Below are 82,230 nucleotides of genomic sequence, written 5' to 3'. Positions count from 1 at the left end.
GAAGTGGACGGAGGAAGTGCAGTATCCAATCAATACGTAGTGCACGGTGGAAAGGCGAGTGCGCCAACCCCAGCACCAACAAAAGCAGGCTACACATTTGAAGGTTGGTATACAGACGTAACTCATACAGATATCTATGATTTCAACAAAGAAATTACAGCCAATATGACAATTTATGCGAAGTGGAAACCACTGAAATATACGGTTAGTTTTGAAGTGGATGGAGGAAGTACAGTATCCAATCAATCCGTAGCCCATGGTGAAAAGGCAAGTGAACCAACCCCAGCACCAACAAAAGCAGGCTATACATTTGAAGGCTGGTATAAAGATGTTGGTCGCACACAACTCTATGATTTTACTAATGTCATTACAGAAAACACAACAATTTACGCCAAGTGGAACGCACAGACATATACCGTGAGTTTTAATACGGATGGGGGAAGTGCAGTATCCGACCAATCCTTACCCTATGGTGAAAAAGCGAGTGCGCCAACCCCAGCACCGACAAAAGCGGGTTACACATTTGAAGGCTGGTATACAGACGTAACGCATACAGATATCTATGATTTCAACAAAGAAATTACAGCCAATACGACAATTTATGCGAAATGGGAACCACTGAAATATACGGTTAGTTTTGAAGTGGATGGAGGAAGTACAGTATCCAATCAATCCGTAGCCCATGGTGAAAAGGCAAGTGAACCAACCCCAGCGCCAACAAAAGCAGGCTATACATTTGAAGGCTGGTATAAAGATGTTGGTCGCACACAAGTCTATGATTTTACTAATGTCATTACAGAAAACACAACAATTTACGCCAAGTGGAACGCACAGACATATACCGTGAGTTTTAATACGGATGGGGGAAGTGCAGTATCCGACCAATCCTTAGCCTATGGTGAAAAAGCGAGTGCGCCAACCCCAGCACCGACAAAAGCGGGTTACACATTTGAAGGCTGGTATACAGACGTAACGCATACAGATATCTATGATTTCAACAAAGAAATTACAGCTAATACAACAATTTATGCGAAGTGGGAACCACTGAAATATACGGTTAGTTTTGAAGTGGATGGAGGAAGTGCTATATCCCATCAATCCGTAGCCCACGGTGGAAAGGCAACGATGCCGCAGGTAGAGCCAACGAAAGCAGGCTACACATTTGGAGGCTGGTATACAGATGCTGGTCATACACAAGCCTATGATTTTACTAATGTTATTACAGAAAACACGACAATTTACGCCAAGTGGAAAGCACAGACGTATACCGTGAGTTTTAACACGGATGGAGGAAGTACAGTATCCGATCAATCCGTAGCACACGGTGGAAATGCAACGATGCCAGAGATAGAGCCAACGAAAGCAGGCTATACATTTGGAGGCTGGTATACAGACGCTGGTCGCACACAAGCCTATGATTTTAATAGTGTTATCACTGAGGCTACGACAATTTATGCCAAGTGGAAAGCACAGACGTATACCGTGAGTTTTAACACGGATGGAGGAAGTACGGTATCCAATCAATCCGTAGCGCACGGTGGAAAAGCAACGATGCCGCAGGTAGAGCCAACGAAAGCAGGCTATACATTTGAAGGCTGGTATACAGAGGCTGGTCATACACAAGCCTATGATTTTACTAATGTTATTACAGAAAACACGACAATTTACGCCAAGTGGAAAGCGCAGACGTATACCGTGAGTTTTGAAGTGGACGGAGGAAGTGCAGTATCCAATCAATCCGTAGCCCACGGAGAAAAAGCAAGCGAACCAAATCCAGCACCGACGAAAGCAGGCTACACATTTGGAGGTTGGTACTCAAGCAATACACTGGAAAAACTATTTAACTTCGAAAGTAGTTTTATTACAAGAAACATGACTATTTACGCCAAGTGGATCAGTAATGTATCACCACCTACCAGCAATAATAGTAGTAGTACAAGTGGTAGCTCTACTCCTACAACAAACACAGAACGTATTGTTGTAGAGGTTGAAGGAGAAGGTGGTATAAATTTATCTAAAACACCGATTACTCGTACAACGATGCCAGATGGAGTTATAAAGGATCATGTTTCCATGTCAGAGGATATTGCTAAGGAAACAATAGAAAAAGCGAAACAATTGCGTAATGATATTGCTCGGATTATTATTCCTGATACAAATGATAAAGTTAGTGAAATTGTCATTGAGATTCCCAAATCTTCAATAGCGCAATTAAGTTCTGGAAATATAAAGTTAGAAATGGCTACTGCGAATGTAATGATTTCTATTCCAAATTTATCGAACTTTTATGATGATTTATATTTTCGCTTAGTTCCTATTAAGTCATCGGAACTGCAACATCGAGTGGAAGAAAGAATAGTAGAAGAAGATATAATTAGGAATTCCATACAAAGTAAAAAAGTGCATTTAATTGGTCGTCCAATGACAATTGAAACGAATATGCAAAATCGCCCAGTAACATTAACCTTACCTTTACCTAAAGATTTATCCGAAGAACAGCTTAATAACCTAGCTATCTATATCGAGCATAGCGATGGCACAAAAGAGGTAGTGCGTGGGAAAGTCGTAGATTATCAAAAAGATATGCAAGGTTTGCAATTTGAAGTTCAGAAATTCTCTACCTTCTCTATGCTCTATTTGCCTGAAGATGTGGAGGAACCAACAACACATATAGCCTATATTCGTGGCAATGCAGATGGGACATTCAGACCGAATGCTTTTGTAACTCGCGCTCAAATGGCAACTATGTTTGCTAGACAATTAACGGTTAATGCAATTCCTACGACGAAGGCAACATTTACAGATACTGTTCAGCATGATGCCAAAGATGCAATCGAATTTGTGAAGCATACAGGTTTATTTAACGGTGTTACGGAGGCGAGCTTTCAACCAAATGGTTTCATTTCACGTGCCCAAATGGCTGTAGTAGCGGCTCGTTGGATAGAAAAGCATTGCGTAAACAAGCCAAACGCAGATTTTTGTAAACCAACTTCACAAAGTAACGTTTTCACAGATGTTAGTAATCATCATTGGGCTGTTCAAGCCATTCATACTGTTAATGCGAGGGGGATTATGACTGGTACAACAGCAGACACATTTGACCCCGAGGGTTATTTAACACGGGCGCAAGCAGTGAAAATACTTAATCACTTATTTGAGCGTCAAGTAACGACAGAACATCAAATTCCAATATTTAAGGATGTTCCAAGTAATCATTGGGCATTTAAGGAGATTCAGGAAGCGGCAGTCAAGCATAGTCATAGTAAATAACGAAAATTAGAAATGTGTGTACTTTAGCCAATGAAAACCCGAACAATTTTACAAAACTCTCAGGCTGAGTTTTGTAATAGTTTGGGTTTTCTTTTTGTTACTGCATAAAAATCCGACCTGATAATCGATAGAAAAGAATGCAAAATTGTCTTTGAGATATCAAATAAAGGTTAAGAAAAATTAACTTTTGTCATTATAATATTCTATAGTTAGGATTTTAGTACTGATATATAATAAAAAATGAGTTAAAAGTCATGATAAAGGAGAGGCTTTGTAAACTTTTGTATTTACATAATTTCAAAAATAGGAGGGGTCACTTTGTATCGAAAAAGACAATGTCTTGTGATAGCCATTTTACTAATTTTAATCTGTAGTTTTTGTTTTCAAGAAAAAGTAGCCTATGCAGCACCTGTTAATCGACCACCGATCGTTGTAGCTTCTGAAATAATTCCAAAGCAATCCATGACACTTGGTCAAGAGAAAATTGTCATTGATTTAAGTAATTTATTTTATGATGCCGATAATGATCCTTTAATCCTTAAAGCTATTACAGAAACTGTGGGCATTGTTACAACCGAGGTAAATTCAAATGTATTAACACTTGAGGCGCTATCCCCTGGAAAGACAAAAATAAAGATTAGTGCTGATGATAGAAAGCTAGGGAGAGCAAGCAGTAGTTTTGAAATAGAAGTTTTACCTAAGTCAAATAATATACCGATAGTTACGCAATTAATAAATGATCAAACTGGGCATCTTGGTGATCCGCCAATTCTGATTGACGCGAGTAATGTATTTACGGATGAAGATAATGATCCTTTAACATTGTCAGTAAGCTCCCATGATGAATCTGTTGCTACAGCGCAATTGAATTCTCAAATGATAAGTATCGAACTGGTAGGCATAGGTCAGAGTGTCATTTCAGTACAAGCGGATGATGGTAACGGAGGGAGCGAAACGACAACATTTGCGGTTACCGTAACGAATCCACCAAACCAACCTCCTGTAGTTGCGCAACCTATAAGTAACCAACTAGGTATTGTGGATGATGTAATCACAATAGATGGAAGTGATATATTTTCAGATGCAGACAATGATGTTCTCACAGTAAACGTTTCTTCCAGTGATGAATCCATTGCTACTGTTCAAATAAATGCCCAAACCATTACTGTTCTGCCGATTGCTGCCGGCGTAAGTACAATTACAGTCCAAGCGGATGATGGAAAAGGGGGGCAAGTATCTACAAGCTTTTTAGTTACTGTAACAACTCCTACTGTAAATCATTCCCCAAAAGTTGCTAAAACCATTAGTAATCAGAGAGCAACAATGGGAGGTGATAGTTGGAATGTCTTAGTGGATGATATATTTTCAGATGATGATAACGACCCATTAACCTTGACTGTAAGCTCAAGTAATAGTGGAGTGGTAACTGCTAGTCTGAATGGCACGTCACTTAAAATTACTCAACATTCATTGGGGACAAGCATTATAACTATTACAGCAGATGACGGAAAGGGAGGACAAGTATCTACAAGCTTTATAGCCAGTGTAGATGCCCCAGGACTTTTTATATCAGACTTTGTGCAAAACGGAGAATATAACGATGTCCTAGAAATATATAATGCAACAATTGTTCCACTATCAAATTATAAAGTAGAAATACAGCAGTATAACTTAATTTTTAAACAACATACGGTCCAAACGCTAAATATACCTTTAATACATCCAAATACTAATTTTGTAGTTATCCATTCTTATTTTTATGATTTTTTTGATATGACCATTTCGTCATATTTCAATGAGGAATTTGTTTTTAGAGATGCAACTAAAATAACAGTGTCCATTACGTTAAAAGACAGTAATGGCAATGTTATAGATATGTTAGGAGCAAGGGATTCGAGCGACTCTATATTGCAAAGTAGCGGTGGTTATATAAGAGATAAAAGGCTACAATCAGGTACTTCGAATTTTAATCATTCAGAGTGGCTATTATTGCCTAAAGATGACTATTCTACAATCGGGCGCTATTAAAACTTGATTCTAAAGAAGAGAGGGTGATTGTTATTCGAAACTCTAAAAGAAAAGTAATGAATGTAATACTGCTAACTATTTTAGTAATTTATATGATACCTATATCTCCTGTAGCAGCAAAAAGTGATGATTATTCATTTAATGCAGCAACTAATAGCGAAGAAATGAAATTGGCCATGACTACGGATTGGCAAGCATTACATTACTCTGCTAAAGGAAATGAATTATTTCAAAATTTTAAATTAGCCGATCAAAATTATTTGGCAAATAAATTACTAGTCGAACGTCCACAGACAGGGTATCAATCTACAAATATATTGCGACAAGTTTATTTAAATGCAGTTAATGATCGATCCTACCTTATAAATGTTAATAATGCGACAGATGAACTTACACTTTGGACCATTTTTATGGATGATGATCATTTAAATTATAGTCAGTTTAATCTCCTTACGATTGAAGATCAAGATAGTGTCTGCCAGCAAATTATGATGGCACGTCCTAATCAAGGTTATGCTGCAATAGAAACTTTACAATCTGTGTTAGATAGTAAAGTTAATAGTATTTTAAAACAAAAAGTACAACTTGATAAAGATGCACTTACTATTGTTTATTCTCAAGATGATTCTTCAGAAAATGTAACTAAAAATCTTGTTCTACCGATTATTGGAGAAAACGGTGCGACAATTACGTGGGTATCTGACAAGCCCGAAGTAGTGAAAGATAATGGTACCGTTATACGTCCATCTGCAAACAAAGGAAATCAAATGGTTACATTGACTGCTAAAATTACTATAGGTGAATATGTGGAAACTAAAGTTTTCTCTATTCATGTTAAAGCATTTTCTCCTAATCAAAATGCATTTTTAAAGGAGTTAACAATTTCTTCGGGTACGTTAAATACACCATTTAACAAAAATACAATGTCTTATACAACCCATGTTCCAAGTACAGTAGATCGTATATATGTAAAACCAATAGCTGAGGATGAAAAAGCTATAGTAACAATAAATGGTAAGGCAACTACCGAAGCAATAAAGCTTGTAACAGGTGTGAATACAATAAAGATTTTTGTAACTGCTGAAGATGGTAGTCAAAGGGAATATACAATTTTAGTTACGAGAGAAAATGTCCCAAGTAATAGTAAGGATACAACCTCCTCTGAATATACAGAAACCCCTTCTCCAGAAATTCTTACTATAAATATAGAATCTAGTAGTGGAGAAACCGTTTCTAAAACAACTATTAAACGATTAAAAGATACAGATGGATCAATGAGAGATGAAGTAATTTTAACCGAAGAGAATATGTCGGAAGCTATTACTAAACTAAAAAAGGAAGGTTCAGATCAAGCACGTATCGTAATTCCAGATTCACAGGATAGAGTAAAACAAATTGATATATCCATGCCTACTAATATTGTTACTCTGTTAAAAAACAATCAATTGAATGTAAATATCTCGGCCTACAATGTGAAAATCGATGTATCTAAAGATTCATTGGCGACATTTGATGACAATTTATATTTCCGACTAATCCCGTTAAGTGAGGAAAACGACCGATTAACAATCGAAGAGCGGGTGAAACGTGAATTCATAGATCGAGAGATAACGGGTAGTTCAGTTAGTAAGATAATTGGGCAGCCGATGAAAATCGAGACGAATATGCAAAATCGCCCAGTAACATTAACCTTACCTTTACCTAAAGATTTATCCGAAGAACAGCTTAATAACCTAGCTATCTATATCGACCATAGCGATGGTACCAAAGAATTTTTACGTGGGAAAGTTATAGATTATCAAAAAGATATGCTAGGCTTACAATTTGAGGTTCAAAAATTCTCTACCTTTTCCATTCTTTATTTGCCAAAAGATGTAGATGTGGAGGAGCCTGCGACTGACATTACACATACAGCGTATATTCAAGGCTATGTAGATGGTACCTTCCGTCCCAATGCCCCTGTTACACGAGCACAAATGGCCATAATGTTTGCTCGTCAATTAACAGGTAATGCAATTCCGCAAGCGAAGGCAACCTATACAGATACAATACACCATGATGCCAAAGATGCAATTGAATTTGTGAAACATACAGGTTTATTTAACGGTGTTACGGAGGCAAGCTTTCAACCAAATGGTTTCATTTCACGTGCCCAAATGGCTGTAGTAGCGGCTCGTTGGATAGAAAAGCATTGCGTGAACAATCCAATCGCAGATTTTTGTAAACCAACTTCACAGAGTAACGTTTTCAAGGATGTTAGTAATCATCATTGGGCTGTTCAAGCTATTTATACTGTTAATGCGAGGGGGATTATGACTGGTACAACGGTAGACACATTTGACCCCGAGGGTTATTTAACACGGGCGCAAGCAGTGAAGATACTTAACCACTTATATGAGCGTCCAGTAACAACGGAACATCAAAAGCCAATATTTAAGGATGTCCCAAGTGATCATTGGGCATTTTATGACATTCAAGAAGCGGCAAAAAAATAAAACGAGGCACGACGATTGCATTAACTAATCGTCGTGCCTTTTTGTCTTTATGTAAAGAGGAATTGATAACCAGAACCTCGTACCGTTACAATGTTAGCTTGATGGCCAGGGATGGACTCCAGCTTTTTTCGTAAGTTGCTTATGTGAACTTTTAATGCCTGTGTTTGTCCTAAACTATCTTCTGCCCAAATGAGTTTATACAGGTCAGATGGATGGAAAATTTGCCCTGGTCGCTGTGCTAGAAAGTATAGAATATGAAACTCTTTAGTGGATAAGGTTAAAGCCACTCCATCGATGTACATCTTTCCTGAGTGTAGGTGGAAGTGGAAATTTCCGATGACTTGAACATCTTCATTTCGTATACTTCCATCTGATAGTTGCTGAACTTTCCCCCTTCGTATGGAAATCCTTTCTATTGTTTTCATTAAACGGGCTTTTTCAATAGGCTTTAAAATATAGTCAATAGCCTGAACAGAAAACGCCTCAATCGCATAATGCTCGTAGGCTGTCACAAACACGATGTCCAGAACATGCGTTAATTCTTCTATCTTACTAGCCAAATCAATACCACTCATCTCAGCCATTTCAATATCTAGAAAAAGAATATCAGGTTTGAGCGTAGGAATGTTGGCGATAGCTTCTAAAGGATTGAGAAATTTTCCAATTACATCAATTGCTCCATTGTCCTTTAACATAGCTTCTAATAAATTGATTGCTAAAATTTCATCGTCCACAATGATTGCTTTTAACATTCTTTCACCTCTTTTCATCCAAAAATAGTGGGAATCTTAATTTTACAGTCGTTCCTTTACTGACAATACTTTCGATATGGAAAGTGGTATTTTCATATTTTCTTAAACGTTTGGTAATATTGCGGATTCCGACGCTCTGGTGAACGGAGGGCTCCTCCGATAAAATTTTTTCAACTAAATCTTGTGTCATTCCGTTACCGTTATCCTCAATTTGAATATCAATCATTTGTTGATCTTTCTTAATAGTCATTATTACTTTTCCGTTTGCTCGCTTATTTTTTAAACCGTGAAAAAGGGCGTTTTCTACTAACGGTTGAAGTAGCAGAGGGGGAATCAGTATAGGTAATGGCTCCTCCATCTGGATTTCCCATTCAAGTTGATCAGGATATCTCGTCTGGTGAATATTGACGTAAGCTTGAATTAGCAGAAGCTCCTGTTCGAGAGGAATAAGGCTATTTGTATTCTCAAAAGCAAGGCTACTTCTTAAGAACGTAGCAAAATCAGTTATCATAATACGGGCCTTATCCAAGTCTAAATAGCTTAGCGATAAAATTGAATTTAAAACGTTATAAATAAAAAAATATAAGTGATATTTTTTCCTTTTGTTCCATCGTTAGTGTTGAGCTCTCAGGGGGCTCTAGCATGGACTGAGAAATGGCAATGACACCGTGTAATGGCGTACGAAACTCATGTGATGTTTTTGCGAGAAATTCATCCTTTAATTTATCCACGCGGAGTAAAGCATTTGTTAATCGTCCTTTTTCCAAGTAAGAATCTGTAAAACGATGCGAAATATAAAGAGAGAGCATCGTTAAGCAAATAAAGGGAAGCAAAGGAGGTAAAGAGTAGATTTCTAAATTAATATTGAGATTTAAAGTAGCTACAACCATATAGATAAGAATTGCCATAGTACTAATCCATAAATAAATAGCGCCTACTAAACGTTTAAAGATTGCGATCGTTTGAATATAAAGCAAGTAAAAGATATTGATTAAAATATAAATAGAATAGACGGCTTGTAAGTATGAGCTAATGGATATCGGGAGCATCACCGTAGCTGATAAGACAATGCCAATCATACAAAGTACTTTCACGAACTTTTTATAAGCAATTTGCTGGAGGGCATGGTAAAAGTACAGCAGCATGAAGATACCTGAGCCGATACTTGAAATGATTTGGACTCGTATCAGGGATTCATAGGTGATAGGGAGTAATTCCATTAATACTTTTTCTCCATGAGATATACTGTATAAACCAACCATAAAGCAGAATAAAGAAAAATAAAGCTGCTCAATTTCAAGCTTGGCATATAAGTAGGAACCAGCAAAATAAATAAACATAGTAAAAAAGGCAGCAATGGTAATTAAATCGTAGAAAAGCGAGCTTTCTCTTAACTTACCAATACTCTCTTGATCTCCGATAAAAACGGAACCAATAATTCCTCCGCCGGATGCATAATCAAAGTTAGCGACATGAATGATGATTTCCAGTTCATCCTTGTCAGGCGAAAAATAAGCAACATACGGTACGTTTTTTTGTACATATGTCGAATCCTCGGCAGGTTCACCACTTTGTCCAATACGTTTTTCATTTATGTAGATGGCATTCGACATTCGAATATTACCTGTTTTTATGCCTAATATAGCATCCGTATGATTAGTAAGAACTTTTAAACGATAGGTACCGCTACCAAGTGAAGTGAAAGTTTGATCATCCAGCTTATACCTAGACCATAGTGAAGGGACATTGACTAAATAAGAATGATAGGTGTCGAATTCTGAATAATTCAATAATTTATCGGGAATGAAATCCCATTCTCCATCCAAACTTACAGTGTTTTCGTGCAAGTCATACTGCCTAAGATCGATTACTCCTGCAACAGCTTTAGGCGCATTTGGGCTTTCATTATTAAGTAATTGAGTTGTTAACCCGATCACTACAATACTAATAACAATAAAAATAAGTAATAGCTTTCTCATCTTTGTTCTCTCATTCTTGTCAAATTGGAAGGTACAGATAGTTGAAATTTTTGAATGTACATAATTATGAAATTATACCCATATTATATCATGTGAAAGCTGACTACGAATAGATTAAATGCGCATGATTTCCTATAAAGGGGGGAGGGGTATAGTTGAATTTTGTGCATTTTATGTAATTAAAGTGCATATACTTACAATCAATTTGTTTTTTGCTTATAATAGGGAAGTCAGAATTTTTTTCTGAAAAAAAGTAGCCGCAAAGTGAGCGATTGCGATTGAAAAAATTATTATATGGTGTTTTTTTCGTTGTTTTTATAGTCATTTTTTTGTACGTAAACAATCACTGGCTAGTCGTTAGTAAGCATGTATTCGAATCAGAAAAGGTACCGGCCAGCTTTGATGGGCTACGCATTGTACAAGTATCGGATTTACATGATGCCCTCTTTGGTAACAATCAGCAAAAACTGATTGCTAAAGTTAAGGAAACAAATCCTGACTATATTTTTATCACAGGTGATGTGATTGATAGCAATCGCTATGATTTAAAACAAAGTCTACAGGCAGTGAAGGGACTAGTTGAAATAACGGATGTTTATTATGTACTAGGGAACCATGAAGTGGCGACCAATAAGGTAAGTGAAATTTATGAGGCGCTATCATCGTTAGGAGTACATATAATGGCCAATGAATCGACCGTGTTAGAGCGCGACGGGGAGCGCTTGGCGATTGTTGGAATTGAAGATCCGTTAATGGGTAGATCAACAGAAGAAATGTTGGAGTTGGCTACAGCTTATTTACCAGATGATATGTTTAAGATGTTACTGGCACATCGACCTGAAGTGTTTAATACGTATGTAAATGATGGCATAGACTTAGTATTTTCTGGGCATGCACATGGTGGGCAAGTTCGTATTCCTGGTCTTGGAGGACTTGTTGCACCTGGACAGGGGCTATTTCCAAAATATACGGCTGGTGTCTATGATGAAGGAACGACTAAGATGGTGGTTAGTCGTGGTCTGGGCAATAGCTCGGTACCATACCGCATTTTTAATCTACCAGAAATTATTGTCATGGATTTAAAGAAAAAATAAGCACTGCGTAAAATCTACGCAGTGCTTTCAATTTGTTTTCGTTCTATGCGTTTGACAAGATAGATACTTATTTCATACAAAATAATCATAGGTATTAATACGAGGAGTTGACTAATAAAATCGGGCGGTGTTATGACTGCGGAGCCTACACCCATTCCGATATATGACCAGCCTCGTATTTTTTTCATGGATTCAGCAGTCAGTACCCCAATAGCTGATAAAAACAGGGCAACGATGGGTAATTCGAATAATAGTCCAAGTGGTACTGTAGTCATAATTAAAAAATGCATATATTCACTAGCGGATACCATGACATCAAAATTGGTAGCACCTATGCCGACTAAAAATGAGTAGCTTAGAGGGTTTACAACAAAATAGCCAAAAGCGATTCCCAATAAGAACAGTGCCAGCATAACGGGTGCATAGAGTCCTAAAAATCGACTTTCCGCTTCTTTTAGACCTGGTTTTACAAAACTCCACAGAAAATGAACAAGAAATGGCATAGCAAGACCAAATGATAAGGTAGTTGAAATGGTCATATAAAATTTAACGACCTCAAGCGGTCCTAAAATAATGAGAGAATGACCACGAGTTACAAAGGGGAACCATATATTAATAGTAGAAAAAACAACAATAAAAAATAAGATAAAAACCGTTAGCCCTTTTATTATTTGTTTACGAAGTTCTGAAAGATGTTCCAATAACGAGTTAATTGGTATAAGAGGTTCATCTGCTATATGCTGCTCTTCCATTTTTTTCGCTTGTATTTCAACTAAAGCCTCCATAGGTAACGGAGGCTCAGCTTGTGGTTTATCAAGAGGGCTTAAAAACTTTCTTTTTCCATCCTCATAAGGATCCATAGGAAACCCTCCTACGAAGCATCAGATTTTTTTTCGACCTTTTTCACCGAATCATCATCATCGTCTATAAGTCCCTTAGTGGACTTTTTAAATTCTGCAAACGTTTTTCCAACTGCTCCACCGATTTCTGGTAACTTTTTTGGGCCAAATACAATTAATACAATAACTAAAATAATAATTAACCCAGGTACACCAATTGCTCCTAGACCTCCCATAAGTCTTGCCTCCTTTAGAATGATTTTTTTATACTAAAGAACCACCTGATTGACTATACTTTATGACACCTTCTGCACAACGGTAGGCTAGTGCTCCCAACGTTCCAGTTGGATTGTAGCCGCTATTATGTGCAAAGTTTCCAGCGCTTACAGCAAAGAGATTATTAACATCCCAGTGCTGCAAGTAATTATTCACGACACCTTGCTCTGGCGTTAAACTCATAACAGTCCCACCTGTGTTATGCGTTGTTTGGTAAGGCACGATATTATAATCGGTAATTTCAGCATTTGGGACAATTGTTTTTGCGCCCATTTGCTTCATAAGATCTGCTGCACGCGCTGAGATAAATTTATGAAGCGCACGATCCTGATCCGTGAAGTTGTACGTTAGTTGCATTAATGGAAGCCCATATGCATCCTTGTAGGTTGGATCTAATGTTAAATAATTTTGCTTATGTGGCATGGATGCACCTTGCGCTCCAATCCCGAATGAACGTGTATAGTAATGAATAGATTGCTTTTTAAATTCTGGTCCCCATGTAGGTGTATCAGGAGGAGTTGGATTTGACCCAATTGGTCGGGTCCCTGTTTGTGTAAGAGCGATGTTTCCACCATGAATAAAATCTAATTCACTATGGTCAAAATTGTCGCCATTATAGTCGTCTACACACATTCCTAAAGAGCCTGCCCCCATAAATGTGTTATATTGTTCGTCAAAGAAACCAGCAGCCCCAGGTAAGATTTGATAGCAATAATTTCGCCCAAGTGTCCCTTTACCAGTAGTAGGATCATATCTTTCGCCTATGTCAGAGACCATTAATAACTTGGCATTGTTAAAGACGTAACTCGTTAAAACGACAGCGTTGGCAGGCTGAATAAATTCTTCACCTGATACGGTATCGATATATCTTACACCCGTCACCTTATTGCCTTGTTTTAAAATTTCAACAACATTGGAATTGTAGCGTAAATCAAAATTACCTGTTTTTAATGCAGTAGGGACAACTGTAATTTCTGCAGAGGATTTTGCGCCATATTCACAACCAAAACGTTCGCAGAAGCCACAATATTGGCAAGCATTAATGGTTTCACCATCTGGGTTTTTATAAACCTCAGAGACGTTTGCTGATGGCACCATATAAGGTGTTAGCTTTAAGTCCTGTGCCGCCTTTTCAAATTGCATAAGCATCGGCGTTTTTTTCATAGGTCCGGTTGGATAAGGGTTTGAACGTTTTCCGCTAAATGTATTTTTATCATCTCCAGAAATACCCGCTGTTTTTTCAAACTTGTCCATATAAGGCTCAAGTTGATCGTATGTTAATCCCCAATCCTGAATGAGATAATCTGGCCCAAGTTTATTTGGCCCATAACGTTTATCGGTTAGCGTTTTTATTTGGAAATCATAGGGTAAAAACCGATACGTCATGCCGTTCCAATGTGTTCCTGATCCTCCTAGCCCTTCCCCGAGTAAGAAGGAACCTAACTGGCGCATCGGTAATGCCTTCATATTACGATCATTGCGAAAAGTAACCGTTTCTTTGGATAGATTTTGCATTAAATCATAACGAATGGCATAACGGTATTCATCATGAACGTTTAAATAATCTTCAGTACCACGCTTTTGCCCTCGCTCTAAACCAACTACCTTTAAACCGGCTTTTGCACATTCAGCAGCAACGATACCGCCTGTCCACCCTACACCAACTGTTACAACATCTACACTTGGTAATGTTTTGGCCATGTTTTAACCCCCTTAGTGGTTGCCCAAAGATTTAGGCTCAATTTTTTGGAATTTCTTATCTTCAATTTGTGATATATAAGCCATTTGGTGGCCAGGGAAGTTCTTCATGCGCCAGCCATCCATATTACGATTTCCTCCATACATTGGGTCAGAATAAGCGCCCTCTAATGTAGCGGCTCGTAACAGTGTAAAGAAAAATGCTGATTGTACACCAACCATTTCAACTTCACCCTTTTGAAAGGCTGTTAAAATTTCATCGATTTGTTTACCATCCAAATCGTTAAAGCTCTTCTTAAAACGTTTTTGTGCCTCATCGTCCATTTTTTGAATGCCCTGTCTGAAAATTTCAGCTCGCGTTAGGCGGCTCTGATAGCCTTGAGTAGGGGAACCTACATCAAAAGGGCCTTGCATATATTCCTTAGAATTACTTCCGTAATTTCCTGCTAATTGATGATCGATAAAATAAGGGACATCCAAACCTATAGCACCTGGCCCTAAATCATCTTCAGGAAAAATGCGTTCGGTAGCCTTGGATAAAATACTGAAATCTCTTTCATTTCTAAAAAACATTTTTGCTTTTGGCGAACCAAGAGCCTCATTTGTAGTACCGTGTCCATCATGCTCCAGAGTAGATGTACCTTTACCATTGATGTTGTAGCCTACTAGTCCTCCAATTAATCCACCGCCGACTAATGTACCAGCAGCAATACCAGTTGTCTTTAAAAAGTCACGACGTGAAACATTGTTCTTATCTGAACTCATCGTAATCCTCCCCTCAAAATGTTTTGAATCTATCCTATTTCTAATAATCAGCAAAAAATGTGAATTATAATCAATTTCTGTTGGAAAAAGTTTTAATTTCATCCATTAAAGCCAATGAATTTTGTCTACCTATAGCAAAACATACCGATAAGTTAAAAAAATGTAGAAAATTGTTAGCACTATAGCGATAGGGAAAATGGTATTATTATACATTAATTAATCTTATTGGAAAAGTTTTGTTGACTTCTCCTTTAGCTGACTTTACTCTGAAAGTAATGCATAAATAACTGAATTTTATAGCTAAAAATGGAAGAAGTGAGTAAAAGGGAATGTGGATAAAAGGAATTGGCGGTAAATTAGTCGTTGCCATTATAGCTCTTGTTTTTGTGACGTGTGGGACACTGGGACTGTCTACTTGGATAAATAGTACGAAGGCAATGAATGAGCAAGTGGAATCAAACTTGGTATCTAGAGCTGAGGATGTTTCACAATACATAGAAGAACACTTTCAATTAACGTTAGTAGAGGTTGAGGCAATAGCGGAGCAAGAGGCAGTACGTAGTATGGATTTTGACAAGCAAAAACAATATTTATCAAAACGTCTTGCGGATAATAAAAATTATCTTGGGTTTGGCATTATTAAAGCTGACGGAGTTGCTCATTATTTGGATGATACTACTGCTGACTTAGGTGATCGTGATTATGTAAAGGAGGGCTTTACGGGTAAATCCGTTATGTCTGAAATTACGATTAGCCGGGTAACCGGGGAGCCTGTTATTTTAATTGTCTCTCCAATCGACACGGTATCAGGTGAGAAAGCTTTACTACTCGCTCGTATGGATGGCTATTATTTGTCCAATATTGTAGAGGATATAAAAGTTGGAAACAGTGGGTATGCATTTATGTTAGACGCTAAAGGAACTATCATTGGCCATAATAATCATGCCTATGTGAAAGAGCAAAATAACCCCATCAAGGAAGCAGAAGATACAGGTGTAATGTCAGGGAGAGCATTGGCTGCAAAAGAGATGATTGCACATAAAAGCGGTTATTTTTCATTTGACACAGAGGATGCAGGTACAAACTTAATGGGCTACCATACACTTGATAATGGTTGGAAAATGGGCGTTATTGCTTTAGAAAATGAGATGTTTTCAGGGCTTTCTAAGCTCAAGACAAACTTTATAGTCACAACTATTATTGTTTCGTTACTAGGGCTATTTATCTCATTTGCTATTTCACGATCTGTTAGTAGACCACTTCGTCATGTTCTCCGTATTAGCGAAGGCTTATCAGAGGGTGACTTTACACAAGAAATTCCTGAGAAATATTTGAAACGTATTGATGAGATGGGGACAATGTCGCGTGCATTGGATCGCATGACTATAAATATGCGAGAAATGATTGCAAAAGTGAGCCATGAAGCGACAACTGTGAATGAAGCTTCCTGTGATTTAATGGGAGATGTAATGGCTGTAACAAAACATTCTAAACAAATAGCAGGCGCTATCAATGAAATAGATAGAGGAGCACAAAGTCAAACTGTCATGGCAGAGGAAAGTGCGTCTGCTATGGAGCAAATGGCATTAGGTATACAAAATGTAGCTGAAGTAGCTTCAACTATTGCCTCAAATACAGATTTTATTTCCCAGAAAATTAGTGAAAGTAATGATGCTGTCCAGCAATCAATCCGTCGCATGAATGAGATTCAGGAAGGGACTACCGCCGAGCTAATGATTATTCATAAATTAGAAAAAGAGTCAGAGGAAATTAACTTAATTTCTAATATGATTGCAGCTATTTCTGATCAAACAAATTTATTAGCACTCAACGCATCCATTGAAGCTGCACGAGCCGGAGATGCTGGTAAAGGCTTTGCCGTTGTGGCAGAAGAGGTTCGCAAGTTATCAGAGCAAACAGCCGAGTCTGCTACAAAAATTAATGTGTTAATTGAGCGAGTTCAATCGTACACATTAGAGGTGGTGAAGGCAGCAGAATTAGGTGAAGATAATGTGGAACGAGGATTGGCATCCATTGAGGCAGTGGGTGAACGCTTCGAGGAAATAGTTCAAGCTGTTGGAGAAATAGCTGGTCAAGTCGAAGAAATGAATGCCTCTGCTGAACAAATGTCTGCCAATACAGAGGAAGTTTCAGCGTCTATGGAAGAAATGGCTGCCACAGCACATGCTGCCAGTGATTATGTGCATGAGGTAACGGATGCTACAACAGAACAGTTAAATACAGTTACAACGATGAATGATCAAACTGAAAAACTATCAGCAATGGCGAAACGTTTATATGGAGCCATTCAAAAATTTAAATATTAAAGAAAGAGGAGCTGTCATAATTGGACAGCTCCCCTTTTGTTAGCGATATTAAACGTTTTGCATAGCTTCTAGTAGTTCTTCTTTAGAAATAATACATTCGCCGCCACCTTGCACCATTTGATCACTTCCGCCACCCTTACCATTAATGAGCGGTAATGCCTTTTCGGCAATAGCCTTCATGCTTTTAGATACATGTTTCCCTCTAGCAGCAACGAACTGTAGCTTGCCATCACTTTCAGAAACAAGCAAAGTGACCATATCTTCTTGTTCAGAAACAATTGTACGAGCTAATTTTTGTAGCTCTTGCATAGTTCGTTGTTGAAAAGCAGCAGTAACAAGACCTGAGCTATTTAAAACGAGCGCTTTTGCTTCGTATGTTAGGAGCTCCTCTTTGGCTGCAACAAGTGCTTTTTCAGTATGTTTCTGAGCGTTTAGTATTTTAGCGAGGGCTGTAGCCGCCTCTACCTCAGGAACGCTTAGCTGGCGTGCGACATCACCTAATACTTTTTTACGCATAGCAAGTTCGTTTAAAACACGTTGACCACAAACGAATGAGACGCGCACATTGCCCTTCATTTTTTCAGTACCTAGAATTTTTATGGCATTGACCTGCCCAGTAGATGTTGGATGAGTGCCACCACAGCCGTTGTAATCATAGTCAGGAATGATAACAAGTCGAATATCTCCCGTTACAGCAACTTCTTTCCGAAGATTAAAATCGGACAGTTCATTTTCTGTAATCCACGTAGTTTCTATCGGACGGTTTTCTAAAATGATTTCATTAGCTCGTATTTCGGCTGCTGTGAGCTGTTGTTCTGTCAAAGTATCTACAGCAATATCAATTGTGACATGCTCACTTCCTAGATGAAAACTAACCGTCTGAGCATCAAAAAGTTCTACAAATGCCGCTGTTAAAATATGCTGACCAGCATGTTGCTGCATATGATCGAATCGCCTAGGCCAATTTAACGTACCGTGCACGAAGCCTTCCAATTCTAATGCATGACCCTGTATATAATGGCGAATCTCTTCTCCGACCTTCTCTACATCTATCACTTCTATCCCATTCAATATGCCAGTATCATGGGGTTGTCCTCCGCCAGTTGGATAAAATGCAGTATTAGATAACACAACATAATGACGACCAAATTCGTCGGTTTCTTTACTAATAATATGAGCATCAAACTCACGTAACATAACGTCCTGATAATATAATAAATCTTTCAAGTAAAAGCCTCCTTTTTATGTAGGTACAGTTTACGCTAGGGTAGATTCCACTTTATTTTGGCATAATTACTTACAAGTGTATATGGCTTTTCTAGTTGACCCATGCTGAAATTGATTTAATATAGAAAGGAACAGCTAAAGATAAAGGAGCTAGCATTATGGAAATTACACAATTCTCAATGGAAGAAATTTTAGACCCAACCAATATTATAGAAGGGAAGCGTTACGAATTTATTTTAGATATTGAAATTGATGAAGAAGATGAGCTATATCACGAAGCAGGTATTGAAATTCGTGTACTTATAGGTGAAAAGGCAGGAGAGCCATATATTTTAAATTACTTCATCATGGAAAAAGCAGAGGGTGAATACTTAGATTTTGCTTTAGAGGATGATGAACTAGAGGAAATTTTAGTATTTTGTAAAGAGGAAATAACAAAGGCATAAAACGAAACAGGTAGAGAGTATATTCTTTACCTGTTTTTTTATTTTGATGATGTGGAGGTCTGCTACCTACAGGAACGGTTTATGAGCAAGGGGTTATGTCGGCTTAATCAGCATCGCATTGCTCAAAAATCTGGGGAGAATGGATGGACTTAAGGATTATGTAAGCTTATTGACATATTCGCGTAGAGTGTGGGGATTAAACTGAGTTTTAGGTTTCATTAATTCGGGCAGTTTAAATAGAGAGGTGCTTATATATGTCAACTTACACGCAATCCATTCTTATTGCATTTTTCATAACGATTATTTTATCATTTGTTCTTGTTATTCCATGGTTAATTTATACGTATCGGAAATATAGTTACTTGTCTATGTCGAAAACAATTATTATGTTCTCCTTTATTTTTTACTTTTTATCTGCGCTCTGTTTAGTATTACTGCCATTCCCATCTACAAGGGATACTTGCTCCCTTCAATCGCCAGATACAGTCCATACAAATTTACGACTATTTCAATTTGTCGAGGATATTTTAAAGGACAGTGGCGTTGTCTTAACCAATCCATCGACATGGCTTGCTATCACAAAACAGCAAGCATTTTATCAAGCATTTTTTAATTTCCTATTATTACTGCCATTTGGTGTGTACTTGCGATATTTTCTTCAAGAAAGAAGGTACTGGAAACGTGCATTTATATTAAGCTTTTTGCTAACATTGTTTTATGAGATCACACAAAGAACAGGTATTTATGGCATTTTTAATTGTGCCTACCGCATATTTGATGTGGATGATTTATTGCTAAACAGTGTAGGTGCATTATTAGGCTTCTTTTTAGCTCCTATCGTGTGGGCACTATTTCCTTCTCATGAAGAGGTCGAGGCTAAAGCTGTGGAAATGGAAAAAAAGGATATAGTAAAACCAATATCCATTTTACTAGCATTGGTTATTGATTTATTTATCGTACAAGTAATTTGGTTCATTATCGGCGCTCTAACGGGCTATAGTGGCACTTTTGAGTTCTTAGTTGTCATTGCACTATACATGACTATCTTTGGCTTCATACCAAGCATGATGAATGGCGCAACAGTAGGTATGAAAATTATGCGCTTTACAATGGTCCATAAGAAGGGCAAAAGTATTGTAAAGCAATCGTGGAGACGCTGTGTAGCGATTGTTGCGACCGTATGTCTATTAGAGGCCATTTCAACAGTCGGTGAGATTCAATTAGATATGGATTCACCATTTTATGTTCTGCAAATTGTCATTTCTTTACTAGCCTCATTAGGAGGTTTTGCACTTACAATGATAATAGCTATTCATGTTATACGTGTCATTGTAAGCGGAGGAAAGCGTCGTTTGTATATCGACCAATACGCAGATTTAATGGCAACAAGAAAAAAATAAGGGGGCAAGTGGAATGAAATACGTCATCATTGGGGGAGATGCTGCAGGGATGTCTGCAGCTATGGAAATCTATCGTAATGTACCAGGAGCGGAAATAACTACTTTAGAACGTGGCTTTATTTATTCATATGGACAATGTGGATTGCCATATGTTGTAGATGGTCGTATTTCATCAACCAAACGATTGATTGCAAGAGATGTTGAAACGTTTCGAGGTAAATATGGCATCGATGCACGAGTTGGCTATGAGGTAGAAAAGGTAGATGTAGAGAAGCAGGTTGTTTCGGGGGTACAGGCAAGTGGAGAAGTATTTGAAATTTCCTATGATAAGCTTCTTATTGCAACAGGGGCAGATCCAGTTGTACCTGTTAAAAGAGGTGTAGAACTAGAAGGTATCCACACCGTAAAAACAATTCCGCAATTAGAAGATTTAATGGCTGATTTAACGCCTGATATTGAACAGGTAACTATTATTGGTGGCGGCTATATCGGCTTAGAGATGGCAGAAACATTACATGCCTGTGGGAAAAAGGTAAGACTTGTTCAACGAGGAAGCCATGTGGCAAAAATTTTAGATGAAGAGCTTGCCCAACATGTTCATGAAGAAGCAAAAAAGAACAATGTAGAGCTATTATTAAATACAGATGTAGAAGCTTTTGAAGGGAATAAACGAGTGGAAAGGGTCATCACAAATAATGGTGTCTTGGAAACAGATTTAGTCATTGTTGCTTCAGGTATTAGACCCAATACAAAGTTTCTAGAAGGTACTGGTATAGCTTTTGCAAAAAATGGGGCGATTATCGTCAATCGTCATTTAGAAACTTCGGTGGAGAATGTTTATGCGGCAGGAGATTGTGCCACTCATTTTAATATTGTGAAGGAGCGCATAGATTATATACCTTTGGGGACAACTGCCAATAAACAGGGCCGTCTAGCGGGTCTTAATATGTCAGGAAAGTTTGCACCGTTCAGAGGCATTGTCGGGACATCTATTTTAAAATTTTTCAACCTAACAATTGCTACCACTGGTATAAATGAAAGCCATGCGAAAGAGCTTGGCTTTGATTACGAGGCATTTAAACTATCAGCTCGCCATATTGCAGGCTATTATCCAGGTGCACAACGTATGTACATTAAGGTAGTTGTACGTAAACGAGATCAGTTGCTATTAGGCGCACAAATTGTTGGGCCAGCTGGTGTTGATAAGCGTATTGATGTGTTTGCAACCGCATTGTATAGTAAAATGACATTACCAGATTTGCTAGATTTAGATTTAGCTTATGCACCGCCATTTAACGGCGTATGGGATCCTTTACAACAGGTGGCAAGAATGAATGGACGTTTATAAATAGGAGGTAGAGGGCAATGAGTATTTATGATATTAACGTGACGTTAGAAGATGGTACTGACTATAGCTTAGAGCGTTATAAAGGAAAGCCGATGTTAATTGTCAATACTGCCTCAAAATGTGGCTTTACACCGCAATTCGAGGAATTAGAAGGTCTCTTTGAAAAGTATCAGGAAGAAGGTCTTGTTGTACTAGGTTTCCCGTCCAATCAATTCAAGCAAGAGCTGGCGACTGCTGAAGAAGCTGCTTCACAATGCCGACTGGACTATGGGGTAACCTTCCCGATGCATAAAATCGTCAAGGTGAATGGTAAGGAAGCGCATCCGATTTTTGATTATCTCACTTCACATTCTAAAGGCTTTTTAGGCAACAGCATTAAATGGAATTTTACAAAATTCTTAGTGAATCGAGATGGCGAGGTTGTTGGACGCTACGCATCGGCAGATAAACCAAGTAGCTTTGAAGATGATATTAAAAAAGTTTTAGCCTAATAGTTAGAAGGATTCATGCACAGACTGTGTATGAATCTTTTTTTATCAATATAAGCAAAAAAGGCAATGGATGTGGATAACACATATTAATTTATTGAGAATAGATGATTTAAGGTTGCTGTAAGCTTGCGACAATTTTGCTGTAAGTTTGGGGGCGTATACTAAAGTCAGAAAGAAGAGGAGGAGCGTATATGACGCCATTATTACAGGTACAAAATGTTGAGAAAACTTACGGCAAGGGCGCTAATACTTTTACAGCGTTGTCTAATATATCATTTGAAGTAAATAAAGGTGAATTTGTGGGCGTAATGGGTCCTTCAGGGGCTGGAAAATCTACGCTTCTTAATGTATTAGCTACGATTGATACACCGACGACTGGTGAAATCATAATTGGTGATACGAACTTAGCACGTATGAAAGATGCTGAATTAGCAGATTTTCGTCGTGATAACTTAGGGTTTATATTCCAAGACTATAACTTACTTGATTCTTTGACTGTACGTGAAAATATAGTCTTGCCGTTGGCTATTGCGAAAATGCCAACAAAGGCTATTAGCGCTAGAGTTGATCGTATTGCTGCATTGTTTGGCATTAGTGATTTATTGGATAAATATCCTTATCAAATATCGGGTGGACAAAAGCAGCGTACAGCTTCATCACGTGCTTTAGTGACAGAGCCAAAATTAATCTTTGCGGATGAGCCTACAGGTGCACTCGATTCAAAATCAGCAACCGATTTGCTGGAAAGTTTAAGTGATTTAAATCAAACACAGGCGGCAACCATTATGATGGTTACTCATGACGCTTTTGCAGCGAGCTTCTGTCAGCGCATACTATTTATTCAGGACGGACAGTTATCCAAGGAAATTCATCGTGGGACTCTAACAAGGAAACAATTTTTCCAAGAGATTCTACAGGTGCTGTCAAGCATCGGGGGTGGAGTAAATGACGTTATTTAGTTTAGCGCGTAAAAATATTCAACGTAATCTATCCAACTATTTTTTATATATTGCCTCAATGGTATTCAGTATCGTCATTTACTTTACATTTGTGACACTGAAATATAATGATGATCTTTCAGCCTTAAAACAGTCCTCTCAGCAAATTAAAGGATTGATGAGTGCATCGTCTGTTGTTTTATTGTTCTTCATTGTCATCTTTATGGCCTATTCTAATTCGTTTTTTATGAAGAAACGGAAAAAGGAAGTAGCACTCTATTCACTATTAGGTGTGCGTAAGCAAAAAATTGGTCTCATGCTGTTTTTCGAGAATCTAGTCATAGGGTTAGTTTCTCTAGTATTGGGCATCGTTTTAGGTTTCTTTATGTCGCAAGGATTATTAATGATATTAGTCCGTTTAATGGGGTATGAAATTGTTGGAAGCCTAACATTTTCGGTAGAGGCATTGGTGAATACAGCAGTCATTTTTACAATACTATTTTTATTCACGTCGTTACAGGGCTATCGTGTTATTTATCAATTTAAATTGATTGACTTATTTCATGCAGAAAAACAGGGTGAGCAAATTCCACGTGCCTCTTTAGTAGCGGCTGTTTTAGGAACGGCGCTTATCGGATTTGGTTATTATACAGCTGCCTCTGATATGTTTACGAGTGAAATTTGGCGATTCTTTACGGTTCTAGGCACGCCACTAATGGTCATCGGTGTAACTATCGTCGGGACATATCTTTTATTCCATAGTGTAAGTGTCTTTGTGTTAACAGCTTTAAAAAGAGCGACATCTTGGTCATGGAAAGGGTTAAATTTAATTGGAGTTTCCCAGTTATTGTATCGTATCCGCGCAAATGCTAAGTCATTGTCGATTATTGCCATTTTAAGTGCAACGACAATTACAGCAGGCGGTGGCGTCTTTGGTATGTATTATAATGCAGAAGCATCGGTACGTCAGATGCTGCCAAATACATTTATGTGGAAAGGCGATCCGGTCGAGTTTTCACAGAAAGACGTTATCTATCATGAATCTCTGTCTGTGAAGAATTTACGTGTCGATAATGAATTTTCATTTTTCGAATATACATTACTTAAGGAATCTGATTATAATCGTTTAGCAAAATTACAAGGTAAGGATCAAAACCTGCATATTGCTGGTGGATCGGCCGTGCTGCTGGACGCAGCTTATGATGAACGATTTTCACATGACTTTACTGGGGAAGATTTCAAGCTAAAAAATGGAGATTCCTTCCATGTGGAAAAAATGTACACAGAGAGCGTTCTTAACTTTATTCCGGCGGGGACTGTACTTGTCGTGAATGATCAAGAGTTTGCTACGACTAATGCAGAAGAAGTACAGATGCAGGCTATTGGTTTAGACAATGATTTGAAACAACAGGCTGTTTCACAGGACATAGTCAAGCAATTGTCGACAGAACAGCAAGAATCTTTCTCTAGTGTTCCGCAAAGCTATGAGGACAGTATAGCAACAGTAGGTGCATTACTGTTTGTTGGTAGCTTCCTTGGTCTCGTTTTCCTAGCGGCAACAGGAAGTATCATTTATTTCAAAATCTTAACGGAAGCTGAGGAAGATCAGGCAAAATATGCGATTTTAAATAAAATTGGTGTAAACAGTAAGCAAATCTTAAAGACTGTAGCCGGACAAGTAGCTGTCATCTTTAGTGCACCACTGATTGTAGGTATCGTGCATAGTGCATTTGCGTTACTAGCATTTTCACAATTATTTGGTATGAATATTACGAAGCCAGTGGTATTATGGATGATTGCGTATTCAGCTATTTATTTCATCTATTATATATTTACTGTACGTTCGTTCTACAAAATCGTTAGACAGGGGAATTAATATGAGAAAAGTATTTTTAGGAATAGGCGCATTGCTTATCTTATTCGTAGCAGGGTTAGTTGTATTGATGACAGTAGATTTTAACCGTTTAAATAAAGACACTTATTATGTCCATATTACGGCTGATGGTGAGGTAGAGGAGTATAAGGCAAGTAATGGTGAAATTTTTAAAATGTATTGGTATGAGCTGCCTGCCTACAATAAAAATGGCGAAGAAAAAACATTAAAGTTCTCAGCTAACAAAAATTTACGCCATGATGCTTATTTAAAGCTTTATGTTAAAAAAGAAACAGAAGTCACTTCCTATGATGAGGTGAAATTCCACGAGTTACCGAACAAAGCGCAAGATCAAATGAAATAGCAAAAAGGAGCATCCACTAGTCAAACTAGGGCTGCTCCTTTTTTAAATGAATGGTAACAATTGTTCCCTTTCCTTCTTCTGAAGTGATAGTAACAGTACCTCCATGAGCTTCAATAATATCTCTAGCAATGGCGGTTCCTAAGCCCGTACCAACTGTATTATCTGTATTTGTACCGCGGTAATAGCGCTCAAAAATATGCTCTAAATCCTCTGCGGAGATCCCCTTGCCATTATCCGCTATCGTAATGGCGTCCTTATTGATAGATACATGGACGGATACATCAGGCGCGTTGTGAAGTAGGGCGTTGTGTAAAAAGTTCATAATTGCTCTGCGCATAAAATGTTCGTCAATAAGATGGTGATTGTTCTCTGAGATTGCTTCAAACTCTATATTGGCGAGTTCAAACTGTGGGGTATTTAATGTATCAATCACAATCTCACGGATAAACGGTACCATGTTGACGTCTTGTAAAGTAAGCGGTAGTTGCTGATGTCTTAAGCGCATCGTTAAATTTAGGTCATCAAGCAAATCTTGCATATGCAATGACTGTTTCTCGATTATCTGAGCATACTCGGCCTGTTCTTTAGAGGTGAGTGTCTCGTCGTCTAAAAGCTCTGCATAGCCACGAATAGAGGCTAGCGGTGTTTTCATATCATGAGAGACATTGCTAATCCATTCTTCACGCATCAGTTCAAGACGCTTACGTTCCTGCTCATGTGCGGCTAGTTCTCTGGATACTTCATTTAAATTTTCAAAGACAGTTTTATATACACCACCAGGCGTTTTTACTGGCTGATGCTCATGGTTTTTTAAATGACGAATACGTTCTATCAAAGCATAGAGAGGCTTCGTTAGCGTACGACCAAATAGCCAGCCAACCAATGCAGCGACAATTAAATCAGCAATAACAATGAATAACCCGAATTTGCCTGCAAATTGTAACAAGGAAGGGCCAGAAATATGCATGACTAATCGCGCAACATTACTGCCTTTAATGCCAACAAGATAACTAACCTCATCTTTGGCACCAACATAAACCGTCGTATCAGAATCAAATTCTTTATATTTATACACTTGTATCAAATCGATGGGTGCATAATGAGAGGGTGCCTTCTCTGGGGCAAATTGAGACTCAATGACTTGCCCGTTCACATCAAGTAATTGAATCCAAGCATTTCGCTGATGCAACTGTTCGAGTCCTTCTGTGCTTATGGAAGCTTCTCCATTTTCTATGACAATATACTGCTGAAAATTCCGTACAAAGTCTTCTTCTTTCGATTCAGTAGCTCCATCATAATCATTTATAAGTTTATAGGTCAGGAGCCCGATGAGAATGGCTGTATTGACGAAAATAACGATGATTACGATGGATAGAACAGAAAAGAGGAAGCGTGCAGTCAATTTCCACTTCATCCTTGCGCCTCTTTTGGTATGACGAACTTATACCCAAGTCCTTTTACAGTTGTGATAAAAAAAGGTTTTGAGGCATCCTGCTCAATTTTTTCACGCAGACGTCGAATATGCACCATAACAGTATTATCAGAACCGAAAAAATCCTCTCCCCAAACACGCTCAAAAAGAGTCTCCTTACTTAAAATGCGATTAGGGTTGTGCATAAAACATGCCATTAAACCAATTTCCTTAGCTGTTAACTCCAATAAAACCCCATCCTTGTGTACTTCAGTTTCATCACCGTTAAGCTGGAAGGGTCCAACTTGTATCGTTTTTTCTGCCATGCTCGAAGTTGTTTCATAGGTTTGATAGCCAGCTCTACGTAACTGTGCCTTTACACGGTAGGCAACTTCCTTAGGGCTAAAGGGTTTTGTAATATAATCGTCGCCTCCAATGGCAAGTCCTAAAATTTTATCAATTTCTTCATTTTTTGCAGACATGAAGAGCACGGGCACATGCGATACTTCGCGAATTCGTCTACATAAATCATAGCCTTCCCCATCAGGAAGCATGACATCTAGAAGCACAATATTGGGGCTTGTTTGCTGAAAGCTTGTCCAAGCATCGTGAACGGTGCCAGCTGTATAAATATGTTTATAGCCTTCTTTTTGCAGGCTTACCTTTAGAAGATTAGCTAAATCTACCTCATCATCCACTACTAATATGGTTGGCTCTTGCATTATTCACACACCCTTTCTTTTATTGAATACTTTCTTTTTGAAAGAATCTTTCTAAGTTATGAACATCATTATAAATGAAATGTACTGAAAAGAGGAAATGAAGTTACTAAGAGAAGAATTTGTATACTAACGTTCACAATTATTAAACATGAAGTCGGGGGAATGAAACCTTTACAGCTATTAAACGTAAAAAGAGTATAAACGAATGAGGAGGAATGGCAATGTTTAAAAAAATAGCTGCCGATGCATTAGGATTATCTGATATTGGAGTAGTCGTTCAACGAGAGGACTATGATAAAACAGATGCAGATGATTTTATACTACATGAAATTGATGAGAAAATTTACTTTTTAATTAAAACGAAGGCAGATGAATACTGCTTTACAAACCGTGCCATTCTTCATGTAGATGGCGAAAGCGCTATGAGTAAAAAACGATTACTACGTCGCTATGACTATTCTATGTACGCTATTACAGATGTTTTTCTCGAAACAGCAGGAACAATTGACCTTGATGTCGAAATTAAGTTTACAATCGGTAATTCTCCACTTTCCATAGACATTCATAAACGCTTTATTGATGACATTAAAGATTTATATAAAGCACTACATGCGATTAGCTACGAACAAAAGAACAATGCCTATAAGTTAGAAGTAGCAGAAAAAAGCTTACATATTGCTTCTTCATCACTTGGACGAATTGGCAATGATAATATTTCTCCATCAGCATCATTTGAGTCAATTACCCGCTTTGCGAATACTTGGATGATTGATCATAAAGATCAGTACAAAAAAGAAGATTTCTCACATATTTATGATTTATATATGAATAATTAATTGTGCCTAGTAGTTTAGGTTGCACAGGATAGAAAAAAATAGCTCTCTGCGTATGTGGAGAGCATTTTTTTACATAAAATCTCATACATAAAAAGACAAACTAGGAGCGTGACGAAAAATGACAAACGAATTGCATGTGCTTGACAAAGAGGGACTAGAAAGTGACTTTATACAGCAACCGCAAGCCGCTGAGACATTGTTCGTAAATGAGTTCATAGATGGTATTTTAGATCCTTCACAAGAAATGCTTGGGCCCGTTAAAGATGGTGGAACAATTATTGCCAATACAACACCTGGCTGCTGGGGACCCATGCTAACACCAACTATACGGGGTGGACATGAAGTAACGAGGCCTGTTTTTGTGGAGGGGGCTGAGGTGGGGGACGCCATCGTCATTAAAATTAAGTCTATTCAGGTTACTTCACTGGCCACTTCCTCTGGTCATGATGAGGCGATTACAGATCGATTCATTGGTGATCCATTTGTTTCCGTAAAATGCCCAGGCTGTGGCAAGCTCCACCCAAGCACGGTTGTTAAAGGTATAGGTCCTCAAGCCATTCGCTGTTCGACATGTGACACAGATACAGCACCATTTAAAATGACGAATGGCTACACAATGACGTTTGATCATAAAGGGCAAATAGGTGTAACGGTTGGACGAGAGGGTGCCCGTCGTATTGCCCTTGATGCCAAAAATTATATGAGAACACCCGAAAACTCTACTCAAAATCCTGTTGTTGCACTAGCACCAAGTGACATAATAGGTGTCATGGCCAGAATGCGCCCATTTTTAGGTCAGCTTGGTACAACCCCTTCAAAGGCAATGCCAGATTCTCATAATGCTGGTGATTTTGGTTCATTTTTAATTGGGGCACCACATGAATATGCCTTTACACAGGATGAATTGGATTTACATCGTACTGATGGACATATGGATATTAGCAGAGTTCGTGAAGGTGCAACGATTATTTGTCCTGTAAAGGTTCCTGGCGGTGGCGTATACATTGGAGATATGCATGCCATGCAGGGAGATGGTGAGATAGCAGGACATACAACTGATGTAGCAGGAATTGTGCAGCTTCAAGTTAGTGTCTTGAAGAAAGTAGCATTAGAAGGACCCCTATTACTACCAAATGAGGAAGATTTACCGTATACAGCAAAGCCTTTTACAAAGGAAGAAAAGCGTCGCGCTCGCGAACTAGCAGAGGAATTTGGCGTAAAACAGGTTGAAGAGGCATTCCCTGTATCCATCGTTGGTTCTGGCAAAACATTAAATGAGGCAACGGATAATGCTATTCGCCGTGCATCCAAGCTATTCGAATTACCTGAACCAGAGGTATTAAATAGAGCAACCATCACGGGCTCTATAGAAATTGGCCGTCATCCAGGGGTGGTCACAGCCACTTTCCAAGTACCTAAAACGATACTGAAAAAGGTTCGAATTTATAAAACGGTGAAAAAACAATACGATTAATCAATCAATTTGTAGGAAAGCAAACTTTCAAAGGTTTGCTTTTTTTGTAGGGGTTGTGAGTGAAAAAAGTGATTATTTGTCGGAAATTTGAAGTTAGAATTGAAATGTTATGATGGATTGATATAATGATAAAAGTTTAATATCCATCAATATATAAGTAAAAAAAATAGAGAAATAGCAAAGTCGGTGCTGCATGTCAGAATTAGTGCGAGTAGGAAATAAAATTGAAAAAAAGAATATCATAAAGCCCTTTATGTTAAAGATGAAGGGAGGCGGACATGCGCCCTCTCGGACAAATTTTGCTGATGCCTTTACTGGAGCGATAGGTGGTCTAATCTGTATTTTTGTGTTGCTTTTGCTAACAAATTATACAAATGCACCTTGGTTAATGGCATCTCTTGGTGGGAGCTGTGTTCTTGTATTTGTTGTTTGGAATGCGCCATTGTCTCAGCCTCGAAATATTATCGGAGGTCATTTGGTTTCTGCATTTATTGGTCTAGTGTTATATTCAACATTAGGTTCGAGTATGCTGTCCATCAGCCTTGGTGTTGGGTTAACTATATTTTTCATGGCCTTGTTAGGCATTATTCATCCACCTGCGGGTGCCAATCCTATTATTATTATTTTAGGAGGCTATAGCTGGAGTTACCTAATTATGCCTGTATTAATTGGGGCAATCATTATTGTTTTCTTTGGTCTGTTAATAAATAATTTAAGAGAAACACGAAAATATCCACAATTTTGGTGATCAAGATGCCATCTGTGAAGTATTCACTTCATAGATGGATTTTTTTTACGCATGCATTTTTGATAGGCATACCACTATTTTTTTAGCATATGTTAGGTAAGATTTGTTATATTGAAGAAAGAGTGTTAAAAACATGAATTTTAAAGATAGGGGAAGATCTTTGTTGGTCGAACTTGATGGGAGGCTCCAATTGTATGCTGCTGGACTGTGATGAGCAATTATTCATGACATATAAACAAGGTAATGTAGAGGGTGCTGAAAATTTACTTGCAACATGGCTAGAGGCAGAGGTAGATCTGCAAGAAGATCCAAAAATACTTGGTACTTCGCTCTTACCCAAACGATTTTTAGTAAACGAAGAAATGGCTATGAATATTGCCTTTTCCACAGCACGTAAATATTGGGGCCGTGCATCAACAGAAATGCAAATGTATTTTGACAAATATGGTTTAGATGCAAAATTTGTGAATGATCGGCTCAATGCCTTTTTTTATACGCAAAAAGGAAAAGAAACTTTCTTTGAGCAGCTCTTTGCCCAACATACAATAGACCTTGAACGATTAATTTGGCTGGTTTTTGGGAAAAGAATGCAGATGGAAATGCCAGTGAATGAGTTACAGACAATTATGTTGTATAAATTTAAGGATGAGTATTTAGTGCATATGATGTATAAGGAACATACATCTTTTTGGCATTGGCTGTTCACAAAGAAAGTTTATTCACTTTTTATCCACAGACCATTAGAACAATTCACATTTCTTTATGAAATAATGGGACATTTCGAGCATTCTATGAAAATGAGCTGTGAACATGTGGATAACTTTGTGAATAACTATAAAGTAATACTGGATAAGTGTATAACTCATGTGGATAAAAATAAATCTAGCTGTTTAGCTAAGAAACAGCTACGACTTTACCAGATTGTGACACATTATTGCTTATCGGAAGGTGACTATCATCGCGTCAAGGACTTTATAACTTCATTTGAAGCGGAATGGCGATACTCTATGTATGCTCTAACAGAGAAGGAAAAAGTGTTAATTGCCTATATTTTATTTCATATAGCAAATAGAGAACAGCACAGTGAAAAGGTTATACATTATGGTGAATATTTATTAGAGGATGAGCGCTTAAATAATTATGCCATCGAAATTTTATTGGAATATAAAGATCTTTTGCCAAATCGAAAACCTACACCACCTGCAATTATAAAAAATTACCAGCTAAATTATTTAGAAAACTTATATGCGATTTTACTTGATCATTATGTAAAAGCGACACGTTATGAAGATGGCTTATTGCTTTTAAAGGAACATGTATTAGCGTCTAACAAAAAAATTAATACCTCTTTAGTACAAAAAAACTATAGCAGTGAGCAGCTAATTGCTATTGAGGCATACGTTCAACAGGATATTGCTCTACAGGTGAACAACTCACTACAGCATATTGGTTTGTCAGTAGAAGAGTGGCGACAAAATTATCGTCAACCGGAAGTCCCTTACTATATCGTGGCACAGAGTGCTTCCTTGCATATGTTAAATATTTTACGCGTGTTATTTGTAACGGAGCAATTCGAGCTTTTTGAGAAATTAATGGAAATCTATAAAAAATATTTATTAATTGATGATCATTTTGAAAATCTTCGAGTATTTATTAGTGCCTATGTATAAAAAAGTGTCTAATACGTCCTTCATCGACAGTATTAGACACTTTTTTTATTCCAAAACGCCTTTATCCTTTAAAGCCTTGATTTGTTCAGTATCGTAGCCTAACGAACTTAATATTTCCTCATTATGCTCACCTAGCTTAGCACCAACATGCTTGTATTCTGGTGCAGAGCCATCAAATTTAAAAGGAGAAGCAATTTGCTGTTGTACTGTGCCATCCCCTTTAGGAATTGCAACAATCATTTCTCTTCCTTTTAGCTGCGGATGTTCACAGGCTTCTGGGAATGTGAGAACAGGCTCCACACAACCTTCAAAATCCTCATTAAATACTTCAAGCCATTCCTCATATGTCTTAGACAAAAAGGCATCGTGAACAGCTTCTTTAAAACGAATTTGTGTGTAGTAGGAATCATTGAAAGTATTATCAATCAATTCCGGAATATCGAGTGCTTCACAGAGCAATTTCCGAAATTGAGGCTCTAAACTACCGACAGAGAAGAAGCGGCCATCCTTTGTTTTATAAAAATCATAGTAACTGCCACCGTTTAAAATTTCTTGTTCTGGCTGTGGAACACGTCCACCCCCAATAAAGGCTGAGCCATACATTGCATTTAGTGAAAATACAGCATCTGTCATGCTAATATCAATGAATTGACCATCACCTGTTTTCTCACGATGAAGGGCAGCGGCTAGTACCCCAATCGCAGCATGCATCGTTCCACCTGCAATATCAGCTAGCTGAATTCCCATGGAGACAGGCTTTTTATCTTTATGGCGTGAATAATCAAGGACACCGGCTAATGATAGGTAGTTATTATCATGCCCAGGCCGATTGCTGTATGGTCCCGTTTGTCCATAGCCAGTAATTGCACAATAAATTACCCGTGGATTTATTTCTTTAAGAGCTTCGTAGCCGATCCCGAGCCTTTGCATAACCCCAGGACGGAAACCTTCAATTATTACGTCATATTCTTGTACAAGAGATTTTACAATTTCAATAGCTTCTGGTGATTTCAAATTTAACGTGATCGATTTTTTAGAACGATTTAAATGTTGATGGATATATGCTTCATGATCATCATCGTAAGGAGGCATAATTCTTGTTAAATCGACGCGTTTGGAAGATTCAACATGTATGACATCGGCTCCTAAATCAGCAAAAATCATTGTTGCCATCGGCCCTGGTAGTAATGCAGAAAAATCGAGAATTTTTAACCCCTTTAAAATACCCAAATCTTTCAACCCCTTTTTGTGTAGGCTACACGACCATCAAGGATGGTTGAGTAGCGCTTTTCTCATAATCCCCATTGTGCGAAAAGCGTTGCGTAAAACTGTAATAATACAGAATATTTAATTTTAATCAGTATTATAACAGAATAAATCTTTCCTTGCCCATGTTAATTTTATTATAGAATAAACAATTCTACTTTTATATGTCAGAATAACAATAAAAGTAAAAAAATTTAGATTCTGCATCAACTGTCAGACAACTATTGTCAAATATTAGAAAATTCAGTGAGAAGTAAAGAACTTATTGGATAGAGAAAGTTTACTGGATAGCCGTATTATTCGTCCCTCTTTATTGATACAATCCTAGAGATATGTTCAAGCGTTTAACGGAAGGAATCACTTCAGAAAATTCCTTTTCTCTTGAAGAGCTGTTGCTTATAATAGGCACTAATTGTTAAAAATTATAAACATACTAACATATATAGGTGGGAAGTAATGAAATCACATCAGTTAAAATTAAAGCATTTAATTATGGGAGTAGCTATGGCTGCATTCTTCTTTACAAGCATAGGTAGTGTTTGGGGCGGATATAGAATGAATGTTGACTCCATCAAGGAAAATACACTTGAAACAAATCGAGTGTATGCACAGAAATTAGCTTCAACAGCAAACGCCTATCTTCATGAAGCCTTTCAAATTTTAAGTTATAGCGCCAATCAAGTGAGTGAAAATTTGGATGATGAGCAAATTTTAAATAGAGAAACAGACCGTCTAAGATTACAAAATGAAATGTTTAATTCAGTAGTCATAACAAATGCAGAGGGACTTGTTTTATCTGTATCACCGCCCTCCATTGAAATTAAAGGTGAGGTTTTAACATCTATTGGCGCACAAGAGGCGTTGGCAAAAAAAATACCACTAGTTTCTAAGCCTTACGAGGCGATGACAGGACGCCTCATTATTTTTATATCCCAACCTATCTTTTCGGCATCTAACGAGTACTTAGGGATGGTAGCGGGAACAATTTATCTAAAAGAACCAAACGCCTTTAAAACGTTATTAGGAGAACATTATAGTAAGGATGGCTCCTACGTATATGTTGTAGATTCAGATGGACGTGTGATCTATCATCAGGACCCAAGCCGTATCAATGATGTTGTCACAAAAAATAAAGTCGTTCAGGCTGTGATGTCCGGTAAGAGTGGGATTCAAATCGTTGACAACACAAAAGGAGTGAAAATGCTTGCCGGCTTTAGTACAGTGCCTTCCACAGGTTGGGGAGTTGTCGCCCAAAAGCCTTTAGAAGTAGCACTGGCACCTTCATTCGATAGAGTGCAGGAAGTTATTATTAAATCTGTACCGCTTATGATAGTTTCAATTGTTATTGTGCTTTGGGCAGCGACTCGCATTGCTAATCCTTTACAACAATTAGCGACGTTAACAGAAGAAAGTCTAGATAAGAAAAATGTAGAAGGCTTAAAATCAGTCAGTGGATGGTACTTTGAAGCCCATTCGTTGAAGAATGTCTTAATTCGAAGTCTATCGTTTTTACATGGACAGGTTACATTTTTCAAGGATCAATCAACCGTAGATCCCTTGACGGGTGTTACCAATCGACGAACGATGGATGCTATGTTGGGGGAGTGGTTAGAGAATAAGGTGCCTCATGCCATTATTTTGCTAGATTTAGATCACTTTAAAAGCGTGAACGATACATTTGGTCATGCTGTTGGTGATAAAGTCCTGCAGTTTTTAGCCAAGCATATGCAATCTGTAGCGCGAGAAGGGGATGTATGCTGTCGTTATGGTGGCGAGGAATTTGTGATGCTTCTGCCGAATACAACTGCCCAAGAGGCGGAGCAAGTGGCGGAACAATTGAGGGAAACATTAGCTGAAACGGAAAGTCCATGTGGTAGACCTGTAACATTATCAGCAGGGATAGCCTTATATCCAGAAATGGCTGCTACAACAGAGACGTTAATTGAAGCGGCTGATGGAGCTTTATATGAGGCGAAACAAGCTGGACGAAATCAAGTGAAGATTGCCGTACAAAAAATAAAGTAAAAATTGATTAAAATAAGCTTATATTTTTGATTTTTGGGGTAATTGATTAATGCAAACATCATTTGGGCAAGCTATTTGTAAGTCATTCGCCAAATGACCAAAACTATGTTCAAATGATATGTAATTCGGGTCACATCTCTCGATCGACTTGACAAGACGTAAGGTTATCCCCCTTTCCCTTATGACACCACAAGTACGACTAGATGTATGCCTATATATCGTGAAAGTCAAGTGAGCACCGATGCTCCTTGGCTTTTTTGTTGTTGGAAAATGCGATAGAAATCTTTGGCCGTACGAGTAGTCTTGTAGTGCTATGTTTATCAATAAATTTACTGGACTATTTTACATTTATCTATGAAGATTCGCCTCCTCTTGGTCGATATAAAGGGTATGATGAAAATGATATTTGTACGTATCAAAATACATAAGTGAAAGGAAGAGTGGAATGGATAAATCTAAAATCCAAAAAGTAAATAAAGCCTTGATAGCAACAGTATTTGCTTCAAGTGGGATTGCTGTTGTAGTGCCTTCACCACAAAAAGCGGCAGCGGCTACTTCTCCCTTTACAGACATAGATCAATACTCGGTTCATTATAACGATATATTAAAATTGTATTCTCAGGGCGTAATTAACGGGTTCGCCGATAATACCTTCCGTCCAGATGTCAATGTAACTCGAGGTCAAGTAGCAAAAATGCTGGCTACGGCATTAAAATTGGATACTAGAAATGTCCAAGACCCTTATTATAAAGATGTTCCGAAGGGGAGCGATTTTTATAAATCTGTAGCGGCACTGCAAAATGCAGGCATTATGTCTGGTTATTCAAATGGCACATTTATGCCTAATGAAGTAATGACTCGTGGCGAATTAGCTAAAATATTAGTGTTAGCATTCCATCTGGAGGTTTCTCCTAGTTACAACAACATTTTTAAAGATGTAGATAGCAAATCAAGCAATGCAATCTATATTCAAACACTAATCGATTTGAACATTACGGAAGGAACGACACCTGTAACATTTTCACCGTTTGATCCTGTAAATCGTGGACAGTTTGCTTCTTTTGTTGTCCGTTCACAAGAAAAGAAAAATAATGAAACATCTTATAAAATTACAAGTGTCGATGATGATGCCGTTTATATAAATGGGAAGGCTTATAAAGCAGAAAACCTTTCACATATTTTTAACGACTATAATGCACCAGTTTTAAAGGGTGCTTATATTGAAGGGACTCTTTCTAGTAAGAAGATTCTATCCATTTCTAAATTAACTATAAATGCTAGTGGTACAAGCAAGGATTTCCTCGATTTCGATGGGGATCATGGTTCATTAGGTGCTACTATCGAAGTTAATGGTAATTATATTGAATTTAATAATCTGAAGATGACTGGTACTATGTTTGTCAATGAAACAGTTCGTCCACCATTACATTTAGGGGCTACTACTTATAATCAGCCTTTATCAATTGGACGTGTGGCAAGTAACAATATCTCATTTATCAACTGGTCAGATCCTGATAATACTAAGGGTGAGGATTCATCTATTAACCATTCAACAAACGATCTTCAGAATTGGACAAATCAAAAACCAGAAAAAGACAAGCCGTTTGTCAACTGGTCTAACGAAAAACAGGAAATGAAAAATGTTGAAAAGCATCTTGAATTTTATAACAGTACTGTTTCTAGACTAGTAGTATCTCAAACAGGTACAAAAATCGAATCCAATATGAAACTACCACGTGTAGACATTATTGGAAGTGTTCGCGAATTTGAAATTCAAGGCTATATTGGTACGTTAAATCTTACTACAGAAACACCGCTAACAATTTATGGTTCAGGAAATATTGATTGGATCAACTACAATAGCCGCACAGATCTTGAATTATATATCTACGGACGAATTGGCACATTATTTGTGGATAATTTATACGGTAAAATCGATATTGGAGATTATACGTATATCGATAAGGTCATCTTACCTAAGGATGGTTCACCGAATAATATCTTCGACGATTTCCTTGATGATAAAGATAATATAGGCAGTATTACTGATCCAGATGGCAAACCAATTGATAAAGATGAAAACGAGAATCAAAATCCTGATGATAAAACAAAACCTATCATTAGCATTACAAATGTCAAAGTGCTCAATGGCAGCGAGATTCAGGCGGACTTCACATCCGATGAAGTCGGTACGTACTATTATATTGTCCGTGAAAAAGGTGCCGAGGTACCAAATAAACGTGAAATGGTTAATCACCTTTCAAATGAAAACGTAGCTTATGGAAGTGGTGCGGCTGTAAAAGGTACAAACTCCGTTAAAGTATCCAATCTAGGTGAGAAAAAAGAATATGTCATCTACATCATGGTGGTAGACGGCTCAAAAAATGCATCGGATATTGTGTCGCAATCATTCCAGATGAAAGACGCATCACCGCCAGTAGTGAAATCTTTACAAGTTACACCTTTACACGGAGGCACAAGAGCTGAATTCAAATTTGCAGCAAGTGAGCCTGGAGATTATTACTACTATGTACGTAAGAAAACAACAGCAGCTGACCCGACGACGGCAGACATCGTCGCTAACCCAACAGGTCAAGGGAAAGCAAAAGCTGGTGAACTTGGCATAACGGGAATCTTAACAGGACTTGATTCGGAGACAGATTATCAGCTTTATGTCGTAATGAAGGATGAGTCAGGTAACTTCTCTGTAGATCCTGCTGTTGTAAAGGATTTTAAAACGGGTGAGCTTGATAATGTTAATCCTTATGTGGAACAAGGTAAATTAGTTAGAAAGAGCAATAACCAGTTTGAATTGACTGTGAGTGAGGCATTAGATCCTGCAAGTGCTAACGATATTAACAATTACTTATTAACGGGTACCGTTATTGTAAATGTAACTGGAGAAAAAGGAATTAAACCTTCATCTGTGGAGTATAAAGCAGGGGATAAAAAAGTATTATTAACAATTCCATCTGATACAGGGTTTGTTAATGGTGATACATTACGCGTAACGGTTTTACCAGGTGTCAAAGACTTAGCAGATAATGCATTTGAAAACACGAATACAGTGAAGCCAGGTGACCCTATTCGTAATTATGCTGAGTATCGACATGAAGATACTGTAATGCCAGTAGTAACAATTGTAAATACAATAAATAAAACAGATGAATCTGATGGTTTCCGACGAGCTGAAATCGAATTTAAACCGAATAAGGCCGGGACATATTATTATATGATACTACCAAGTACAGTAGTAGATAATGGCGAAACGAAGACTTTCCAACAGTATTTAACAGATCATAAAATTACAGAACGTGATTTTATTAATGAATTTGGGAATGATTCTGGTAAATCTGGTTATTTCCAGATTGGTGGAAAGGATATTTATATCCAACGAGGTTCGGGTACAGCAGATTTGGAAACAGCAACACAAAAATTCCCTGTCTCTATTGAACAAAATAAACTTGATCCGTTTAATAGCTATACTGTTTACATGGTGCTAAGAGATCGAGGTGGAGAACTTTCTAAAATCGCGGGTCCTAAGACAGTATTCGAAGATACTAAGGCACCTTTAATTCGTGATTTAGAGATCAAGCCAAAAGAGAATGATGATGCAAAAGCAACTATTAGCTTTGAGACAAATGAAACAGCAAAAGTTCATTACTGGTTTGTAGAAAGAAGAATTAAAGATAAGGATGGTATATTGATTGATAATCCTGATGCTAATTTAACTGCTCCATCAGATGAAAAATATTTAGAAACAAAACTCAAAAGTAGTCCATCTGTTGAAAAGATTGGAAAAGGTCTGTCAGGGACGGTTGATGCGAGAGGCGTTACTTTAAAGCCACATACTGAATATGTGGTTTATGTTGGAGCAGAGGACACTCCTGGTAATTTTACAATCTATAAGGCGAATGATTCATATAATGACCATGATCGAACATCTGGTGGTTTGATGAAGCAGAATTTCTATTCGGATGGTACACCTCCTAAGATTGGGATGGTGTCGCCTGTGGGCAAGGATCCAAATTCGAAACCGAATGAACCAAAACTAAAGCCAACCTATTATCCAGGTCTAATTTACCGTAACAGTGATGATACGTTTACTATCACATCAAGTGAAACTATCATGCGTGAAGTCGATGGTAAATCAACGATCGTAAGTACAGGGGATACAGTTAGTGTTGTGCTAGATAAGATTCTTACGATTACGGATAGTAGTGGTAAAGATGTAACCGATAAATATGAGCCTGTAAAATATACAGTAGGTTCAGATTCTACCCAAAATAGCCAACTTATTATTAAAGCAATAGATCCAATTGATGCAAACCAAACTATTACAGTGACAATGAAAGATGAAACTAAAGACTTTGTTATATCTGACTATAAGGATAAGGCACATAAATTTATTAATATTGGTGAATACAAGTACAGGAAATTAGAATCAGCATTCCTTCATATTCGACTACAACCAAATACTAAACAAGTGGAGGCTATGTTCGATTTAAAATCTTCTGTTGGACAAGAGTATGAACCTGGTGAAGTTTTAAAGTACTATTATTTATCAGAATCAAAATTAAATGACGAAACTGATATTAATAAACGCACACCAGCCGATGTAATTAATATTGTTACTAAGAGCACTGATACTAGTTTGGCTAAAGGTATCGGAATTGTTGAAACTGATGGAGGGCGTACTAAAGCAATATTGGAACATTCAGTTGGATTTGTTGATGGGGACTGGCTGACGATAGTATTAGAAGATAAGTATGGTAATCTGAATAAGATATATGCTAAAGTTGGTTATGTATCACCATAAAAACCAACCATCATAAATGAAAAGCCTCGTAAAAGTTAGTTATAAACCTAACCTTTACGGGGCTTTTTTAAAAGCAATATAGAACAACGAGTTCTAGCGGTCCAATTTTATTTAGATTGAAATAAACCTATGATGGTAATCACGGAAGGCATCAGAGTAGCAAGTGCACCTATATGTGAATGGTCTAGCCGTAACAAAAACGAGTATAGAGGTTTTCTTAAAGTCCTATACAATATATTCTACTGACTATAAAATAACTGTACTTAATACCTGAACGAAGACAAGCATCCAAATTCTTAGAATTTTATTAAAAATGGAAGGCTACAGGAAACCCTTTTGATAATCTTCCCCTTTAGACTTTTACGTATCCAAAAACCGAGGAAGGCGGGCAAGCATACAAGGTAGGACGCTCACATGGTCCTCCTCATCAAACTTCACATAATTAGTATAAATGTTTTGGTCACTTAAACGCTTCAGTCGTTCAGCCGCTAAATCTGCTCCCTCTAACATATCTGGAAGCTCGTTAGCACCGATTGTGAGTAAGAAATTAATAGTATGCAGACCATTCCAATCTTCAGAAAATTGGTCTATTACTTTTAGTACCGCATTGTCAGCCCACCAAACAGAGGGACTGCCAGCTACAATATGACTGAATAAATGAGGTCTTGCACATAAAGCATATAGTGTGAAAAGACCACCTAAGGAATGACCAACAACCGCTTGTTTCTTTTTGTTGATGGGCCATTCTTTTTCGACAGCAGGCATTAGTTCATGTTCAATAAAGTCTAGAAACTCATTGGCTTTGCCGTTTGGTGGCCAAGGGGTTCCATCTGGACGTGCTGGCAACTTTCCGTCACTAACAGGCAGGGTAAAATCATTGCAGCGTCGTTCCATATCAAAGGGTTCCTTAGAGGGATAGCCAATACCAATAACAAGAATGGGCTCATAGCCTTTTGGTTTGCGCGTTTGTAATTTTACCGCCTCTGCAAGCGTTGGGAAAAGAGCATCTCCATCTAGTACATAAATAACAGCATAACCATCTGCTGGTGGTGCATCTGTCGGGTTAGCAATTAATAGTCGATAATCTAACTGGTTGTGGGATGTCATGACATATTCAAAATAAGTTTCTGATACATACGGTTTCTTTATCTTTGTTGTCATGGCGCTAAAAACTCCAATACATCGTCTATCACTTTCCCTTGTGCATGAATACCACCATTTAGCCAATAATCCTCAGATGTTTCAAATACCTGATTACTTTTGAAGGCATCTGTACTTTGCCAGATAGCACTGTCCTTCAGTTCATGGATAAATGAATTTCCAAGATTGCCATCATTGATCAGGAAAATATAATCGGCATCTAGCTCAGGTAGAATTTCCAAAGATACTTCAAATGCACCATTTTTCACGTAGCTACTTTGCTCGAATCCTAATTCATGTGTTAATACATACCCACTGAAATATTCATCTGTCATGAAAAACATCCCTTTGGCGTTAAAGCGAATTAACGCTACTTTTTTGCCTTCCGTTTTGGAAGCTAGCTTTGATTTTGCTGCATCCACCTTTTCTTGATAATTCTGTATAGCTTGCTGTGCTTTATCGGGCTCGTCTAGTAATTGCCCTAACACTTTAATTGAACCTTCTATATCAGTTGCTGCATTTTTGAACACATAGGTTGGCGCAATTTTTGCGTATTTTTCATATGTGCCATTTTCAATATAAAACGAATTATGCAAAACAATTAAGTCTGGCTTATCTGCCATAATCGTTTCAGGAGATGGGGGGCCACTTGCAAAGCTAATTTCAGGTATGCCCTGTAGCTGATCCTGTAAATAGAGCTGCGGTTTAACACCATTCGACCATTGCATAGTAGGCTTAATACCAAGAGCTAGTAAGGAATCCTCCAAAACAGGTGCGAATATTTTAGTGGGCTTAGCTGGTAATGTTACTTCATTGCCAGCCTCATCCTTTATGGTTAATGGATAAGCTTTTTGCTCCTTACTATTGTTCGAGTTTACCTGTGCTTCTACTTTTTTTTCGTTATTGCTTGATTGGGTATTGCAGGCAGAAAGTAATCCAATAGCTAGCATTAAAGTGGCTAGAATATAGACAGATTTTATAATCGTTTGATTACGACCATTGTGTTTCATTGTAGTTCAATGTCTCCTTCCATTGATAATCATTCTCAAATGGAATTATAATTCACTATCGGATACGATACCATGGACGGGGACAGGAAAAGAGTTTGGATTTTTTCCGGTTAACATGAGCAACATTTCATCTAACATTCGATTTATCGCAATAGCAGAGTATTCAAACCAAGGATTTGATGGCAAAACATAGACATGTCCATTTTTTACAGCTTGGAGCTCTTTCCAACGATCAAGGTATTGTAAAGTAAGCCAATAATTTCGAGTCTGAGAATCTGGACATACGATAAAAAGTAAACGATCTGGGTTTATATCTACTAGCTGATCAAGCGTAATAAGCTCGTTACATGTTTGCTGTTGCCCATCAATAGGGGAGAGCTGCAAATCTGTAAATAGGACATCCTGAATCCCTTTATTGCAATATAAAAATAATTGATCGCCACATAATCGTAGAACGGCAAAACTATCTTCCTTGGTCACTCGTTTAATTTCTTGCTTAGCCTCTAATACCTTTTGTTCGTAGGACTGTATGAAATACTCACACACGCTTTGCCTTTTGACAGCAACGGCTATTTCTCTTAGTTGTGTTCGCCAATCCTTAGCTTCAATATAAACACTTTTAATGCCAAATGTTTGAAGCCAATCAAGCATGGAAAGAGAGGGCTCTTCTTGAAAAATATGAATATCAGGCTTAGCGGAGGCTAATTTTCTAAAATTATCCTCTGATTCTGCATCAAATATATTCACATGCACTTGGATTTTGTCCTGATAATGATTGTAATAATAAGGACTCCATTTAGCATTCAGTGGAGCCGCAACGGGAATGATGCCAAGAGCTAGTAAGTTTCCGATAGTGGACACTGAAAAGGTAGAAATACGCTGGCGCGCTAATTTACTAAAAGCGGAGGGTGAAACCCCCACCTCCTTTTTAAATTTACGGCTAAAATAAAATTCGTCACTGTAGCCAACTTCTCTAGCAATTTCACGCAGTAATAGGTCGGTATCACGCAATAATTGTTTGGCATGTCCAATACGCAGCTCTGTTAAATAATCTGTGGCACTTAGCCCAAATGCCCTTTTAAATGCCTCTCCAAAGTAGCTAGAACTAAGACCAGAAATGATTGCGAGATGCTCAATCGTCAGAGGCTGGTGATGATTTTTAGCAATATAATCACGTATATCCTTTAATGATATTTGCGTCGTCATTCTATCTGTCATACTTTCTGTTTTCATGTAAAATGTCACCCCTTGAATTTATATTACTTTGCAGTAATTATTAATCTCGGTAAAGCGCCAAGTAATTTTTCTCTCGTAAAGGCATCGTTATAATTCCACTTTGTTGCATCTACTAAATATACGTGGTTGTTCTGTACAGCCTTGAGATCCTTCCAAATATCGCTATTCATCAATTTCATCGTGGCCATTTGCGAGTCGGGTTTATCCGATAAAAGCAGGAAAATTCGATCACCAACATATTTTGGTAACTGATCTATTGGTATTTCTTTATATCCATTGCCTGCTTGAAGCAATTCTTTTACTTGCTGGTGAGGCTGAAATCCATCTGGATGAAAAAGAGCAGGAGATAGACCTGTACAGCCCATGACATAAAGGCGTTTACCATGATCAAAGGTCAAGACCGTTGCTGTTTCACCTGGGTCTACGACTGATTGGAGCTTTTGCCACATCGTTTTTTCTTGGACTTTATAGCGGGCTAGCCAATCTTCTGCACGTTGTTGTTGGCTAAGCCATTGTCCTAATAGAAGGATGCGTTCCTCTAAAGAATCCCAAGAATTTAAGGTAATAGTTGGAGCAATTGATGATAGTGCTTGATATTGCTGCTCATCATTATTTGTAAAGATAATTAAATCTGGGTTTAGCTTTGAAGATTTTTCAAGATTAATGGGAAAGGCAACATCTTGAATATAAGGAACATGGTTTTTATAAAAGGATTTACTAATAGACTTCTTGTCACCGCCTATTGGTTGAACATCAAAGATCAGCATATCCCCAAACGTTTCTCCGTGATAAATAATTCGGTGAGGGGCGGATGGAATCGTGACTTCATGTCCTGTCCAATCTTTTACAACCGTTCGTTGCCTATATTGTCGGGCAAACTGTTTTGGCGGAATACCGATCACCTGTCGGAAGCGGCGATTAAAATAATATTCATCATCAAATCCAACTTGTTGTGCAATATCCTTTAATGGCTCATTAGTTTGTAATAATAATTCCTTTGCGTTTGTAAGACGTAATTCTGTAATATAATCTAGCGGCTTCTTCCCCGTTAAAGATTGAAAGATTGTACTATATTGCCATTGGGCTATATGAGCAAGTTCAGCTAGCATCTTAACGGTTAAAGGCTGTTGATAATATTTATGTACATAATTGATTGTTTCCTCGACTGCCTTCGTCATAGTTAATTGGACATTTCTATGAAGCTGATGTTCAAATAATAAATTTAATAGTTCATATAAAATACCTTGCTGTTTATAATAATCCGATTGGGTCTTTAATTGATACAAATCTTGTGTAAGACGGATAAATCGTGTATTCGGATAAACGGTATGCTCCACTTCATCAGAAAAAATAGGTCCTAGATAAGGAGAAGGGAGCTCCTGTTGTAGCTGGAAAGCCGTAAAGGTTATTTTATAGAAGCAGAATTCATTTGTTAGATCCGATAAATCGATCATGGAATGAGGTTGTATAAGAAAAATCTTTCCTTTGGTCACTAAATAGGGAATGTCATCTATTGTTAATGTCCCACAGCCATCCGTAAAAAGTATCATGGTATGGTGTGATGGACAAATAAAAGGGTAGCTCTGTGAAATACAGTCAATATCTTCTAAATGAAATAATAAATTATGTCTAAAAGAATGATTGTCTTCCATTTATTCACGTCCTCGCTAAATGAAAATGATTATCAATTAACTTTATTGTATAAAAAGTAAAGAGACATTTCAACAAAGATGAAATGTCTCTTTAAATCTATTTTTTTAACATAGTAGGTAATTCTGTTAATAGCCATTCTCTAGTTGAGGCATCGCTATCACTTTTTTGAATATCAATTGTGTATACATGCCCATTTTTTACAGCAGGTAAGTTTTTCCAAATTGGACTATCCATCATTTCTTTTGCCGATTGTTTTGCTTCATCATCTACTGGTGTTAGGATGAAAATTCGATCGCCAGCATATTCAGGAAGAAGCTCTGTAGAAATTTCAGCAAAGCCTGTGCCATCATCAAGTATTTTTTGAATCTTATCACCAGGCTTAAGAACATTTGAATCGTATAAAACTTGAGAAAGCCCTGCACGTGCCATTACAAATAATCGATCACCTGGGTAGTATGTTAAGACAGATGCAGTTTCATCTGGTTTAACCGTCCCATCAGCCACAAGCGACTCCCACATTTTATCCGCTTTTTCTGTATAATCAGCTATCCATTGAGCGGCTTCTTCTTTTTTATTCAGTATATCGCCCAGTTCCGTTAAACGTTGGTTCAAAGGTGCGAACGTATCAAACACTATAGTTGGAGCGATTTTAGAAAGCTGTGCATATGTTTTATCATCAGCAGTACCAATAATAATAAGGTCTGGCTTTAATGACAATGTTTGCTCCACATTAATCGGAAAACCAACGTCCTCCACATCTTTTACACGATCTTCCCAAGCATAATCAGTAATCCAGGAGAATCCTGCACCAACTGTTTTGAAATTTAATGCAAGCACATCCCCGTATCCTTCGCCATGATAAACTACTCTCTCAGGATTCACAGGGATTTCTACCTCATGATCTAAATAATCCTTATAAATACGTGTTGTCGGTTCTGCGGTTGCTGTCTCTTTTTGATTAGTCTCTTCATTGTTAGAACCACAAGCAGCCAATAGGACTCCAACCAGTAGTAAGAGGCTACAAATGAGCATATGTCGATTTACTTTTTTCATATCTTTTCCTCCGTAATTGATAATCATTATCATACGTTAGCATAAATTAAACTTTATTTTAGAACAATGGACAAACTAAATATAGTTCATTGAGGTTTATCCAAAAATCGCATTGATGATGTTTTACGACAGAAATTAAAATCCGTTTGACCGTATTATCATCCTTTAATCGGTAGAAAGGTAACCTTTTATTACTCTATGATTCAACAATGAAAGGGGTTTAAGGATGAAAAAATTTTGGGTGTTCGTCATAACAGGTATGTTATTAATCGTCACGACTACAGGATTTGCTCGTATGTCATATGGTATTATTTTACCTTTTATGCAGGAAGAAATGAGCTTCACAACCTCTCAATCTGGTTCTCTAGGTACGATATTATTTTTAGGTTATTTATTTACTGTAGGTCTGTCAGGAATACTTACAATGCGTATTGGTGCAAAAAAAGTTCTATTGGTAGGAGGAGGCAGTGTCGTTTTAGGGCTAACGAGTCTAGTGTTCGTCACTAACTTTGGGTGGGCTGCTATTTCACTGTTTTTTGTCGGAGCAGGAAGTGCACTTGTGTATACACCATTATTATTGATAGCTGTTAGTTTATATCCCAAGAAACGAGGGATAGTGATGGGGCTGTTAATGAGCGGCGCTGGTATTGGGATGCTATTATCAGGTTTACTCGTACCATTTATGGTAAAGCATTTTCCTGTATTAGGTTGGCGTGGAACTTGGCTAATATTCGCGTTTTTGACGATGATTGTTATGTTACTGGCTTTTTGGACCATAAAACAACCGCCTACTGCTAAAAAGGATATTGCACAGGAACACATGGCGGCATGGCGCAGTAAAGGACTGTATATAATAGCAGGAATTTATTTTGCAGTAGGTCTTGTCTATCTCATACCAAATATATATCAAACAAGCTATATGATGAATCTTGGTATGTCCAATGCAACGGCAGGTACTGTGTATGCCATCGCAGGGATTGTTTCGATTGGAGGTGCACCGTTTTGGGGAATGCTAGCAGATAAAATCGGTGTTAAAAAGGCATTAATAACAGCATTACTATTATCGGTCGTTGGAGATTTATTGCCTATTATGTTAGTTAACATTAGAGGGTTTATAGTATCCTCTATAATTTGGGGATCATCACTTGGTGGTGTGCTGATTCTAATACAAATGAAAGCCAGTCAAGAAGTGTCTCCTCAGTATGTTGCATCGGCTATCGGTTTTATTTCTATTTTTTATGCAGTGGGTCAAATGATAGGACCAGGCTTAGCTGGCTGGTTGATTGAGTATTTTGGTGGATTTTCAATTGCGTATGGCTTTGGAGCGGTTATTTTCATTTTATGTATAGTACTCGTATGTACATTGGTTGAAAAAAAGAGTGAAGAGGTATAATGTCATAGCTTAAAGATTGGACGTAGGTTATACTTTAGATAATTAACGATTAATTCTCAATTGTAATGCTAAGGAGGTGGTGAACTCTATGAATGTGGACTTTCACCAAAATTTCACTCAATTTTTTCAGGCATTAGATGTACTAAAGCCACAGGAAACGTCCATACATTATATGGAATTTCAATCAACAATGAAGGAAGGGGCAATTCATCGTCTCTTGCCCCGTACAGATTTAGAAGTGGTTATATCAGATTATTCATTTCATCAAGACTATCAAATGAATATTTTAACAACGAAGCCAATGGTAGAAATAAGCTACTGCTTGCAGGGAACACGAAGCGTTCACATTTCTAATTGTGAATATAGAGTAAAGGCAGGGACATGCACACTGCAATTGATGGAATCTATAGAGGCAAATTTTTCATTTAATAAAGATGAGTCTTATCAGATGGTCAGTATTGGTATACCTGTAACAACGTTTAATCATTACATGAAAAAAATTAATGAGTATGATGGTGCTTCCAGCAGATTTTCAATGATTCTCCGTGGATCTCCTTATCGCTTGTTTCAAAAGAAAATAAACCCACCAGACTTGCTTATGGTAAAACAACTTCTAGAAGCGATAGCAGCTAATCAGATAACTAATTTGCAATTAGAAAGTATAACTTTACAACTTTTAACAAGTACATTTCAGTCCTTTTTCCCTCAATCCATAAACCAGGTGGAATTCTCACATGACGATAGAAAAAAACTTTTTCAAGCACAAGCTATCATGGTTGAGAATATGATGAATCCACCTTCTTTAATGGAGCTGTCTCGTTTAATTGGTTTAAATGATTTTAAGCTGAAAAAAGGCTTTAAAGAGATGTATGGTACAACAGTATTTGGCTATTTACGTGAAAAGCGTTTGGAGCAGGCAAGTTTATTATTACAAAACGGAACCATGAATGTTATGGAAGTAGCTAGTGCAGTCGGTTATTCTAATCCAAGTCATTTTGCTGAGGTGTTTAAGGAGAAATATGGGGTGAGCCCTCGAGAGTTTTTTAAATATCGAACACAATAAAACCCTTCAGCATGATCAGGCAGCTGAAGGGGTATTTCTACTTAGCGATACTATCTAACACATTTTCAATGATTTGGCGATTGGCAATGGCCCCAGAATATAACCAGCTTGAGCTTTGGTCAAATTCATAAACGTGGCCATTTTTTATGGCGGGTATATTTGCTAGGAGAGGATCACTTAGTAATGTAGAACTGCCTGCACGATCACTATTAATAACAAAGAGATAGTCTGCATCTATTTGTACGAATTTTTCTAAAGATACTTGTGACCAATCACCAGCAGCAGAGGCGGATATTTCTTTCACTAGGCTAGGAGCTTTTAGCCCTAAATCCTCATAAAGAACAATACCACTCGAGGCTGTATTGCTTACCATATAAATTGTATTGTTAATATTCCAGATGACAGTGGCGGAAGGGTTCCCCACTTTATTGTGAATATCCTCCTTTGCCTCTTTAGCAAATTGATCATAATCTGTAAGGACTTCCTTTGCTTTATCTACTTGATTAAAAATTTCTCCCACTTTCAGAAGCTTATTACGCCAATTATTATCTTCTGCTCCCATTACATATGTAGGCGCAATTTTCCTATATTGCTCGTATTTTTCCCCTTCTGCGATTTCTGATGAACCGATGACAATTAAATCTGGATTAAAGCTTGTAACTGCTTCAAAGGGAAGGTCAAACTCAATTGTTGGAATGTCCTTTAATGATTCCTGAAGGTAGTCTTGAATAGACGCCCCACCTTTTACTGACCATTGTGCTACTGGCTTAATACCTAAAGCGATGAGGTGATCTTCTAGGTAGGGTGCAATAATACGCTGGGGACTTTCGGAGACTGTTACTTCATTACCTAATGAATCTGTTAATACACGATTTGAGTGATCAACGTTAGCCTTATCTGCTGATGGAACTGATTGATTTCCACATGCAGCTAAGAGCATCGAAAAAATGAGAATACCTGTGAATAAGGAATTCTTTTTTAAAAAATTTGTCAAAGCTATAATCCTCCCAATGCAATTGATTTCTAATATTCTATTCCATTATAATGAAAATGATAATCAATATCAATTGAGAGATTAGGAGATAGAACTAGAATGTACAAAGATAATGAGTTACTGTGCCAATTTTTTTATCAACCTATTCAAATTATGAGATTAGAAGAACTATTATGCGATAAGAGAGGGCGTTTGGCATACCCATTTATCATTGTCGTTTATGAGGGTCATGCCATCTATACGCTCCAAGGTCGACAGCTTCAGCTTAGCTCAAATTCTGTTATGTTTGTGGATGATGGAGACGATTTTCAACTACTTAAAGCAAATGAATGTATAGGGGTTGCTATTATATACCGTGCATATGGCCCGAATATAGTTAATTTATTACAAAATACCACTTTAATGGTACATTGCACATATCGTCTCATGAATTTAGTCAAGGAGATAGAAAGAGAAGCGAAGATTACAGTTGAAAGTAATCCGTTTCGTTTACAAAAACTATTTGCTGAAATGTTAGAAGAACTGTACAACCATTTACGTACTAACAAAGAACAAGAAGGTTTGTGGATTGATAGGGTACTTGATTATATGAATCTACATTTCAATGAAGACTTAACAAGAGAGGAAATGGCTGAAAGAGCGCAGGTAAGTCCCGAACATTTTTCTCGTACGTTTCATAAGCACACAGGATATACGTATAGCGAGTATTTAACATTATTAAGGATAAGGGAATCTCAGAAAAAACTATTATTAGGGATGCCAAAATTAGATGATTTAGCCCAAGTAGTAGGCTACAGAGAGGGGACCTATTTAAGTCGGAAATTTAAAGAAATTGTCGGTGTATCGCCTACAGTTTATTATCAAAAATCTAAACGCCTTATTGTACTGAATGCCAATCATACTGCCTGCTTACTGGCCCTAGGGGTTACCCCAGTGTTGGGGGTGTACTCTCCATTTTTAGAAAATATTAAGTCTGTTCCATCCTCACAGAAACTTACGGGATATGAGCAAGATATTGCTTCGAATTATCAGGAAATAATGGCTGCTTGTCCTGATGTCGTTATTAACTATAGTGGTAGCATGGAAAAACAGGCTTTACTGTCAATAGGCCCTGTTTTTGAGCTATCCTGTAGACAATTAAGTTGGCGCGAACAATTTGGGCTAATTGCAAATTTAGTAGATAGACGAGAAGTGTACAATCATTGGCTTCGACAATATGATGAACAGATAGTTTCCTGTAACCAGCTTCTTGATCGACGATTTGGGGCAAGGGGTACTGCTATTGTTTGGGAAATAGGTAGTCATGCAGCTTATTGTCTAAATAGTAGTCATGGGAGGGGAAGCCATATACTTTACGAGGATTTAGGGTTTAGTCGGCCAGACGAAATTGTCGCACATAATATAGAAAAGACAGGATATTTAACAGTAAATATTGAAGAAATCGTACATTTTCCAGCTGATTATATTTTTGTTACGGCACTTCCAACAAAAGATTCAGGAAAAGAGAGTCTCTTAGCAGTATTACACTCTGAAAAATGGAAGTCGCTGGCGGCTGTCCAAAAGAAACAGGTGTATTTTATGAACCAGTATGAAACATTTTATGGGTATGATCCATTATCTACAGCAGTTCAATTACAAAAATTGATGGAAGTACTGACATCATAAAATAACATGGCAATAAATCACTTTCATGCATAGACAGTTATTTGGCATTCTTCTACAATTATTGAGAATGATTATCAATTGTTGTGTATGGAGGGAAAAAATTGTTTAAACAAAATAGAAAGATTGTAGGACTATTGTTTCTGCTCATAATGCTTATGTTAACAGCTTGCGGCCAAGAGGAAAAGGCAGTAAATCCAACTGGAGAGCAAGATGCGAAAGAAGCAGAGACAAAAACGGTTCAGACTATAAAAGGTGATATTGTTATTCCGGCTAATCCGAAGCGAATTGTAGCAGAGGAATATATCGCAAGTCTACTTGTTTTAGATGTGAAGCCCATAGGAGCTCCTGGTTTGGCTCTTGAAAATTATTATGTTAAGGATGCATTAAAGGATGTAAAGGATATCGGTGTTTATGGGAAACCATCCATTGAAAGGATTTTAGGACTCAAACCTGATTTGATTATTACTGGCAATGGAGAAAACTATGATGCTTTAAGTAAAATTGCTCCAACTGTAGTTATCCCATACGGGGAATTGAAAAATGCGCATGAGGAGCTTACATATTTCGGTGAGTTACTTGGAAAAGAGCAAGAAGCAAAGGATTGGCTCTCCCAATATGATCAGAAGATTGCTGAAGCTAAAGCACAGGTAGATGCGATTATACCGGAGGATGCAAGCTTTTCTATTATTGAGGATGCAGGTAAATCTATTTATGTTTATGGTGATAACTTCGGTCGGGGAGGACAGCCAATCTATCAGTCACTTGGTCGAAAGCTACCTGCTAAAAAGGCAGATGAAATTATGGAAAAGCAGTGGGCGGAAATTTCTGAAGAAGTATTGGCAGATTACGCAGGAGACTACATTATTTTGACTTCGAATGATAGAACGGTTGAAGATTTTAAGAAAGATCCGATATGGGGAAATTTACCGGCTGTGAAAAATGACCATCTTTATGTTTGGCCTGAGGAACGTTCATGGTATTATGACCCAACAGCGGTCTTGGCTCAAGTTGAGGAATTAACAAATTGGCTACTGAATAAAAAATAGTAGAAAATAGTGAGCAATTATTTAATTTAACCATTTCAATTAAGAAACTTATAGAAGCATCTTTCCTAGTGAAGATGCTTCTTTTTATTATTACATTTTTAGATATTATTGAGAATGTTTATCATTTATAATGTTTACAAGAGGGGGCATTCTATTATTTGACTTGAAAGGTGTGTATACAAACAGTGAATATAGATGATCATATCCTTCTGTGGAAGTCTGCTACTATCCAAGTGTTTGATATACGGTATATCAAGATACATGGTGATGAGCAGCCTAGCTCATATCGTTTACCAGGTAGCGGCTTCCTGTACGCTATCAAAGGGAAAGCTAATATAATATTAGACAATAAATCTTATAAGATAGAAAGTTTTAATATAGTGCATGCTGGAAAAGGAAGCTGCCTACATATTAGTGCTATAGAAAATAGTTTAGAGTACTACTTAATTCTCTACAAAGCGACGTTGCCTATTACATCGAGGAAAGGCCTTCTAGCGCTATGGGAACGCGAAAAACCTGTTCAGCTTCAATATGTTTCTCTAGTTACAAATGCACTCACATTGCAGGAAAAAATAGAAACTATGCATCGAGAGTGGCTCAAACAGAATAATCTAGGGCATTTCCATGTCAAAGCACTTTTCTACCAAATTATTTATGAACTTTTGCAGCAATTACATCAACAGCATGTCAATGTGCAACAGCCAGATCCTGTGGAGCAAATTCAAAATTATATAGACGAATATTACAGTCTACCGATTACTCGAGAATCACTTGCCCAAATGTTGAATTATAGTGTGCCCTATATAGCTAAGCAATTTAAACAAAAGACGGGTAGAAGTATTATTGATTATCTTATTCATATAAGAATTCAAAAAGCGCGGCAATTATTAATACATACAACTTTAAGCTTGCAAGAGATTGCTTCGAGTGTTGGCTATGAAGATGTTTCTTATTTTATCCGTATTTTTAAAAAGCATAGTGGTCTAACCCCCATGAAATTTAAACAGCAATCAAATCAACATAAATCGTATCGTCCTATGTATCGGCTTCCTTTGTCTAATGATAAAAAGTGGATACAACATTATATTGGTAATGATAATTATTATCAATATAAACAAAAAGGAGATTTACCGATGAATAAAAAGACAAAGTCCTCTATGATGACGACTTTATTGCTATGTTTCACTTTATTGCTAAGTGCATGTTCTGGTAGTGCTATGAATACTACCAATAATGGGGAGACAAAGGCGGCAACCAATCAGGCAGCGGAAGTGCAGTCCACAACGAAAATCGTTTCTACTGTGAAAGGGGATGTAGAAATTCCAGTTGACCCGATACGTGTCGTAACGGATACGTATCCTGGTTTTTTATTGACCTTGGGCATAAAACCAGTAGGTACACAGGAGCTTTATATGAAAAGCCCTTATTTAAAAGACCATAACGAAGGAATTACTTATTTTGAGGATTCCCTTGAAGCCGTAGTAGATTTGAAGCCAGACCTTATTATTACAGGTGATGAAAAGAAATATGAAGCCTTTTCTAAAATAGCCCCAACCGTTTTAATACCATTTACTTTAGAAATGGATGAGACATTGGAGGAGTTTAGTAGAATATTAGATAAAGAGGAAGAAGTGAAGGCGTGGTTAGCTGACTATCATCAGAGAGTAGCAAAAGCCAAACAAACCGTTCAAAATATTATAAGCAAGGATCAAACTGTTACTATTCTAGCTGGCGGGGCAAAAAATGATATAACATTATACGGTAATGGCTATACAGGGCGATCCTTTTATGATGGGCTTGGACTAACGCCACCCCCAAAAGTAATCAATGATATTGATCCTGAAAAGCCTTGGTTGCAATTATCCCCTGAATTACTTACAGAATATGCAGGTGATTATATTTTTGTGGCAGTTGATAAAGCAACAGAAACATACGATTATAAAAGTGAACCTGTTTGGAAAACACTCGATGCCGTACAGAATGATCAAATTTTCGAAATCGATGGATGGAGTTTCTGGTTTTCAGATCCAATTTCTATACTTGGGCAAATCGAAGAAGTAACGGAAATGATCGTCCAACAAGTTAAAAAAAAATAAAGATAAGTTCAAAATCACTCTAGCATTGTATTGCCAGAGTGATTTTTTTTATTACTATCTATTTATTAAAAAATATAATTGAGAACTATTATCAATTATAATAAACTTGGAGTAGCTGAATGGAAAGGAATGATAAAGAATGCTACCTGATGAGGAGTTTCTATTTCTTTGGAATCATGCCACGACAAAAATACTAGATATACGTTATGAGCTATTCAAACCTGAGGAAATTGGTAAATTGTATAAATTACCTGCTAATATGTTTCTTTATGCTACAGGAGGTAGTGCAGATATCTATATAGACTTAAACAAATATACACTAGAGGGCTTTCATCTTATACACAGTGGGAAGGGTTCTACTATGCAAATCATGGCTAAGGATAAAGGATTTGAATACTATATGGTATTCTATCGAGCCTTCATTCCTTTAACTTCTAATAAAAGGGTAGTAGCGGCCATGTATAGAAATAATCCTTTCAAATTTCAATACGGTTTTGTACCAAGCTCACCTGTTACCATGTTCGAAAAAACACATCAAATGTATAGTAAATGGAAAAATGCCAGTAATCTAGATAAATTTACAGTTAAATCCCTATTTTATCAATTTTTAAATGAAATTTTTATACAGTTAGATCAAGAGAGCCTCGACATACCAAAGTTGAATGTCTCTAATCAAATTCAAGCATACATAGAAGAAAACTTCGCAAAACCATTGACGTTAGACACAATTGCCAAGGCATTACGTTATAGTCCATCACATTTATCTATTCAATTCAAGCAACAGATAGGCTGTAGTCCTATTGAGTATTTAATTCAGCTAAGAATCGGAAAGGCTTCCACTTTGCTTGTGGAGACAGATGCTAGCATACGTGATATCGCTATGGGTGTCGGCTATCATGATGTTTATTATTTTAGTAGACTATTCAAAAAAAGAGTAGGCATTTCACCCATAAAGTTTCGCCAAAAAGAACAAATAGCTCGTCTAGTAAAAGATAGTCCTTCAATGTCTGAAAGATACTCCATTGTCGATTGGAACTTCCAAGATTATATTGAGAATGGTTATCAATATAAAGGAAGGAAGTATGAATCAATGAATAAAAAAGGATTATCAACTATTGCAACACTTTTTCTATGCTTAACACTTTTATTAAGCGCTTGTAGCAACGGAACATCTACGAATACGGGGAGCGAGGGAAATAAGACCTCTGTTGCACAAACAGCAACTAAATCACAAACAAAGGTTGTATCCACTCTTAAAGGGGACGTTGAAATACCCGTTAATCCTGAGCGAGTAGTTGTGATGTATTATACTGGTGACGTCCTAGCATTTGGTGTAACACCTGTGGGATCTTCTAAGATACAGGACGGCGCAGCATTTGAGGAGGCATTAAAAACAGTCGAAAGTTTAGGTGAATGGTTTGAGCCGAATGTTGAGGCAGTGATTCAATTAAAGCCGGATGTCATTATTATTCCAAAGAATGAAGAACTATATGGGCAGATGAAAAAAATAGCTCCAACTATTGTGATAGATGACGCCACAACATCTCTAGATCAACGCTTAGAAAAAATTGGAGAAGTGCTGGGGAAAGAGAAAGAAGCAAAAGATCTTTTGACTAATTTTTATACAAAAGTAGAAGACAGTAAAGAACAGCTAAAAGCGGCGGGTGTTTTAGATAAAACAGTTAGTATTATGGAAGGCGGCAAAGGGAAAATGTCAGTTGTAACAAGTTATACCTTCGGACGTGGTTCTCAAGCATTGTATGAATATTTAGGAATGCGTGCGCCAGAAATTATTCAACAGAAAATAGATGATAAGAATAATACTCAGGAGGCGATAGATGTATCCTTAGAAGTATTAACGGAGTATGCAGGAGATTATGTTTTTCGTTCATCATATGAAGGGATGGTAGATTTAACTGACCATCCAGTTTGGTCCGCTATTCCAGCTGTTAAAGAAGGCAGACTTGTGGAAATTGATTTTGGTTTTTGTTACTACAACGATATCTATTCATTAACTAAACAGCTTGATTTCATTGTAAATCGTCTAGTAGCTACAGCAAATTAAATAAAGGGTGCCTCGTAAATGGACAACAGGTTAAGAGGGGGCGCTTTAAAAAAGCACTAAAGAAACCTTTGAAAGGGGTATCTTTAGTGCTTTAAACTGTTTAATTTCTATTAATTTGGAATGCCCCAGGTGTCATTGTTTGGATAATATGACGGTTTCCACTAATGATATAGTCGGCTGGTACTTGCTTGCCAAAATCATTTAAGTGGTTGATCGATGAGCTTGCTGATAAACCTTCAATAATAATCTCCATGTTCGCATCGAATGTAACTTGCTTTTTATTTAATGTAGCCTGAAGAGTAATGCGATCTCCCCTTTTTGTTACTTGAATGTCGATTACACCTTCATCTTCATTGATTAATGTATAAAGTGGCGGAATGATAATTGTTATTTTATCCTTTGTTGTTAAAATAAAGCGTTCTGTATCAATCTCTGAATCAGAAACATTTATTTTGGCTTTATAAATATTCTTGCTTTTCGTCATAGCCGTTGTTTTACCTGGTAGAGCTACCATATCTGATAGTACAGGTGTTTTAGGGACGTTCCCTTTTGAAGGGAGTGTATATTTCCCTTGAACAAAATCAACCAAAGTCCAAACATTTGGCACGAGTTGCTGCTGTACAGGTGTTAGAGCTTCAAAAGACGTTTTTACCTCTTGTACATCCTGAGGAGTAGACGTTTTGGGTGATAGAGCTGCAATGGCACTTTCTACAGCCTTAGCAGCAGCCTTATCCTTCAACACAAGTTGTTCAGCGTCAAGTAGAAGTTGTTCAACCCCAGTAGGTAAAGAAACATATGAAAACCTACGTAAGGCATATAGCTCTGCTCGAGCATCAGCTACATCTTTATGGAAAGTTGGACGAGATGAATTAATTAGTTGAATTTTATTTACTACTTTATCAACTGTAGTATTAGGCGCAATATATGATGTTAATATTTTTTGCGCGGCTGCACTTACAAAAGTTTTTTGTGCTGCATTTAAGGTATTATACCAATCTCTTGTTTCCATGACATTTTGATAATAATTAACAGCTGTAGATTCTACTGAATATAACTTTTCCTCAATCTGTGCCGCCAGCTTACGGTAAGAAATTCTTGTCTGTTGATGTGATGACAATGTGGAATAGTTTGTGACATACTGCTTTTCCAGCTCTGTTAGTGCATTGTAGGCCTTAAGTGCTGCCTCTAAATTTATTTGGAAGGTAGAGGTTGTGTAGTTAATATTGTTAATTAACTGTATAACATTTGACACGTTAGAATTGTAGTAAGAAGTACTGTATATGTATGCCACGCTTGGTTGTCCAGTCACATTAGCAGCAGATGCTGGTGCACTATAAAGGAGCGATGGGACCGCCACTAAAGACAGCAGGGCTAATTTTTTTTTATTTTTCATACTATGAGATGCCTCCTAATTATATTATTCGAAACGCAATTCTATCCAATATATGGTGTTGTATCAATTTTATCATAGCCTAGGATTTTTTTATGCATTTTTTGGTCGAATAGGTAGATTGGATATGTGTTTTTAGTGAGAGTATATAACTTCAGTACCAATTTAAACAGCATCAAAAAAGAATTGTTTTGTGTGGGATAAGTACTACCGGATAATATGGGCTGTAATGATGGAAAATCATCTGACAGAGAAAATTTGAAAATGAGCGGCTAGGTGATAGTTAAAATATGGATTTTTTCAGGAGGTTCACACTCCTTTATCCTATATCAGTAGATGTCTACAAATTGGATTATTTATCCTTCAAAAGTAATGCTATCTCTCAATTTTTTAGAAAAATAAACGATAATAAGTAAAGGAGTAGTTTTTAAGGAGGAGTAATAATGAGAATCGTGCTAGTAGATGATGAATATTTATCAATAACGAGATTAAAAACCTTGCTTGAAGAAATTAAGGTTCCAGGGATAGAAGTAGTTGGAGAATACACTGATTCTCTAAAAGTGATGGATGAGATACAGAGTCTACAACCAAGTGTTGTATTTTTAGATATAGTCATGCCGGATATGGATGGTTTAGCACTGGGGGAGAAAATTCAAGAATTATTGCCAGATGTAGAGATTGTTTTTACAACAGGGTTCGATCAATATGCTTTAGATGCCTTTAATTTACATGCCGTTGATTATCTATTAAAGCCCATACAAATTTCACGTTTAGAAAAGACATTGGATCGTCTTGAACAGATTAATAATAAACACAAAAAAAGTTCGATGAACTCTACAATTATTAATCTATTTGGCGGGCTCCATGTCGTATTACCAGACGGCCAAACACAAATTTTAAAATGGCGAACTTCCAAAGCGAAAGAGTTATTTGCCTACTTACTTAATCACCGTGATGAAATTATATATCGTGATACCATTTTAGAGTTATTTTGGCCAGAGTCTGATAGAGATAAAGCATCGAAACAACTTTATACGGCCATTTATACAATACGTCAAACATTAAAAAACTATGGGCTGGAAGGTGTGCAAATTTCAAGTCCATTGCTCAATTCAGGCTATAAACTTTTGTTGGAGCAAACTGTTGTAGATGTAGAACAATGGCTGTCTAGCTTGAAAGCCTTACCTTCACTAGAAAAGTCAACCGTGGATCAGCATGAACAAGTATTCCAAATGTATACGGGTGATTATTTAGGCGATTGTGATTATCTATGGGCAGAAAGTGAGAAAGAGCGTTTAAGGCGACTATGGTTACATCATGCCCATCAGCTTAGTGAATTTTATATAACAAATGAAAACTATTCAGCTGCTATTCAGGTACAGGAAACAGTTCAAGCTCTTTTTGCAGGTGAAGAGGAAAACTATTTCATCTTGATGAAACTTTACGATTTACTGAATAATGTAGCGGCTGTTGAGGAGCAATACTTGCTGTTAAAAAAAGCGCTTCTGGAGCATTTGGCGGTGGAACCAAGTGAGGAAATTGAGAATTGGTATAAAAGATGGAAGCAGACCAATGCGCTAACGCACATGAATGTTTAACTATATAGAATAATAATCATAAAAAGGACTCTTGCAGTTTGCAGAGTCCCTAGATTGAAATAAAACGCACGCTCGATCATATAGTTGTTCCTAGTTTTCGTCCTAACAGGTTTATGAAACTCATTGATTAAACGTTATGTTCATTGATTTGTTTTGTCAGCATCATTGTTTTATTTCATGCTGAAAGAATTTAATCTTTCCCTTTTTTATACTGGCCTTTATAGGTTGAAATAGCGCTGTTCAAATAATTAATGACATATGAGACTTCGTAGTCAGAGAAATAATTATTAGATAAAAACGTTTCAGCGTATGATACGGCCGAGTCGAAAATGTACCATTCCATATACGTTGTCCAATTGGTATTAGATGATAAACCCGATCCATCCTCTGAAACAGTCACATATATCCCTTTTGCCTGATTAACAAGCGTTTGTAAGCTGTATTTATTACCATAATAATAATTATTATTATACTTATAAGCGCTCTTATAAGTCCAAATAGCATTGTTTAAGTTATTGATAGCGCTGGTAATATCAGTTTGAGTAGCGTAATAATTATTAACAACTGCTTGAGCAGTTGAAACGGCGGAATCTATAGCGTTTCTCTCAGCTTGTGTTGTCCATGGATTATTATGGTAAACATCTGAGCCCCATGAAACCGTTACATACTGAATTGAATTGATTAAAGATTGAAGAGTAGCTTTATCGCTATTGCCGTAGCTATAGCCATATTTTAAGCCGTACTTTTGAGCAGTTTGATAGACGGATAAAGCATTTCTGTATTGAGCAATAGCATTCTTTACTTGTTCTTGTGAAGCGCTATTGTTGTTTGCTACAGCTCTGGCGCTGGCCACAGCAGAATCAAAAATATTACGATCAACCTGCATTGTCCATTTGTCAGTTGTTAAAATATCGTATCCATTGATAGAAACCTGTACGTAAGGGGGGGATGCTAGTAGCGTAGTTAGCTCTTTTTTATCAATAACAGGTAGGATAACGGATACGCTTTTATTGTCCACTTGTACTTTACCCACCTGGTGTCCAGAATTTAATGCTACTTTTGATCCGCCTTTGACAATGATTTGTTCAATTTTACCCTCGCCGAAAAGGTTGAAGTTTTCCTCTACAGTGATCGTTAGCTTTTCCACATTTGCCTTCAACTCAAAAGTAGGAACTTTACCTCCTATATCAATTTTAGAAAGCACTTGGTCAGAAGATATATTCACCTTCGTACGTGCTACATTGATAGTAGATGATTTCATATCTCTTAGCGTAACATACAGCCAGTCATTCTTCTTTATAATTAATGGTTTTAGTGTAATCGTATCGCTCACAGAAACGTCATCAAGTGTAATAGCTTTTTTTACTCTGTTTGTAATGATTAGCTGACCATCAATCGTTATGTCATGTATGTTTACATAATCTGCGTTCACAGTAACATCACCAGAAACATGAGCGTGACCCCCATCAAAATATACTGATTTTTTGCTCGTACCAGCTTTATTTAGTGTTAATGATGTCACATCAATAATTTGCTTGTTTTTTACGACAATGGTGGCCGATGCATTCGTTAATGCTGTCTTGTTTGAATGATCAAAAAGGGGCTTTAAATCATTGTGGATTCTAAATGTACCGTTTGATGTAATGACCGTATCATTTGTAATGTTTTTAATCGTTACGGCATTGCCCACCACTTTTTTTGTTGCTGCAACTTGAAATTGTGCTTCATATAAGCTTGATTGATTTAGGGAAGAAGAGGCTTGTGCAGTAGACACTGGTAATACTAGTGTCGCTGTCATCGCCGTGGCTATTAATGTTGATAGCGCTTTATTTGTCATGCAAGTCACTCCAATCATTTTATCTAATAGATAATATACCATATTTTACTATAATTTAGTGTTTTAAGTGTATGTTTTACTAATTGGTGCAACTAGAATGAGTCATAAGTACTTTGAAATATATAAGAAAAATCTATTAATATGCCTGTATTTTTATCTATAATTATGTAAATTTCTACTTTATTCGCTAAATATTTTATTGAGATACGACCTTCCATCCATTATGATTATTTATAAAAATGGGGGTGTTTGTGATGAAGAAATCAAGAGGAATTGCAATGAAACTATCTTCCCTAATAATAGGATTGTTTCTAGTATTATTTTTATCCTATACAGTGACAACGGGGATTATTATAAAAAAGCAAAGCGTTAAAGATGCAGAGTATGGAACATTGCAAACGGCTGAATCATCAGCGGCTATTATGAGCGAGCGCTTTAAAAAAGCCAATACAACATTACAAACAACGAAACGGATCGTTGAAAGTATGGAGAAGAATAAGACGCTATCTACCAAAGGTGTTTTAGACATCATGGAAAATAATTTAGCCAATAATGATGATTTATTAGGGGTAGGAGCTATCTTTGAACAGAATTCTCTTATTGTAAACCCAAATGATGAGGCTACATTGGTAGATTCCAAAAAACGTTTTGGACCATACTTAAGTAAAAATGGTAATGAAATAACGACCACTCTTATTGAAGGTGTAGATGATAAAAATGTATCCCAATGGTACTGGGTGCCAAAAGAAGAGGGACGGACCGTTTTAACGGAGCCCTATGACTATAGTGTAAATGGTCAAACCGTACTAATGACCACAATTTCTGTACCATTAGTCAATACTTCAGGGAAGTTTTTTGGTGTATTGACGGCGGATGTGTCAATAGATTATTTAAATGAGCTGACAAAGTCTGTTGCTCCAGAAGGCGGCTATGCGGCAATTATTACAAATAACGGTGTACTAACAGCTAACAGTTTCGGTAAAGAGCTGGATGGTCAAAATATGCAAGACGACCCTGCTTGGACAAGCATAAGTAAGACAATGGAAAACGGCGAGCTAACAAGTATGTACATAGAGTCTAATGAACTAAAGGATCAAGCTTATAATGTGTTTGCTCCAATGATTTTAGAGGACATTGACGAAACTTGGACCGTTCAAATCGTATTAGCTGAATCAAAAATTTTAGAAACATATAATCATGTATTTGTATATACGATTATTGCATCCATTATAATGGTAGCCTTGATGACTGCTGCAAGTGTACTATTTATTTACAAACAGTTAAAGCCGCTCAAGTTTTTACGTGCTTCAATTGAAACAGCAGCAGCAGGAGATTTAACACAAAAAGTAGAGGAGAAATATATTAAACAAGATGAAATTGGGGCAGTAGCATTGGCCTATAATAATATGTTAGAAAAAACTAATAGTGCTATTAAAGCCGTGTTAAACTCCACGACTCTATTGAACCAATCTTCTAACCAGGTCCATGAGGCGTTTACTGAAATCGTGTCCTCAAGTCAAGAGGTATCAGTAGCCATTAATGAAATTGCACAGGGTGCATCGAAGCAATCAGAGGATACTGAAGAAACGAACTATCGTATGATGAATTTATCGGAACAAATAGATGCCATTACTGCACTTTCGAATGAAATGGATGATTTATCCAACAAGACAAATGTGACAACAGAAAAAGGCATGCAAGAGGTTCAAAGTTTACATGAACATAATATAGAGACGAATGAGATGAACGGCCGTATTCAACAGCAAATGGAATCGCTAGCCTCTAATATTGCCAATATTAATCAAATTATTGCCTCCATTCAAAGTATTACGGAGCAAACTAATCTATTAGCTTTAAATGCAAGTATTGAGGCTGCACGAGCTGGTGAGCATGGAAAAGGTTTTGCTGTCGTGGCGGAAGAAGTAAGAAAATTGGCAGAGCAATCAAAAACTGAAACAGAAATTATTAAAAGCACGGTAGAAAGTATTTTAGAAAATTCTCAGCAAACAGTTGCAGTCATTGCATCTAATGCAGACTTAATGCAATCTCAAAATGAGTCCGTACAAAGCACGCAATTGGCCTTTAAAGATAATAGTGATTTGTCACGAGCAATTGCAATTTCTATTAGAGAACTAATGACACAATTGTCTACTATGTTAGAGCATAAAAATCAAGCGATTATGTCCATTCAAAGTATTTCGGCAATCTCAGAGGAAACAGCGGCCTCTGCTGAGCAAGTAAGTGCCTCTGCAATGGACCAACAAGCTGAATTGCAAAAAGTGGCAGAGTCTATGCAAAATATGAATGATATCTCTAATGAACTGCAAGAGGTTGTTAATCGATTTAAGCTTGCGTAACGAAAAAGGCTACCTAGAATCTAAAGGTAGCTCAGACTGTTGATAAAGGGAATCGAGAAGTTCATGCTCGATTCCCTTTTTATTTATACTTCATGAAAAATAGTTCTTTGCTGCCCAATTATATTTAGGTGATTCTTACATGGTGTACATTGTTGTCTCGTTCATTGATTTGATTTTTTGCATCTTTTAATTCATAGGAACAAGGCGTGTCCCATCCGTAGTGGAAGTCAACGGTTTTAATTATGAAAGTAAGTGGCATTGACCTAGTGCATGATCGACACTACTATTAAAAGGGAGGGGGGACATCAATATGGTGTATCTTGGAATGATTTTCTTTCAAATTGTCGCACCTATTTTAGTATTACTTGTACTAGGTGCTATTCTACAAAAGAAATTTCGCTTTAATTTAAAAGCATTATCACAGCTTATTACATATTGTTTTATGCCAGCCGCTGTATTTATTAATTTATATGAGACGAATATAAAGCTGTCTGTTCTAGGAGAAGTCGGATTGTTTGTTGTACTTTTTATCGGTAGTCAAATGCTGCTTAGTCACTTTTTAGCGAAAGGGCTTGGCCTCGCCAAAACTGAGGCGGCTGTTTTTAAAAATAGTGTAGTACTCATTAACTCTGGGAACTATGGGATTCCCGTAGCTCAAATGATTTTTGCCACTCAACCTATTGGTGTAGCCATCCAGGTTATACTCGTTATCTTTCAAAACATGACAACATATACGTATGGTTTATATAATTTAATTTCCTCTACTAAATCGGGCATGACGATTTTTAAGGACTTTATAAAAATGCCTATTATTCATGCTTTAATAATCGGAGTGGCCATGAATTATTTTGATATTGGCATTCCGCAGTTTATTAAAATACCAATAGATCATGTAGCAGATGGTTTTATTGCCGTTGCATTAATCACGCTAGGCGCCCAATTGTCTCAGCTGGAGATCAAAACGATGTTTAATAAAACAGTATTCGTCAGCTGCTTCACACGATTATTTATAGGACCAGCCGTGGCTTTAGTCATTATCTATGCGCTGGGTTTAGATGGGGTTGTGGCACAATCATTATTTATAGCGAGTGCTTTTCCCACATCCCGCAACAGTTCAAGTCTAGCATTAGAATATGATGTAGAGTCAGCAACAGCCGCTCAAACCGTTTTATTCTCAACCATTGTGAGCTGTATAACGGTCACGATTGTGATTTATATTGCGGATGTATTGTTTACCTAATAGAAAATATTTTTAATGATATCTTCCATCTCTTAGCAATATCTGCTACACTAGCATCAAACTGAATAGTATTAACTAGGGGAGTCTGATGAGTCAGGCTGAGAGGGAAACGCATAGAGGTTTCTTGACCCTTTGGACCTGATCTGGCTCATACCAGCGTGGGAAAGTTAAGAAGCTATTGCCTATTACGTGCAATCAATAGACCCTTTACATTCATGGCCGGATCCAATTATTAATTTTGGATTCGGCCTTTATTTATTGTATTTGATTGTTGGGTGAGCTAGATTCGGTCCTTGCTTAAAATACATTTAAGGGAGAGAAGTAGCTCATGTCAGCAATTAGTGAAAAGAACATTACGATTATGTCTAACTTTGAAGGAAGTAAAAAGGTTTATGTGGAAGGATCTCGTCCAGATATTTTAGTACCCATGCGTGAAATTGCATTAAGTCCGACAACTGGTAGCTTTGGAGATGAAGAAAATGCCCCAATTCGGGTGTATGATACGAGTGGGCCATATACAGATCCGGCCTTTCATGTGGATATTACAAAGGGCTTACCTGCTTTACGAAGTACTTGGATACAAGAGCGAGGGGATGTTGAGGAATACGGAGGGCGTACGATTAAACCGGAGGATAATGGTTTTCGTCGCGCTGATGATCCACGTATCCATGAAAATGTCTTTCCGGAACTGGTGAGAAAGCCTTTACGTGCAAAAAAGGGTGGAAATGTCACACAGCTTCATTATGCTCGAAAAGGAATTATTACACCTGAGATGGAATTTGTAGCGATACGCGAAAATATGGACCCAGATTTCGTACGTTCAGAGATTGCAGCAGGTCGAGCTATTATGCCTTCCAATATTAATCATCCAGAGGCAGAGCCAATGATTATCGGTCGTAACTTCCATGTGAAAATTAATGCGAACATTGGAAATTCAGCTGTATCATCCTCGATTGCAGAGGAGGTCGAGAAAATGACATGGGCTACACGCTGGGGTGCTGATAATATTATGGATTTATCAACTGGCAAGCATATTCATACAACGAGAGAATGGATTATTCGAAATGCTGCAGTACCCGTTGGGACAGTACCAATTTATCAGGCATTAGAAAAAGTGAATGGTGTGGCTGAGGATTTAACGTGGGAGGTGTACCGTGATACGCTTATTGAACAAGCGGAGCAAGGGGTAGATTATTTCACTATTCATGCAGGTGTCCTTTTACGTTATGTCCCTCTTACAGCAAACCGTGTAACGGGCATTGTGTCTCGAGGTGGATCCATTATGGCGCAGTGGTGCTTATACCATCATCAAGAGAACTTCCTCTATACTCATTTTGAGGAAATATGCGAAATTATGAAAGCTTATGATGTAGCCTTCTCATTAGGAGATGGCTTACGCCCAGGGTCAATCGCGGATGCTAACGATCAAGCACAATTCGCGGAGCTGGAAACATTAGGCGAATTAACGGAAATCGCATGGAAGCATGATGTTCAAGTAATGGTGGAGGGGCCAGGTCATGTTCCCATGCATTTGATTAAAGAAAATATGGACAAGCAATTAGAGGTTTGTAAGGAAGCTCCCTTCTATACATTAGGTCCATTGACAACAGATATTGCGCCAGGTTATGACCATATTACATCTGCTATTGGAGCAGCAATGATTGGTTGGTTTGGTACTGCTATGCTCTGCTACGTGACACCGAAGGAACATTTAGGTTTACCTAATCGGGAGGATGTGCGAGTAGGGGTTATTACTTATAAAATTGCTGCACATGCTGCAGATTTAGCAAAGGGTCACCCAGGTGCACAGCAACGGGATGATGCACTGTCCAAAGCGCGTTTTGAGTTCCGCTGGCGCGATCAATTTAACCTTTCTCTTGATCCAGAGCGTGCAGTAGAATATCATGATGAAACATTGCCAGCAGAAGGAGCCAAAACGGCTCATTTTTGTTCAATGTGCGGGCCTAAATTTTGTAGCATGAGAATTTCCCAGGATATTCGTAATTATGCTAAGGAAAAGGACTTAAATACAACAGAAGCCATCCATGAAGGTATGAGGGAAAAGTCAGCGGAGTTTAAAAAGGCAGGTAGTCAAATCTACCAATAATAATAGTGCGAGGCTTGTGTTTATTTACTAGACACGAGCCTTTTTTATGTTGGCTTTACGACTTAATAGGGGAGATGAAAAAAAGGAATATATGCCTTTGCAATTAGAAGGGAACGCTTGAGCCTAGACGAATACAAAAAAGCTCCATGTGAATTATACATTCACATGGAGTAAAAGTTGGATTTGGATATCAATAATAAGTGGAATATTAAACGTTTGTTGGTTGTTTTACGTATGGATTTGTAAGATCCATACCTTCTAATGAAAGACCCATTGCTTTTGCGACACCTTCACCATATGCTGGATCAGCTAAATAGCAGTGAAGAATGTGACGGCGTTTGATGAATTCCTCAACAGAAGCCATATCATTAGCCGTATTTTCAAATAGACGTTGTTGTTCTTCCGCAGTCATTAGGCGGAAAAGTTTACCTGGTTGCTCGAAGTAATTACTATCGTCTTCACGGAAATCATGAATTCCTGCATGACCATCGATGCGTAACTCAGGCTCTTTATGGTCTAAATTATGTTCCCATTCACCATAGCTATTTGGTTCATAGCCTAGTGTTGATCCAAGGTTGCCGTCAAAACGCATAGAGCCATCTCGGTGGAAAGTACGGAATGGACATTTTGGTGCGTTAACAGGAAGCATATAGTGGTTTACACCTAAACGGTAGCGTTGTGCATCTGCATAGGCAAAGATACGACCTTGTAACATTTTATCTGGTGAGAAGCTAATACCAGGGACGATGTTAGATGGTGCAAAGGCAGCTTGTTCCACTTCTGCAAAGTAGTTGTCCGGGTTTTTATTTAACTCAAACTCACCTACAGGAATTAATGGGAAATCTTTTTTATACCATACTTTTGTTAAATCGAATGGGTTGTATGGTAGCTCACGAGCTTGCTCCTCTGTCATAACCTGAATATACACTTTCCATTTAGGGAAATCGCCATTTTCGATGGCTTCATATAAATCACGTTGTGAAGATTCACGGTCTTGACCGATTACCTCAGTTGCCTCATCACCTGTTAAATTTTTAATGCCTTGTTCTGTACGGAAGTGGAATTTAACCCAAACACGCTCATTATCAGCATTGATAAAGCTATATGTGTGAGAACCAAATCCGTGCATATTACGGTAACCAGTTGGAATACCACGGTCGGACATTACAATTGTAACTTGGTGAAGTGCTTCTGGTAATAGCGTCCAGAAATCCCAGTTAGAATTAGCGTTTTTCATATTTGTACGTGGATCACGTTTGACCACGTGGTTTAAATCTGTAAAGTGTAGTGGATCACGGAAGAAAAATACTGGTGTATTGTTTCCTACTAAATCCCAGTTGCCTTCTTCAGTATAGAACTTAAGGGCAAAGCCGCGGATATCGCGCTCAGCATCTGCTGCACCACGCTCACCAGCAACTGTGGAGAATCGTGCGAACATATCTGTTTTCTTGCCCACTTCTGAGAAGATTTTAGCTTTTGTATATTGAGTTATATCGTGCGTTACAGTAAAAGTACCAAATGCACCTGAACCTTTTGCGTGCATACGACGTTCAGGGATTACTTCACGATTGAAGTTTGCTAATTTTTCAACTAGCCATACATCTTGAAGTAATAGAGGGCCGCGTGGACCTGCTGACATAGAGTCATGGTTACTTACTACTGGAGCACCACCTGCTGTTGTAAAACGACGGCTACGATCATTTGCGTTTGTCATATTAGTTACCTCCTGAAAATAATGTAAGTCAAACTCTTCGTCTATAACTATAACAAATATAAAATAGAATTGCTAGTACATTATAATAATTATCGTTAAAGAATTTTTATAGGAAGATATAAAATATAAATATATGCAGCGAAGAGCCTATTTATGCTTATTCCTCGTCCTAAATTTGTTGTTAAATAAACTATGTATAAACAGTATTTATACTGAAAATGAAAAGAAGTATAAGAGTTAATACCCATAACACAAGCCTTTATTGAAAATGAAAACAACTAATTGAAAATTATCTGCAACGTTCTTTTTAGTTTTTTCGGTATCGATGAGGGGTCATACCGATTTGTTGTTTAAATATTTTAATAAAATAATTCGGGTCATCAAAACCGTTTAAATGAGCAACCTCACTAATTGCAAAATCTGTTTCTACTAGCATCTTACTAGCGTTTTGAATTCTAAATTGTTGTATATAGCGCTTAAATGGCAAACCTTGTTTCTTCGAAAAAATCGTACTTAAATAATTGGGGCTGATCCCAAGCTTACGGGCGACAAAGGGAAGAGACAAGGAACTATCTTTAAATTGCTGATCAATAATTTCTAAAGCGAGCTCAACATAATCAGCTCTTTTCTCCATGCGGGCTTCACGGGCTAGCTCTATTAATCTCTGAGTGAAAGAAATAATGCCATTGAGAATCGTATAAAAAATAGGATGCTCAATAATTAAATGAAATAGCTGACGGTAGTTTTGTTCAATGACTGCTTTTTCGTGTAGTTTATATTTCAACATAAAGCGCCGAATTTGTGCTAACACACTTGTTAGATGGATGCGTAGGTCATCCTGCTCGTAATAGATGCCTTCATTAGAAAGTCGATATAAAAATGTTTTTACAGCTTCGAGATTACCCTCCTCCAGGCTACTTATTAATAATTGTTGTTCCTCTGGTGTTAGTAATGGATCGAAGGGCTGTATTTCAAATTGTTTACTTGCGTAAAAAATATGACCGAATCCTTCATAAAAACTTTGATGAAGTGCACGCTTTGTTAATGTATACATATTTTTAATGCTTGTAATCGGTCCGTCATATATCCCGATATTTAAAGAACTATTGCTAAACAAACGCCATTCCTTCATAAGAGTACGTACATCCTTCTCTACCAGCTTTATGTCTTGCGCTTGAAAAAGGCAGACGATTCTATTCGATAAAGGATAGGTCTTCATATGGAAGTGAATAGATGTTTGTTGAAGCCAATTGTAAAGCTTGTTATAGGTCTCAGTGTGCTCAGGTTCAATTATTGTAAAGTGAATGCCAGTTTCAATAGAGTTTGATTTCGTATCCAAAAATAAATGATTATAAAATGATTCATTTGCAGCCTCCTGCGCAGTATCTGTAATTTGTGGTGAGCGCAAGGAAATTCCTGTCAGTTTTTGCTTTAATACTTCTAAATCAATGGGTTTTACAAACAGATGGGCTACCTGTAAATCTATGGCTTTCAATGCGTTTTTAAATAAGGGTTCTGTTGTTACAGCTAAAATAGCACCTGCAAGTTTTTGTAGATCTCGATAAAGAGAAGTTAAGCGATTATTAGGAATCAAGTCGATATTTAACAGTATGGCATCCGGTTCAAATTGACGGATGCATTGAGGTACATCAGACATAGTCGTGCACATATCAATGAGAACATCCCCTGGAAAATAGGTATGTAAAAACCACTTAATGCCTGCTAGTTCAGTGGGGTCTCGATCGATTAATAACAGCTTCATAACATCTAACCTCGCTTAAAATATTCTAGTTTCATATAAAAATACGATTATATTATTAAAAATAACATAGGAATCTGAAAAAAATCATGTTTTCTCTTTTAAAATTCTCTATATTCTGAAAAAAGTAGTTAGTACAATGGAAATAGAGTAATTGACCATTATTCAGCAGGACACTCGTTTATAATGAAAACGCTTAAAAGTAGTTGAATGCGGATGTGTTAGTGATTACGTTAAAATGAATTTTACATAAGCCATAAAGGGAATAGGGGGATGTCATGTGAAGTCGATCATCGAGCTTGATGGCCATACATTAACAAGACAACAAATTGAGGAAATCGTTAAAGGGCATGCAACAGTTGCACTTGCTGCAGATAGTATAGAACGTATTCGTTTAAGTAGGGAACGGATCGAAAAGCGCTTAGCAGAGGGCCAAACGATTTATGGTGTGAATACAGGCTTTGGAAAACTAAGCAATATAAAAATTGAGGAAGACGATATTGGGCTATTGCAACTGAATTTATTACGATCGGATGCAACAGGTGTAGGCCAGCCGTTTCCTACTGATGTTGTACGTGCCATGATGGTTTTACGTGCAAATGCCTTAGCTCGTGGATTTTCAGGAATTCGTGAGGAAACGGTACAGCTTTTATTAGATTTTATTAATAAAGGCGTACACCCAATTGTCCCTTCACAAGGCTCGGTTGGAGCAAGTGGGGATTTAGCGCCATTATCACATTTAGCTTTAGTCCTAGTGGGAGAAGGTAAGGCTGAGTTTAATGGAGAAGTGATGAGTGGTAATGAGGCGTTACAGCAAGCGGGATTATCACCTGTTCGACTACAAGCTAAAGAGGGGCTGGCACTTGTAAACGGTACACAGGCTATGACAGGTATCGGTGTCTTAACCGTTAATGAGGCTGAACGAATTGGGCTAGCAGCGGATATGGCTGCTAGTTTAACACTAGAAGCATTGAAGGGTATCACATCTGCGTTTGACCCAGCCCTTTTAGCAGTAAGACCACATCCAGAGTTAGAGCTTGTTGGCGGTCGTATTCGTAAGTGGCTTGAGGGAAGTAAGCGAGTGACAAAGCAAGGAGAAATTCGTATGCAGGATGCATATTCTCTGCGCTGTATTCCACAAGTGCACGGTGCTTCCTGGCAGTCTTTCTTTTACGCGGAGAACCGAGTACAAACGGAAATGAACGCCACGACCGATAATCCGATTGTTTTAGAAAGCGGTGAAGTACTATCAGGTGGCCATTTTCATGGTCAGCCAATTGCTTTAGCGATGGACTTTTTAAAAATTGGGGTAAGTGAATGGGCTAATATTTCAGAGCGCCGTACAGAGCGAATGGTGAATCCTCAATTAAATGAAGGGTTACCACCGTTTTTAGCGACAAATCCCGGGATTGAGTGCGGACTGATGATTGCTCAATATACAGCAGCATCTATTGTTTCAGAAAATAAAGTGTTGGCGCATCCTTCCAGTGTCGATTCAATTCCTACATCAGGGAATCAGGAAGACCATGTAAGTATGGGGACAACTTCTGCTCGTCAAGTACGTCAGATTGTCCGAAATGCTGCCCTAGTTATAGCGATAGAAATGATTTGTGCATCACAGGCTATTTATTTAGATAAAGCGGAGGCACAATTATCACCAACCACACGAAAGTATTTAGAGAAAGTTCGTGAGTTTTGTCCACCACTATTAGCAGATCAGCCGATCGGTGATGAAATTGAGGCATTGGCGGAGTATTTATTAACGAGTGATGCTCTAGTAAAGGAATATATGTAAAGTTGCTTAAATGATTTTAAGTTGGAAGAGCTGAGGCGAGACTTGGTTTTCTAAGTCGCCTCTGCTTTATAAGGGATTATTTGTTTTGATGTCTGAATATTCAGTTTTATAGAATTTTACAAATGTATGTATCATTTTAAAGGAGCGTGTTTTTTTATGGTATTTAAAACAAGTATTCGTGCACCACATGGGAATCAACTAACTTGTAAAGGATGGACGCAGGAAGCAGCGATGCGCATGCTGATGAACAATCTTGATCCTGAAGTAGCGGAGAACCCAGATGAGCTGATTGTTTACGGAGGTATTGGAAAGGCAGCTCGAAATTGGGAAAGTTATGAGCAAATAATTGCTTCATTAAAAAAACTAGAGAATGATGAGACATTATTGATCCAATCAGGGAAGCCCGTAGCTGTATTCCGTACACATGAACATTCTCCACGTGTTTTAATTGCCAATTCCAATCTTGTGCCAGCATGGGCTAATTGGGACCATTTCTATGAATTAGAAGATCGAGATTTAATGATGTATGGACAAATGACTGCTGGCAGTTGGATTTATATCGGCGCGCAAGGTATTTTACAAGGTACTTATTTATCCTTCGTAGAAGCAGGGAAAAAAGTATTTGGCTCTGCAGATTTACGCGGTAAATTCATCCTTACAGGTGGTATGGGTGGGATGAGTGGTGCACAACCTCTAGCTGGGAAAATGGCTGGCGCTGTCATTCTAGTTGTAGAAGTAGAGCGTGCCCGCATTGAACGTAAAATAAAAGAGGGCTATTGTGATTATCTTGTAGAAACTGTGGATGAAGCAGTTGCATTAGTAAATAAATTACGTGACCAAAAAGAACCAGCCTCGATTGGCCTTGTTGGAAATTGTGCAGATGTCAATCGTGAACTGTTGAATCGAGGGATCATTCCAGACTTTGTCACAGACCAAACCTCTGCACATGATCCGATAAATGGCTATATACCGAATAACATGACATTTGAGGAAGCATTAGCACTTCGTCAATCAGATGTAAAAACATATGAACGAAGAGCTAAGGAAACTATGGCAGAGCATGTTCGTACAATGCTAGAGTTCCAAGAGGCTGGTGCAGAGGTATTTGATTATGGCAATAATATTCGCGCCTATGCTAAAGAAATGGGCGTAACCAATGCTTTTGATTTCCCAGGCTTCGTACCAGCCTATATTCGTCCGTTGTTCTGTGAAGGGAAAGGGCCATTCCGCTGGGCTGCGCTTTCGGGAGACCCTGAGGATATTTATAAAACGGATGCACTTGCGAAAGAGATGTTCGCAGAAGATGAAGGTCTAGTGAATTGGATCGATATGGCACAAAAAATGGTTAAATGGCAAGGGTTACCTGCACGTATTTGTTGGCTAGGCTATGGCGACCGTCATCGCTTTGCATTAAAAGTAAATGAAATGGTAGCGAATGGTGAGTTATCAGCTCCAATTGTTTTTGGTCGTGATCATCTTGATTCAGGTTCTGTTGCTTCGCCAAACCGTGAAACTGAAGGGATGTTGGATGGTTCAGATGCAGTATCGGATTGGCCAATTTTAAATGCGCTAGTTAATACAGCAAGCGGTGCCAGCTGGGTAAGTGTTCACCATGGCGGTGGCGTAGGTATGGGCTATTCACAGCATGCAGGGCAAGTGTTAGTAGCAGACGGATCGGAGCTAGCAGCAGAGAAAATTGCTCGCGTGTTAATTTCGGACCCTGGTATGGGTGTAGCTCGTCACGCAGATGCAGGCTATGATATTGCTATTCAGACAGCTAAAAACAAAGGTGTGCAAATACCAATGTTAAAGGATGATGTAAAGTGACTATCTTAATTAAAAATGCTAATGAAGTGATTACATTAAAAAATAATGTACGAGGACCTCGCACAAAGGAGCAAATGCAAGCTATTGCTATAGTGGAAAATGGTAGTGTTCTTATTGAAGAAGATCGAATTGTTGCTGTAGGTGCTTTAGAGCAATTAGAGGTAGATTTTCCTGAACTAGTGAAGAAGGCTACTATAATTGATGCTTCTGGTAAGGTCGTTATGCCAGGGCTAGTGGATTGCCATACGCATCTCGTACATGGAGGAACCCGTGAAGAAGAGTTTAATATGCGGCTCAATGGTTCTACCTATATGGAAATCATGAATGCGGGTGGCGGCATTCACGCTACAACAAAGCGTACACGAGAAACTAGCTTTGATGATTTGTATGAAAAAACAAGAAAGCACTTAGATATATTTTTAAAGCATGGAGTCACAACCGTTGAAGCCAAATCAGGCTATGGATTGGATTGGGAGACGGAAAAGAAGCAGCTTGAAGTAGCGAAAAAATTGCAAGCAACGCATGATATGGATGTTATTAGTACTTTTATGGGTGCACATGCAGTACCTCGCGACTATAAAGGGCGTGAGGATGAGTTTGTGGATGTTTTGATTCATGAAATGCTACCCAAAGTTGCAGAGTTGGAACTAGCTGAATTTAATGATGTATTTTGTGAAAAAGGTGTCTTTACACCAGAACAATCTGAGCGTATTTTAGAGGCTGGGAAAGATCTTGGATTAACACCAAAAATACATGCTGATGAAATTGAGCCTTATAAAGGTGCTGAACTTGCTGCAGAAGTGGGAGCCATTTCGGCAGAGCATTTGTTAGTTGCCTCTGATGAAGGTATTCAAAAAATGGCTGAAGCGGGTACAATTGCTGTCTTGCTGCCAGGAACTGCATTCTTTTTACGTGCGCCTTTCGCGAGAGGTCGTCTAATGATTGATGAAGGGGTACCTGTAGCCATTTCAACGGACTTTAATCCAGGATCATCTCCGACTATGAGTCTACCGTTTATCATGAATTTAGCTTGCATGCATATGGGAATGACACTAGAGGAAGTACTAACAGCAACAACAATTAATGCCGCGTATGCAGTGAATCGAGGCGAACAAATAGGTTCCCTTGAGGTTGATAAAAAAGCGGATGTTATTATTTTAGATGTTGCTAATTATAAGCAATTACAATACTTCTATGGCATGAACCATACAAATACAGTTATTAAAAATGGGCAAGTTGTTGTACAAAATGGAATTTTGCTGAAAGAACAATAAAGTAAATGGGCATAAATAAGGCATAAAAGCTTTATTTATGCTTTTTTTATTTTGATTGAAAAATCTGATGATAATAGCTCTTTGGGGTACTAAATAAATAGGTTGCATTTTTTGGGGTAGGGGATTATAATTCAATTAAATAGTAATTCTGTAATTACAAATTACTAAAACCTTGTAATGATTAAAGGGGTTATATGATGTCAAAATTTCGGACGGAAGAAGAAATGCTAGCGCATTATGATTCTTCAAAATATAAAACACCTGATGGATACACAGCAGATATCGCAATTTTTACGATTACTTCGGAGAAAACAGAAGAAAAGGCACCGCCAAACATGACACTTAAAATTATGTTAATTAAGCGTGCTGCTAAAGATGCTGATGGAAATGCCAATATTGAAGGTGGAAAATGGGCGCTTCCAGGTGGGTTTGTAGATGCTCATCAAATGGAATCAGCCTATATTGCAGCAAAAAGAGAGTTAAAAGAAGAGACGAATGTAGAAGGGTTACATGTTCAGCACTTTGGTGTTTACGATGATATCCATCGAGATCCTCGTGGCTGGATGATTTCAAATGCTTTTTATGCGATTGTTCCTGAGGAGCATATGGAACAGCGACAAGCAAATGATGATGCAGATGATGTAGAGTTATTTGATATTGAAAATGTATTTACACTTCAACTAGCCTTTGATCATCGTAAAATCATTGCAGATGCACTCGAATTTATAAAAAAAGACATGGTGCAAACAACCGTTGCTAAAAACTTTTTACCGCAAGAGTTTACCTTATCAGAATTACAACGGGTACTACTGACAGTTGAAGACGATCCACGAATCGCTAATGATTCTGTATTTTTTACAAAAGCACCTAAACTACCTTTTATCGAAAAAGTAGTGGATGTAGAAGGAAAACCGAAGAAAACAAAGCGTAATTCGTTTAGGCCATCACAGTTGTATACTTTTAATGATTTTGAAGTGGTGGAATCAATTTATCATTAGGAAAGATTCGTCTTTCCTGATAACTTTAAAAACAGTAATTTGTAATTTTGGTATTACTAATTAAAAATTGGAGTGATAAAACGATGAAAAAGAGAGCATTAATTAATATAGATTACACTGTTGATTTTGTTGCAACTGATGGAGCTCTAACTTGTGGGGAGCCGGGACAACAGCTTGAGCAGGCAATTGTTAATTTAACAAATGAATTTATCTCAAATAATGAGTTCACAGTATTCGCTATAGATGTTCATGAGCAAGAAGATGTTTATCATCCTGAAACAAAGCTATTTCCACCACATAATATTCGTCATACCAAAGGGCGAGATTTATACGGAGCTTTAAAAACATTGTACGAAGGTAAGCAAGAATTGGAACATGTCTATTATATAGATAAAACTCGTTACTCGGCCTTTGCAGGGACAGATTTGGAGTTGAAATTGCGTGAAAGAGGCATTACAGAGCTTCATTTAATTGGGGTTTGTACAGACATCTGTGTTCTTCATACCGCTGTAGATGCTTATAATAAGGGGTTCGATCTTGTCATTCATAAAAACGCTGTCGCATCCTTTAATCAAACAGGACATGAGTGGGCTTTAAGTCATTTTGAGCATACACTTGGTGCCTCTGTTATTTGATAGTAAAGAATGGAGGGAAATGATGTGAAATACGCAGATGATAGTTTCATGTTACACACCGATTTATACCAAATAAATATGGTTCAGACCTATTGGAAGGACGCGGTTCATCAACGAAAGGCTGTTTTTGAGCTGTATTTTAGAAAACTTCCATTTGGCAATGGTTATGCGATATTCGCCGGCTTAAAAAAAGTAATGGAGTATATTAATAACTTTGGTTTTTCTCAAAGTGATATTGAATATTTGCGTGAAGAAGGGAACTATCCAGAGGAATTTCTCCACTATCTCCAGAATCTAAAGTTTACAGGAACTATAAGGGGGATGAGGGAAGGAGAGTTGGTTTTTGCCAATGAACCTATTCTGCGAATCGAGGCACCATTGGCTGAAGCGCAATTAATCGAAACCCCCTTGCTGAATCTTGTTAATTACCAAACGCTAATCGCGACGAAAGCTTCGCGAATTAAAGAAGTGACGGGTGAGGATATTGTGATGGAGTTTGGAACCCGTCGTGCTCACGAATTCGATGCGGCAATTTGGGGAACTCGTGCTGCTTATATCGGTGGCTTTTCTGCAACAAGTAATGTGCGTGCAGGTAAATTATTTGGTATTCCAGTTTCAGGAACACATGCGCATGCTATGATTCAAACCTACAGAGATGAATATACTGCGTTTAAAAAATATGCAGCCGCACATAAAGACTGTGTATTCTTAGTAGATACTTATGATACGTTACGGTCAGGTGTTCCGAATGCCATCAAAGTAGCGAAGGAATTGGGAGATCAAATTAATTTTACTGGTATCCGATTAGACAGTGGTGATTTAGCCTATTTATCAAAGGTAGCCAGAAAAATGCTAGATGATGCAGGCTTTAAGGAAACAAAAATTATGGCATCCAATGATTTAGACGAATATACTATTATGCATTTAAAATCTCAAGGGGCGAAAATTGATGCTTGGGGAATCGGCACGAAGCTAATTACAGCCTACGATCAAGCTGCTTTAGGTGGAGTATACAAGTTAGTCTCTATTGAAAATGAAAATGGGGAAATGGTTGATACTATAAAAATCTCTGCGAATCCAGAAAAGGTGACGACTCCTGGGCGCAAACGAGTCTATCGTATTATTAATAATGAGAATGGTCATGCTGAAGGTGACTATATTGCCCTTGATGAGGAAAATATTCAGCAAACAGAACGATTAAAGATGTTCCACCCTGTTCATACGTATATAAGTAAGTTTGTGACGAATTTTACAGCGATTGAGTTACATGAAAGCATTGTAGAAAATGGGAAAGTTGTATTTGAGGAACCTACAATTCAAGAGACACAAGCGTATGCAAAGGAAAATTTAAAATTATTATGGTGTGAGTACAAACGAACGATGAACCCGGAAGAGTACCCAGTTGATTTGAGTCAGGCTTGCTGGGATCACAAGAGAGCTATTATTCATGATATTAAAGAAAAAATTTCGAAGAAGATGGATACTAGATAAAAAATGACAGGAGGAAGATACGATGGCGAGAATAGGTATTTATGGTTCATCCTTTGATCCTATTACCAATGTTCATCTTTGGACTGCTAGCACGGTTGCACACCGTTGTAAATTAGATAAGGTCATATTTTTACCCTGTTCAAATAAGCGAAAAGATAAAACTATAAAAACAGAAGATAAGCATCGGTGGAATATGCTACATTTAGCAATTGCTAAGGATGATCGTTTTATAGCAGATTCCTATGAGATGGATCAAGAGGGATGGAATATTTACACGTATGACACGATGAAGTACTTTAGGGAAAAGCATCCAGAAGATGAAATCCACTTTATTATGGGCGCGGATTTATTAGTAGACATTGGTGCAGGATTATGGAAAAAGGGAGACGCATTAGTTGCCGAAAATAAATTCATAGTTATGGCGAGGCATGGGGTTGATATGCTATCAACAATTAGCCGATCCCCGATTTTAAGAAATAATGATGATGGGAGATTTCATCTTATTGATAAGGGCCTAGCCATGGAAATTAGCTCTACCTATATTCGGGAAGAATTTGCGATGGGTGGAGAGCCGAGATATCTTTTACCCAATGCTTGCTATGACTATATTAAAGAACATCATCTATATAAGAAATAAAAGTGTGGTTGCATGCCACACTTATTTTAATTTTGAAAAGATGGTGACTTTTACTATTTCTAGCCATTCATAAGCTATAATAGAAATAGCAATGGTGACGGCTTTTTTGCTGTCAAAAATTTTAATGATTAATGTTAGAAAGGAATTCATGAATGTGCAGCTTACATTAACATTTCTTATTTTAGGTGCAACAATTTTCGCATTTGTGACCAATAAAATACGAGCAGATCTTGTAGCAATTGTGTCACTTTTAGCATTTGTTATTACAGATATTCTAACGCCCACAGAGGCATTAGCTGGATTTTCAAACTCTGTAGTTTTAATGATTGCAGGGCTTTTCGTCGTGGGTGCAGGAATTTTACGCACAGGACTTGCGGGGATGGCAGGACAGTTATTACTTAAATGGTCCGGCAATAGTGAATTGAAACTATTTGTATTACTACTCATTATTGTTGGATCTGTCGGTGCATTTATGAGCAATACAGGTACTGTCGCATTAATGATGCCAATAGTTGTAAGTATAGCGATTAGTATGAAGGTCAGCCCTTCTAAATTTTTATTGCCACTCTCATACGTAGCTAGTCTATCGGGCCTTATGACGTTGATTGCGTCCCCAACCAATTTAATTGTCAGTCAGTTATTGGTAGATAGAGGATATAGCAAACTTGGATTTTTTGAAATAACTCCAATTGGTATAGTGGGTATGATTGCAGGAATTGCTTATCTAGTGCTTGTGCGCAATATTTTGTTACCGAAAGATCAACATCGTACGCAAACAAATGAGGGCTATAAGCTTTCACCGAAGAAAATCATAAAGCAATATGATTTAAATAATCGACTATTCAAAATTTCTGTTCCAGAAGAATCATCAATTATTGAAACGTCGTTAGCAGAGTTAAAGCTACCAGCCAAGTACACGCTTTGTATGATGAAAATTCATCGCAAGTCACAAGAAGGTATCAATTTACTACCTATGACGTATCAAGAAATGGCTGGTCCCACAAGTGTGATTCATGCAAAGGACGAGCTGTATGTTCAAGGGGAAGAAGAGGATATTCGTCACTTTGTTGATGATTATCACCTCGAGATGCAAGGATTAGTAGAAGGGGAAGCTGATGAATTGGTTTCGAAGCACCTCGGTATTGCAGAGGTATTGCTCACGCCAAATTCAAGCTTTACCAATGAAACAGTTAGTTCGTTAGGGTTTAGAGAAAAATACAATCTAAATATAATTGGTATTAATCGTAAGGGTGGTTATAAACTCCAAGACATGGTTTCGCATAAGTTGAAATTCGGAGACGCTATTTTAGTGCAAGGAGCTTGGGATGAAATTCTTTTATTAGCGAGAGAGACCCAAGATGTTGTGGTTGTTGGTCAGCCAAAGGAACACGCGAGTGTAGCTGCGGCAACAGGAAAAGCTGGAATTGCGGGGATTATTATGCTGTTTATGATTATGTTAATGGCATTCGAAATTTTCCCTGCTGTTATTTCTGTTATGATTGGTGCCGTACTAATGATATTAACTGGTTGCTTACGGAACATGGAAGATGCGTATAGCAATATGAATTTTGAAAGTATAGTGCTAGTGGCCGCTATGCTACCAATGGCGACAGCGTTAGAAAAAACAGGAGGCATGGCTATATTATCTGACGGGATTATTAAAGTACTTGGTGACTATGGTCCCTATGGTGTGCTCATAGGTGTTTATATTTTGACAGCAGTCTTTGGACAATTTATTAGTAATACAGCGACGGCTGTATTGTTTGCACCAATAGCTATGAGTGCTGCAATAGCAATGGAGGTTAATCCTACAACATTTATGATTGCAGTAGCAGTAGCCGCGAGTATGGCGTTTGCCACACCAATTGCATCCCCAACTAATGCGCTGGTAATGACAGCTGGAGGCTATAAATTTATGGACTTTGTAAGAATAGGGATACCGTTACAAATTGTTATGTTTATTGTCATGATGATAACCATCCCATTCTTTTTCCCATTATAAAATTCAGTTTAAGACTATAGATAAACTCAAACTTTTGAGTTTATCTATAGTCTTTTTTGAAATCAAGTAAAGTCGTTGACTCCATTTAGGAGTGTAGTGCCCCTCATTCTAGTTCACTTTTATATAAAAAACTGCATCTACATACTGAAAGGACGGTTTAATATCGATTTTTTTCCTGCTACCCAAAAAATCTATTAAATTTTTCTTGTAAGATATGATAAAATTATATTTTAATTAGTGGTATAACATAAACCTTAAGGGTGAAAATATTATTTTTAGTCAAAGATTTATTTTGAGTATTAATATAGGAAGTAATTCTGTGTGGAGAAAAAAAGTTAAACTTTTTTTGAAAAAGTGTTGACCTTTTAAAAATAAGGGTGTAGTATTATACAAGTCGCCACGGTGACACGCTAAAACAAAGCAAAACATGAACCTTGAAAACTGAACAAGCAAAACGTAATCAATAAAGTTTTTAGTAACTAGCCTAGCTAGTGAACAAAACAAAATTTTGGACATCAAAATTGATGCCAGCAAAACAATTTGAGCTAATCAAATTTCTTTTATGGAGAGTTTG

The 82,230-nt window shown here is 37.6% G+C and carries 58 protein-coding genes and 1 riboswitch; of the genes, 37 read left to right on the top strand and 21 right to left on the bottom strand.

Features of this window, described 5'->3' with window-relative positions; translation table 11 throughout:
* From AC07YC_RS19640 to AC07YC_RS19630, 3 genes are all read left to right on the top strand, one after another.
* Positions 1–3,270 (top strand): InlB B-repeat-containing protein (locus tag AC07YC_RS19640; protein ID WP_494920211.1); only part of this gene is annotated, 3,270 nt, incomplete at its 5' end.
* A 318-nt stretch (positions 3,271–3,588) separates the two neighbouring features.
* The gene (locus AC07YC_RS19635) at positions 3,589–5,298 is read left to right on the top strand and encodes an RTX toxin (RefSeq protein ID WP_494920210.1); all 1,710 of its coding nucleotides are present in this window, start codon (positions 3,589–3,591) and stop codon (positions 5,296–5,298) included.
* A gap of 56 nt (positions 5,299–5,354) precedes the next feature.
* Positions 5,355–7,793 carry an S-layer homology domain-containing protein gene (locus AC07YC_RS19630; RefSeq protein WP_494920209.1) on the top strand — a complete coding sequence of 813 codons (2,439 nt, stop codon included), beginning with the start codon at positions 5,355–5,357 and terminating at the stop codon, positions 7,791–7,793.
* A gap of 47 nt (positions 7,794–7,840) precedes the next feature.
* Here AC07YC_RS19630 and AC07YC_RS19625 read toward each other — a convergent pair whose 3' ends face one another.
* The 3 genes from AC07YC_RS19625 to AC07YC_RS19615 are packed head-to-tail and all read right to left on the bottom strand — an operon-like array spanning position 7,841 to position 10,524.
* Positions 7,841–8,545 (bottom strand): response regulator, encoded by a 705-nt coding sequence (locus tag AC07YC_RS19625; protein ID WP_494920208.1) that lies wholly within the window; start codon positions 8,543–8,545, stop codon positions 7,841–7,843.
* 4 nt (positions 8,546–8,549) lie between these two features.
* Positions 8,550–9,074: a sensor histidine kinase gene (locus AC07YC_RS19620; RefSeq protein WP_494920207.1), complete on the bottom strand. Its 525-nt coding sequence runs from the start codon at positions 9,072–9,074 to the stop codon at positions 8,550–8,552.
* A 37-nt stretch (positions 9,075–9,111) separates the two neighbouring features.
* Positions 9,112–10,524 (bottom strand): 7TM diverse intracellular signaling domain-containing protein, encoded by a 1,413-nt coding sequence (locus AC07YC_RS19615; protein WP_494920206.1) that lies wholly within the window; start codon positions 10,522–10,524, stop codon positions 9,112–9,114.
* A gap of 278 nt (positions 10,525–10,802) precedes the next feature.
* Here AC07YC_RS19615 and AC07YC_RS19610 point away from each other — a divergent pair, with 278 nt between their 5' ends.
* Positions 10,803–11,618 (top strand): metallophosphoesterase, encoded by an 816-nt coding sequence (locus AC07YC_RS19610; protein WP_036122198.1) that lies wholly within the window; start codon positions 10,803–10,805, stop codon positions 11,616–11,618.
* A 14-nt stretch (positions 11,619–11,632) separates the two neighbouring features.
* On the opposite strand, the gene tatC is transcribed toward AC07YC_RS19610, so the two are convergent.
* Genes tatC through AC07YC_RS19590 form a run of 4 tightly spaced genes read right to left on the bottom strand, consistent with a single transcriptional unit; the run spans position 11,633 to position 15,196 of the window.
* Positions 11,633–12,478 carry a twin-arginine translocase subunit TatC gene (gene tatC, locus AC07YC_RS19605; RefSeq protein ID WP_494920205.1) on the bottom strand — a complete coding sequence of 282 codons (846 nt, stop codon included), beginning with the start codon at positions 12,476–12,478 and terminating at the stop codon, positions 11,633–11,635.
* Between the two features lie 11 nt (positions 12,479–12,489).
* Entirely contained in the window at positions 12,490–12,693 is a 204-nt protein-coding gene (tatA, locus tag AC07YC_RS19600) for a twin-arginine translocase TatA/TatE family subunit (protein ID WP_036122204.1), read from the bottom strand.
* Between the two features lie 28 nt (positions 12,694–12,721).
* Complete coding sequence (locus AC07YC_RS19595) at positions 12,722–14,434, bottom strand: GMC family oxidoreductase (protein WP_324729674.1); 1,713 nt, start codon at positions 14,432–14,434, stop codon at positions 12,722–12,724.
* Between the two features lie 12 nt (positions 14,435–14,446).
* Positions 14,447–15,196, bottom strand: coding sequence for a gluconate 2-dehydrogenase subunit 3 family protein (locus AC07YC_RS19590; protein WP_036148186.1), 750 nt, complete (start codon positions 15,194–15,196; stop codon positions 14,447–14,449).
* A 329-nt stretch (positions 15,197–15,525) separates the two neighbouring features.
* Here AC07YC_RS19590 and AC07YC_RS19585 point away from each other — a divergent pair, with 329 nt between their 5' ends.
* Positions 15,526–17,523, top strand: coding sequence for a methyl-accepting chemotaxis protein (locus AC07YC_RS19585; protein ID WP_494920204.1), 1,998 nt, complete (start codon positions 15,526–15,528; stop codon positions 17,521–17,523).
* A gap of 48 nt (positions 17,524–17,571) precedes the next feature.
* On the opposite strand, the gene AC07YC_RS19580 is transcribed toward AC07YC_RS19585, so the two are convergent.
* Positions 17,572–18,750: an alanyl-tRNA editing protein gene (locus AC07YC_RS19580; protein WP_494920203.1), complete on the bottom strand. Its 1,179-nt coding sequence runs from the start codon at positions 18,748–18,750 to the stop codon at positions 17,572–17,574.
* Between the two features lie 158 nt (positions 18,751–18,908).
* Here AC07YC_RS19580 and AC07YC_RS19575 point away from each other — a divergent pair, with 158 nt between their 5' ends.
* The 7 genes from AC07YC_RS19575 (at position 18,909) to AC07YC_RS19545 (ending at position 25,610) form a co-directional block, all read left to right on the top strand.
* Positions 18,909–19,196, top strand: a complete 288-nt coding sequence (locus AC07YC_RS19575; protein WP_036122218.1) for a DUF6509 family protein — start codon at positions 18,909–18,911, stop codon at positions 19,194–19,196.
* 254 nt (positions 19,197–19,450) lie between these two features.
* Positions 19,451–20,596 (top strand): VanZ family protein, encoded by a 1,146-nt coding sequence (locus tag AC07YC_RS19570; protein WP_494920202.1) that lies wholly within the window; start codon positions 19,451–19,453, stop codon positions 20,594–20,596.
* Positions 20,597–20,609: 13 nt separating this feature from the next.
* Positions 20,610–21,944 carry an FAD-dependent oxidoreductase gene (locus AC07YC_RS19565; RefSeq protein WP_036122225.1) on the top strand — a complete coding sequence of 445 codons (1,335 nt, stop codon included), beginning with the start codon at positions 20,610–20,612 and terminating at the stop codon, positions 21,942–21,944.
* 17 nt (positions 21,945–21,961) lie between these two features.
* Positions 21,962–22,435, top strand: coding sequence for a glutathione peroxidase (locus tag AC07YC_RS19560; protein WP_336636413.1), 474 nt, complete (start codon positions 21,962–21,964; stop codon positions 22,433–22,435).
* Positions 22,436–22,626: 191 nt separating this feature from the next.
* Positions 22,627–23,394: an ABC transporter ATP-binding protein gene (locus tag AC07YC_RS19555; RefSeq protein ID WP_336636414.1), complete on the top strand. Its 768-nt coding sequence runs from the start codon at positions 22,627–22,629 to the stop codon at positions 23,392–23,394.
* Complete coding sequence (locus AC07YC_RS19550; protein WP_494920201.1) at positions 23,381–25,249, top strand: FtsX-like permease family protein; 1,869 nt, start codon at positions 23,381–23,383, stop codon at positions 25,247–25,249. Before AC07YC_RS19555 ends, AC07YC_RS19550 begins: the two co-directional genes overlap by 14 nt.
* 1 nt (position 25,250) lies before the next feature.
* Complete coding sequence (locus AC07YC_RS19545; RefSeq protein WP_336636416.1) at positions 25,251–25,610, top strand: YxeA family protein; 360 nt, start codon at positions 25,251–25,253, stop codon at positions 25,608–25,610.
* A 25-nt stretch (positions 25,611–25,635) separates the two neighbouring features.
* On the opposite strand, the gene AC07YC_RS19540 is transcribed toward AC07YC_RS19545, so the two are convergent.
* On the bottom strand, positions 25,636–27,024 hold the full coding sequence (locus tag AC07YC_RS19540; protein WP_494920200.1) for a sensor histidine kinase: 1,389 nt from the start codon (positions 27,022–27,024) through the stop codon (positions 25,636–25,638).
* Positions 27,021–27,743 (bottom strand): response regulator transcription factor, encoded by a 723-nt coding sequence (locus tag AC07YC_RS19535; RefSeq protein WP_336636418.1) that lies wholly within the window; start codon positions 27,741–27,743, stop codon positions 27,021–27,023. The genes AC07YC_RS19540 and AC07YC_RS19535 overlap by 4 nt, the downstream gene beginning before the upstream one ends.
* Positions 27,744–27,964: 221 nt before the next feature.
* Between AC07YC_RS19535 and AC07YC_RS19530 the strand changes: the two genes are divergently transcribed.
* The 4 genes from AC07YC_RS19530 (at position 27,965) to AC07YC_RS19515 (ending at position 32,471) form a co-directional block, all read left to right on the top strand.
* A complete protein-coding gene (locus tag AC07YC_RS19530) occupies positions 27,965–28,579 on the top strand; it encodes a PH domain-containing protein (RefSeq protein ID WP_494920199.1) in 615 nt (204 codons plus the stop codon).
* A 118-nt stretch (positions 28,580–28,697) separates the two neighbouring features.
* Positions 28,698–30,053, top strand: coding sequence for an acetamidase/formamidase family protein (locus AC07YC_RS19525; protein WP_336636420.1), 1,356 nt, complete (start codon positions 28,698–28,700; stop codon positions 30,051–30,053).
* Between the two features lie 193 nt (positions 30,054–30,246).
* Positions 30,247–30,801 (top strand): HPP family protein, encoded by a 555-nt coding sequence (locus AC07YC_RS19520; RefSeq protein WP_494920198.1) that lies wholly within the window; start codon positions 30,247–30,249, stop codon positions 30,799–30,801.
* A gap of 194 nt (positions 30,802–30,995) precedes the next feature.
* Positions 30,996–32,471 carry a hypothetical protein gene (locus tag AC07YC_RS19515; protein WP_494920197.1) on the top strand — a complete coding sequence of 492 codons (1,476 nt, stop codon included), beginning with the start codon at positions 30,996–30,998 and terminating at the stop codon, positions 32,469–32,471.
* A 45-nt stretch (positions 32,472–32,516) separates the two neighbouring features.
* Here AC07YC_RS19515 and AC07YC_RS19510 read toward each other — a convergent pair whose 3' ends face one another.
* Positions 32,517–33,701 (bottom strand): CaiB/BaiF CoA transferase family protein, encoded by a 1,185-nt coding sequence (locus tag AC07YC_RS19510; RefSeq protein ID WP_494920196.1) that lies wholly within the window; start codon positions 33,699–33,701, stop codon positions 32,517–32,519.
* 492 nt (positions 33,702–34,193) lie between these two features.
* On the opposite strand from AC07YC_RS19510, the gene AC07YC_RS19505 reads away from it, so the two are divergent.
* The 3 genes from AC07YC_RS19505 to AC07YC_RS19495 all read left to right on the top strand — a co-directional run bounded on the left by AC07YC_RS19505 (position 34,194) and on the right by AC07YC_RS19495 (position 40,581).
* Positions 34,194–35,762, top strand: a complete 1,569-nt coding sequence (locus AC07YC_RS19505) for a sensor domain-containing diguanylate cyclase (protein WP_494920195.1) — start codon at positions 34,194–34,196, stop codon at positions 35,760–35,762.
* Positions 35,763–36,025: 263 nt separating this feature from the next.
* Positions 36,026–36,190: a hypothetical protein gene (locus AC07YC_RS19500; RefSeq protein ID WP_494920194.1), complete on the top strand. Its 165-nt coding sequence runs from the start codon at positions 36,026–36,028 to the stop codon at positions 36,188–36,190.
* A 17-nt stretch (positions 36,191–36,207) separates the two neighbouring features.
* Positions 36,208–40,581, top strand: a complete 4,374-nt coding sequence (locus AC07YC_RS19495; RefSeq protein ID WP_494920193.1) for an S-layer homology domain-containing protein — start codon at positions 36,208–36,210, stop codon at positions 40,579–40,581.
* Between the two features lie 360 nt (positions 40,582–40,941).
* Here the strand turns inward: AC07YC_RS19495 and AC07YC_RS19490 are convergent, their stop codons facing one another.
* The 5 genes from AC07YC_RS19490 to AC07YC_RS19470 form a co-directional block, all read right to left on the bottom strand.
* Positions 40,942–41,742 carry an alpha/beta hydrolase gene (locus tag AC07YC_RS19490; RefSeq protein ID WP_494920192.1) on the bottom strand — a complete coding sequence of 267 codons (801 nt, stop codon included), beginning with the start codon at positions 41,740–41,742 and terminating at the stop codon, positions 40,942–40,944.
* Complete coding sequence (locus AC07YC_RS19485; protein WP_494920191.1) at positions 41,739–42,731, bottom strand: ABC transporter substrate-binding protein; 993 nt, start codon at positions 42,729–42,731, stop codon at positions 41,739–41,741. Before AC07YC_RS19485 ends, AC07YC_RS19490 begins: the two co-directional genes overlap by 4 nt.
* Before the next feature lie 45 nt (positions 42,732–42,776).
* On the bottom strand, positions 42,777–43,964 hold the full coding sequence (locus AC07YC_RS19480; protein ID WP_336636428.1) for a helix-turn-helix domain-containing protein: 1,188 nt from the start codon (positions 43,962–43,964) through the stop codon (positions 42,777–42,779).
* Between the two features lie 26 nt (positions 43,965–43,990).
* On the bottom strand, positions 43,991–45,619 hold the full coding sequence (locus AC07YC_RS19475) for an ABC transporter substrate-binding protein (RefSeq protein ID WP_494920190.1): 1,629 nt from the start codon (positions 45,617–45,619) through the stop codon (positions 43,991–43,993).
* A 97-nt stretch (positions 45,620–45,716) separates the two neighbouring features.
* Positions 45,717–46,673, bottom strand: coding sequence for an ABC transporter substrate-binding protein (locus AC07YC_RS19470; RefSeq protein WP_144789201.1), 957 nt, complete (start codon positions 46,671–46,673; stop codon positions 45,717–45,719).
* Between the two features lie 226 nt (positions 46,674–46,899).
* On the opposite strand from AC07YC_RS19470, the gene AC07YC_RS19465 reads away from it, so the two are divergent.
* Entirely contained in the window at positions 46,900–48,066 is a 1,167-nt protein-coding gene (locus tag AC07YC_RS19465; RefSeq protein WP_494920189.1) for an MFS transporter, read from the top strand.
* Between the two features lie 88 nt (positions 48,067–48,154).
* A complete protein-coding gene (locus AC07YC_RS19460) occupies positions 48,155–49,129 on the top strand; it encodes a helix-turn-helix transcriptional regulator (RefSeq protein WP_336636432.1) in 975 nt (324 codons plus the stop codon).
* 37 nt (positions 49,130–49,166) lie between these two features.
* Here AC07YC_RS19460 and AC07YC_RS19455 read toward each other — a convergent pair whose 3' ends face one another.
* Positions 49,167–50,123 carry an ABC transporter substrate-binding protein gene (locus AC07YC_RS19455; RefSeq protein WP_494920188.1) on the bottom strand — a complete coding sequence of 319 codons (957 nt, stop codon included), beginning with the start codon at positions 50,121–50,123 and terminating at the stop codon, positions 49,167–49,169.
* A gap of 99 nt (positions 50,124–50,222) precedes the next feature.
* Here AC07YC_RS19455 and AC07YC_RS19450 point away from each other — a divergent pair, with 99 nt between their 5' ends.
* The 4 genes from AC07YC_RS19450 (at position 50,223) to AC07YC_RS19435 (ending at position 56,995) form a co-directional block, all read left to right on the top strand.
* The gene (locus AC07YC_RS19450) at positions 50,223–51,788 is read left to right on the top strand and encodes an AraC family transcriptional regulator (protein WP_494920187.1); all 1,566 of its coding nucleotides are present in this window, start codon (positions 50,223–50,225) and stop codon (positions 51,786–51,788) included.
* A 101-nt stretch (positions 51,789–51,889) separates the two neighbouring features.
* A complete protein-coding gene (locus tag AC07YC_RS19445) occupies positions 51,890–52,834 on the top strand; it encodes an ABC transporter substrate-binding protein (protein ID WP_494920186.1) in 945 nt (314 codons plus the stop codon).
* A gap of 170 nt (positions 52,835–53,004) precedes the next feature.
* Positions 53,005–54,930, top strand: coding sequence for an AraC family transcriptional regulator (locus AC07YC_RS19440; RefSeq protein WP_494920185.1), 1,926 nt, complete (start codon positions 53,005–53,007; stop codon positions 54,928–54,930).
* A gap of 139 nt (positions 54,931–55,069) precedes the next feature.
* Positions 55,070–56,995 (top strand): AraC family transcriptional regulator, encoded by a 1,926-nt coding sequence (locus AC07YC_RS19435; RefSeq protein WP_494920184.1) that lies wholly within the window; start codon positions 55,070–55,072, stop codon positions 56,993–56,995.
* Between the two features lie 100 nt (positions 56,996–57,095).
* Here the strand turns inward: AC07YC_RS19435 and AC07YC_RS19430 are convergent, their stop codons facing one another.
* Positions 57,096–58,388, bottom strand: a complete 1,293-nt coding sequence (locus AC07YC_RS19430; RefSeq protein ID WP_494920183.1) for a hypothetical protein — start codon at positions 58,386–58,388, stop codon at positions 57,096–57,098.
* A gap of 440 nt (positions 58,389–58,828) precedes the next feature.
* Here AC07YC_RS19430 and AC07YC_RS19425 point away from each other — a divergent pair, with 440 nt between their 5' ends.
* On the top strand, positions 58,829–59,983 hold the full coding sequence (locus AC07YC_RS19425; protein WP_494920182.1) for a response regulator: 1,155 nt from the start codon (positions 58,829–58,831) through the stop codon (positions 59,981–59,983).
* Between the two features lie 190 nt (positions 59,984–60,173).
* Here the strand turns inward: AC07YC_RS19425 and AC07YC_RS19420 are convergent, their stop codons facing one another.
* Entirely contained in the window at positions 60,174–61,820 is a 1,647-nt protein-coding gene (locus tag AC07YC_RS19420) for an S-layer protein (RefSeq protein ID WP_494920181.1), read from the bottom strand.
* 254 nt (positions 61,821–62,074) lie between these two features.
* Between AC07YC_RS19420 and AC07YC_RS19415 the strand changes: the two genes are divergently transcribed.
* The 3 genes from AC07YC_RS19415 (at position 62,075) to thiC (ending at position 67,524) form a co-directional block, all read left to right on the top strand.
* Complete coding sequence (locus tag AC07YC_RS19415) at positions 62,075–64,177, top strand: methyl-accepting chemotaxis protein (RefSeq protein WP_494920180.1); 2,103 nt, start codon at positions 62,075–62,077, stop codon at positions 64,175–64,177.
* A 310-nt stretch (positions 64,178–64,487) separates the two neighbouring features.
* Positions 64,488–65,417, top strand: a complete 930-nt coding sequence (locus tag AC07YC_RS19410; protein WP_036122288.1) for an AEC family transporter — start codon at positions 64,488–64,490, stop codon at positions 65,415–65,417.
* A gap of 67 nt (positions 65,418–65,484) precedes the next feature.
* Positions 65,485–65,599: riboswitch (TPP riboswitch) on the top strand.
* Between the two features lie 146 nt (positions 65,600–65,745).
* Positions 65,746–67,524 (top strand): phosphomethylpyrimidine synthase ThiC, encoded by a 1,779-nt coding sequence (gene thiC, locus AC07YC_RS19405; RefSeq protein WP_494920179.1) that lies wholly within the window; start codon positions 65,746–65,748, stop codon positions 67,522–67,524.
* A 208-nt stretch (positions 67,525–67,732) separates the two neighbouring features.
* On the opposite strand, the gene AC07YC_RS19400 is transcribed toward thiC, so the two are convergent.
* Positions 67,733–69,238, bottom strand: coding sequence for a catalase (locus AC07YC_RS19400; protein ID WP_336636443.1), 1,506 nt, complete (start codon positions 69,236–69,238; stop codon positions 67,733–67,735).
* Positions 69,239–69,545: 307 nt separating this feature from the next.
* Positions 69,546–71,000: a helix-turn-helix domain-containing protein gene (locus tag AC07YC_RS19395; protein ID WP_494920178.1), complete on the bottom strand. Its 1,455-nt coding sequence runs from the start codon at positions 70,998–71,000 to the stop codon at positions 69,546–69,548.
* A 277-nt stretch (positions 71,001–71,277) separates the two neighbouring features.
* On the opposite strand from AC07YC_RS19395, the gene hutH reads away from it, so the two are divergent.
* From hutH to AC07YC_RS19355, 8 genes are all read left to right on the top strand, one after another.
* Positions 71,278–72,792 carry a histidine ammonia-lyase gene (gene hutH / locus AC07YC_RS19390; protein ID WP_494920177.1) on the top strand — a complete coding sequence of 505 codons (1,515 nt, stop codon included), beginning with the start codon at positions 71,278–71,280 and terminating at the stop codon, positions 72,790–72,792.
* A gap of 156 nt (positions 72,793–72,948) precedes the next feature.
* Positions 72,949–74,619, top strand: coding sequence for a urocanate hydratase (hutU, locus tag AC07YC_RS19385; RefSeq protein WP_494920176.1), 1,671 nt, complete (start codon positions 72,949–72,951; stop codon positions 74,617–74,619).
* Entirely contained in the window at positions 74,616–75,893 is a 1,278-nt protein-coding gene (gene hutI / locus AC07YC_RS19380) for an imidazolonepropionase (protein ID WP_336636447.1), read from the top strand. The genes hutU and hutI overlap by 4 nt, the downstream gene beginning before the upstream one ends.
* A 197-nt stretch (positions 75,894–76,090) precedes the next feature.
* A complete protein-coding gene (locus AC07YC_RS19375) occupies positions 76,091–76,891 on the top strand; it encodes an NUDIX domain-containing protein (protein WP_494920175.1) in 801 nt (266 codons plus the stop codon).
* A gap of 83 nt (positions 76,892–76,974) precedes the next feature.
* Positions 76,975–77,526: a cysteine hydrolase family protein gene (locus AC07YC_RS19370; protein ID WP_336637364.1), complete on the top strand. Its 552-nt coding sequence runs from the start codon at positions 76,975–76,977 to the stop codon at positions 77,524–77,526.
* Positions 77,527–77,535: 9 nt separating this feature from the next.
* Positions 77,536–79,017, top strand: coding sequence for a nicotinate phosphoribosyltransferase (locus AC07YC_RS19365; protein WP_494920174.1), 1,482 nt, complete (start codon positions 77,536–77,538; stop codon positions 79,015–79,017).
* Between the two features lie 22 nt (positions 79,018–79,039).
* The gene (gene nadD, locus AC07YC_RS19360) at positions 79,040–79,654 is read left to right on the top strand and encodes a nicotinate-nucleotide adenylyltransferase (RefSeq protein ID WP_036122323.1); all 615 of its coding nucleotides are present in this window, start codon (positions 79,040–79,042) and stop codon (positions 79,652–79,654) included.
* A gap of 148 nt (positions 79,655–79,802) precedes the next feature.
* Positions 79,803–81,656, top strand: a complete 1,854-nt coding sequence (locus tag AC07YC_RS19355) for an SLC13 family permease (protein WP_494920233.1) — start codon at positions 79,803–79,805, stop codon at positions 81,654–81,656.
* Positions 81,657–82,230: the final 574 nt, after the last annotated feature.

The organism is Lysinibacillus sp. GW247-5R2A (genome assembly GCF_059424475.1).
The sequence above is the reverse complement of the archived record's forward strand: the minus strand, read 5'-3'. Positions and strand labels throughout refer to the sequence as shown.

Bases quoted from the DNA above. Each gene is read 5' to 3' on its own strand.
- AC07YC_RS19630 (WP_494920209.1), top strand. From the start codon at position 5,355: ATGAATGTAATACTGCTAACTATTTTAGTAATTTATATGATACCTATA.
- AC07YC_RS19625 (WP_494920208.1), bottom strand. From the start codon at position 8,545: ATGTTAAAAGCAATCATTGTGGACGATGAAATTTTAGCAATCAATTTA.
- AC07YC_RS19615 (WP_494920206.1), bottom strand. From the start codon at position 10,524: ATGAGAAAGCTATTACTTATTTTTATTGTTATTAGTATTGTAGTGATC.
- tatC (WP_494920205.1), bottom strand. From the start codon at position 12,478: ATGGATCCTTATGAGGATGGAAAAAGAAAGTTTTTAAGCCCTCTTGAT.
- tatA (WP_036122204.1), bottom strand. From the start codon at position 12,693: ATGGGAGGTCTAGGAGCAATTGGTGTACCTGGGTTAATTATTATTTTA.
- AC07YC_RS19595 (WP_324729674.1), bottom strand. From the start codon at position 14,434: ATGGCCAAAACATTACCAAGTGTAGATGTTGTAACAGTTGGTGTAGGG.
- AC07YC_RS19590 (WP_036148186.1), bottom strand. From the start codon at position 15,196: ATGAGTTCAGATAAGAACAATGTTTCACGTCGTGACTTTTTAAAGACA.
- AC07YC_RS19585 (WP_494920204.1), top strand. From the start codon at position 15,526: ATGTGGATAAAAGGAATTGGCGGTAAATTAGTCGTTGCCATTATAGCT.
- AC07YC_RS19575 (WP_036122218.1), top strand. From the start codon at position 18,909: ATGGAAATTACACAATTCTCAATGGAAGAAATTTTAGACCCAACCAAT.
- AC07YC_RS19570 (WP_494920202.1), top strand. From the start codon at position 19,451: ATGTCAACTTACACGCAATCCATTCTTATTGCATTTTTCATAACGATT.
- AC07YC_RS19565 (WP_036122225.1), top strand. From the start codon at position 20,610: ATGAAATACGTCATCATTGGGGGAGATGCTGCAGGGATGTCTGCAGCT.
- AC07YC_RS19560 (WP_336636413.1), top strand. From the start codon at position 21,962: ATGAGTATTTATGATATTAACGTGACGTTAGAAGATGGTACTGACTAT.
- AC07YC_RS19555 (WP_336636414.1), top strand. From the start codon at position 22,627: ATGACGCCATTATTACAGGTACAAAATGTTGAGAAAACTTACGGCAAG.
- AC07YC_RS19550 (WP_494920201.1), top strand. From the start codon at position 23,381: ATGACGTTATTTAGTTTAGCGCGTAAAAATATTCAACGTAATCTATCC.
- AC07YC_RS19545 (WP_336636416.1), top strand. From the start codon at position 25,251: ATGAGAAAAGTATTTTTAGGAATAGGCGCATTGCTTATCTTATTCGTA.
- AC07YC_RS19540 (WP_494920200.1), bottom strand. From the start codon at position 27,024: ATGAAGTGGAAATTGACTGCACGCTTCCTCTTTTCTGTTCTATCCATC.
- AC07YC_RS19535 (WP_336636418.1), bottom strand. From the start codon at position 27,743: ATGCAAGAGCCAACCATATTAGTAGTGGATGATGAGGTAGATTTAGCT.
- AC07YC_RS19530 (WP_494920199.1), top strand. From the start codon at position 27,965: ATGTTTAAAAAAATAGCTGCCGATGCATTAGGATTATCTGATATTGGA.
- AC07YC_RS19525 (WP_336636420.1), top strand. From the start codon at position 28,698: ATGACAAACGAATTGCATGTGCTTGACAAAGAGGGACTAGAAAGTGAC.
- AC07YC_RS19520 (WP_494920198.1), top strand. From the start codon at position 30,247: ATGTCAGAATTAGTGCGAGTAGGAAATAAAATTGAAAAAAAGAATATC.
- AC07YC_RS19515 (WP_494920197.1), top strand. From the start codon at position 30,996: ATGCTGCTGGACTGTGATGAGCAATTATTCATGACATATAAACAAGGT.
- AC07YC_RS19505 (WP_494920195.1), top strand. From the start codon at position 34,194: ATGAAATCACATCAGTTAAAATTAAAGCATTTAATTATGGGAGTAGCT.
- AC07YC_RS19495 (WP_494920193.1), top strand. From the start codon at position 36,208: ATGGATAAATCTAAAATCCAAAAAGTAAATAAAGCCTTGATAGCAACA.
- AC07YC_RS19490 (WP_494920192.1), bottom strand. From the start codon at position 41,742: ATGACAACAAAGATAAAGAAACCGTATGTATCAGAAACTTATTTTGAA.
- AC07YC_RS19485 (WP_494920191.1), bottom strand. From the start codon at position 42,731: ATGAAACACAATGGTCGTAATCAAACGATTATAAAATCTGTCTATATT.
- AC07YC_RS19480 (WP_336636428.1), bottom strand. From the start codon at position 43,964: ATGAAAACAGAAAGTATGACAGATAGAATGACGACGCAAATATCATTA.
- AC07YC_RS19475 (WP_494920190.1), bottom strand. From the start codon at position 45,619: ATGGAAGACAATCATTCTTTTAGACATAATTTATTATTTCATTTAGAA.
- AC07YC_RS19470 (WP_144789201.1), bottom strand. From the start codon at position 46,673: ATGAAAAAAGTAAATCGACATATGCTCATTTGTAGCCTCTTACTACTG.
- AC07YC_RS19465 (WP_494920189.1), top strand. From the start codon at position 46,900: ATGAAAAAATTTTGGGTGTTCGTCATAACAGGTATGTTATTAATCGTC.
- AC07YC_RS19460 (WP_336636432.1), top strand. From the start codon at position 48,155: ATGAATGTGGACTTTCACCAAAATTTCACTCAATTTTTTCAGGCATTA.
- AC07YC_RS19450 (WP_494920187.1), top strand. From the start codon at position 50,223: ATGTACAAAGATAATGAGTTACTGTGCCAATTTTTTTATCAACCTATT.
- AC07YC_RS19435 (WP_494920184.1), top strand. From the start codon at position 55,070: ATGCTACCTGATGAGGAGTTTCTATTTCTTTGGAATCATGCCACGACA.
- AC07YC_RS19430 (WP_494920183.1), bottom strand. From the start codon at position 58,388: ATGAAAAATAAAAAAAAATTAGCCCTGCTGTCTTTAGTGGCGGTCCCA.
- AC07YC_RS19425 (WP_494920182.1), top strand. From the start codon at position 58,829: ATGAGAATCGTGCTAGTAGATGATGAATATTTATCAATAACGAGATTA.
- AC07YC_RS19420 (WP_494920181.1), bottom strand. From the start codon at position 61,820: ATGACAAATAAAGCGCTATCAACATTAATAGCCACGGCGATGACAGCG.
- AC07YC_RS19415 (WP_494920180.1), top strand. From the start codon at position 62,075: ATGAAGAAATCAAGAGGAATTGCAATGAAACTATCTTCCCTAATAATA.
- AC07YC_RS19410 (WP_036122288.1), top strand. From the start codon at position 64,488: ATGGTGTATCTTGGAATGATTTTCTTTCAAATTGTCGCACCTATTTTA.
- thiC (WP_494920179.1), top strand. From the start codon at position 65,746: ATGTCAGCAATTAGTGAAAAGAACATTACGATTATGTCTAACTTTGAA.
- AC07YC_RS19400 (WP_336636443.1), bottom strand. From the start codon at position 69,238: ATGACAAACGCAAATGATCGTAGCCGTCGTTTTACAACAGCAGGTGGT.
- AC07YC_RS19395 (WP_494920178.1), bottom strand. From the start codon at position 71,000: ATGAAGCTGTTATTAATCGATCGAGACCCCACTGAACTAGCAGGCATT.
- hutU (WP_494920176.1), top strand. From the start codon at position 72,949: ATGGTATTTAAAACAAGTATTCGTGCACCACATGGGAATCAACTAACT.
- AC07YC_RS19375 (WP_494920175.1), top strand. From the start codon at position 76,091: ATGTCAAAATTTCGGACGGAAGAAGAAATGCTAGCGCATTATGATTCT.
- AC07YC_RS19370 (WP_336637364.1), top strand. From the start codon at position 76,975: ATGAAAAAGAGAGCATTAATTAATATAGATTACACTGTTGATTTTGTT.
- AC07YC_RS19365 (WP_494920174.1), top strand. From the start codon at position 77,536: ATGGAGGGAAATGATGTGAAATACGCAGATGATAGTTTCATGTTACAC.
- nadD (WP_036122323.1), top strand. From the start codon at position 79,040: ATGGCGAGAATAGGTATTTATGGTTCATCCTTTGATCCTATTACCAAT.
- AC07YC_RS19355 (WP_494920233.1), top strand. From the start codon at position 79,803: ATGAATGTGCAGCTTACATTAACATTTCTTATTTTAGGTGCAACAATT.